Origin of the sequence: Thermosyntropha sp. (assembly GCF_017656155.1) — a bacterium.
Lineage (GTDB): Bacteria > Bacillota > Syntrophomonadia > Syntrophomonadales > Syntrophomonadaceae > Thermosyntropha.
Genome location: NZ_JACDOH010000009.1, coordinates 1 through 99,664, shown reverse-complemented (window position 1 = coordinate 99,664; position 99,664 = coordinate 1). Strand labels below are relative to the sequence as shown.

The following is a 99,664-nucleotide window of genomic DNA, read 5'->3' as shown; positions in this document are numbered from 1 at the left end:
CTCCGGCTTCTTCTGCAATCTTGGCCTGTTCCGGAGTAGTTACATCCATGATAACTCCACCCTTAAGCATCTGGGCTAATCCTGCTTTCACCGTAAAGGTTCCTTTTTCTTTCATGATTTATCCTCCCATGCAATTCTTCCATTAAAATCTTATTCTATAATTTTATATCAAAATATAATTATAGCTAAAGTATTATTTAAAATGGAGGTCATAAAAAAATATTATTTTATTCTTTCTCAACTTTGAATCGAGCCAGGCTGGTTACTTTATCTCCGCTTTCAAGTCTCATCAGCAAAACCCCTCTTGAATAGCGTTTCTGAACTGATATGTCTTCAGTTTCCAACCGAATTATGTGTCCTTCTTCTGTTAAGATTACCATTTCTTCTCCCTCTGATACTATTTTAAATGCAACTAAATTTCCGTTTCTTTCTGAAATATCAATAGACTTAATCCCTTTTCCTCCCCGGTTTTGGATCCTGAATTCGCTTAATTCGGTTCGTTTGCCATATCCTTTTTCCGTAACAAAGAGGGCATAACCATTTTCTCGATATTTATCTATTCCTACTACATAATCATCTTTAGAAAGATTAATTGCTTTTACTCCTGCTGCTGTCCTTCCCATCTGCCTTACCTGTTCTTCTCCAAAGACTATAGAAAAACCCCGGGCAGTTGCTATCATAACCTTTTCTTCTTCTTTTACCCTGACTACTCCTACAAGTTCATCATCATCGTGAAGACTTATAGCAATAAGACCGTTTTTCCTTATATTAGTAAGTGCAGAAAGAGAAAGCTTTTTGATTATTCCTTTTTTAGTCACCATCAGCAGGCTGTTAACACTGTTAAAGTCCTTAACTGCTACAATCGTAGTTACCCTTTCTTCACTTTTTATGTCGATATAGTTTATAAGCGGCATACCTTTAGCCTGTCTGGAAGATTCCTGAAGCTGATAAGCTTTGCAGGAAAAAACCCGACCTTTATTGGTAAAAAACAAAATATCATTAAGCACACTGGTAACTATAACATGGCTGGAAAAGTCCTCAGTGCGTGTATTTGCAGCAGTTACTCCTTTTCCGCCTCTTTTTTGCGCTTTATAAGCATCTAATGGCTGTCTTTTTATATACCCACGGCTGCTTAAAGTTATTACAACTTCACTGTCTTCAATAAGGTCTTCAATGTTATAATTACTGGTTTCATAGCATATTTCTGTTCTTCGCTCATCTCCGTATTTTTCCTTTATATCATCTAAATCTTCTTTGATTATAGCTGCTACCCTCTCCGGACGCGCCAAGATATCTTCATAATCAGAGATCTTTTCTTTAAGTCCATTATATTCCTCCTCCAGCTTACTTCTCTCTAAGTTGGTAAGCTGCACCAAACGCATATCGAGGATGGCATTAGCCTGCACTTCAGTAAAACCGAACCTTGAAGTAAGTTTAATTCGGGCATCTTCTCTATCTCTGCTGCCTCTTATTATTTCAATAATTTCGTCAAGATAATCTAAAGCCTTAAGCAGACCTTCAACTATATGCAGGCGCTCCAATGCCTTATTCAAATCATACCTGGTTCTTCTTTCGATTACTTCCCGGCGGTGTTCAATATAATGTTCAATTATCCCTTTAAGGTTGAGTATCTGAGGCTGTCCATTTTTAAGACCTAACATAATGATGCCGAAGCTTTCTTCCATCTGGGTATGTTTAAAAAGCTTGTTTATTATTACATTTACATTGGCATCTTTTTTAACCTCAATGACTATCCGAATACCTTGGCGATTAGATTCATCTCTTAAATCTACAATCCCATCAATCTTTTTATCTCTTACCAGTTCAGCTATTCTTTCTACCAGTCTTGCTTTATTAACCTGATAAGGAATCTCAGTTACAACAATAGCATTTTTGCCGCCCCTTCTTTCTTCTATCGTATAACGGGCCCTTATTTTTATACTTCCCCTGCCGGTGCGGTAAGCCTCCTCTATTCCTTTATCTCCCATAATGATACCAGCAGTTGGGAAATCAGGTCCTTTTATTTTTTTCATTATCTCATCAACAGAAACATCAGGATTATCAATAACCAGCTTTATTCCTTCCACTACTTCAGATAGGTTATGTGGAGGTATGTTGGTAGCCATTCCCACCGCTATACCTGAAGAACCGTTTATAAGAAGGTTAGGAATTCTGGCCGGCAGCACTTGAGGCTCCAGACGGGATTCGTCATAATTAGGCCTCCAGTCCACTGTATCTTTTTCAATATCTTTAAGCATCTCTAAGGCGATTTTTGACATCCGGCTTTCCGTATAGCGCATGGCTGCCGCCGAATCACCGTCAATAGAACCAAAGTTACCGTGGCCGTCTATAAGAGGATAGCGCATAACAAAATCCTGCGCCATCTTAACCATAGTTTCATATATTGCAGCATCACCGTGCGGATGGTATTTCCCCATAACTTCACCAACTATGTTGGCCGATTTTTTATGAGGCTTGTCATGGGTCATACCCTGGTCGTAAAGGGCATAAAGAATACGACGATGCACCGGTTTTAAACCATCCCTGAAATCCGGAATAGCTCGGGATACTATAACACTCATGGAATATTCCAGAAAAGATTTTTTTACCTCTTTTTCTATATCAACTGTTATAACTTTTTCAAACAAATTTTCCTGCGGCAAACAAATTCACCACCTTTTAAATATCAAGGTTAGTCACATATCTGGCATTAGCCTGTATAAACTCACGCCTCGGTTCAACATTTTCACCCATTAAATCTGAAAATATCCTATCTGCTTCAACAGCATCTTCAATGGTAACCTTAAGGACAATTCTCTTTTCCGGATTCATGGTAGTTTCCCATAACTGCTCGGGATCCATTTCTCCCAACCCTTTATATCTTTGAATAGACCACTTTTTATCAGTATTTTTCAAAAACTCCTGCATTTCTTCATCAGAATGAAAATAATGAATTTCATTTCCCCTCTTGACTCCATAAAGCGGAGGCTGGGCTATATATATATATCCTTCTTTTATAAGTTCACGCATGTATCGGTAGAAGAAAGTAAGAAGAAGCACCCTTATATGGGAACCGTCAACATCAGCATCAGTCATAATAAAAATCTTATGATACCGTGCTTTTTTAATGTCAAAATCATCTGCTATTCCCGTTCCAATCGCAGTAATAAGGGATTTTATTTCTTCATTTGATAAAACCTTATCCAACCGGGATTTCTGAACATTAAGAATCTTACCTCTCAAGGGAAGTATAGCCTGACAGTCGCGATCTCTCCCCTGTTTAGCAGAACCTCCTGCAGAATCTCCCTCTACAATAAAAAGTTCGCTTTCAGCCGGATTTTTGTTGCTGCAGTCAGCCAGTTTGCCCGGAAGTGAAGTAGCTTCCAGAGCACTCTTGCGCCGTGTAAGTTCGCGGGCTTTTTTTGCAGCTTCCCTGGCTCTGCGGGCAGAAACTGCTTTTTCTATAATCCTTTTGGCAATAGACGGGTTCTGATTAAGGTAGTCTTCAATATTTTCATATACCGTATTTTCAACAATAGTCCGGACATTGGTATTTCCCAGCTTAGTCTTGGTCTGCCCTTCAAACTGCGGTTCCTTTACAAGAACCAAGATTACAGCAACTATCCCTTCCCTTATATCTTCTCCAGCAAGGTTGGCCTCATTTTCTTTTAATATTCCGTTTTTTCGGGCATAGTCGTTTATAACCCGGGTAAGCCCATTTTTAAAACCCAGCTCATGGGTTCCGCCTTCCTCGGTTCGTATATTATTGGCAAAAGAATATATATTATCGCTATATCCGGTATTATACTGAACAGCAACTTTTACGTATACCTCTTCCCTTTTATCTTCAAAATATAAAGGATCCGGCTGCAGAACCTCTTTATTTCTATTAAGATGGCAGACAAAGTCCTTTAGTCCGTTCGTATAGTTAAATTCCTTTACAAATCCTTCCCTTTCATCAATAAATTCTATTTTGACTCCGCGATTTAAAAATGCCAGCTCCCTCAGACGCTGCATGATTATATCTTTGTCAAAAACAGTTTCTTCAAAAATAGTTTCATCAGGCCAGAAGGTGATAATAGTGCCTGTATCTTCAGCTTTCCCTGTTTCATGGACCTCATTTAAAGGTTTTCCTTTTTCGTAGTCCTGCTCATAAACCTTGCCATTTCTTTTTACTTTCACCTTCATGCGGCGGGAAAGGGCATTGACTACTGAAAGACCTACTCCATGCAGTCCACCGGATGTGCTGTAATTATTGCCACTAAACTTACCTCCGGAATGAAGGGTAGTCATAATTACTTCCAGAGCAGAAATACCCATCATCGGGTGAATATCTACCGGTATTCCCCGTCCATTATCCATTACTGTTACACTGTTGTCTTTATGAATAACAACTTTGATATAATCGCAGTGTCCGTCTACCGACTCGTCTATGCTGTTGTCTACAATTTCAAAGACCAGGTGATGTAATCCTTTGGGACCGGTAGACCCTATATACATACCTGGCCTTTTTCTTACCGCTTCTAAACCTTCTAAAACCTGAATATCGGAAGCAGTATAGGTATTGTCATTTTTGGCCAAATTTTAAACCTCCTTATTGTAGTTGGCTATTCGTTTATAAAGGGTGGTAGAAGATATAGGTGAAATATAAACATTGTCATTACATATAACCAGGGATTTGCTTTTTTTACCTTCTGCGATATTTATCAGCTTCTTGTCAATACACGCTGTTTCTATGACATCGTCCAATTCTTCAGAAACAGGAGGCTCAATATTTATTATGGCTATAATATCCCGGGTAGATATTATGTAGTTATTCCCAAGATGTACATACATTATGACTGCCCCTTTCGCGTGATGCTCCCATTTTCTATATAAAATAAATTAGCTTTTTCGAAAATATTTTCCTCAGCCTTTACCGAAGTCAGGAAAGTTTGAAAATCTGATTTTTCTAAATATCTTAATAAAAGGATTTTTCTTTCCTGATCGAGTTCTGACAAAACTTCATCGAGCAAGAAAACAGGAAAAAAACCTTTTACTTTATAGAAAGCGTGTATTTCCGCCAGTTTTAAAGCGATGACCATATTTCTCTGCTGTCCTTGAGAGGCAAAAGAACGAGCCAGTTTATTATCATAGTAAAAATTAATATCGTCAAGATGAGGTCCTATTAAGGTTGTTTTTCTTATTATTTCCTTCTCTTTTATTTTTTTAAGTTCAATATCAAATTTTTCCTTAAGAACAGCAGTATTTATCTTATCATTTTCAATCGGAAAAGAAAGCGCATATTTTATTTTTATTTTGGATTCATCCTGGTTTATTTCTTGAAAAATTTCAGCAGCAGTTTTTTCTAAAATATTTATAAAATTGATGCGGTGGAGAATAATCTGAGTTCCGTTTTCTACAAGTATCTGATTGAGAATAGAAAAGGCTTTACTTTCGCTCTGTCCTTTTTTTAGTAAAAAATTTCTTTTTTTTATAATTTTTCCATATTCTTCTATAAAATATGCGTACTCGTTTGATAACTGTTTGAGAATAGAATCAATAAAATTTCTTCTCTTTACTGGCGAACCTTTAATCAGATAAAGGTCGTCAGGGGTGAAAAGCACCACTTTAGGGCAGTAAGGGTGTTTTTTAGAAGCTTTTTTTCGGTTTATATATACCTCTTTTTTTTTGTTTTTTTGATACTTTAATTCTATTTCGAATTCTCTGTAGTCTATATTGTATTCAGCCCTGATTCTGAATCCTTCTCTGTCATAGTTTATAAGATGATTGTAGTTGCTGGTGCGAAAAGAATTTTGCATGCTTAGAATATACAGTGCTTCTAAAATATTAGTTTTGCCCTGCCCGTTGTTTCCAATGAAAATATTGAAATTCGATATTTCGCCTTTGGGCAGATATATTTCTTTTATATTGCGGAAATCGTTTATTTTAAAGGTTTCTATTTTCAATTTTCTGATTCTCGCTCCCTTTTAGTTGGCGGTTCTTAAAGGTACTATAACATAAAAATAATTGTCTTTTTCAGGATTAGTTACTAAAGCTGGACTTAACGGACCGGAAAATTTTATGTTAATTTTTTCTCCTTCTGAAGCATATATCTTGGCAATATCCAGGAGGTAATTGGTATTGAATGATATTTTAAAATCAGTTTCACCTTCTATTTCTATGTTTTCGATAATTTCAACTATTTCCCCCATGATTTCAGAATAAGTCTTGAAGGTCACCTCATTTTGATTGAAGGACATTTGAACATACTGAATTTTAAGCTTGTCGTCAGTAGGCATTGTTTTTGCCCTTTCCAGAGTAGTGGCCAGCTGATAGGCATTTATCTTGACTTCGGTTTTAAAACTATCAGGAATAACCTGGTCATAGTCGGGATATTGTCCTTCAATCAGTCTTGAAAGAAGTATAAAATCGGGTTTGCTGAATACTACGTTGTTACCGCTTAATGATATGTGAAAGGGCTCGTCAGTGTCTTCGACTACCCTCAATATTTCGTTAACTGTTCGGGTAGGAATGACAAAATTGAACGGTTCTAAATCTTTTTCAGGCATCATATACGTATAGTAAGTCAGCCTGTGAGTGTCAGACGCAATTATTTTTAAAACTCCTCCTGGCAGTATGTCAAAAAGTACTCCGGTAAATACCTGGCGAAAATGATTTGAAGCAGCGGCAAAAGCAGTTTTTTTAAGTCCTTCTTTAAGTATTTTTTGAGGAAGAGAAAATTTTTCTTTAATTTCCTGTAGAGGAAGATCAGGGTATTCCTGGTCGTTATAGATATTAATATGTCCGGTAGAGCGTCCGTAGGTTATGTCCAGCTTGGCCGTTTCGGGATTTAGCTGAACAGTAATGGTTGAATCAGGCAAAAGTTTTATAAAGTCAGCAAAATAGTGGGCATTGACCAAAACCCTTCCTTCTTCAATTATTTCAACTTCTTTGGTTGATGTTTTTATTCCTATTTCCATGTCGGTAGCAGTCATAGTAAGTCCTTTTGCTTGATCTGCCTCTATAAGGAGGCCTGATAAAGCAGGGATAGTGTTTTTATTTGATGCTGCACGATGAACGAGGGTGGTAAGTGCAGACAGTTCTCCTTTTTCGATAATGAACTTCATTTTTTAACCTCCGCTCTTTTTTACTTATTTCTTATAAGAACTGTAGCAGTAATAGTAATAGGCAAACTTAATATGTGGATAATGGGCTTTATGTCCCTTTGTCTCTGCTTTTTTGCTTTTTGATAACTTTGTTGATAACTGATTTTAAGCGGTGTAATTAGGGTCAATTTTTTTACAGAGTTCATTTATGGTTTTTTTGAGTTCCGGGCTGTTTATTATGTCTTTTTCTACTTTTTCGTTGGCATGTAAAACGGTTGTATGGTCGCGGCCACCGAACTGCTCACCTATCTGAGGATAGGATGCATCGGTAAGCTTTCGACACAGATACATAGCTATCTGTCTTGGGTAGACCAATTGTTTGTTGCGTTTTTTAGATAAAAGTTCGCTTACCTGTATCCCGTAGTATTCGGCTACTGCTTTTTGAATATTTTCAATAGTTATTTTTTTAGGTCTGGGAGCGGGAAGAATATCTTTTAATGCTTCTACCGCTGTATCCATGTTTACAGGTTTATTGTTGAGAGTGGCGTAAGCCACCAGTCTTATAAGGGCTCCTTCCAATTCTCGTATGTTTGAATCTATATAATTGGCGATATAGTCTAAAACATCGTAGGGAATATCTAAATTTTCTGTCTGCGCTTTTTTGCGCAGAATAGCTATACGGGTTTCTAAATCAGGCGGCTGTATATCAGTTATAAGTCCCCATTCAAAACGAGAGCGAAGCCGATCTTCTAAAGTAGGAATACTTCTTGGAGGACGGTCGCTTGATATTACCAGTTGTTTATTTGCTTCGTAAAGTGAATTGAATGTATGGAAAAATTCCTCCTGGGTTCGCTCTTTGCCTGCTAGAAACTGAATATCATCTATAAGGAGGACATCTATATTGCGATATTTTTGTCTGAATCCTGATGTATTGTCATCTTTAATAGACATTATAAGTTCATTTGTAAACTGTTCTGATGAGACATACATAACAGATGTTCCCGGATATTTGGCCAGTATATGATGTCCTATTGCCTGCATTAAGTGAGTTTTGCCTAGACCAACTCCACCGTAAATAAAAAGAGGATTATAGGCCTTAGCAGGACTTTCTCCTACTGCATAACAGGCTGCATGTGCAAAACGATTACTGTTTCCTACGACGAAAGAATCAAAGGTGTATTTAGGATTAAGATTACATTTGGGATTTTCCTTTTCTATTATATTGTCAGTGGTAAGCACCAGGCTTATGTTTTGTCCGGTAAGGGAGCGGAGTTTATTTTCAATCAGTTCAGAGTATTTAAGTTCAATCCATTCTTTGGTTAAGGTGTTGGGAACATTTATATATAACTGGTTGTTTTTTAACCCGATAAACTTTGCCATTGTAAACCATATATCAAAGCTGATTTCACCGATTTCTCCTTTTATTACTTCTAAAACCTTGTTCCATATCTGTCTGTAATCATCAGTAGTATAAGACATTTTTCCGCCCTCCTGTTAATATGTGCAAAATAAAAATCTACCTGTTGAAATAAAGTTGTGGATATCTTGACAAGTTTCAATAATATAAGAAAATCATGTGAAAAACAACTGTGTTTTTTGTTGATAATTTATGTAACATAATAATGATACCAAATCAGTTCTAAAAATAGAAGTATTTAGAAAGGCCTATAAGCTTGACATCTTGCCTCAGCAATAAATATAATGATATAGTATTGGAAAAATTAAGGGAGGCGGCGTAGAGATGAAGAGAACTTATCAACCTAAAAACCGGCAAAGAAAAAAAGAGCATGGTTTTAGAAAGAGAATGTCTACTAAAAATGGCAGAAAGATATTAGCCAATCGTAGAAGAAAAGGAAGAAAAAGATTATCTGCATAGGTCGTTTGGACGACCTTTTATTTTACTTATTAAAAAATACGGGTAAAATAATTTATATACAATAGTTAAAAATGAAAAAGAAAAAATTCTAATATCTGGAAGGTATTTTATGTTAAAGAGAGAATTTAGAATAAGCAAAGCCGGAGATTATAAAAGGGTTTATGAAAATGGGCAGAGATTTTCGGGAAAATATGTAATAATATATATTAAGGAAAACGGATTAGGTTATAATCGGTTTGGATTTGTAGCCAGTAAGAAAATAGGCAGCGCAGTGGTTAGAAACAAATTGAAAAGACAGCTCAGGGCAATTATAAATAATGAAAAAAATAATCTGAAAGGGAACTTCGATGTGGTTATAGTATGTCGCCGTAATGTAGATGGATGTACTTTTTCTATTTTGTATAAAGATGTTATGAAAATTTTGAAGAAGGCTGGTTTAGGTTGAAGAGATTGATAGTTTTTTTGATAAAGATATACCAAAAAGCTACCCTGTTTAAAAAACCTTCGTGCCGTTTTTATCCTTCCTGTTCAAATTATGCCATAGAAGCAGTAGAAAAATACGGAGCAATAAAAGGAGGATGGTTAGCTTTTAGGCGAATTTTAAGATGTCATCCTTTTAATCCAGGAGGGTATGATCCCGTACCTTAGAAAGTGGTATATAAGAACATTTTTGTTCAGCTAATAAGGAGGTGACTACCTGCTATCGCATATAAAACGATATGCAGGGTAAATTTTGTGGCAGTCTTTTGTGCACTGGTTTACTAACTTTATTGAGTTCATGTATGGAGTAACTATAAAAATCGGTTTGCCGAACTATGGTTTGGCTATTATTTTAATGACCATAGTTATTAAGCTCGTTCTTTTTCCTCTTACCCAGAAACAGCTTAAATCTATGCGGGCTATGCAGGAACTGCAGCCAAAACTTAAATACATACAGGAAAAATATCAGGACGATCCGCAAAAGATGCAAGCTAAGGTTATGGAACTTTACAAAGAACATGGAGTTAATCCATTTGGAGGATGTTTGCCGCTTTTAATCCAGATGCCTATTTTTATTGCTTTTTATCAGTCGCTGTATAATTTTAAATTTACCGTAGCGGAACATGCTGCTTTTTTAGGTATTCCAAATATAAGTCAGACAGCATGGTATTTAATCACCCATGGCGATCCGGTAGCTGTATATCTTCCTATTTTGGCTGGGTTGACTACCTATATACAGCAAAGGGTTTCTATGATTAATACTGATGATCCGACCCAAAAATCTATGCTCTATTTTATGCCGCTTTTTATGGCATGGATTGCAACTACCCTTCCGGCAGGATTACCTATATACTGGATAATGTTTAATATCCTGGGCATTTTGCAGCAGCTTTATGTTAATAAGTCGAGCCAGAAAACTGCTCTTAATGTGAGGGAAAAATAAGCTGTTTTTTAGTTTGTTGTTTGAAGAGCACGAAGGAAATTAAAGCAGGGGGGAAAAGGAGGAAATATACAGATATGGAAATCCAGACCGTGAAAAAAAGGGGCAAAACGATTGATGAGGCTGTAAAGGCGGCTTTGGATGAACTGAAATGTGATATTGATGATGTTAAAGTGGAAGTTTTAGAAGAGCCCAGCAAAGGATTGTTTGGATTAGTAAAAAAACCGGCTTTGGTAAGAGTAACTTTAAAGGAAAAACCGGAAAAGGAAGTAGCAGAAATAGTGGAAAATCTGCTTAAAAAAATGAATATTGACTGTAAAATTGAAAAGGTTGAATATAGTGATGATGTGGTCAGAATTAATTTATCCGGCCAGGATATGGGGCTCATTATAGGACATAAAGGAGAAACTTTGGATGCACTGCAGTTTATTGTGGCCTTGATGGCGAATAAAAAGCGGGAGGATAAGATAAGGGTTGTTATTGATGTAGAAAATTACCGCAAAAAGAAAGAAGAATCATTGGAAGCTCTTGCTTTAAGATTGTCTGATAAAGTTAAAAAGACTAAAAAGCAAATAGTAATGAGGCCTATGAGCTCCCAGGAAAGACGAATTATCCATACTGTTTTGCAAGGTGACCCTCTTATCACAACTTATTCCATGGGAGATGAACCTAATCGTAAAGTGGTAATTGCTTTAAAAAAATAACTTTGAATTTTAAAGACCCTGCGGGGTCTTTTTTATGTATTAAAATTTTTTTTGTCCAAACTCTCTTTATCACTTTTTGCATAAGTTTAGGTGTAAAAGAAAGTCTATTCTGGTATTATACATAATGCATATAAAAAAATTTTTAAAAGTGGTGTTGGATTATGTTATTTAATGATGATATTGCAGCTATTGCCACTCCGCCGGGAGAAGGAGGAATAGCGATTATAAGGCTCAGCGGCAGCAGTGTTATTGAAAAAGTAAGCCGTATTTTTAAGCCTTATAACCCTGAGGTTGATATAAAAAATAAACCAGGATATACAATGACCTTAGGCTGGATTTTAGATGACAAAGGTGAGTATATTGATGAAGTCCTGGTGTCTATTATGCGCGCTCCTAAAAGCTATACCGGAGAAGATGTGGTGGAAATAAATTGCCACGGCGGGATTTTGCCAGCACGTAAATGTTTAGAAGAAGTTCTTAATCATGGTATAAGGCTGGCTGAACCCGGAGAATTTACCCGTCGGGCTTTTTTAAATGGAAGAATGGATATGAGCCAGGTAGAAGCTGTAATTGAGATAATAAGGGCTAAAAGTGAAAAAAGCATGAAATTGGCTTTAAAACAGCTTAAGGGAGAAAAAAAGGAAGATTTCAACCGTTTGGAGGATATTTTAACCTCAATAAATGCTGCTATTGAGGCCAGCATAGATTTCCCTGACGAGGTTGATGAACCTGATTATGCTGGACTGGAAGAAAATATAAAAATAGTTTTAGATGAAGTTAATAAGTTTATCGAGGCAGCCCGAAGGGGCGAAGTATATCGTGAAGGGATTAAAATTGTTATTTCTGGAAAGCCAAACGTAGGAAAATCAAGCCTTTTAAACCTCCTTTTGCGCAAAGATAAAGCGATAGTTACTGATATACCAGGCACTACCCGGGATATAGTAGAGGATTATCTGAATATAAACGGTATACCGGTAAAGATAATGGATACCGCAGGAATAAGGGAAACCGATGATATAGTTGAAAGAATAGGAGTTGAAAAATCTGGACAGGCAATAAAAGAAGCAGATTTAGTTATTTTCCTGCTAGATGTGGCCTCCGGCATTACGGAGGAGGATATAAGAATTTATCAAGGTTTAAATAAAGAGAAGGTAATTGTTTTAGTAAACAAAGAAGATTTGGCAGAAAAAAATATAAGTGAAGAAGAAATTAAAAAACTGTTTGGCGGAGTCCGGGTTATCAGGGGATCTGTTAAGGAAAAAACCGGTCTTGATGAACTTATTTCAGCTATAACCGAAATGGTATTAGAGGGAAAAACCGATTATGACGGTGAAGAATTGATATTCAACCTGCGCCAGCAAAAGGCTTTAGAAAAGGCACGAGAACATCTGATTTCGGTTCTGGATAGTTTAGGCCAGGTTCCGCTTGACTGCACAGCAGTTGATGTTAGGGGGGCTTTAGAGGCTTTAGGTGAAATTACCGGAAAGAATATAAAAGAAGAAATCATAAATAGAATCTTTCAGGACTTTTGCATTGGCAAGTAGTCGAAAAAAACTGTAAAAAGGCTTGAACTTTGTGGTTTTACTTAAAAGAAGGGGGATTTTATGATTACCTATAACGCAGGAAATTATGATGTGGTAGTAATAGGAGGGGGACATGCCGGCTGTGAAGCAGCTTTAGCTTCTGCCCGTATGGGATGTAAAACCCTTTTAGTTACTTTAAGCATGGAAAATATCGCTTTAATGCCGTGTAATCCTTCTATCGGAGGACCAGCCAAATCTCAGCTGGTTCGGGAAATTGATGCCTTAGGGGGAGAAATGGCTAAAAATATAGATAAATCTCATATCCAGATGAGAATGATAAATACTGGCAAAGGGCCGGCAGTCCAGGCTTTAAGAGCACAGGCGGATAAATATGAATATTATCGGGAAATGCTTAAAACCCTTTTAAGCCAAGAGAATTTAGATGTCAAAATGGCTGAAGTAGAAAGGATTGAAACCGTAAATAAAAGAGTTACCGGGATAGTAACCAGAACCGGAGCTAAATTTGGCTGTAAGGCTATAGTAATAACCTCGGGAACTTATCTTAAAGGACGCATTATTATAGGTGATTTGGCATTTGATGGAGGTCCTAACGGACAATTTCCAGCCGTTAAACTTTCTGATTCTTTAAGGGATTTAGGTTTAGCTTTAGGCCGCTTTAAAACCGGAACTCCGCCTCGTATCGACAGGAAAAGTGTGGATTTTTCAAAAATGATTGAACAGCCGGGTGATGAAAGGCCTTTGCGGTTTTCTTATATAAGCCCGAGGGTTAAAAGACCTCAGCTTTCTTGCTGGCTTACACATAGCAATAAAAGGACGCATCAGATTGTAATGGACAACCTCGACAGGTCACCACTGTTTACTGGACTTATCAAAGGGCGTGGACCTAGATATTGTCCCTCTTTTGAAGATAAGGTGGTACGTTTTTCTGATAAAAAATCTCATCAGATTTTCATCGAGCCGGAAGGGCGTTCAACGGATGAAATGTATGTGCAGGGCATGAATACGAGTTTGCCGGAAGATGTCCAGCTTAAAGTCTTGCGCAGTATTCCCGGACTTGAAAATGTCCGCATGATAAGAACAGGTTATGCCATTGAATATGATTATGTTATCCCTTCCCAGTTGAAACCAACTTTAGAGACTAAAGAAATAGAAAATTTGTTTACTGCCGGGCAGATTAACGGAACTTCTGGATATGAAGAAGCTGCTGGTCAGGGGCTTATTGCCGGGATTAATGCAGCTCTTAAGGTTAAAGAAAAAGAACCCTTGATTTTAAAAAGAAGCGAAGCTTATATAGGGGTAATGATTGACGATTTAGTTACTGGCGATATAGATGAACCTTACCGGCTTTTGACTTCCCGGGCTGAATACCGGCTTATTTTAAGGCAGGATAATGCTGATCTGCGTTTAACCGAAATAGGACGGAAAATAGGGCTGGTTAATGATTACCGCTGGAGAATATTTTGTGAAAAGAAAGAGATTCTGGAAAAAGAAATAGAAAGACTTAAAGAAACTACTTTTACCCCTGCCGATGAAGAAATGGCAGAATTTTTAACAGGAAAGGATACTGCTCCTTTGAGAGACCGGGTAAGTCTTTGGGAAATATTAAAAAGGCCGGAGATAAAAATAAAAGACCTGGTAGAAGAAGGTTTAGTGGATGACAATGATCTAGATATTTTAGAACAGCTGGAAATACAGTCCAAGTATGAAGGCTATATAAAGAAACAGGAAGAACAGATTAAGAAGTTTGAAAAAATGGAAAACCGGGCTATACCTGAAGATATAGATTATTCTGAGGTATTTGGCCTGTCTAATGAGGCAGTCCAGAAGCTTAATGAAATAAGGCCGGTATCTATCGGGCAGGCTTCACGCATTTCGGGAGTTAATCCGGCCGACATAAATGTTTTATTAATTTTTTTAGAAAAAAAAAGAAGGAAGTAAGAGATTAATATGGAATATATTGTAATTAAATACAAGGACTTACTTTTACAGGAAAATGAAAAACATAATCTTGTAAGCAGAAGGGTGAACAAAGAAGATTTAGACCAGCATATTAAAGATTCTTTAGCAATTTTGGATTTTGTATCTTTAGCTGGCAACGGGGTTGATATTGGCAGCGGAGCAGGTTTTCCCGGGCTTATTTTGGCTATGCACCGCAGGGAAACATTTTTTACGCTTATTGAATCTGATTTAAAAAAGAGCAGCTTTTTACAAAGGGTAAAAGAAGAATGTAGGATTATCAATGTTGAAGTTTTAAGGGATAGAGCGGAGAATGTGGGAAGAAATTTGGATTTTCGCGAAAAATTTGATTTTTGCACCAGCCGGGCAGTAGCTTCCATGAATGTAATGATTGAATATGCCCTTCCTCTGCTTAAAAAGGGTGGAAAAGCATATATGTGGAAAGGTCCCTCTTTTGAAGAGGAGATAAGAGATGCTGAAAATGCCCTGAAAATTTTGGGGGGCAGGGTTGATAATATTTATTCTTATTCTTTATCAGAAGAAAAAAAGCGCTACATAGTGGTAATTGAAAAAACAGGAAAAACCCCGGAAAAGTATCCGCGCAGAACAGGTATGCCGTCTAAAAGGCCTTTATAAGAGGGGGGATTTTATGCTTTATCAAAAAATTAATAAAATGTGGGGGAAAATAAGCGATGAAAGCGTGATTTATGTGCCGTTGTCCCGGATTATAAGAAGTCCATTCCATCCTCGAAGAAACTTTGATAAAGAAGGAATTTATGAACTGGCACAGTCTATTCGCCTTTATGGTGTAATTGAGCCGGTAATATTAAGACAAGAGGGAGATTTTTATCAGCTTATAGCAGGAGAACGAAGGTACCAGGCCTGTCTTTTATTAGGACTTTCTGAGATACCGGCTATAGTCAAAGATATAGATGATGAAAAAGCAGCCCTCATTCCCCTGATTGAAAACCTGCAGAAAAAGAGCCTTAATTTTTTTGAAGAAGCTGATGCTTACAGGATGCTTTGTGATGTTTTTGGATTATCCAGAGATGATATAGTGCGTAAAACTGGCAGTAGCAAGTCAGTAATAGCAGATAAGCTTTTATTGGCAAATTTTTCTCCTGAAGTCCGAAATAAGATTATAAGTTCCGGGCTTAATGAGGATTATGCGCAGATTCTTTTAAAGGTAAATTCTCCCCGGGTGCAGATTGAGATTATTGACCGGATATGTGAAAAAGGCCTTACGTTAAGAGAGGCAGAAAGACTTGTTGATAAAATATCTGAAAATAAGCTTCTTTTAGAAGACAAAGGACATAATACAGAAAAAAATGTTTCCATGGTTATAAGAGATGCGCGTATTTTTCTAAATACCATAAAAGAGACGGTTAAGAGGGCAAAACAGACCGGGATTAACATATATATGGAAGAAAATAATGATGAGGAAAGCTATGAATTGGTTATAAGGGTTGCTAAAAAGCGCCCCTTTTTAAGGCAGATTTTAAGTTCATGAAAAAACGGGGGAAATTCCCCCATTTTTTTATGAACCAGGCATTTTGGTAAATACCCGTCTTGGATCTACTTCATTGCGCAGGATTTCTAATACTTCATCCCTGGGAGGCTCTATAAAAGGAACTTCACCTTCAGGAACCAGAAGTTCAAATCCGGTGCAAGCCTGGGCAATTTCAACTGACATGCCGGGGTTTAAAGCTTTGATACGCATGCGTTTGGTTACAGGTTCAAAATCATATATGCCTACTTGAGTGACAACTGCTATGGGACCTCCTAGAAGACCAGCTTTTTCCCGGGAATCCCCTCCGTCGAGATAGCCGGGGGTAGTTATAAAGTCAACCTTGGCCGGGAAGCGGTCAGGTGTTTGAAGTCCTACTAAAACTGATTTCTGGGTAAGAGAGCCTATGTCATTGCCACCGCCGCTACCGGGAAGGATTGCTTTTAAGTTTTCATAGGAGCCGATTACTGAGGTATTTACATTGCCATACATATCAATTTGGGCTCCTCCTTGGAAAGCAATGTCTACGTATCCTATGGCGCATTGTCCGAAAGATATGGCCATTTCTAAGGTCATAGGCGATTTGCGGTAGGTAAAAGGACAGCCAACTGACCAGGGCATTTCGCCTTCTAGTGGATCCTGGCCGCCGCTTTCGTATACCATGGTTATATTAGGGGCATGAGTTTTTTTGGCAAGTATTGCTCCTACCATAGGCAGACCTGTGCCGATATATACTATTTGATTATCTTCAATCATAAGTGAAATATTATATGCAAGCATTTCCAGAGGATTAGCCGGTGCTACTTTACTCATTATATCCCTCCTTTAGTCCCATTTTGGAATTACTTCCTGATAGTCAAAGCTTACCAGTGAATCGTCAATATTAGCCTGAGCAGCCTCCATAAGGCGGGTTGCATGGTTTATAAATCTTATGCCGCCGAGTTTTTCTATGAATTCGAATTGGTCTTTAGTTTCATATATCCAGTATCGCATTACATCCTGAACATTTTCTTCTTTGGGAGTTCCAATCCTTACAAGCCATTCCCACCATTCACGGGCCCAGTAATAACATCCGGGACAGCAGCCGGGAAGTGCGCCGTAGGGAAGTTCAACTACCGCATCTACGTACCAAAATGGAATACAGGCATTTCCTAGTTCCCTTATACTCATTTCGGGGACTATTTTTTCGGCAGTTATTATTACCTTGCGACAGGCAGCGGCAAGTGCGATATCGTTGATGGCAGGGCCTTCAATTACTGCATTGCCGTAGCGGTCGGCTTTTTGGACATGAATTATGCATACATCGGGAAAAAGTGCGGGAATGATTACTACAGGTTCGCTTTTGTCCAAACCTACCGGATTTTCTATAACCTTAACATATGGATTATATTTGAGCATATCTGAACCTAAAAGCTGTTTGGAACCTATAAAAGGTGCTCCCAGCTGTGCAGCTTTAAAGCCTAATGCCATGCTGCCGTGGCTCCAGATAGAAAGGATTTCTGCTTTTTTCGTTTTGATATTGCGGGCAAAGTTTTTGTCGTTACCGCGCATTTCTACGCCTATATATGAAAGATGTATCGCGTAGACACAGTTGGCTGTCATCAGATAGGAAGTGTTTGACATTGGGGAGCCTATGCTTACCATATTCTTTTTGCCTTGGCGTATTATCTCAAAATATGCTTGAATAGGTGATCTGACATAGGAAAAGCCTGTTTCGGCCAGAATATCTCCATCCTGGACAAACCGATCAATAGCTTCTCCCAGTGACATGCGTTTGTCTTTTTTTACGCGGCTTTTGCTGAGATGGTATTCGCGGGCTCCCTTAAAGTCTACCAAACGGTCAAATTGTTCTTGAGTTGCATACATAAATTCCATCTACCCAACCTCCTTATATGTATTTCTTTTAAAAAATTACAAGAGTTGAAAAAAATCACCCCCGCCTGACAGTAAAGTATTAATAGCAAAATAGATACTAAGACACATAATTATTACAAAATAATAATATTTCGTGATAATTATATTATAAAGGCATAACAATTACAGCACAATAGTTAATAGGTAATATTTTGAAAATAAAAATCAATAAAAAAACCCGGCTTTAAAGCCGGGTTTTTTTATTGAGGCGGGAAACTTATGAACATTTTTTGCGTGTCTACTTCATTGCGTAGGATTTCCAATACATCAAGAGGAGGAGTTTCTGTTACCGGGATTTCTCCTTCGGGAACTAAAAGCTCAAAGCCGGTGCAGGCCTGGGCAATTTCTATGGTTATTCCAGGATGTAGGCTTTTAATGCGCATGCGTTTAGTTACCGGTTCAAAGTCATATACTCCCAGCTGAGTTATTACTGCTACCGGGCCGTTTCCTAAAAGGCCGGCTTCTTTGCGGGAGTTTCCTCCGTATAAATGTCCCGGGCTGGTTATAAAGTCCAGTTTGACCGGGAACTTTTCCGGGGTTTGCAGTCCTACTATTATGGTATTTTCAGTAAGCGATATAAGGTCATTGCCGCCGCCGCTGCCGGTCAGGCGAGCTTTAGGATTTAAAAAGTCATTCCCTATTATATGGGTGTTGAGATTGCCGTACATGTCAATCTGAGCAGCTCCCTGGAAAGCAACATCAACATAGCCGTTGGCAGCCTGTGCAAATGATAGTGGCATTTCCATTGTTATAGGAGATTTTCTCCAGGTAACCGGGTCAGCTACTGACCACGGCATAGATCCTTCTATCGGATCTTGTCCACCGCTTTCATATACCAGAGTGATATTTGGTGCATGGGTTTTCTTGGCGAGTATTGCTCCTACCATTGGGAGACCTGTTCCTACATATACAATCTGTTTATCCTGGATATTTTTTGATACCACATAAGCCAGCATTTCCAAAGGGTTTGCAGGTGCTACTGACATATTATACCCCCCTTTTTTATTCTTCATCCCATTTTGGAATTACGCTTTGGTAGCTTAAATCTATTCCGTCATCTTCATTTATGCCATTTAAAGCCCTTTCAATCACCTGGTGCTTGTTAAGCCAGCGTATTCCGCCCAATTTTTCTATGAAGTCAAACTGATCTTTACAGTCAAATACCCAGTAATCCCAGAAACTGTCACGATATTTGTCATCTTTGCCGGATAAGGCGATTCTGATTCCCCATTCCCAGAATTCACGGGCCCAATAATAATAGCCGGGGCAGTTGCCGGGAACTGCTCCATAAGGCAGATGAACTACTGCATCGACAAACATAAATGGTATAACATTAGTGTTGGTAGTATTGCGAAGATCTGATTCAGGGACTATTTCTTCAGCGGTTATTATAACTTTTCGTGCTGCTACTGCTAATGCAATGTCATTTACTGCCGGGCCGTAGATGCGGGCATTACCGTATTTATCTGCCCACTGGACATGGATAAATACTACATCCGGATAAAGTGCGGGAATAAGGCATACCGGGTCTTTATCTTTTTTGAAAGGATTTTCTACAACTTTTACATAAGGATTATATTTTATTATATCGCTGCCTAAGAGTGATTTTGAGGCGATATAAGGAGCTCCCATCTGGGCAGCTTTAAAGCCTAATCCCATTGAACCGTGGCTCCATTCGGAAAGGATTTTTACTTTTTTTTCTTTTACTGCTTTGCTGTAGCTGCGGTCGGTTCCCCGCATTTCTGCTCCTAGATAAGAATTGTGTGAATAAGAAAAAGTCCCGTAGGGTATTCCATAGCTGTGATTAGTGTTGGGTGATCCTATTCCCTGTAAATCTTTTTTTCCCTGGCGCATTACTTCAAAAAGTGCCTGCAGAGGAGTGCGAACATAGCTAAACCCGCTGTCCGCATAAATGTCCCCGTCTTTGACAAACTCCTGGACTGCTTCTTTCAGCGATATTCTTTTGTCAACTTTGCCTCGCTCTTTTTTAAGGTGAGCTTGGCGGGCTGATTCTCCATCGATAAGGCGGTCTAAAATACTGGGATCATCAATCTGCAGGTTTTTTAGTGCTTCCTGGTTGTACTCAAAATTGGTTGTCATATTAATCCCCCTTACCCTCTCCAGATTTTTTTAGTGGAAGAGTGATAAAAAACTAGTAGTGTAATATTACTTGTATTGTGAGCCAAATAGTGTCATGAAAGTGTAATAAAAAAACTAAAATAAGTTACTTTGACATGATTATAATACAAAAACATATTTTATTACAAAAAGAATTAAAAAAAAATAATTCTGTATTTTTGAATTTTTTATATTTTGTCAGATTTTAAAAAATGAAAATAAATATATGTATTGAATACTAACCTTTTTACAAGGACAGGATGTTTCACGTGAAACATTTTTAAATTTTGATTACAATAAATATGGTTTAAGGCAGGTTTTTTATTATATATCAAGAAATTTACTATGGAGTCTTCAGAAAGGAGCTTAAAGATGGGGATGATAATAGCTGTAGCCAACCAAAAGGGAGGGGTGGGCAAGACTACTACGGCAATAAATCTGAGTGCCTGTATTGCCAGAATGGGATATAAAGTTCTTATTCTTGATCTCGACCCTCAGGGCAATGCTACCAGTGGTCTGGGAATCAACCGAAAGAAGGTCAAGAACTGCCTGTATAATGTCCTTATAGGGGAAATTGAACCTTATAAAGTTAAATTAGAAACCAGAATTAACAATCTGGAAATTTTACCTTCTACTATCCAATTGGCAGGAGCAGAAGTAGAACTGGCTTTTCATGAGCACAGGGAGAGTGCTTTAAAAATGGGTATAGATGTTTTGAAAGATGAATATGATTATATTTTTATTGATTGTCCACCATCTCTAGGATTGCTCACAGTTAATGCCTTAAATGCAGCTGATTCAGTTATAATTCCGTTGCAATGTGAATACTACGCTTTAGAAGGATTGAGCCAGCTTATGGAAACAATAAAACTGGTGCAAAAACGTCTGAATTCCAGGCTTAAAATCGAGGGGATTGTTTTTACTATGTTTGATGGCAGGACAAATCTTTCCATCCAGGTAGTAGACGAAGTAAAAAAACACTTTAAAAAGGAAATCTACCGAACCATTATTCCCCGCAGTGTCCGCTTGAGCGAAGCTCCTAGCCATGGACAGCCGATTATAGTTTATGATCCCCGCTCTAGAGGTGCTGAAGCATACCAAGAATTAGCACAGGAGGTGATTGAGCGTGTCCAGAAAAGAAAGAGGATTAGGTAGAGGTTTAGATGCTCTTTTTACTGAAAATTTATCAAATGATTCTGAAAAAGAAAAGGTTATGGAAATTGATATAGATTTAATTTTTCCGCGTGCTGACCAGCCCCGTAAGCTGTTTGATGAGGAAAGCCTGGCTGAATTAGCTTCATCTGTAAAGGAAAATGGAGTTTTACAGCCGGTAATACTCCGTAAAAAAGATGATACTTATGAAATCATTGCCGGTGAGCGCAGATTCAGGGCGGCAAAGATGGCAGGACTTAAAACGATACCTTCCCTGATTATGGAAACCGATGATGAAAAAGCGGCACAGATTGCACTTATCGAAAACCTGCAGAGGGATGATTTAACACCGATAGAAGAGGCAAGATCATTTAAGCAAATGATTGAAAGATTTGGCTATACCCAGGAAGAACTGGCAGAAAAACTGGGCAAAAGCCGTAGCTATATTGCCAATACCATGCGACTCCTTAATCTGCCGGAAAAAATCATAGAACTTTTGGAAAAAGGCAAATTGACCGCAGGACATGCCCGTGCTTTATTAGCTCTTGAGAACCCGGAAGAACAGCTTAAAACAGCCGAAGAAATTTTAAAAAACAGTTTAACGGTCAGAGAAGCGGAGAAAAAAGTGCAGACTCGTAAAAAAAATTCGTCGGTTTCAAAAGAACCTGAAATTGCCGACTTGGAGGAAAAGCTACAGAATTATCTGGGGACTAAGGCTAAAATAAGCAGAACCCGGCGGGGAGGCAAGATTGAGATTACCTATTACAGTGAGGATGATTTACAGAGGATATTGGAAATGTGGGGAATTATTGAATAGGGTAACCTTTGAAAGGTGGAGGGTTTATGGAATAGATAATTGTTTTGCCATTTTTGGCTTTTGCCCTGTTGGCGGGGATTGGCTTTTTACCCCGTTATCTTGTTTATCGCAATTCTGCCTATCAAAAAGAAACGGGGAACGGTTTTTGGACAACTGTTTTGGATAAAGGCAGATACGGAGAATTTTTATCTTTTGTTTATCTTGAAAAGCTGCCTGATCATAAGAAAATTTTGGCCAACGTCTACCTTCCCAAAGAAGGTAAGGAAGAAACGACTGAAATTGATTTAATAATGATAGCGGAAACCGGTATATATGTTATTGAATCCAAAAATTACAGCGGATTTATTTATGGAAATGAAAAAAATAAGTATTGGCTTCAGGTTTTGGGGAAAAGTCAGAAAAATCGCTTTTTTAATCCCATATGGCAGAATAAAGCTCATATAAGTGCACTAAAAAATACTCTGCCTGATATTCAGGATGAAGCATATATTTCTTATATAGTTTTTAGCGAGCGTTGCACATTGAAGGATATAAAATTCTTTTCTTCAAATGTAGAAGTTGTGCCGAGGCAGTTATTAAGAAAAAGAGTCGCAGAAAATATGAAAAAACGGCCAACTTATTTTACTGTTGAGCAGATTGATGAAATATACTCTGTGCTCAAGAGATTCAGCAGGGTTGATGCAGCAGTAAAAGAAAAACATATTGCCGATATTGAAAAGAAAAAGGCAGAAATCAGATAGCAAATAAAAGCGGGGAGAAAATTTCCCCGCTTTGTAATGTTTCACGTGAAACATTTTTGTCTAAATCGGAAGCAAAGTGAAACAATAATAAGGAACTGGTGTATTAATAGCTAAGCAAATTCAAAAGGGATAAACCTGGTATAATTGGCTTTATTTACCCTGCGCTTGTGGAGTTCTTCATAATTGTCCCCATGCTGTGCCAGTTCACATATATGAAGAACTTTGTTTTCATCGGTAAAATAGAAAATCCTCTCTTTAGTATTTCCAGTGGGGTAAATAAAGCAGTCGGTGGTAGGTTCCTGCCGGGCACAGGCACTGCGTACCTGTTCTAGATTAAGCTTTTTAATGAGGCGGGAAAATATTTCCTGCCGGGTTGAATCCAGATTTTTAAAGTAGCGCAGGGCTTTTTCCGATATCATAACTTTCTTGGCTTTTTCCTTCAAATGGCAGAAGGCCTGGTAGTAGACTTCACCAGCCGGGGATAAAGTTATATAGCCTTCACTATCCTCGTGAAGGAACATATTGATCTCATGAGGACGTCCTTTTAAGCGGTTTAGAACCTTTTCTTTACGCCGAAATTCTTGGGCGATCCAATCAAAAAAATCCTCATGGGCGATAAAAAGGGACGGATCCCAGTTTACAGGGAGGGGAGGCATTTCGATAATATCCTGAAAGAGTTCATGAATATAGTAGACAGGTACCTGAAAGATAAGCCCGACTAAGGTAGCATAAGCAATTTCGGCTTTAAAGCCGCCTGTTGCGTTAATTACTGGCTGTATTGACATACGGCGGCTTATACGGATTTCATCAGTAAGGGCAGAGATAAGGGAACGGAGCCCGTGCAGGGCAAAGGAGTTGTGGGTATAAGTAAGCCCCTTTATTTCACGGGATTTGACGCTGAATCCCCTGTCAGCATAGTAGCGGCATAGAGCATCTGCACATAAATAGCCTTCCTCTGTCTGGGAGTGAAGAAAGAGAATATGATCTTTTTCCTGCAGTATATGGCTTAAAGAATTAGTTTCTGCGCCGGCAGTTTTTTCCCCTTTGTGCTTTATGAAATCCGAAAGAGCCGATGCAGATGACGTTTTCCAATGAGAACGACTGGCGTTGTTTATTAGTGAAGTTCCAACTGTACACAAAATTTTGCGCATTTATTAACCTCCTTACAAAATTATAAAAGAAAATTTGTCCAGCTCTTTTTCTAAACACGTATCGTTCTGTATTAAAAATCGGGCCAGACATTCCTGAACCATTGATTTAAATTTTTGATAGCTTTCTTTTCTTATAAAACTGAAGCCGTGGGCAAATATGGTATTATTCCTGATTTCGCTTTGACCGCTCAATGCACGGAGATCAAGATTAGAAGTAAGAGGGTCGTTTAAGACTTTCAGCAGGATATAGCCCTGCATCAGGGAAATTTGCAGGGGTAGTTCAGAAGGCTGGCGCAGACCTAAGCGCCTGTACTCTTCAGTAAATAGAGCCAGGAGCTCGCTTTCAGCGACCGGCAGTTTACTGTAGTCGGGGTGGGCAGTATCCAGACCGTAATTTAAAAGCAGTGTAAACTGTGAAACCATTTCCAATATGCGATAAAGCAAGAGGGCAGCCATGTCCAGCTTTCCTTGTTTTTCCCGGCGCAGAGCGTTAGTGTAAATGGTCATAAGCAGAGCGATTGCAAGTTTCCGATCTTTGAAAATTTCCACATTTTTGTTCTGATTCAAAATCTGCAGTTTTTGCAGAAAAGCGTGTTGTTGAACCAAGATAGGCAGGTTGCGTGTAAAAACGGATTGTGGATATTCACTGCTGTATTGGGTAATTTTTGAAAGTAGTTTTTGCATGGAAAGAAAGGCCTGTTTAAGTTCCAGGTTATCCCATGCTTCATATGCGGAAAGGAGAAGATAATAGAGTTCGAATTCGCGCGGGTCAGGGACTTTGTCCAGCAGTTCATTATAGATTAGAGCGGCACTGCGGTAGTTGTATTCAAAAGCCAGGCTTTTGGCCTTTTCTGCTTCCAGGTCGCCGAATACGGCTAGAGGATGTTCAACTTTTACCATAATTTCCGAACCGGGGCGGGGACGGCGGAATTTATCAATATAAGTGCCGGGTTCATTGCCGATATAAAAAAAATCTTTTATTCCCAAGACAGTTCCGGCCAGAAGGGAGCCTATGGACATGCTCTTGGTTCCACCAGTAAAGTCAACTGCCGCTTTTTGCGGAGATTTGCCAGTAAAATACTCCTTAATGGCTTTGTAGACTTCTAGTGCGTTATTGCTGTCTTTGATTTCCCGGCTTATTATACTTGATGGACGTAGATCAGCATAATGATAAATGAAATCAAGGTATTTGCGGGTTTCAGGGGAATAGAGTATAAAAAATTCATCAGATGAAAGGACAGACATGCTGTGCACCAATGCCTGCCAAGAATTGCCCAGGGGCATGATAACTGAGTCATATAGGTAGTTTGGATTGTGATAGCTGGCTTTAAATTTTTTTAGAGAAAGGGGTAGAATTTCCCGAGTGTAAAATTCATTCACTTCGTTTGGAGAAGTCAGATTGAGCCAAAAGGAGATTTTTTCTTGTAAAGTATTTTCGAGATCAACTGTCCATGCCATAATTTTCCCTCCAGGTTTTAGTATACAGGTTCGTCTTAAAAAAATAAAATTCCTGCTGCCCGGTAAAAAAAGAAGAGATCCCTTTAATGTTTCACGTGAAACATCAAAGGGATTTTTTATTTTTCCGTCCCCTTACGGGGTTATTTTTTTGAAATGCTTCTGGAGGAAAATCCAGAATTGGTGGCTGAGTTATCAGCGTTTCCGTCCCCTTACGGGGTTATTTTTTTGAAATGAAAAAGAAAAAATTGCTACAGATGCAGTGTTATACGAAGGGTTTCCGTCCCCTTACGGGGTTATTTTTTTGAAATTTTTAAAAACACTAATCTCCCGGAAGTCTTCCGGGAGAAATAGTTTCCGTCCCCTTACGGGGTTATTTTTTTGAAATATTCTCATGATTCTCTGATTCCTGAATTTCTGATTGTTTCCGTCCCCTTACGGGGTTATTTTTTTGAAATTATCTAGAGAGGACAAGCTAAGGCTGGCTTTTCAGGAACAAGTTTCCGTCCCCTTACGGGGTTATTTTTTTGAAATTTAATGCCTTATTTTCGCCATTCCCGCCTTTGGTCGCCTGTTTCCGTCCCCTTACGGGGTTATTTTTTTGAAATCTGGAAATATGACGGGGCAACAAACACGAAAGAATTGGTTTCCGTCCCCTTACGGGGTTATTTTTTTGAAATTCATGCGTCTTGGGATAATGGTCAGACTTGGCAGGTTTCCGTCCCCTTACGGGGTTATTTTTTTGAAATGTAGAAATATGGGGATTCAGTTATTGCCACCAAGTGTAAATCGTTTCCGTCCCCTTACGGGGTTATTTTTTTGAAATCAGGGGCTTACTAGGCGCGAAATTCATATGCTGGCAGTTTCCGTCCCCTTACGGGGTTATTTTTTTGAAATCCATCTGTGGAACCGTCCGAATTAAATCCGCTCCTGAGTTTCCGTCCCCTTACGGGGTTATTTTTTTGAAATCCTGTCTTCTGTATGCTACACGGGATGCAGGCTAAAAACCAATTTTGCGGGTGAGAAATCAAATTTATACAATATCAGATTCATACTACACAGAAAAAACAGCTAAAATCCCTATCTCCCCAGAGCGGGGGAGATTTTTGTATAGGGTATAGCTTCAATACGTAAATTATACCACATTTTATTTATAAGCCAAGGAAAATAAGATTAGAATATGAGAAAATCATCATTGGCAGTAGGACCAAGGTTACCCCAGGTTTTTACTTCACTGAATCCAGTCAGTTTATAAACGCGCAGGTAGTCATTTTCATCGTATTCTATTTTATCAAGACGCATGATCAGCTTATCATACTGTTTTTGATTAAGCCATGCCTCAAATGCGCTTTTTTGCACCCTTACACCGAAGTTGGAAAGCATTTTTGCCAGGCGGTTCCGCTTTTTGTCCTCTGAAATATCATAGATTATCAGCACCAGGAATTCACTGTTTTTTTGGGTGATAGAGCTGTTTTCATCCCAATTGAAGGTTTCCACGAAATTCATCCTCCAAAAAACTATCGGATAATTACAGGTTTATATATGGTATAGTCTCCAGTTTCGAGTGCTTTTACTAAAAGGTCTACCTGGTGATTTATGGCCTGGCGGAAATTGCAGGGGTTATTTCCGTCGAGATATCTGTTTTCAATTTTTAGTTTTTGGGCAAATTTTTCAATGAACAGCGGGGATTTCGCTTTTTTTAAATAGATCCCTCCATTTGAAGCGGGGGGAGAAAAGTCATCTAATGTGATTATTCTGTGGTTTATAAGATTCAAAACTAAAGAATCGACAATGATCGGACGCCATTCTTCCATAAGATCGGAGGCTAATGCCGGATGGCTACGGTGAACCTGATGTAAGAAGCCTAAATACGGATGAAGGCTTTTATTGGTAACCGATGTGTATATTTCATATAAAAGAAGGGTATAGCCAAAACTCAGCAGGGAGTTAAAAGGGTCGCGCGGTGGCTGCTTACTGCGCCCGCAGAAGTAAAAATCCTCTTTTATCAGATAGGAAAGGGCTTCAAAGTAAAGGCGGGAAGCATAGCCTTCTATACCATTCAGCTGATTTGGCGAGTCGGCAGTTGGAATTTTTTTGAGCATGTTTTGCATGAGCTTGATATTTTTTACCACTTCCTGTTTTTCTTTCCCCCGGTTGTATCGGCGCAAAAGCACAATAGAATTATGAACTTTGCCGGTTATGAAGGATTTGGTTATATTAAGACTGAAGACGGGATCCTGAGCAGCTTTGAAATGTTTTAGCTGTCTATCCATGTTGAAATGTGAAGTAGATTCTGCCCGCCCAAAGTATTCTCCGGTTGAAGACAGAAATGTTACCGGTATTCCTCGAACCAAAAGGGAGCGCAAACAAGGGGTTGTTATGTGGGTACCGGAAAAGAGGACTACTGCTTCCAGTTTTTCAAGAGGGATTTTGTGTTTGACAGTCCCTTCTTTGGTTATACAGCAGTATCCTTCATTTTTTTTTAATTCGAGTCCAGCTTCGTTAACATATAGAATCACAGTTCATCACCTTTTTGAGTAGATGTTTTGCGTATTTTTATGCCTCCCATGCCCAGGGAGGTTTTAATGCCTAAACCGCAAAATTCGGCATAGGCAAAAAGCATGTTTATAAGTGAAGTCATAGGGGATGAACCCCGGGAAATCAGGGTAAAGGTACCGCAAAATGCCGGAATTTTAACTTTTTCCAGGGAAAAGTATCTGGTTTCCAGCTTGTAGCTGGTCAGGCGACTGACGGCAGACAGTTCTTCTATGAGTTTGGGATCTTCAAGAGATATTCTGTCGGCAAACAGATTCCAGCGGTTGATGAGGTTTTGGTAGATAAGGGAGACAAAGGGAAAAATCTGATATTCGTTTTGGGAGCGGAAGGCGGTTGGGGTAACAAGGGTTAAAATCTGTTTTTTATTAGGGTTTTTTTCCACATAATAGATGTCGGCCAGTTCTTTATATGAGGTAAAGCTTTTGGTCAGAACTGTCTGCTCAATTTTGTATGCTTGTTTTTTATGCTTGATTTCTATATATTCGGGATAGTTCTCGGCTAAAGGCATAGTTATATGTTCGAAGCTCTCCCGGTTTAGGGTAGAAATGTGCCATATGGCCTGTTCCTTTTTCCGCTCCAGGTACTGGCTGAAAGGTTTAAGTTCAGGCTGGTGAAGTTTTTCAGCATAGTTTTTGTCCAGGTTTTCCATAAGCCAGCCGTGCAGGAGGCTTCCCATCTGAGGATAGGGCAGCTCTCCGTTTTCTGCTGGGGATAAGTGTATTTCCAGGTGGGCAAGCATCATCAGATTTTTACCTCCTCAAGCAGTTCTAAACGGCACATGCCGGTTACATAGTGTTTCCCTTCGTAGAAAGCCAGTTTTAAAGTGCGGGGAGAGGTCTTTTTATCCAACACTAAATGTTGGTGTTTGGGAAAGCTTTTTTCTAAGATGCTGCGCGTGATATTCAAACTATTAGAAGAAATGTGGTAGATCAAGGTTTTGTGATTAAATCCGGTTTGTCCTCCCAAAACCAAATTTGGCTTGATTTCGGCATCGTATGAATAAAAATAGTTTATGTTTTCTTCTTTTGCCAGAGGATGAAATACTTTTTCTCCGCACAGAGCAGGAATGTTCTGTTCCTGGATTTGAATTGCCCTGTTAATCAGAGTTAACGGATCTTTCATGCCGCTTTTGCCTAGAAGGTCGTGGTTTAAGGTAAGCAGAAACTCAGCTTCTGTTCCTGGTTTGAGGTATTCGATGTATAGAGGCAGTTTTTTGAGATGTTTTCCGTTTTTTTTATATGTGGACAGCCGGAGGCTGCGGGTTATGAAAAGATCCTCGTTTTTTAAAGGAAAACTGTCGCTGATCATGATGCCTCTAAAAGCATCAGCAAGACTGTTGTTAACTTTTTTTTCGAATTTTATTTGTGGGGTTTGGCTGTTGATAAAATTATTCATCTTTGATAATTGTTGATTTATATTTTTTTCTTTTTCTTTTATTATTTTTTTATCTTTTTTTTTGTTTTGGTTTTTCATGTATTTAACATAATCGGTAAAGTAATCAATAAAATTATATTCCAAAGAATCCCAATATTTTTTTAAATTTTGATCTTTGGTCATTTGGCTTTTTATAAATTCTCCTATTATCAGGCTGCGCAGGGATCCTTTTATACTGCTCCCCGGTATGTAAGGTTTTTTAAGCCCGTTTTTGATGAAACAGGAAATGTCATTGAGGTCATTCAAGTCCTGATCTTTTTCTATTTTTATCTGGTAGGATGATATTAGGCTGAAATTTTTGAGACCGTTTCTGGTCAGCCATTTGCTTAAGTGAAGATTGTTGAAGTTAGATTTTTTATCGGAACTGTTGGTTTGGACATAATGGGCATATTCATCCAAGAGTTTTTTGGTAAAAAGGAATTTTATAAATTTTGCTTCATCCAGTATATAGACTACTGAAGCCTTTTCGTCAAATATATAGTTAGTGCGGGAAAGGTTAGATTCATTTCCTCCGCCGATGAATAAGGGAGTAAGAACTTTAAGCTTCATGCGGTAAGATTTATTAGGCACGGTAGTCAACCCCTAACATCATGGATTTGCCGTAGCGGTAAACGGGATGCTTTCCTTCGATGGAAACATCTACAATGTCCCCTTCAATCCGGGATTTGAAGGTGGAGCCGCTGTCAAGCATAATTAAAGGCCGTCTTTTTACGAAAAAATCATTATTGTAGTCAACAGATTGAACAAAGCCTTCTCTTCTTACCAGGTTGTAGGTTGCTCGGCTGTCGTTTACAATGGGCAGCTCATCTTTTTTTGGATAGACGAGGGATAAACTCAGATAAAAGCTGGCTTTTTGATTTAAAAGAAGATCAGTTAAGAGCCCGTCGTTGTTATCGTCGATTATGCAGTCAGGTTCCAATATATATTCGCTGTCTTCCATTTCAAAATGGCCGAAGCCGGAAGTCCTTTTACCCCCCAAACCGGAATAGCCGAGTGAGATGATGAGTTTTCGGTAAAGATCGAGCTGTTCTTCTTCTTTTATCCCCAGTATGAAGTAAAGACCGCTGTCAGGGGCAAATTGGAATGTTCCGACATAATAGGGCCGGGGCTTTTCCTGTCCGTTTAATGCTACCCTGACGCGCAGGTTGCGAGCTCCGAATTCGGCTTCCCATATATCCCCCTCCGGGAAATTTGCTCTTTTTCCTGTTATATAGTCCAGGTAGTCGTATAGGCCGCATATGGGGATATAGGTTAGTTTTTTTATTTTTTTGCGGTTTTTCAGGTCCCTTCCGCCTGCTCCTTCCGACAGCAAGGGGCGGGGGATATATAGGGTATCTTTTTTGTAAGGCATAAGGTCGGAGAGCAAAAGTTCCCCTTTTTGAGCTGATTTTACTAAAAAATCTACTCCTTCATTTCCGAAAAGGCTGAAGGCTTCGCAGCACAAAGCGGAAAAGAGGGTGTCGGAATGGCAGGTCATTTCCGCCCGCTCTAAGCCCAGTCCCGGAATGTCAGAGCCGAAGTGAACTGGGGTGGTAAATTTGAGTTTGAAAAAACAGTAGAACATTTTTTATCTCTCCTTAGGTCTCATTATTTAGCAGTTTTTCCAGGTCATCTGTTTTAAGGCTTACGTCATCGCCGGTTGTAATTGTTTCCAGAGAGAAGTTTTCCAGCTTTATGCGTCCATTGCCGCGGCTTCCTCCGCCCCCCAAATAGTCGTATTCCAGAAGCTTAAGGCCTTTTTTTATGTTTGCAAAGTCTTCTTCCAGTTCATTTTCATTTTCGACATTATAGATGAGTATAAAGTCAAACTCGGCCCCTGCCGGCACCCTTTCCATCTGCCGGGGAGCGGCTATTCCGGTTACCCGGTTTATGGTGTTTTCGAATTTTATTTCTGTGAGGAGAAGGTCAGTTTCCAGACTTTTAATTTTTTCTACGCTTTCCCTTTTCATGAAGAGGTCAGGAAACTGCAGGCGGGAAGCAATAAGATTTTGCTCTTTTTCGCTTCCTTTATTTCCGCCGAAAAGCCTTTTTAGCTCATAAGGTTCACGGGAGATTTCAAGGTGCGGCCCCCCTTCAAAGCTGCGGGCAAGCAGGTTTCTCATTTTGCCTTTTACCGAACTGCCAGGGATTATGGGTTCTTTGCTCAGCGGATCTCTTACTATAATGCTGTCAACCGCCCCAATACTGGAGAATTCATTAGAGCCCCCTATATGCAGCCCGGTAAGCAGAATAAGGTCAGCCTTTATAATTATTTTCCCGATAAGTTTTTGCATATAGCTGTGGTTCATCAGTCTTTGCCTCCTTCATATTTATGATAGGCTACTATGGCTTCTACCAGACGGCAGAATTTTTCAAACTCTGCCGCTTTATCGCCGATTTTTTCAATATGGGGGGTAATGTCTTTTAAAAAGATGTCGGCTTTGCTGTTTTTTCCCTGGCGCCCTGCCTGATAGGCCAGTTTTACCTTTAAAAACTGGACTTCCTGCACCAGGTGGGGAGGGAGCAGGTCAGGCTTTTTCCCGTTTTTGGTTATTTCTCCCATTTTGTAGAGCTCATATTTGTTTTCCAAACGGGTTACAGCAGCTAAAAATTTGCGGATTTGAGAAGTGGTAAGTTTGATTTCACCCTTCTTGTTTTTCATGTTTTCTACTATTCGTTTGGCTTCTTCGATGAGATCAGGGGTTTCCTGACAGGTTCTGGTCATCTGCTTCATCCTCCTTTTCTTTGCGGTTTAAGTATATAAAAAGGGTTAGGGCGGTTATGAGCTGGCGCCGGTCTTTATCGGAAGATGCCCACATATACAGTTTTTTCCTTAATGTTTCATATGCTGCCCTGGTTTCCTCTGGAGCACTTGCAGGAGGCTCTAGCCGTGCCAGATTATAGGCCAGGCGGGCCAGGTTTATTCTTTCCCGGTCATCGCCCAGATTTCGCAAAAGGTTCAGCCAGCGGTAGCAAAGGCTCATACCGGCCTTTATCATACCGGGAGGGGCGGTTTTATCCTCCATGTAAAGGGTTTCAGCAAGGAAGCGGTATTTTTCGCTGAGGACTTTGTCCCTGAATTCGTCCCAGGGGTAGACATGGGGAAAGATTTCTTTTGCTTCTTTGTCATATTCCATGCCGAATAAAGCCAGGCTGTTTTTTTCACCCGGGGAGGTTTTGTTTTTCTTGGCTTCCTTTTCCAGATCACCTGTAAAGGCTGCCATCTGGGATATGGGAAAACCGGGACGAAACAGGCCTATACCGGCGGAAAAGGTTAATCGCCCCATGGTGTAGTGTTCAAATGCTTCTCTTAAATCCAGGGCAAAGTCTATTATCTCATTCCAAGCACCGACGATGAAGAGATCGTCACCCCCGGAATATACCAAAGCCAGATTTTTGTCTGCCCGGCTTTCAGGAGTAAGGTAGATGCGGTTTTTATTTCGTTCTTTCCTGCGACATATATGGTTTATATAGTATTTGAAAAACATCGACATCTGGCGCGATAAGGCGGCAGAGCGGCTTAGGCTCAGGTATTTGTAAGGATCGCTTTTTTCGTCTCCCTGCTTGAATCCTTCGGCGAAAACGAGTCCCAGGTTATCGACATCAGCCCTTAAAACCCCCAGCCTTTTTATACCGCAGCTGGCTTTAGCCAGCTCGTTGAAATCTATGTAGCCTTCTTCTTTTAACTCAGGTTCACGGCTGTAGTTGCCGGCCCACAGATTGGTAGAGTAGCCTACCCCGGTGTAAAGCCTGTTGATAGAATAGAGCCTTTTGATGTTATCCGGGTTTTTGGCAAGTTCCTCCCTGGTTTGTGTTTCACTCAGAAATGAAAGATAGAGATTTTCTCCGCTGATTCCCGGGATTTCCAGGGTATTGGACGCGTTTTTCTCGGAGTGGCTGCGGGTAACTGCGATGATTATATTATCTTTTTCAGTGCCTAATTTGCCCCCTATATTGCGCAGGGCAAGACAGTTTTTGCAAATAATGCTTCCGGGATTGAACGGGTCTTCGATGAGGTCTGTGCTGGATGTTCTGCATATGGTACATTCGCGCCGGCAGTCCAGGCTGTTTTCCCGGGGAAAGATTATTTTTTCTAAAAGGGGGCCGGAAAAGCGGCGCATTTTGCCCTGATTGGCCTTTAAGGCCAGGTCTTCATAGGCTTTTTTAAGCAGGTTTTCCCCGTCTGTACCTTGTTTGCCTGACAGGGTATAGGCGCTTACCGGCACGGAGCTTATTTCCAGGTAAAGAGCGGTGGAATAGCGTTTAAAGAGCCACCAGTTTATGTTTTCACGGGCCAGGTTGAGCATGGCTGCCGTTTTTTCTGTGTTGGGAAGGAGGAGCCGGAAATGGCCGCCTCCGCTGTATAGAAGGTTGGCTCGGGAAAGGTTTAGGGCGCTTAATATTTCGTCTGCTATGTGTTCACAGATAAGGTCAAGATAAAACGAGCGCGCCCGCAGTGATTTTAGGGCTCCTTTTGATGAAATGGTGTATATGAAATCCTGAATGCCCGATATGTCGCCTAAAACGAGCAGGAAAACCTCTTCTTTTCGGAACTGTTCATAGTTTTTGAAGAAAATGGTTTTATAATCTGTTTCATTTTTTTCATCAAGATAGAGGAACAGGGATGAAGCCACAGCCGCAGTTATTTTGGAGTGGTCGAAAAGGGATATATCAGGGATTTCCTTTAAATAAGTGCTTGAAGGGATAAAGCTTGCTGTAGCTTCTAAGAGTTTAAGCACCGAGTTGGGATTTTCCAGTTGATAGTCTATTTTTTTCAGGTTTTCTTCGAGATGGCTTTTAATGCGGCTGTAGTCTCCTTTGGTCAGATTTGTCCTATTTTCTTCAGGGAAAGGTATATTGTCTTCTACGCGCAGGGTAGAAGCAGGATATTTCCCTTTTTGTCCCGTTTTTCTTCCCCAGATCAGGTTAAATACGGATTCTAGCGGGGTGTAATGTTCAAATACTTGTTCTGTACTGCTTTCTTCATCATCACGCCGGTCAAGGGCAGAGGCTATGTTGTCAGCCTCATATACCAGGTAAACAGGATGTGAAGAAGGGAGGTTTTGTTTCTTAAGGCCGCTTTTGTGGTGAAAGCGCACTATTTGCAGTACAGTATCTTTGTCAGGTATTTTTATATTTTCATTAGACAAGAATTCTTTTCCCGTTTCCGCATGGGATATACTGCTGCCTTCTGCCCGATAGACTATTTTACCGATATCGTGGAGAAGGGCGCCTAAGGTTATGGTATGAAGTTTATTCGACATGCCTCTGTTCTCCTTTATGGCATATTTTACCGAATTATTTCGCTTTTTTTGTTTTTTTTCCTGCTCAGGTGTAGAAAAAAACAGGAAGTCATAATAAGGTGCAAAAAGGAAGAAGGATAGCGGACGAATACGGGATTTTAGCAGATTTTGAGGCCGAAGAGGAAGTTATATATTTCAAAAAAGCCATAGTCTTCCGGTCTTATGCTGGATAGGTCCTCGCCGTAGAAATAGAGAAGGTCAGCATAGGAAGCGAAATATGCGTTGGTAAGGTTATTTATGTCGATAATCCCTTTTTTCAGTGGGTAGATGCTACTCTGGCTGGCCATAGGAATTCTCCGGTATAAATAATTTAATCATAAAATTCTCTGCAAATATGAAAAATCCTGCCAGAATAAGAGGATTTTTCTTTGCAAAGATGATTGTGGCTGAAAATAAAGTCGTTAGGGAGCTAAAGGAATATGCATGAAAGAGGAAAAAATAAAAAAATAGAAAAGGGTTGATAAAAATGAGGAAAAAAGTAAATAATTTATTAGGCTTTTAAGTTTGAAGAAACTGATTGGAAAAAGGTTAAAAACTGCAGATTTTTATTTATTTCTGGAAGTGATTTTTAAAATGAGGAAAGTAAAGCTGAATTGGAAGCGAAAGCGGAAGAAAAAAACAGAGTATATGACAGTGCTTTTTATTCCACCCACTGGAGAAAAGGCAAAAAAGTTTAATGTTTCGGATTTTTTTATTAAAGGAGCAGCAGCAGCCCTGGCCTTGATAGTATTGATCAGCCTTACTTTTGCCGGGCTTTATTTTAACAGCCAGTATCAGGTAAAACAGGTAAATAAGCTGAAAACAGAAAATGAAGAAAAAGAAGAAACTATAAAGATACTTAATGAAGAGATAAAGGAGATTGAAGAACAGAAAGAGGAAATTGCCCGCAAACAGGAAGAGATTAAAAAGCTTATGGGCATAACTGATAGCACAGGGGAGATGAAGAATCCTTCCCGGGGAGGAAAGGGACGAAGGGATATAGCATTAGAAAATGAGGAAGGGAAAGATGCTTTAGAGAAGCTGCAAGAGATAAAGACTTATCTTAACCGGGAAGAACAGAGGCTTGATGAGATGCTGGCAAAGGCTCAAAACAATCAGGATTATTTCAGGGCAGTTCCGAATCAGTGGCCGGTAAAAGGAGAGATAACTTCACCTTTCGGCTGGCGCGAATCTCCTTTTGGCGGTAGGAAACGGACTTTCCATGAAGGGATAGATATAGCCAATAATGTTGGAGAAACTATAGTTGCTGCTGCTGACGGGAAGGTAACTTTCGCCGGGTGGCGTGCAGTTTATGGTAAAACGGTGGAAATAGAGCACAGATACGGATTTGTCACTATCTACGGGCATAATTCTGTTCTTTTGGTTGAAAAGGGGGATGAGGTTAAGAAGGGACAGCCGATTGCACGGCTTGGCAATACAGGCAGAAGTACGGGACCGCATCTGCATTTTACGGTGAAGAAATATGGGAAACTGGTAGATCCCCTGGTATATCTGCCATAGTTAATTTCATAGGTTAGGGAGTGGTTATATGCTTAGAGGAAAAAAGGAAGCGGTTTATGGAGATATCGATACTTTTATTTCCGATAAAATGGAAGTAAAAGGGGAGCTTAATTCTAAAGGATCAATTCGGATTGACGGCAGGGTGGAAGGCAAGGTTGAGGCAAGTGGAGATGTAGTTTTAGGGGAAAAAGGGCATATAAAGGGAGAGATAAAGGCTAAGAATATAATTATTGCCGGCAGGATGGACGGCAATGTTCATGCAGGCGGGCGGCTTGAAATATCGCCTTCTGGGAATGTAAACGGCGATGTAGCCTGTTCTGTTTTGGTGGTTGAAGAAGGCGGAGTTTTAAACGGAATGGCTAAAATGAACCAGACTGAAGAGAAGGAAAACAAAAGGGAAAGAAAAAATAAGGAGGGTTAGGACTCCTTATTTTTTTGCACCTGTTTTTTGACAAGGCGGGAGTGAAAAAGAAAAAGGCCTTTAGCTATGGTGTCAGCCATGCGATAAACGGTGTAAAGCCGCGTGTTTTGCAGAACCATATGTTCAAGGAAACCGCCGGTGTTTACCACTCCGGATATATGAAAATCTCCCACTTCTGGCAGTTCTTTTTTCAGTGCAGTCCCCGGTTTTAAGGCGCCTTTGCGAACATTTATATATCCTATTCGGTCGCTGTTTCCGAGACAGGCATCAACAGCTATAAGCAGCGGATGGGAATATTTTTCTTTTATATCTTCTAATGTTTTTATAAGGTTGACTGCATGAACCGGTTCTTCTAAGGTGCCGTATATGAAAGCGGAAGGAACATAGGTTTTAAGTTTGGTTCCGGTGAGAGGACCTAAACAGTCGCCGGTTGCCCGATCAGTTCCTATACAGATATATATTATTTCCCGAGAAAAAATATCCTGAGTTTCCATTAAAAGTTGATAAATTGCATCTTCAATTTTACTAAAACAGAGAGGTTCATCATAATGATATGAATAGCTGAAGTTTTGCACCGGTTGAATTAAAGACATAAAAAACCTCCATGCTGAATTTATTGCATATTATTGCCAGAATTAGAGGCTTTTATGCCTGTTTTTTATGAGAGGGGATGAAGGATATAAAGCGGAGCCTGCTGGTAGTTATAGGATATTTGGGGGCGATAATTGGAGCCGGATTTGCTTCCGGGCAGGAAATAGTCCAGTTTTTTGTGGTTTATGGAAATTATGGTTTAAAAGGGGCTGTTCTGTCTGGGGCGTTTTTTGCGATATTTGGGATGATGCTTTTTTATATTGCACATCTTAAGGGGATAAGTAATTACCAGGCGATGCTTGCTTATATATTGGGGAGCAAACTAGGAATGATAGCAGATTTTATGTTGGCTATATTTCTTTTTTTGGGAACATCTACTATGTTGGCAGCCAGTGGAGCAGTTTTTTATGAACATCTTTATTTATCAAAAAATCTGGGGATTTTTTTGGCATGTTTTCTGGTGATATTTTTTCTTATAATGGGAAGAAAAGGCCTCTTTATGTCTTATAATATTCTGGTACCAGTTAAGATTCTGCTTCTTTTGGCTATTTCAGGATATGCTGCGTTTGGTATTGAAGCTCGCCCGGTTGAAGCTTATACTGCCTTTATGTTTCCGCAAAATATGAAATTTTGGTTTTTGTCAAGCCTTCTCTATGTAGCTTATAATTTTGCCCTGGCTCTGGTCGTTCTTACTGAGTATCAGACAGTTACTTCATTTCATACCGGCATATTAGGGGCAGGACTGGGAGGAATCGTTCTGGGGGTTTTAATTATTTTCACCTATGATGCCTTGGGCCGATTTTTACCTTCGGTTATGTTTTATGAAGTGCCTATGCTTTATGTGAGCGGAAATATAAGCCGGACGGTAAAATATGTGTATACTGCTGTTTTATGGGTGGGTATACTTACAACAGCCATAGCCAATGTCTATGGCTTTGCCCAGAGGTTTGCCCATTTTTCGGGAATTAGCTATCAGATTTGTTTGGTTTTATGCATTGCTTTGGCACTTCCCCTGTCTTTGCAGAGTTTTTCTTCACTTGTAGGGGTGGTTTATCCTCTTTTTGGACTTCTTGGGATGGTGATTTTGTTTGCGCTTGCTTATAAGACGATAAAAGACATAGCGGAACAAATATACTATAATATTAGGAAGTAAAAAACAGGAGGTAAATGATGGTTAATCTAAAAAAAATCCCGCCAGTAGATGAGATTTTGCAGTATGAAGAGGTAAAAGATTTTTTTAAGATTTATAATCGGGAATTTGTAGTTTCTGCCGTGCGCAAAGCATTGGGAAATATAAGAAACTGGCTTAAATCGACAACGGAAGAAATGGAAAAAGATGAGATAGTGCGAAATATTGTCCGGGAAATCGGAGAGGTCGTAAATTCGGATGCAAGCGGGACTCTTTGCAAGGTTATAAACGGCACCGGAGTAGTCTTGCATACTAATATGGGACGGGCACCTTTAGGAAAATGGGCATTGGATTATATGAAAGAAATGGCGGTAAATTACAACAATTTGGAGTTTGACCTGGAAAAGGGAGAGAGGGGAAGCCGTTATTTTCATGTTGAGGAACTTTTAAGAAAGATAACTGGAGCGGAGGCAGCTTTGGTAGTCAATAACAACGCTGCTGCTGTTCTTTTGGGACTTAATACCCTGGCTGCCGGAAGGGAAGTTATAGTTTCCCGGGGACAGCTGGTGGAGATAGGCGGGGCTTTCCGCATTCCGGAGGTTATGAAGCTGAGCGGTGCTAAGCTCGTAGAGGTAGGAACAACCAACAAGACCTATATCAGGGATTTTGAAGAATCTATAAATGAAAATACCGCCCTTCTTTTTGCTGCCCATACTTCCAATTATAAAATTGTAGGCTTCAGTAAAGAGGTTGAGCTGAGCGAGTTGGTAGAACTGGGAAGAAAAAGAAACCTGCCGGTTATGCAGGATTTGGGAAGCGGCATACTGTGTGACCTTTCTGAATGGGGGCTCAAGGATGAACCCACAGTACAGAAGTGTGCAGCTTCCGGAGCGGATATTATTACCTTCAGCGGTGATAAGCTTTTGGGAGGCCCCCAGGCCGGCATAATTGTAGGAAAAAGAGAATATGTAGAGGCTATGAAAAAGAATCAGCTTACCCGTGCTTTACGGGTAGACAAACTGACTATTTCCGCTTTGGAAGGCACCCTGCTTGAATATCTTTGCGGAAATCCTTATGAAAATATTCCCGTTATAAATATGCTCACTTTAAGCCGGGAAGAGCTGAAAAAGAGGGCTGAAAAACTTCAAATGATACTTAAAGAAAAAGTGGGAAATTTTCTTTCCATAGATAAAATAGAAATCGTAGAAGTGGAAGACATGGTAGGAGGAGGTGCATATCCGGCTACCTTTATCCCCGGATACGGGGTTGAAATCTCCTTTAACGGGGTTAAAACGGAAGCTTTGTCTTATATTATGCGCCGGGGCAATCCCGCTTTTGTAAGCCGGATTCAGGAAGATAAAATTCTTATAAGTGTCCGGACTCTTTTTGAAGAAGATTACCTTTTAATTGTTGATATTTTAAAACAAGCCTTAAGAAAATAATTTTAACTTTGGGACTATAATCGGGGACGGTTCTCGAGTTTAAAAATGTTTCGAAACGAAATACTTTTAGATTTCGGAACCGTCCCCAAGTGAAAAAAGGAGGATGGAGTTTGAAGAGGGTTATAATTGGAACTGCCGGGCATATTGACCATGGTAAGACTACCCTGGTTAAGGCGCTTACCGGAATAAATACGGACAGGCTTAAAGAGGAGCAAAAAAGAGGTATATCTATTGAGCTTGGCTTTGCTCCTTTTGTGCTGCCGAGCGGGCAAAAAGCTGCTATTGTTGATGTTCCGGGGCATGAGCGTTTTATTAAACATATGCTGGCTGGAGCCTTCGGCATAGATATGGTTTTGTTTGTAATAGCGGCTGATGAGGGAATAATGCCGCAAACCCGCGAACATATGGATATTATAGAGCTTTTGGGGGTTAAGAAGGGCATTGTCGTTTTGACTAAAAAGGATATGGTGGATGAGGAGTGGCTTCTTTTAGTAGAGGAAGAAGTGAGGGAATATGTAGATAAAACTATTCTTAAAGGAGCTCCTATTGTCTGTGTTTCTTCGGTTACCCGGGAAGGGCTTGATGAGCTGCTTATGGAAATAGAAAAGGTGGCTTCTGAGGTTGAAGAAAAGCCTGCATTCGGACATGCCAGACTGCCTATTGACCGGGTTTTCAGTATGCCGGGATTTGGCACGGTGGTTACCGGAACTTTATGGTCCGGACAGTTTAATGTAGGAGATACGGTGGAGCTTTTGCCATCGGGCCGCCAGCTTAAAATACGCAATATGCAGGTGCATGGCGAAAAGGTAAATACGGCTTATGCCGGGCAGAGGGTGGCAGTTAATCTTCAGGGGATAGAAGTATCAGATATTAAAAGGGGGGACTGGCTGGCAACTCCAGGCTATCTTCAGCCGAGTTACCGGGTTGATGCAAAGCTCAGGCTTATAAATTCTACCAACAGGGTTTTGAAAAACTGGAACCGGATTCATTTCCATCTGGGAACTGATGAAGTTTTGGGACGGGTAGTCCTCCTTAACTGTGATGAGCTTAAAGCAGGAGAAGAGACTTATGTCCAGATAGTTATGGAAGAGCCGGTAGTATGCCATAAAGGGGATCCGTTTGTTATCCGCTATTATTCTCCGGTTACCACTATCGGTGGTGGTATTATAATCGATGCTAATGCTGCAAAGCAAAAGAGATTTCGTGAAGATGTTTTGCAGGAACTGGCAATGAAAGAGGAAGGCAGTCCAGGGGAAATGCTGCTTTATGAGCTGGAAAATAATCCTTTGCAGATTTTTTCTGCAAATGAACTAGCTAAAAAGACAGGCGGATTAAGTGAAGATGTTATCCAGGAATTGGAAAAATTAAAATTTGCCGAGAAGGTTGTCGAAATAAGCCCGAAGATATATATTAGTAATTATGGATTAAAGGTTATTGAAGAAAAAATTCTAGAAAACCTTAAAGTTTATCACCGTAAATATCCTCTCCGCCAGGGATATCCCAAGGAAGATATGCGCAGCCGCTTTTTCAGCAATATTAACGGCAAGGTTTTTAATCAGATTTTAAAGATATATGAGGATAAGGGAAGTATAGAAGTTAAAAATAATCAGCTTATGCTTAAGGGGCATGTACCGGCTCCTTCGGAAAAAGAGGCAGCAATTATTGAAAAAATTAAGGCGGAAATGAGGAAAAATTTGTTTATGCCGCCTGATATATCGGAAATAAAGGATAAGTTCAATTTGAGCGATGAACAGGTAGAAGAAATAATTTCGTATTTACTTGAAGAAGGTTTTCTTATTAAAGTAAGTTCTGATATGATTTTTACGGCGGAGGCTGTAGAAAAAGGAAAAGAGATTTTGAGCGAATATTTTTCCCGCGAAAAGGAGCTTACTTTAGCAACTGCGCGTGATTTATTTAAAACTACTCGCAAGTATACACTTCCTTTGGTAGAATATTATGATAGGATTCGTTTCACCAGAAGGATAGGAGATGTGCGCGTAAAGCTGTAAACTGCAGAATGGGATGAGCAGGAGGATTTGTAAAGTGGCTAAAATCGGAATTCCCCGTACCTTAGCGTATTTTCTTTATTTTCCGTTCTGGAATGCTTTTTTTATGGAATTAGGACATGAGGTTATAGTTTCACCTCCTACTACTAAAGCGGTATTGGATCGCGGGGTAGAAGAGGCGGTAAATGATGCCTGTATTCCAATAAAGATATATCATGGACATGTAGCTAAACTTATTGACAAGGTGGATTTTATTTTTTCTCCAAGGTTGGTGAGCCTTCGCAAGCATGGGGATTTTGGGACGGAGACCTTTTGTCCCAAGTTTTTGGGGCTGCCTGATATGATAAGGGTTTCGATGGACAGGCTGCCTCCTGTAATCGATACCCGAATTGACCTTAAAGCCGGAAAAGATGAACTTTTAAACGTTTGCAAGGAGACTGCCTTTTTTTTAGGGATGACCGCTGAGAAAGTGATTTTTAATGCTTATAAGAAGGCCTTGAAGAAGCAAGAGGAATACCAGAAGATTTTAAAGGAAGGGATTTTGCCTCCTTTAGCCCTGGATATACTGGAAGGGAGGAAAAAGAGGAAAGAAATTCCACGTATAGAACCTGAATTAAATATTGCGGTAGTAGGCTATCCTTATGTAATATATGATCCGTATGTAAATGTGGGACTTTTAAAGTTTTTGGAACAGGAAAAGGTGAAGGTTTACACCCAGGATATGCTCAGCAATAAGGAGCTTAACGGCCAAAAAAAATATATACCTAAAAGCCTGTTCTGGTATTTTTCAAACCGGGCAGTGTATGGCGGTTTATATTATATGAAACGAAAAGATATCGATGGAATAATTCATGTAACTGCTTTTGCATGTGGACCCGACTCTATGGTAGACCGGCTTTTAGAGATTGAAAGCCACAGGCACGGCAAGCCTTATCTGGCAGTTATGGTTGATGAACACAGCGGGGAAGCAGGAGTAAGGACGCGCATAGAGGCTTTTGTCGATATGCTGCGCTATCGGAGGGGGTAAAGCATGAAAATAAGTTTTCCTCATATGGGACATTCTTATATCGCTTTTAAGTGGCTGGTGGAACATTTGGGACATGAGTGTATTGTTCCCCCTGAGCCTAGCAAACGAACCTTAGATTTGGGAGTAAGATATGCTCCGGAGTTTGCCTGTATACCTTTTAAGATTTTGATGGGGACTTATCTTGAGGTGGCGGAAAAAGGAGCGGAAGTTATTATAACTTCCGGGGGAATGGGGCCCTGCAGGGCTGGATATTACTGGGTAATGCATCAGTATATTTTGAATGAACTGGGCAGGAATGTAGAGATAATAGCTTTTGAGCCCCCCCTCTGCGACCTGAAGGATTTCTGGAAGAAGCTTCACCGTTTGAGGGTCAGCGGAGGACTTTCGGTTAAGGCTTTTATAGAGGTTATAAAGACTACCTGGGAAAAGATTAAGGCTATTGATGATATTGAGATGAGGTCCCATGAAGTAAGGCCGTATGAGATTAACCGGGGGGATACTACCCGGGCTTTGTGGAAGGCTTTGGATATGCTGGATAAGGCAAATTCCGTAAAGGAAATTGAAGAAGCACGCCGTGAAGGGCTTGAGGTCATAAATAAGGTTCCCCGGGATTTAAGCCGTAATCCTTTGAAAGTAGGGATAATAGGAGAAATTTATGTGGTCTTAGAACCGGCAGCCAACCATTATATACAGATAATGCTGGGCGAAATGGGTGTGCAGACTGATCGTTCCATATACCTTACTTCTTATACCAGGAAAAACACGATTTATAATCTGGAAGGCGATGTTTTTGCCATAGCCCGTCCCTATATTAAGGAAGCGCCTATCGGGGGACATGGGGTAAACAGTATAGGCGAAACCATCCTTTTTGCCAAACACGGATTTGACGGTGTTGTTCAACTGGCTCCTTTTGCCTGTATTCCGGAAATTGTGGCCAAGAGTATTTTGCCTAAGGTAAGCAAGGATTATGATATACCTGTGCTTACACTGTTTATAGATGAACAAACTGGAAAGGCCGGGGTTCAGACTAGATTAGAAGCGTTTATAGACCTTTTGGAAAAACGCAGGGAAAGTCGCAAGCGGGAGAGGTTAGTAGTATGAAAACAGGTTATTTAGGAGTAGATGTAGGTTCAGTAAGTACCAATATAGTGGTAATAGATGAAAAGGGCGAAGTTTTATCAGCCAGGTATCTTAGAACGAACGGCAAGCCGATTGAAACGGTGCAGGGAGGTTTGTTTTCGGTAGGAGAAGAAATCGGAAACAAAGTTGAGATTGCCGGGGTTGGAACTACGGGAAGTGCCCGCTATCTTATCAGCATGATTGTGGGGGCTGATATTGTAAAAAACGAGATTACCGCCCATGCGGTAGCAGCTTCAGCAGTAGTAGAAGGAGTGCAGACTATCATTGAAATAGGCGGGCAGGATTCGAAAATTATAATCCTGCGCAACGGGATAGTGACTGACTTTGCCATGAATACAGTATGCGCGGCCGGAACCGGCTCTTTTTTAGACCAGCAGGCCAACCGCCTGTGCATACCGATCGAAGAATTTGGGGATTATGCTTTAAAAGCTAAAAATCCTGTGCGTATTGCCGGAAGATGCGCAGTTTTTGCCGAATCAGACATGATACATAAGCAGCAGTTGGGATATAATACAGAAGATATTATTGCTGGCTTGTGTGAAGCCCTGGTGCGCAACTACATGAATAATGTGGGAAAAGGAAAAGAAATTTTGCCCCCGGTTGTCTTTCAGGGAGGAGTAGCAGCCAATCGGGGATTGGTAGCTGCTTTCAACAAGTATTTGGGGGTTGAGGTTATTGTTCCAAAGGAACACGGGGTTATGGGGGCAATCGGGGCAGCCCTTTTAGCCCGGGAAGCAGTTAAGAAAACAGGGAAGACCAATTTTAAAGGTTTCAATATAAAGGAAATAAATTTCAAGACCGACAGTTTTGAATGTAACGGCTGTTCTAATGCCTGCGAGGTAGTGCAGTTCTATGAAAATGGCGAACTGATTGCCCGCTGGGGAGACCGCTGCGGCAAGTGGGAAATGAGTACGCGATAAATGATTTCACGGCTTTCCCGTGATAAGATAAAAAATAAAAAGGAGGAAGATATATGAGAATCAGCAGGAAGGTAGTTTTGGTAGTTTTGATGCTTTTCATGTTCGGCATAGTTGCCGGATGCGGAGGAAAGGCTGGCGGTGGAGAAGAAATACTTGTAGGCATAAACGCCGAACTTTCCGGAGCGGTTGCCAGCTATGGCACTAATGCACGCGATGGTGCAATGTTGGCTATTGAGCAGATTAATGCTGAAGGTGGAGTATTAGGCAAAAAGATTAATGCGATTGAAAGGGATAACAAATCACAGGCTGATGAGGCTATGAGCGTAAGTGCCGATCTGGTAGGAAAAGGTATTGTTGCTCAAATCGGACCACTTACCAGCGGAAATGTTCAGGGATGTACCCTTGTAATGATGGACAATAAGATTCCGCTCATTGCACCGGCAGCTACTGCAGTTAATGTGACAGTCAATGAAAAAGGTGAAACTTTGGATTATATTTTCCGGGTATGTTTTATCGATCCTTTTCAGGGAACTTTAATGGCTCAATTTGCCTATGAAAACCTGGGAGCCAAAACTGCAGTCATTCTGAAGGATGCTTCCAGCGACTACGGCAAAGGATTGGCTGAATACTTCAAGAAGACCTTTACTGAAAAAGGCGGCAAAATCCTGGCTGAAGAAGGATTTGTCAAGGGAGACCGCGATTTTAGAGCTACTTTAACCAAGATAAGGGGATTAAATCCTGACTTTATCTATGTTCCAGGTTATTATGAAGAGGTAGCTCCTCTCATCAAACAGGCCCGTGAATTGGGAATAACTGCGCCGATGGGCGGAGGAGACGGCTGGGATTCTCCCGACATGATCGAAGTTGCGGGGAAAGCCAATCTCAATAATACGTACTTTACCAATCATTATTCTGTCCAAGACCAAAATCCGAAAGTGCAGAAATTTGTAAAAGCTTATAAAGAAAAGTATAATAAAGAACCGGATGCGTTTGCCGCTTTGGCATATGATGCCGTGCAGCTTTTGGCTCAGGCTATAAAGGATGCTAACAGCACAAATCCGGAAGATATAAAGAATGCTTTAGAAAACATCAAGGATTTTGAAGGTGTAACAGGTAGGATGAGCATTGATGAGCAGCATAACCCGGTTAAGGCAGGGGTTATCATTGAATTTAAAGATGGAAAACAGGTAATGAACACCAGAATTGAACCTAAATAAGTAGGGGGAGGGGGTTGCCCCCTCTCTTTACGGGACCACTGATAGGAGGAAGTGGGGATATTGCTGGAATTAATGCAACAAATAGTTAACGGTTTATCTTTAGGAGCGATATATGCCTTAATTGCCTTGGGATATACCATGATTTACGGTATTATAAAACTTATAAATTTTGCCCACGGCGATGTTATGATGGTAGGGGCTTATATAGGATTTTTTTCGGTAAGCCTCCTGGGGACTAATATCATGGTTGCTATGATTTTTGCCATGATTGCTTGTGCCCTTTTAGGGGTGATTATAGAAAAAGTAGCTTATAAGCCTTTGCGCCGGGCGACCCGAATAGCTGCCCTTATCACAGCTATAGGCGTATCTTTGTTTTTAGAATATACCACCATATTTTTATTGACTCCACAGCAGAGGATTTTCCCGCAAGGGGCTTTTCCTGTACATGATTACAACTTTTTAGGGCTTTCCGTTTCCAATAAGGATATTTTTATTTTTATTTCGGCGATTGTGCTTATGATAATCCTTCAGTTTATAGTTAAGAATACCAAGACAGGAAAGGCGATGCGGGCAGTATCAGAAGATAAGGATGCTGCTGTTTTAATGGGCATAAATGTAGATAATACTATATCTATGACCTTTGCTTTAGGTTCTGCCCTGGCTGCTGCTGCAGGTGTTATGATAGGTGTTTATTACAACACAATAAACCCTTTGATGGGAATACTTCCCGGACTTAAGGCATTTGTTGCTGCTGTTTTAGGTGGAATAGGCATAATACCTGGAGCGATGGTTGGTGGCTTTATTTTGGGAATTTTGGAAACTTTGGTAAGCGGATATGGCAATAGCCTTTACCGCGATGCAGTTGCTTTTGGTGTACTCATTCTGATACTTTTAATTAAGCCTACCGGTATATTCGGCAAGAATACCGGCGAAAAAGTGTAGGTGGATATGATGAAGATGTTAGAAACAAGATGGGGAAAATTCATTATTGAAGTTGTGGCTTTGGCAGTTATTTTTACTTTAGTTCAGTATTTTATTACTGCCGGAATATTCAATCAGTATCATCAGATAACTTTGACTTCAATGTGTATAAATATAATTTTGGCGGTGAGCCTTAATCTGATTAACGGTTTTACCGGGCAGCTTTCTTTGGGACATGCAGGTTTCATGGCGGTAGGCGCTTATGTTTCTGTAGTCCTGACTAAATTTATGGGTATGCCTTTTATTGTTGGGATAATAGCTGGATGCCTTGGAGCAGCTCTGGCTGGATTTGTAATCGGAGTACCTACGCTCAGGCTTAAAGGAGACTATTTGGCTATTGCTACCCTGGGTTTTGGCGAAATAATACGGGTAATTTTGCAGAATATCGACTATGTAGGAGGACCAGCCGGAGTGGTAGGAATCCCTAAGCTTACCAGCTGGGGTTGGCTTTTTGCCGGGGTGGTTGTTACCATTTTTGTTATTCAGAATTTGATCAATTCCAGTTATGGAAGGGCTATAATATCAGTAAGAGAAGATGAAATTGCCTCAGAGGTTATGGGGGTTAATACTACCAACTACAAGGTTTTGGCTTTTGTGGTAGGGGCCTTTTTTGCTGGTTTTGCAGGAGTTTTGTATGCTCATTATTTCTATATCATAAAACCGGAAACTTTTAATTTCTTAAAGTCATTTGATGTTCTGGTAATGGTGGTTTTAGGCGGATTGGGAAGCACTACCGGAGCAGTGATTGCGGCGGTTTTTGTAACTTTGCTTACTGCTGTTCTGCAGGCGTTTCCAGCCGTAAGAATGATAATATATGCCCTTATACTTATACTCATTATGATTTATCGTCCCCAGGGACTTATGGGAAATAAGGAACTTTCCGTAAAAATCTTGGGCAGGATTTGGAGTGGAAAAGATGGCTCTTTTGAAGATAAATAATTTATGCAAGTCTTTCGGCGGTTTAAGCGCAGTTTTAAATTTTAATATGGAGATACGGGAAAATGAGCTTATAGGCCTTATTGGGCCTAATGGAGCAGGAAAAACTACGGTATTTAATTTGATCACCGGCGTATATAAGCCGGATGAAGGGGAAATTATTTTTAAAGGGGAAAATATCGGCGGACTCCCCCCTTATGCTATATGTAAAAAGGGGATTGCCAGGACTTTTCAGAATATCAGGCTTTTTAATAATCTTACTGTTTTAGAAAATGTAAAAATCGCTTTGCATAAAGATGTTCCGTACAGCTTGCCGGCAGCTGTTGTAAGATTTGGTTCTTTTTATAAAGGGGAAGCAAAGATAGAGGAAGAAGCTTTGAAATGGCTTTCTTTATTTAATTTAGATTACAAAAAGGATGAAATTGCTTCTAACCTGCCTTATGGTGAACAGAGAAGGCTGGAGATTGCCAGGGCATTAGCTACTCATCCTACGCTTTTGATTCTAGATGAGCCGGCAGCCGGCATGAATCCGAATGAAACTTTAGAATTGATGGAACTTATCCGCCGCCTGCGGGATGAGTTTGGCCTGTCAATTTTGCTTATTGAACATGACATGTCATTAGTTATGGGAGTTTGTGAGCGCATATATGTGCTTGATTATGGACAGGTTATAGCGGAAGGAAAACCGGAAGAAATCCGCAATAATAAGCGGGTAATTGAAGCTTATCTGGGAGAGGAGGTATAAAGGTGCTTAAAGTAAATGAAATAGATGTATATTATGGTGCGATTCATGCTCTAAAAAAATTATCGTTTGAAGTAGAACAGGGCAGTATAGTGACTTTAATAGGCGCCAATGGTGCTGGCAAAACGACTACCCTCAAGACTATATCCGGCCTCCTGCGTCCCAGAAGTGGCAGCATAATTTACAAGGGAACTGATATTACCCGCATTGCGCCGGCCAAAATCGTGGAAATGGGCATATCCCAGGTTCCGGAAGGAAGGCGCGTATTTGCAGCCATGACAGTTTTAGAAAACCTGGAGATGGGGGCTTACCTCAGAAAAGACAAAAAAGAGATTGCCCGGGATTTAGATGAGGTATTTGACCGTTTTCCCCGTCTAAAAGAAAGAAGGAAACAGTTGGCCGGGACTTTAAGCGGAGGAGAACAGCAGATGCTTGCCATTGGCCGGGCTTTGATGGCGAGACCGTCTTTGCTTTTAATGGATGAGCCTTCTATGGGTCTTGCTCCTTTGCTGGTAAAAGAAATTTTTGAAATTATTAAAGATATAAACAGTAAAGGGACAACGATACTTTTGGTTGAGCAAAATGCACATATGGCCTTATCTATTGCAGATAAAGCTTATGTGATTGAAACTGGCGAAATAGTTCTGCAAGGGCAGGCAGGTGAATTGATGAAGAGTGAAGAAGTTAAAAAGGCGTATTTAGGCGGTTAATGTTGATACCGCCTTTATTGTGGTACAAAAGGCTTATGCCAGGGATATCCTGAGGAGGGATTGTTATGAAAGTAAAAGATAAAATGAACAGCCGGGTTGTAACAGTCGAAATATCAAGCAGTGTAAACGAGGCTTTTCGCCTGATGAAGGAAAATAATGTCCGGCGTCTTCCAGTCATGGATCACGGCAGGCTGGTTGGGATAATAACTTTGAGCGATTTAAATCATGCCATGCCTTCAGCTGCTACTTCGCTCAGCATCCATGAGCTTAATTATATTTTAGCCAAGACTACAATAGGTGATATTCTTCCTAAAAAGCAAAGATTGATTACCGTGGATGCTGATAACTATATTGAAACAGCAGCAAGGCTGATGCGGGATAATAAGATAAGCGGGCTTCCGGTAGTTGAAGATGGGAAACTGGTAGGGATAATAACGGAAACAGATATTTTTGATTCATTAATCCAGATATTAGGGGTAACCAGGCCCCATACGCGAATAGATTTGTTTATAGAAGATAAACCTGGAGTTTTAGCTGATATAACCAGGGTTTTCGGCGATCGGAAGATAAACATACTTAATACCGTAGTCTATTTTGATGAAAGAAGAAATTTACACAAGGCTATCATAAGAGTAGAGGAGCTGAATTGCCAGGAGGCTGTCAAGGAACTGGAAGAAAAAGGATATAAAATCGAATCGGTTCTGGTTCGTTCTGAGGTTTAGCAAAAGCTGTATTTGACAAGTATAATTAAACGTTATATACTCATATGCGGAAGCGGATCGGTCCTGGTGGGCCGCCTGGACTTCAAATCCAGTCGTGCGGCGGTGGTCCCGGCGCAGGTGAGTTCGATTCTCACACGCTTCCGCCAGAGTAGAAAAAACGAAGGACAGTTTGATACTGTCCTTTTATTTTTATGTGATTTTTTGTTTAAAAAGAACTTAAAGCAGGGATATTTTTATTTGGATTTTAGAAAAATCTTCTTATTATTTTTGATAAGCTTTCCGGCAACAGCTAGCCCTGCTATGGCACCTAATATAATTAAGGCAAGTTTTATATCCCGGGTGTTAAAAAGGCATATACCGAGACCGGTATAAAGTATAGCCGTTGGGATTTTACCTATGGCTGAAGAGAAGAAAAAAGTCCAGAACGGCACGCCGCCGACGGCAGCTGCTACATTGATTACCGGAGTTGGGATTACAGGTATTACCCGGGCTAAAACTATACTCCAGAAAGCCATGCTTTGATCCATCTCACGCAGGTCGTAGCCGAAACGAACTTTTACCTGTTCAATTACCCAATCGGCTCCTAGATAGCGACTTATCCAATAAGCTATACAGGCTCCTACTAAAGCACCAGACCAGGCTAATAAGAATCCAGTTTTAAAACCGAAAAGAATGCCCCCGGCAGAGGCCAGTATAATATAAGGGAAAACAGGCAGTGCTGCCTGAACTGTAAAAAGCATAAAGGCAATTAAAGGTGCCCACATGCCGAAGTTTTTCATATAAGAAGTTACAGCAGCCATATCTTTAAGGGTTGTGATCGTTTCCATATTTTTCACCTCTCAAGTGTCAGTGCAGAATTATTATATCATTTTTTTCCACATGGGGTGGATGCTATTTTTGCTTAGATAAAAAAATGAAAAAGCAAAAATTTTTTAAAAGGGTATTTATTTTTTTTATTTTATGTATTATACTTATAAGTAATAAAATGATTTTATGAACAATATAAAGCAGAATATATATTCGGGGGAGAGGGAATGTGTAAAATAAGGAGCCTTCAAGGCTCCTTATTTATTTTGGCATTTTTGTGCTATAATTTAAAAGGATATTAATTCCAGAATGTTAATCGGGTTGCAGAACTTAAGGGCAACTTATAAGGTGAAATTATGGAGTTTAATATAATTGATTATTTTATATGTGGGATAGCAGTTTTAAGTTTGATATCAGGATTCAGACAGGGATTTATAAAGGCTTTAGGCGGAATAATAGGGATAGTGGCCGGTTTTATTCTGGCTTTAACCTATTATGACAACCTGGCTTTTTATCTGGAGGATTACTATGGAATAATCACCCTTTTAGCCGACTTTTTGCGAGAAAGGTTTCCTTTTGCTAGTTTTCCCGTTGCTCAAGGTTTTATGGTAAATCCGGATTTGTTACGGCTGGGGTCAGGAGACATAGCGTATTTCTTAGCTGCTTTTTTTGTTTTAGGGTTATCTTTTCTTTTGCTTTTTTTAGTTTTGAGTAAGATGGTGCAGTTTATCTGGAATCTTTTGGATCAGGTTTTTATGGTTGGAATTTTGAGCTGGTTAAACCGTTTATCAGGCATGATAGTAGTCCTTATTAAAAATATGATTATTATTTCTGTAATTCTGGGAATATTTTTTCCCTGGCTGAAAGCGGGGGCTGATATAGGGGTTCCTGAGCTTATTGTATTGAAAGAATATATAAATGATTCTTTTCTTGCCAATAAAATGCTGACACTTTTTGAAAATATAAAAAGCATGATTGTTTTTAAGGTATAATAAACCAGCCTGGCTGGGAAATATAAACTGAATATAAAATTTTAAGGAGGTAAAATCATGGCTGAAACGAGCAGAAATATATGGGAAGAAATCAGCGATACGGAGATAAGCGTTATTGATGGGTTTAGTAAAGGATATGTGGATTTTTTAAATCAGGCTAAAACTGAGCGGGAGACAGTGTCTTTTATACTTAATGAAGCCCAAAAGGCAGGGTTCTGTGATCTTAAAGAAGTTAAAGAAATAAAATGCGGACAGAAGCTGTTTTGGACAGGGAAAAATAAAATTGCCGGGCTTATGATTGTAGGAGAAAAGCCTTTAAGTGAAGGAATGAATATGGTTGTATCACATATTGATGCTCCGCGCATAGATTTAAAGCCTAATCCTTTATATGAATCGGATAATATGGCATTTTTTAAAACCCATTATTACGGAGGTATAAAAAAATACCAGTGGCTCAGCATTCCTCTAGCTTTGCACGGAGTGGTGATTAAGAAAGACGGACGGGTTGTAAATATTAATATAGGCGAAAAAGAGGAAGATCCGGTTTTAACTATAGCTGATTTGCTTCCTCATTTGGCCAAAGAGCAAATGGAAAAGAAAATGGGGGAAGCGGTAAAAGGGGAAGATTTAAATGCTCTGATAGGCAGCAGACCATTTAAAGGAGAAGAAAAAAATAAAGTAAAGGCTTATATAAAAAACTTGCTTAAGACCAGGTATGATATTGATGAGGATGATTTTACCAGTGCGGAGCTGCAGTTGGTTCCAGCCTTTAAAGCTAAAGAAGTTGGGTTTGATCAAAGCATGATCGGAGGCTATGGCCAGGATGACCGGGTCAGTGCATATACTTCCCTTAAAGCGATTTTGGAGGTGGAAAAACCTGAACGAACTGCTTTATGCCTCTTTGTTGATAAGGAGGAAATAGGCAGTACAGGTAATACCGGCTTGCAGTCCCTTATTATTGAAAATTTAACTGCTTTTCTTCTGCACAGGAGTGGAAATGACAGCTATTATATGGTAAGAAAAGCCTTGGCTGATTCTTATGCACTTTCGGCTGATGTAAATGCGGCAGTTGATCCCAATTATCCGGAGGTATTTGAAAAAATGAACTGCAGTTTTCTGTCAGGCGGGGTAGTTTTGACTAAATATACAGGTTCGAGAGGAAAAGCGGAATCTAATGATGCCAATCCTGAGTTTTTAGCTAAAGTAAGAGGCCTTTTTGATGATAACCAGGTTTTATGGCAGGTAGGCGAGTTGGGGAAGGTAGATATAGGCGGCGGAGGAACCGTGGCTCAATATATGGCATACTACGGCATGGAAGTTGTCGACTGTGGGGTGGCTGTTTTAGGGATGCATTCTCCTTTTGAAGTGGTTAGCAAGGCAGATGTTTACATGGCTTATAAAGGATATAAAGCATTTATGCAGTCATTTAGAGGATAATGTATATTTTTTCGGAAAGGGGTGAGGATATGGAAAAAGTAAGATTAACCCAGATGGTTCGAGCGGCTGGCTGAGCTGCCAAGATAGGTCCGGGGACCTTGGAAAAGATTCTTGGTGATTTTGAGCTCCCGTATCATCCCGACCTTCTGGTGGGATTGGATACCCGGGATGATGCAGGGGTTTTTAAGATAAGCGAGGAAATTGCCTTGATACAAACCATGGATTTTTTTACTCCTATGGTAGATGATCCATATGTTTTTGGACAGGTGGCGGCAGCTAATGCGATTAATGATGTCTATGCCATGGGAGGAAAGCCTTTGCTGGCTATGAACCTCGTATGTTTTCCTCAGTGTGCTGATCTTTATGTTTTAAAGGAAATACTGAGGGGTGGTCTGGATAAAATAAAGGAAGCCGGGGCTCTTTTAGTTGGAGGACACACGGTTGATGATAATGAGCCTAAATACGGCTTATCGGTAACGGGGATAGTGCATCCGGATAAGATAATTGGCAATTCCGGAGCTAAACCGGGGGATATTTTATTTTTGACCAAACCTTTGGGCAATGGTGTTATTGCTACTGCAATTAAAGCGGATATGGTCTCTAAAGAAGCTTATGAAGAAGCAGTTTACTGGATGACTATGCTTAATAAAGAAGCATGTGAAGCTATGATAGAGGCGGAGGTTCATGCGGCTACGGATATTACCGGTTTTGGGCTTATCGGACATCTGTATGAGATGGCTTCCGGCAGCGATGTGAAGGTGGAGATCTATTCAAGCAAGGTTGGATTTATGCAGGAGACATTAGATCATGCCCGGATGGGTTTAATACCCGGGGGAGCGTATACTAACCGGGATTATCTTATAGATAAAGTAAATATAAACCCTGGCGTAGATTCTATAGTAGCAGATCTCCTTTTTTCTCCGGAAACGGCCGGAGGGCTTTTAATAGCAGTAAGTGAAGAAAAAGCAGAAAAGCTTGTAAAAGGATTGAAAAATCGAAAATGTGCATTTTTCGAAATAGGGAAGGTTACTGGTTCAGGATATGATAAAATAGAGATATTGCTTTAAAAACGGAATGGGGAGGAAAAGAAAGAGCGTGCAGCGCAAAGAGTTTAAACTGGGTGATATTGTTCGTATGAGAAAAAAACACCCTTGTGGGAGTTATACCTGGCAGGTTATAAGGGTAGGGGCTGATGTGAAAATCAAGTGCCAGGGATGTGGACGCATAGTAATGCTGCCTCGTCTGGAATTTGAGAGAAAAATGATCAGGGTAGAAGAAGAAAGTTAACCATTTTTTTATAAAGGGCATATATTAGTTATAAAAGAGCCGTTGTATGGAAGGTGAGGCAGATGAAAACTCCTGAAGGCCAGTTTTTTAGCAAAGGTGATCTGGTAAGGGTTAAAGATATGTCACCTGGTGAGAGATTCTGTATAATAGGTTTTAAAAAGAACATTGAAGGAGAAACTATAGCAGTGCTCAAAGCTTTGTTTAATGAAACTTATATTATTGAAAAACCGGTATCGCTGCTTGAAAGCCTCCTCATAAAAGGAAAGCTTTAAGATAGAGGATAAAAAACTTGCACTACTTGTAAAATACTGATATACTGTCCTATGAATTCCCTGCTCCGTTTTAAAACGGGGCCTTTACCTGTTTGCCAAAAAACAGGTGTAGACCGTAGGGAGGAGGTGTAGAGTGTGCGCGAATATGAAATTATGTTTATTATGAAACCTGACTTGACTGATGAACAAATTGCCGAGTCCAAAGAAAGGCTCAAAAAGATTATTGCCGATTTTGGCGGTGAGTTCATCGGTGAGGATGAAGGATGGGGCAGAAAACGTCTGGCTTATGAAATTGAGAACTACAATGAAGGCATTTATTCTGTATGGAATTTTAAAGGTAAGCCGGAAACTGCCCAGGAATTGGACAGGGTTATCAAACTGTCAGATCGTTTCCTGCGTCACATGATTTTGCGCAAAGATGAGAAGTAGGGTTTTGTTATAAGCAGGGGGGAGTATAAATGTTAAACCGCATTATTTTAATTGGTCGTCTTACCCGTGACCCTGAGCTGAAATATACTCAGAACGGATTGGCAGTATGCCGGTTTACTCTGGCAGTAAATCGCAAGTTTAATAAAGATGAAACTGATTTTATCGATATAGTGGTCTGGCGCGGTCTGGCAGAAAATTGTGCTACCTATCTCAATAAAGGACAGATGGCGGCCGTTGAGGGTAGATTGCAGGTCAGGACATATGAGGGTCAAGACGGAATTAAACGAAAAGCGGTGGAAGTTATAGCAGATGATGTGCGTTTTTTGGGTAAAAGCGGAGCATCCGCTGCTGCGTCTTCCTTTGCTTCTGCTGGAAGCGATGATACCTGGAGTGATGTGGGAAGCGAAATAAGTTTAGATGATATTGATATAGTTGATAAGAGCGAAGAGGATGAGGTTCCTTTTTAACCTTGAAATGAGGAGGGACAGGTTTTGAAAAAAGAAAAGCGCAAAAAGAAAAAACAGTGCAGCTTCTGCGCTGATAAGATTGATGTTATAGATTATAAGGATGTGCCCAGGCTTCGCCGTTATATTACAGAAAGAGGGAAGATACTCCCCCGCAGAATTAACGGAAACTGTGCGCGTCACCAGCGTCAATTGACAAGAGCTATAAAAAGAGCACGCGTAATGGCTCTTCTGCCTTTTACAGCAGAATAAAGAGCAAAGCCCTCATATTGAGGGCTGTTTTGTATTTTGGCAGAAACGGACGGGTGTAAGCAGAGGCTTTTAGATCTGGAGGGTATCTGAAGTGGCAAATCGAGTTCGTAATTTTATGGTTTTTTTGATAATTTCCTGTGCAGCTGTCCTTTTAGTGGCAGCAGTTCCAGTGTTCACTTTTTTTTGGGCGATAATCTGGGGGGCTATTTTTATACTAAGTGCTCTTTACATTGAAAAAAAACAGCTATTTGTTGTATTTATTTTAAATATACTCATATTATATTTAACTGTAGGGATTGCAGATTTGGCATTTTTTATGGCCACAGTTGGAGCAGCAGTTCTTGTAATGGCTTATATGACAAAAGAACACAAGGGATACTATAAAATACAAAAATATGGATTTTTTACGGTCGCTTTAAGCGTTTCTTTGTTTTTAGGTTTTTTATACTTGAGCTCTGGTGATATAGGAATAAAGGATGTAGAAAATGATTTCAAGGTGTATTTAGAGAAGAGTTTGCGGACGTATGAGGAAAGCGGTTTTTTTGATTTATATGAAAAAGAGGGGATAACCAGGGAAAAAATAGAAAAAGATTTCCTTAAAATATCTAAAGAAGTTGCCCGTCATCTGCCTGCTTTTTACTTCTTGCAGGCTATAATGGTCGTTTTTTTCTCTTTGCTTTTAGCTTCATTGACGAGCATGAAGCGGGGCATGGAAGGCCTTGAAAAAAAGCCGTTTGCCGAAGAAATTATGCCCTGGCAGTTGGTGTGGCTGGTTATTTTAGGTCTTATTATGATCCTTACCGGAGAAAAGGATGGTTCAACAGCTTATTTGTATTATGCCGGGTCAAATGTTCTGGCGGTTATGTTTCCGATAACCATTTATTATGGAACTGCAGCATTAGCTTACCGTTTGCAGAATATGTCAGCATCTTCACGCCGCTGGTTTATTGTTTTTATAATTATAATGACTCTGCTATTTTCTCTGTCCGTTTTAGTTTTTTTGGGCTTGGTGGGAATTTTTGATAGTTTGCTTGACTACCGAAAAATAAATAAATCGGAGGAGGATTTGCGATGAAGGTAATATTAACTCAGGATATAAAACAATTGGGGCGTGCTGGTGATATAAAAGAGGTTTCTGATGGATATGCCCGCAACTATCTTATTCCTAAAGGACTTGCAGTGGAAGCAACTGCGGGGAAGATTAAAGAGGTAGAAGAGAAGAAAAAGAGTCAGGAAAGGCAAAAAATGAAGGAACTGGAGCAGGCTAAAGAGTTACAGAAAAAGTTGAATGGAAAGGAAATTACTATAAAAGCCAAAACAGGAGATAATGACCGGTTATTTGGAGCAGTAACTCCCAAAGAGATAGCAGAAGCAATAAATAAGGAGTTTAAAGTTAGTATAGATAAAAAAAAGATAGAAATTGGAGAACCTATAAAACATCTGGGAGAATATAATTTAAAAATAAAAATATATCCGGGAGTCCAGGCAGAAATTAAGGTTAAGGTAGTAAAAGGGTAAATAATTAACTTCCCAGTTTGACACCCTGGGATAGTTTTGTTAATATTAGTTTGCAATTTTATAGGATTAAGCCAGGAGGTGGCCCTGTATGGCAGTAGTGCTGGTAGGTGCACAGTGGGGAGATGAAGGTAAGGGAAAGATAACTGATTTTTTGGCCGAGGAGGCAGATTGTGTAGTAAGGTATCAAGGTGGAAGCAATGCCGGACATACGGTAGAGGTAATGCATGAAAAATTTATGCTCCATCTCATACCTTCTGGCATTTTATATAGAGATACCCTTTGTATTATTGGCAATGGAGTAGTTTTAGATATGGAAAAGCTTTTAGACGAAATTGAAGAATTGGAAAAAAGGGGAGTAGACACTTCCAACCTGCGTATAAGCTATCGTGCCCCTTTAGTTTTGCCATATCATAAGAAAATGGATGAACTGGAAGATCGTTATAAACGGATAGGGACAACTAAAAGGGGAATAGGTCCGGCCTATGCAGATAAGATTAATCGGGCCGGATTTCGTATAGTGGACTTAATAGAAGGCGGTTCCTTTTTTGAGGAAAGATTTAAAGCGCAGGTAGAATATAAAAATAGGATAATAAAAGAAATTTATGGAGAAGAAGGTTTTGATGCTGATGAAATGCTGGCAAAAATAAAGGGAGAAGCCGCAAAGCTTGAAAAATATTTGGCCGATACTTCGCTTTTAATATATCAGGCTATCAAGGATAAAAAAAAGGTTTTGTTTGAAGGGGCTCAAGGGACTTTACTGGATATAGATCATGGAACTTATCCTTATGTTACTTCTTCCAATCCTACTGCGGGCGGAGCCTGCACTGGTTCAGGGATAGGCCCCACCTCTATAAAAAAGGTGGTTGGGATTGCCAAGGCTTATACTACTCGGGTGGGGGAAGGACCGTTTCCTACTGAGCTTACGGATGAGGCAGGAGAAATTTTAAGGCAGAGAGGGGCCGAATTCGGCACTACCACCGGAAGGGCTAGACGCTGCGGCTGGTTTGATGCGGTGATTTTGCGCTATGCAGTACGGGTAAATGGAATTACTGATTTAGCTATTACCAAGATGGACGTTTTAGATGATTTTGATGTGGTTAAAATATGCACAGGTTATAAGTATAAAGATAAAATACTCACAGAATTTCCGGAAAGTATTAATGTGCTTAAAGAATGCGAGCCGGTATATATTGAACTTCCGGGATGGAAAGAGGATATAAGCTCGGTTACTTCATTTGAAGACCTGCCTTTAAATGCTCAGAGATATATAGAAAAAATAGAAGAGCTAACTGGCATAAAAACCGCTTTAGTGGCAGTGGGGCCCAAACGGGATCAAACTATTATAAAAGAAGAAATCTTTTGCTGATAGATAATGTTAAAATTTTTTGTAAATAGACTTGAAATATTTTAAAGCTTTTGTTAATATATTTCTGCGACTATGCGGAGCTGTGGTGTAGCGGTTAACATGCCGGCCTGTCACGCCGGAGATCGCGGGTTCAATTCCCGTCAGCTCCGCCATTATTTATTGTAGGTAATCACGCAGGTGCGGGAGTAGCTCAGAGGTAGAGCACCGGCTTCCCAAGCCGGGTGTCGCGGGTTCGAATCCCGTTTCCCGCTCCATTAAATTAAATAGATAGAATGTTGTGCGGTTCGGATGAATATATTTATTAAAAGCTTTTATTTAAAGAAGGGAGAGGTAGGCTTGAAGAACAAGCATCTTTTTACAGTAGTTACTCCTTTTCTCAAGAGGGAAGCAGATAAGATAAACTGCCGGGAATGTGCAACTTCGTGCCAATCCGCATGTAAAACTTCTTGCACAGTAGGAAATCAGATTTGCAGAAACCAGAAATAAATGACATATGAATACATAAGAGGGGTCTAACCCCCTTTTTTTATGTTTTTATCAGGAAAATCTTTAAACCTTATAGGGAGAGGAAGAAAATGAACGAATTGAAAGGATATAACTTCAAGGCAGATGTCCATTTATATGAATTTGACGGTGTAAAGATTTTTTTAGATGTCAACAGCGGCGCAGTCCATCTTTTAGATGATCTGGCTTTTATGTTTCTGTCCAACTTGGTAGATGCTGACGGCGATTTTTCTAAAGCAGTCTATATGACTAGCCTGAGGTATCCTATAGAGGAAGTTAAGGAAGTTGAAGAAGAGATTAAGGAAGCAGTTAAACAAAAAACTCTTTTCACTTCTAGAGAAAAGATAGATTTGGACTTAAATTCTATGAGAATAAAGGCATTATGCCTTAACGTGGCTCATGTCTGCAATATGAAATGCCGGTATTGCTTTGCAGGGCAGGGAAACTTTGGAGGGAAACCGAGCTTGATGAGCAAAGATACCGGGAAGAAAGCTTTGGACTTTTTGGTTCAAAGAAGCGGAAATATACGGAACCTGGAAGTAGATTTTTTTGGCGGGGAGCCTTTGCTTAATTTCGAGGTGGTAAAAAGCCTGATTGCATATGGCCGTGAATTAGAGAAGAAAACAGGGAAGAAATTCAACTTTACTTTGACTACCAATGCAGTCCTGTTAAATGAAAAAATTCTTGATTATTTAGTAGATGAAAACATAAGCCTTATTTTGAGTTTGGATGGGCGCAAGGAAACAAATGACAGGAACAGAATTCTAAATAATGGGCAAGGAACTTACGACCTTATTGTTCCCCATATAAAGATGACAAAAGCAAAAAAACCCATAAGTTTTTATGTGCGGGGAACTTTTACCCGTGATAACCTGGATTTTGTTTCTGATGTGAAACATATAGTAGATTTAGGTATAGATGCCCTTTCTTTGGAGCCGGCAGTAGGAGAAAATGAGGATGAATTTGCGATAAAAAAAGAAGACCTGCCGCAGGTGTTAAAGGAATATGAAAACCTTACCCGGCTTTTGTGGGAATATTATGAGAGAGGAAAAGAGATTCTCTTTTTCCATTACAACCTCAATCTTATGGGGGGACCTTGTATTGCCAAAAGGATTACTGGATGTGGAGCCGGGTTTGAATATTTAGCTGTAACCCCTGAGGGCGATATTTACCCGTGTCACCAGTTTATCGGAGATGACTGTTATTATATGGGTAATGTATGGACAGGTGAGCTGAGAGAAGAAATAAAAGCCGTTTTTGCCCAGAATAATTTAAATAACAAGGAGGAGTGCCTTGACTGCTGGGCTCGCTATTTCTGTGGTGGAGGGTGTCATGCCAATAATTTGAAGCGCAATTGCGATATGAAGAAGCCGGATGAGATATCCTGCACTATGCACAGAAAGAGGATTGAAGGGGCTATTTATTTAGATATAATGAAGCGTTTGCAAAAAAATAATCCTTTAGCAGGAATTTAATAAAATTTGTAGAATTAACTCAAAGGCAAAGCCTAATTTTGAAAATGGAGAGTTTTGTATGAAGGAATATATGTGTAAGAAGTGGGAGGAAATACACCAGGATAAGCCTTTGTTCATATCGTTGGTATCGCTTTTAACTTTAGCAGTCATTTTTATTGTGTGGGGATTTGTGATTAATACCCCTGCTTATTCCGTATATGCTGATGGGAAAGAAGTATGCAAGGTAAAAAAGGTGAAAGAAGTTGAGCAGATTTTAGCCGAAATAAAAGAAGAAAAAGAAGGACAGTATAAAACAGAGACTGCATTGATTACTAAATTTGAATTTTGCCGAACTTTTGCTTCGAAGGATCAGGTTCTTGCGGAGCACAGCCTTAAAAAGCAGCTTGAAAAGATAGCCCTTTTTAATGTGAAAGGTGCGGCAATAGTTGTAAACGGGAATCCGCAGGTGTTTTTAGCAAGCCGGAAAGAGGCTGAAAGGGTATTAAGCCGCATTAAAGAAGAAGGTAAGGATTTGGAAGAGGGAGAAAAGCTCTTGGAACTTGCTTTTGAAGAAAATGTGACGATAAAAGAAGAGCTTGTTCCTGCCAATAAGATTGTTTCTCCTGATGAAGCTTATATGCTGATCAAAACCGGGACAGAAAGTCCCGAAAAATACATAGTTAAAGAGGGCGATTCCCTTTGGCTTATTGCCCGCCGAAATAATATGTATGTTGATGACATAATGCGGGCCAATAACCTCAAATCAGAGTATTTACAGCCGGGAGATGAGCTTATTCTGGTTAAAAGCAAGCCCCTGATAAATGTAATTGCAAGGGTTGAAGGAGAAAAAATAGAAGAGATACCTTATGAGACCAAGATAGTTATTGATAAAAATGTTCCTTACAGTGTGAGAGTAAAGCAGAAAGGACAAAATGGGGAGAAGAAAGTAGTATATGTTGCTGTTAAAAAGAATGGAGTTACCCAAGATCGGGAAATAAAACAAGAAACTATTATAAAAAAAGCAGTTGATAAAATAGTAGTAAAAGGAACTAAGGTTATAGTAGCTTCCCGTGGAAGCAGCACCGTAAGGGCTGGAAAACTTATATGGCCTGTTTATGGCACTATTACGAGCCCATTTGGGGCTAGAGGAGGCAGGCATACAGGCGTTGATATTGCTGCCCGCACCGGTACGCCAATAAAGGCTGCTGATTCCGGAACAGTTATTTTTGCTGGATGGCAGGGAGGCTACGGCAAGTTTGTTATAGTTGACCACGGCAACGGAATAGTTACCCGTTATGCACATTGCAACAAGATATATGTTTCTACCGGACAGAGAGTAAACCGGGGAGATGTTATAGCTTCAGTAGGGTCGACTGGAAACAGCACGGGTCCGCATCTCCATTTTGAAACTTTAGTTTACGGGTCTTTTCGTAATCCGCTTAATTTTTTGCGCTGAGGATCGTAGAAGCCCTGGTTTTTGACCGGGGCTTTTATTGTATTATAACTAAAAATGTGGGGAGGAGTTTTTATGGATTATGATGTTGTAATTATAGGGGGAGGGCCGGCCGGACTTACAGCTGCGATTTATACCTGCCGTGCAAATCTTAAAACTTTAGTCTTAGTCGGAGAAGTTTTGGGAGGAAATGCAGCCTTGACCGATAGAATTGATAATTATCCCGGATTCCCGGAAGGGATTGAGGGACCTGACCTTATGGGCAGGTTCCGCAGGCAGGCTGAAAATTTTGGCGCTGAGATAAAGATGGAAGAGGTAGTGCGAATAGAAGATTTAGGAAGCTTAAAAAAGATTGTTGCCGAGACTGGGGAGTATGTTTGTAGAGCAGTTATACTTGCTATGGGAGCAAAAAGAAGAAAGCTTAATGTAAAGGGTGAAGAGGAATTTTTAGGTCGAGGTGTGTCATATTGTGCTACTTGTGATGGAGCTTTCTTTGGCAAGTCCCCGGTTGCCATAGTAGGGGGCGGAGATTCAGCGGTAAAAGAGGCCCTTTATATGGCTGATATTGCTTCTAAGGTATATATAATAAACTGGATGGAAGAGTTTACGGCTAACCAGAAAGACCTTAAGAAGGCTTATGATAATGATAAGATTGAAATTAAAGTAAATAAAGAGGTAACAGCCGTAAATGGAGATAGCTTGCTTACCAGCGTAACTATAAAAGATGTTTTGACCGGTGAAGAGGAAATACTTCCGGTTGAAGGGCTTTTTATAAGTATTGGGCTTACTGCCGCCTCAGATTTTGTTAAAGGTTTAGTGGAAACCGATGAAGATGGCTATGTAATAACTGATGAAAATATGCATACATCTATACCAGGTATTTTTGCCGCCGGCGACATCCGAAGCAAAAAGTGGAGACAGGTGGCGAATGCCGTGGGGGATGGAGCTATGGCAGGAATATCCGTTACTGAATATTTGAAGGAATAGAACCACTATTTGCTTTTCCCCTCCTTTTTTGTTTGATAGTATAATTATTTCTTAGGAGGGAGGGGAGAGAGATGATTAGTTTTTTAAAACCTTTTGCAGGCGGGAAATATTCCCTGATCATTGTTTTTTTGTTGTTGACAGCAATTCTGATCTGGGGAGTTAGAAATAATCAGTTTATTTTAAGGGTTGCAGTAAATCAGGAAATAGCTTTAAAGACCCATGATTTTAAAGAGATTCAAACAGAACATTATACAATAAAATATGCTGAAAAAAGTGAAGGTTCAATAAATCTAATAGTTGAATCAGCAGAAGAGGCCTATGATAAGGTTTGTGCATGGTTTGGGAGAGAACCCTCTTATAAGGCGACAATAATAGTTTATCCAGATGCAGTTAGTTTGGCAGAAAGCTTTGGCTGGGATAAAGATGAAAAAGCCATGGGGGTTTACTGGGCAGGCTCGATAAGGGTGCTATCCCCTGAAGTATGGCTTGGACATGAGGAAATGGAAGAAAGATTTAAAAAAGAAGGTCCTATGGTGCATGAATTTGCCCATTTAATGGTAGATGAAATTACCAATGGAAATTATAACCGCTGGTTTACAGAAGGGATTGCGCAATATGTGGAGAAAAAGATAACAGGATTTGAGTTTTCTTCACCTTTTAAAAAAGGGGATAAGGCAAGATATTATAAATTGTCAGAATTAAGCCGCGATTTTGATGGTTTAAAGCAGGATATTGCCTATTACCAGTCTTTAAAGATAGTGGACTATATAGCTTATAATTACGGAGAAGAAGGAATATTTCGCATTTTGCAGAAACTTGGCAAGGGATATAATTTAAACCGGGCGATTGAAGAATCCCTGGGTGTAAAATATCAGGAATTTGAGCAGAAGATTTATCAAGAATTGCTAAAAAACTAGGGCGAGAGGTGTAAAATTTGGAAAATGTATTGATTGTAGAAGGAGGAACACCATTACGAGGAAGTGTCCGGGTTAGTGGAGCTAAGAATGCTGGTTTAGTTCTGATGGTAGCCAGTATATTAGCTGAAGGGGAAACTATTTTAGATAACATGCCACGTATACGGGATGTAGAAGTAATGATCCAGATATTGAATGAAATCGGGGTAGAAGCGAAGTGGAATGAAAACAGCCTGTCTATATATTCCCCATCCGGAAAGATTAAAACTAAGACTTCTTATGAACTGACTAGAAAACTGAGGGCATCTAATTTATTTTTAGGGAGTCTTTTAGGAAGAGAAAAAGAAGCAGTTATTTCATTACCAGGGGGATGTGATATTGGTTCACGCCCGATGGATTTGCATTTAAAGGGGGTACAGGCTTTAGGGGCGGAGGTTCAAATTGAGCACGGATATATTTATGCCCGGGTTAAAGATCCAAAGGGAAATAATGTTTATCTTGATTTCCCCAGTGTAGGCGCAACCGAGAACATCATGATGATAGCAGTTAAAACTCCCGGGACTACGATAATAGAAAATGCAGCTAAAGAGCCGGAAATCGTTGATTTAGCCAATTTTCTAAGTTCTATGGGGGCTAAAATACGCGGAGCAGGGACTGATGTAATAAAGATAGAAGGGGTAGAAGAATTAAAGCCAGTTCGCTATGCAATTATTCCCGATCGAATTGAAGCTGGTACTTTTATGGTTGCAGCAGCTATTTCTGGCGGGGAAATCATGGTGGAAAATGTTATACCCACCCATATTTATCCTATAATTGCCAAACTGCAGGAAACAGGGGCGATAGTTAAGGAAACTGAATCTGGGATATTGGTAAAGTCAAGAGAAAAAATTCGCCCTGTTGATATAAAAACTCTGCCCTATCCTGGTTTTCCGACTGACATGCAGTCGCAGATGATGGCTTTGCTTTGTCTGGCAGAGGGCTCCAGCGTAATAGTGGAAAATGTATTTGAAAATCGTTTCCAGGTAGTAGATGAGCTTAAGAGGATGGGAGCAAGTATAAAAGTAGAAGGACATACAGCGGTGGTGGAAGGAGTTAAAAAGCTGTATGGAGCTACGGTAAAAGCTACGGATTTACGTGCAGGAGCTGCTTTGATATTGGCCGGATTAGCTGCTGAAGGACAAACTACGATTGAAGATGCAATTCATATATTCCGCGGCTATGAGAATATAGAACAGAAGTTTAATTCATTAGGAGCTAAAATAAAAGTTTATTGATCCTAAAAAAGGGACAGACCTTTAATTGATATATTCAATTAAGGGGACTGTCTTTATTTTTATATTAAAGAATATAATTTCCTTCCTCGCAAAAAATAAGAATAGCTTTAAGCCTTTGATGTGAGGAGGAATATGGTGAAAAAAGAAACTGTTAAAGGGGCTTTTTTATTTGTCATCTGCTTTTTTTTAGGATTGGGAACCTTTGCTGCTATAAATCATTATTTACAGCCTTTTAGCAAACCTATAGCAGGAGAAGAGGCACCTTTTACAGACGGGAAGATAAGTGATGTGGCAGAGTTGGTAAGCCCTTCTATTGTAGGAATCACCAGCTTTAAACAGGAGAGCAATGTTTTTAATCACCGCACTGTGGAGAGTACCGGATCAGGTGTTATTTTAGACCATGAAGGTTATATTGTGACCAACCACCATGTCATAAGAGGTGCGGAAAAAATAATTGTAACCTTGGCTGATGGAAATGAAGAAGAGGCTAAAGTAATTGGAACTGATCCGCGCACCGACTTAGCCCTTATTAAAGTAAAAGTGGATAATCATGTAACTCCTATAATTTTTGGGGATTCAGAAAAAATTAAAGTAGGAGAACAGGTGATAGCAATAGGCAACCCATTAGGCCTTCGCTTTGCCCGTTCAGTTACAGCAGGGGTGGTGAGCGGTCTTAACCGCCTTTTAACTACAGAGGAAGGCTTTCCCTTCCGCCTGATTCAAACTGATGCGGCCATAAATCCAGGAAACAGCGGAGGAGCGCTGGTAAATTTAAAAGGACAGCTTATAGGGATAAATACTGTAAAAATAGCTGCTGAAGGATTTGAAGGTATGGGCTTTTCCATTCCTTCCAATCAGGTTAAAAGGGTGGCTGAAGAACTGAAAAAATATGGGGAAGTTAGAAGAGCAGTTATTGGTATAAGGATCTTGGCAGATGTTTCTAGCGATGCTGCTGAATTTTTCCGGCTTCCTACCGAATGCGGGGTTGCAGTTGATCCTGTACCGGGGGGACCAGCCTTTAAAGCAGGCATAAAGAAATATGATATAATAACCAAAGTGGACGGAGAAAAAATTGAAAGCGGATTGGATTTGCAGGAAAGAATATCTCGCAAAAATCCGGGTGATACAGTGGAAGTTGAATTTATAAGAATACCTGCTGATAAAAACGCTAAAATACAGCTTCATACAGTTACAGTTACCTTATCCGAATAAACTATTTCGAACCGAAACAGTTTTCAATTTGGGGACGGTTCTAAAATTTAAAAGTATTTCGAATCGAAATGGATTTAAAATCGAGAACCGTCCCCAAGTTAAAAAATGAATTGGGGATGGTTTTTTGAAATACCGCATAATATCCGTAGGAAAAATAAAAGAACCTTTTTATGCTGAAGGGGTAAAAGAGTATGCAAAAAGGCTTACACCTTATTGCAGTTTGGATATAGTTGAAGGTTTAGAGGAGAAAATAAGCCCGAAGGCTAAGGAAAGCGAGATAGAAAAGGTCTTAGAAAAAGAGGGAGAAAAGATATTAAACCTTTTAGGTGAAGACGATTATGTAATAGTTTTAGATGTGACAGGGAAACAGATGAGTTCGGAAGAACTGGCACAGTTTATTAAAGAAGTTTCATTTTCGGGCAAGGGGCGTGTAAGTTTTATAATCGGCGGCTCTAATGGCTTAGCGCAAAAGGTAAAAAAGCGCGGGGATTATGTTTTATCTTTTTCCCGCCTCACTTTTCCCCATCAAATGGCTGTTCTTATTTTAGCTGAGCAGTTGTACCGGAGTTTTAAGATTATAAAAGGTGAGCCGTATCATAAGTAAAGCCTTTTTTTTATTTATCTGTATATTTGCCAAAACCTGAAAGGTTAAATTCTGAGAAAGGTATGGCAATTTTTTCGGCAAGCTTTGTCCCTGATTTGCCGTTTTTTTATAAAGTGGTTGTAGTTTATTTTTAAAGAAAATTCCGGATAATCTTTGAAAGTGTTCAGTATTTAAGAATTAATTATATTTGAATTAGCTGCTTTTTATTATGATTATGCTGGTTAACTGAAATTTGCCTGTTAGTGCTTAGATAATTACATATTTTCTTCCAAACACGCTGTGTTTCGAGAAATTCGTTGTAATGTTTTTGGACATTTTGGTGGTAAAGGTCTAATTCTTTAATTATGTTCATGAAGTCTTCTGTTCCGAAATAAGCACAAATTTTGGGCAACGTTATTTCTAATTGCTTCCTAATTCGCTTAATTTTTTCATTATATACATTCTGCTGAGTGATATACAAGAGAAGTGGTTTGTATCTTATCCATCCGACACAGGCACGGTAGAAACGGTTTATAATTCTTTTGGAATCGGCTTTAATGTATTTAAGATTGATAGGCAGAACACCATCGAGTAAATGATTATAAGTGGAAAAGCCATCATGAAATGTATAACATGGCACCCGTAAAACCTTATGTTTGCTGAGGCAGGTGCTCAAAAAGGTGTCTTCGCCGCGGGCACCTGGCGGATTATAAAAGGGTTTGACTTTTTTGGGGTCGGTTAAGTTAATGCAAAGGTTTCCCCCGGAAATAAATTTACAATGGTTTACTTCTTCTACCTCTTTTACAATATTGGTGGTTAGCACCGTTGTATCGGCATATGTAACACCGCCGTTGTTCATTACAGTTCGTATTGAATCCCAGTTTATGATGTCGTTGCTTATGGCTTCTATAAATCTCCGAAAATCGTCTTCTGTTAAGATATTATTGAATTCGATGTAGGGAATAGGAGAGATATATCCACAGTGGTATCCGTGGGTAATATCAGTCTGTCTGATATGCTTTAGATGAGTTTTTAGAACGTGCTGACCGCTCCATATAGCGATAGGCCCTGTTTTTGTCACTGCCATAGGATATTCGTCATCATCTAGAAAAATGAGATAGTCAATATTGTTTTTAATTGCAGTATAGAGGATTGCGTTGCGTTGAAATGCATATCCGGTTCCAAAGAAACGAGATTCGTTTTCTTTAATCACATTTTCTTTTACCAAGTGGGCAAGTTCAAGTTTCATTTTATTTTCATCTATGAAATAAACTTTGTCGATCAGCTCGAGTAGCTCCTGTTTTATTTCTGTGTAATCGCTTGGTTTGGTATTTGTATATTTTAAATCGTAAGCGACTAAAACGTTTAAATGGACCCCCTCTTTTTCAGCTAACCCGGATTCTTTCCAGTTGTATATATAGGTTTTTAGAACATTTTGGAAGGTCTTGCGACCTGTAGCGAAACCTATTCCGACTTTGATATCCCTGTGCTTAGACATCATACCCTCTCCTCCTTGTTTGTTTATAAACTAGTATAATTCAATAAAGTTTCCTGCTTTTTACTCCGGGAGCAGGTAGATATTATGTATATTTATTCAGTTTTTCAGCTATTAATAACAGGAAAAACGGCAAAGGATGGATAGTGAAGGGTTTGTTATTACATCTATCTTTTCTAATTCTGAAAATAGAGGATATGAATTTTACTAAAAATTATGTTGCGGTTTGAATGAAAAAATTTGTTTAAATAGATTTTCCATTTTTTATTCCAAATGATACCTCTCCCCCGTCTATGGTAATATTATACATTTAAGCTTGGGAACTATCAATAGGTTGTAATTTTGAAAAAAGAAGGTTGGCTTAAAGCATTGTGAAAAGATGGATGTTAAGCTGGACAGTAGGGCTGCTTTTCAGATTGGACTATAATGATTCAGTCTAAGCTTAATAAGGGAAAATCATAAAATGACGGGTGAAAATTAAGCAATAGAAGAATGAAGGAATATCACCAGGGAGATAAATACTCCCTGGTCAGACCGTAGACAAATTCCTATTTTGTAGTAAAGAATCCCTATAGAACCTAGTAATTTAGCTGGTTTTAGAAATTCATTTTACTAAAAAAGAGCTTTTTTCGACAGCCTGACACAGCAGAATTTTATCTGCTGTGTGAAAGTTTGAGGTAATAAATATAAGAAGAAAATAATAAACCAAAAGATTAGGGCTAAAGAAACTAGAGTCTTTAGCCCTAATGAGTAATTTGTTAACCGCAGCTGGGACAGGTAGAACAGCCTCCGCCATTTTCTACCTGTTTGTCAGGTGTAATTGTGAGTTTTATGACTTCGCCGGAACGGAAAGATTTTATGGTGAATCCGCCGAAGAGATCAACCAGCTCAGGTTCAACTACGAATTTAATGCCGTCTATTACCTCGCTAACATCGCCTTCTTTTGATCCATCCAGGACCAATATGAACGACATGCCGCCTCAGCCTACCTGGGCATCAATACGCAGTGTATCAGTATCTATATTTTGCCGTTTTAAAAGGGTCTTGATGTCCTCAATGGCTGAGTTTTCTGCTTTTATAACCATGTTTTTACCACCTTTCTTTGTTTAGTGAGGATTATACCCCCTAAGGGTAGTATATATTAATATTTATTATTTAGCAAGCAAACATTTAATAAATAAAATAAAGTTATAAAAATAATAACTTGTTTATCAGTACTTTTTGCTCGGGTTAAGCCGGGTTTTTATTTTGACTCTTCCACAGTTTTGCTGAAAGTATAAGGATGGATTTGGGCAGCTGAAGGCGGTTTTTTGACACTCTCGCGGAAGTTTTACCATATATTGCAAACAGGGGGATAAATATGGAGCGCAACTGGTTTTTTGAATCTGCACTTCCGCGGATATGGATGCTGGCAGCTATGCTGCTTGTTGCCTTTTTGCTCTGGGTAATAAACGAAAACTACAAGGCGATAGAGGATATTTATGTTTATCGGATAACTCCGCTGAAAATGATTATTCAAATGCAAAAGGCAGTCTCCGATCTTAATGCCAATGCACAGGATTTAACAGCAGAACAAAGCCCTGTAGACAAAAAATACCGACTGCAGCGAATTGACCGCAGTATAAACCAGATGCAGAACATTTTAGAAGAAGCAGAAAATCTTTCTAAAAGCGAGCAGGGGAAAAGGCTTTTTTCTGAACTTAAGGAACTTTGCAGTGCTAATATAGTTTTAGGTAAGGAAGTTATGGCATTGGCGGCACAGGGTAAATATGAAAAGGTTAAAGAGATACAAAAGTATATGGCAGAAAATACTGCTAATATTTTGGTGATTTTGGATAAGCTGGTTTTAGTTATTGAAATAAGAGCAGCGGAAAAAATGGCAGATAATAAAATACTTACCTTAACTTCGCAAATAAGTTCCTTTTTAGGTTTACTGCTCCTGCTTATAGCCCGAACGGCAGGCGGAAAAAATATTTCATTAAAGGATATTGGAGCCATGATGAAGACATCAGGGAAAGAAACTGTTAATAAAGAATAGAAAAAGAAAGAAGAAGAATTAATAGCTAAATAAGAATTTATTTATAATAGATTATCCTTATCTTATTATATATAGTCTAATTCTGCAGATTATTACAAAATGTTTTTTTATCGACTTAGCGTAAAATTACCTTGGGAAAAATAACATAAAAAACAAAAAGAGAATCTTCCCTTTGAAAAAATAGGAATTACAACAAAAAACTAACCATCAAAGGAGAAGAAACTCTTATGAAAGCTATTATACAAGAAATCACAGAAATAATCAGGGAAAAATTTTCGGAGGAGTTACAGAAACTTTTTACAGAAGTAAGAGATATATCTGAATTCATAATGGCTACCAAAACAATGCTAGATGGGATATGGGTGAAGCTTGTAGCCGAGGAGATGGAGCGCCTTGGATAAAAAACGACTTGGGCTGGATCAAAGGCAGTATTTATGTGCTGGATCGTTATCATCTATCAAAATATGTGACACAAGCAACAGCGCATATGGCAGACATTACCCCTATTATGTGGAAGCATATTAATAATGGTGATAAAAAGAAAGTGAAAGAACTTTTTTCTGCAATCATTAGCGCAACCGAAACGGAGACAAAGAAAAAAGCTGTTCAAGAGGCAAAAAAATACATACTTAAGAACTGGGATGGCATAAGAAATCAGTATAAGTCAGACTACATAGGATGTAGCGCTGAGGGGCATGTTAGCCATATTTTATCAGCAAGATTAAGCTCAAGACCACTAGGATGGTGTAAAACAGGAGTAGACCAAATGGCTAGATTAAGAGCCTTTGAAGCTAATGGTGGTGTAGTGTATGATCTGTTATTAGCTAAAAAAAGAAGGCGCTTAGAAAAGCAAGAAATCTAAAAATGGATCAGGAAATCTTAAAGAAGAGAAACCTGGTTGCAACAGATGAAACCTTTGGTAACCTAACAATCTTAAATATAGGTAAGAAAACAACAACTTCACAATTTTTAAGATCAATTAGAACTGCTTAGTCATTAAAGGGGATATTCTATTTTTTTAAAACCCAAAGTATCTTGACGCGATCTTTTATCGAGGAAGGTTTTTGTTTTATTTCAGCATGTTTTAACATTAGGTTCTGAAATAGATGTTGGAGTGGGAGAAAAATAAAAAGCATTTAGTCGAATACCAACAGAGGGCAAACTACACTTGTAAAAGGAAATATTCTTTCAAATGCCAGATTAACTTTATTAAATACAATGTTTTTGGTTATAGAAAATTTTCAAGATTTCGATGTATTGTTCTGCTGATCTGACTATTAGCAGAGAACTTTTTAATAAAGTCGTCTTTATACTAACTTGATATTGAATATTTTAGAGATCAGATAAATGAATTTATTTTTAAAATATTTTTTGTTATATTTTAGAAAAGGCTATATATTTTTGGAGGGAATGTAGTGGAAAAAAGGACTTTACTGGAATTGTTAGAATGGGATAGAGAGGATAAACTTGCTCTGCCTAATTTTCAAAGGGATTATGTTTGGAAAGAAGAGAATATAAAGCAGTTGATTGCTTCTTTTTTAGTTAAATCACATATCGGCACTTTTTTATTAGTGGAAGGCAAAAAAGGGGATTTTGCTTCCCGTCGTTTATGCTTTCCTAGATTGGAGTATGAACCGAAGGAGCAATGCTATTATCTTTTAGATGGACAGCAAAGATTGTCTACTTTAAGAGTGGTATTTGACGATATTTTTAAGTTTGAAAGAAGAGATTGGAAAGAAAATTGGGAGAATACATACAAAAAATTAAGGACTAGATGGTTTTTGAGGATTAAGCCTGATTTGGAAAAAGGAGAAGAAGATATTTTTGGGTGGGATAATTTAAATTTTTATGATTTATCAAAGTTCGAACCCCAGGATGTGATAGATTTTGTTGAATACAAGTCGATCAAAAAGACTAGGGAAACCGACAGTTGGTATCATCCTGCCCGCTTTTCCGGGGTAGAAACAGAAAATATCAATGAGATATTGCTTGAAATAGCTCGTGAGGCAGTTGGGTATAAGTATTTGGTTCCTTTATATACCCTTTATGAAGATTCAATTAATGATACTAACGAATCTCTTTTATATTGGGCATTAGATGATATAGCTAGCAGAAGGGTGAAGGAATTGCAGGCCGAGGTGAAAGACGGTAAGAAAGACATAGTAGAAATTTTGAAAATAGTTGACCCTAAAATAAAAGAATATGTTACAAACAATGAAAATGAAAAGATTGAAAAGGCATGGCTGCGTTTGCAAACTCGGTGGGTTGAAGCAGTAAAAAATTATCTGCGTTCTTTATTAAGGCAAGAGATATTTGTAATAATCTTGAATGATTTACAGAAAGCTGTTTCGATATTTGAGAATATAAATAAAGGTGGAACTCCTTTGAGTGTTTATGATTTGGTTGTAGCTAAAGCGGCAAAAAATAACGGATTAGCGGCTAGTAGGGTGAAAACAGCAGATGATGATTTTGAAGAAGATGAAGATATTTTAAAAAGTTCTTTAACCAACCGAATAATAAATTATCTTAAAGAAGATTTTGAATTGTCTGAGGCAGTTCGAGAAGGAATAAGTATAGCTGGGTATGAGGATTATTGTAAATGGAATGCTGCGAAAATGATGAATGTAGTCAGTGAAGATAATACCTTGAGCAAAGTAATACAAAATCAGTATTTGAATCTTCTTTCCATAACAGTTAACTGTGGAGAAGATATAAGCAGAGTAAAGGTTGAATATATCAAGAAAGCTAGTATATTAAGGTTAAGTGGGGAGCAGATTAACAAAAATACTGAATATATTATAAAATCACTAGCTAGAGCTTTAGCTTTTCTCCATTTCCGTTGCGGTATTTTTAATATAAATGAAATGCCTTATGAACTTATGTTTATTCCTATTGCTTTTTATTTGGGTAATGATAGCAATTGGGAGGATATCAAGGTTATAAGAAGGCTTGAATATTGGTATTGGGTTTCCCTGTTTGGAGGAGCATACCGCGAAAATCAGAATTTTCGGGTGATAGAAGATCTAAAAAATTTAAATCAATTTTTGCATATATTTAGCATTGATGCTGATGACAGCTATTTAAAAAGCACATATGAAAAAGTTCTTAATTATCAGGGATATTCTAGTCGTGAAGTTTTAATGCGTAGGGAGGAAAAGACTCCTGTTCCGGGAGCAGTCGAGAAAGCTATTCTTCAGTATATTTTAAGTAAGGAACCGCATGATTGGAATAAAGGAGGAACAGTTAGATTAGGGCCCTGGATGGCCGTTTCTGAAGATTTACATATGCATCATATTATACCTTTAGGAAGTGTTACCAAAATAGGAGAAAGCGCGGATAAGCTGAGAAAAGATAAAAGTCATATTTTAAACAGTCCGCTTAACAAAACCTATATTACTAAATCTGCCAATAATAGGATAAAGAACAAATCAATAGATGATTATTATAAAGAATTTGAAGAAGTTAAATTTTATGAGCACTTTGTGCCTCCAATTAAAGGATATAATGATAAGAAGAGTATGAATTTTTATAAAGCTTTTCTTGAAGAGAGATTTAATCTACTGCAAAACGAATTGAAAAGTGAACTGGCTTTTCTCATTGCATAGATGTTGTGCTGCTATTCCTGTGCTTTTTAAAGACCAGATTTTATAGGGAGGGTAATTTTTTGTGGTGCAAAAACTGCCATACAGAAGTATACGGAGATGTTTGTGTTTTTTGCGGAGGACAGGTTGAGCAGGAGGTACCGACTGAGATCTTTTGGTGTGATAGATGTAAAGTGCCGATTGTGTACAGAGCTAATGATGTTAAGAAAAATTACTGTTCATTATGTTCTGCACCTGTGAGATATTTAGCTGCAGATATAAGACCGGTTTTCCCTGAAGAAAGGCTTTGGCTGGAAATACTTTTGGAAAAACCTTTTGCATATATAGAAAATTCAGTATGGTGTTCAGAAAACAGGTATTATATTGACGGCAAACCTAAAATTGTAAGAAGAAATATGTTTAAAAAATTTCCCTATGAATACATAGCTGAACAATTAGAGTTGAATCAGGGACAGAATACTTATTATTATTTCGAGCTTTTTAAAGAAAGATGGACAGAAGCAAATCGCGAACATTTAAACAGTTTAAAAGAAGAGGCTGTTTATTTTATAAATTCAGCTGCAGCAGCTTATCCGCCTACCAATATAGTTGTTTCATTTTCAGGAGGGAAAGACTCTACTGTGGTATCCGATTTGGTGGTAAAGGCTTTGACCAATCCTTTTCTGGTGCATATTTTTTGTGATACAACTTTGGAATTGCCGCAAACCTTAGAGTATGTGCAGAGATTTAAAAAAGATAATCCGCAGGTAATATTTAAGACGGCCAAAAATAAAGAACAGAATTTTTATGAAGTTTGTCGTGAAATAGGTCCTCCTGCCCGTATGCTGCGCTGGTGCTGTTCTATGTTCAAAACCGGACCGATCAATAGGATATTTAATAATTTGTATCGGGATGAAAAAGTATTAACCTTTTACGGAATTCGCAGATCAGAGTCGGCAAGCAGAAGCAAATATAACCGTATTGAAGGAGATTCTGAGTATTTAAAGATTCGCAAGCAAACCGTAGCTTCTCCGATATTTTTTTGGAAAGATATAGATGTTTGGCTGTATATATTAGCTGAGGGTTTAGATTTTAATGATGCCTACCGCTTAGGTTATGAAAGGGTAGGATGCTGGTGCTGTCCAAATAACAATGAAAGGGCGCAGTTTTTATCTAATATTTATATGCCGGAAAAGGCCAAAGAATGGCGGGATTTTTTGATTAATTTTGCTCGGGAAATTGGCAAAACGGATGCGGAAGAATATGTCGATTCTGGGAACTGGAAAGCGCGTCAGGGAGGAAGAGGACTTAAGGCGGCTAGAGATGTAAAGATTAAGTTCAGCAGCTGCACCAATGAAGAAAATGCCAGGATATATCAGCTGAATAAGCCGATAACAGAAAATTTTATAACTTTATTTTATCCTTTTGGCAAGGTTGCTGAGGAATTAGGGCGCAGATTGATTAATGAAATAATAATATTGGATATAAATTCTAAAGTTCCTATTATTTCTATTCAGCCTTTAGAACAGAATGGGCAAAGGAATGCAGTAAAAATAAAAACTATGAATGTTAAGGATCATGAAGATCTGCAGAGAATGATAAGCTATCAGATCCGCAAGTATAATGCGTGCAGAGAATGTCTTAAATGTGAAGCACTATGCCAGTTCGGTGCCATTTCCGTTACTAAAAATCAGGGATATTTTATAAATGAGGAAAAATGCAGAAGATGCCGCATGTGTGTTACTGCTAAGTATTTGGACGGCGGCTGTCTTATGTCTAAATATCTCTATTTAAGGCAGGAATAATTTTAAAAGGAGATTGAAGCAAAGTGAGTAGTTATAAATTCAGGGGGCATGAAACTTTTTTTATCCGCAAAGGTTGGCTTTATAAGGGTTTGAAAAATGTTAAAGAAAGACCGGATGTATTTGTGAGCAAAAGCCAAAATCCTATGGATATTTTAGGAATAGGAGCTAATATGGTAAAATCTTTGCGCTACTGGATGCAGGCAGTAGGACTGACGAAAGAAAAGGCTGCTGGGGTTAGAACTCAGCAGCCGACTAGATTAGGGGATATTATTTGGCAGTATGATCCTTGTATGCAGGAAACGGGAACTTTGTGTCTTTTACATTATAAGCTGGCAACTAATAAGGAAGGAGCTACTTCCTGGTATTACTTTTTTAATGAATTTAAGCTTAAGAGCTTTAAAAAGGAGGATTTTATAACTGCTTTAAGCAATTATGTTAAGTTGGAGATTGGCCAGGAGATTGCGGGAAGTTCTTTAGAGAGTGATTTTGAATGCATCATAAATACTTATTTGTCTAAAAGCAGGATAAATGCAGAAAAAATAGATCCGGAGAATAATATTGACTGTCCTTTCAGGGAGTTAGGGCTTATTAGTTTGGCTGATAAAAAAGAAAAGATTTATAAAAAAGAAATACCGGCTAAAGAAGTTTTGCCTCCTTTAATAGTTTTAGCGGTAATTTTAACTCAAGCAGGCACCCAAAGAGAAATCGAAATAAAAAAGCTGCTCAATGAACCTGGAAGTGTGGGAAGAATTTTTAATTTGGATATTGTAACTTTAAACCATTACCTATTTGCTTTAGAAAAAATGGGCTATATTAAGGTGATCAGAACCGCAGGGCTAGATTTGGTGAAAATTTTAAGTGAGCTTGATTTTTATGGATGTATTGAAGCATATTATCAAGATATAACTGGTAATAGTAATGACTAGCTTATTTAGTATCATGTAAGTGGGGTAGAAAAGCGATGAGTAAAAGTATATTAGAAAAAGCCGTAAAAACCTTAGAAGGTTTTCAGTATTCGGTCAACATTGCTTATGATTTAGATGATATTGCGAAAATAAAAGATTTTATCCCTACTGTAGCTTTGGTTGAACTTTTGGAAAGTATTTTTTTAAGCACTTATTACATAAATTCTAACCAAAGAGCTAGGATATTAGTAGGGCCGTATGGAAAAGGCAAATCGCATTTGATTTTGGTTTTATTAGCTCTACTGTCCAAAAAAGATTTAAGTATTTTTGAGGATTTATTAAAAGAAATAGCTGAATATAATCAGGAGTTTGCTGCTTTTTTAAGGGGTTATATAGAAAGTGAAAAAAGATTTTTGCCGGTAATTGTCCAGGGCAGTTATCATGACTTATCACAAGCCCTTTTGCTTGCTCTGCAGAATGCTCTGCGCCGAGAAGGGCTTAATGATATAGTTTTAAAAACTAATTATAGTGCGGCCTTAGAAATGATTGAAAAGTGGAGAACCGAATATCCTGAGACTTATCAAAAGTTTTTAGAGGACATAGGAGAATCAGCTGCCGAGTTCATACGAAGATTGTCTGTTTTTGACAAAAAGGCATATAAACAGTTTGTAGATATATATCCGTCTTTAACGGCCGGGAGCATTTTTAATCCTCCCTTGGGTTTTGATGTGATAGATGTATATGAAGAAGTAGGGGAGCAGCTTATTTCTTATGGTTATGAAGGCATTTATATAGTCTATGATGAATTTGGCAAATATTTAGAAGATAATATCAGCCGGATTTCTGCGGAAGAGATGAAACTTCTTCAGGATTTAGCGGAAAAGTGCAACCGAAGCCGGGAGAATCAGCTACACTTGCTGCTTATAACCCATAAGGACATTGCCAACTATATAGATAAATTGCCTAAAGCCAAGGTCGACACCTGGAGGGCTATTACTGAAAGATTTAAGCATGAGGAAATTAAAGACGATTTTTACGAAACTTATAAAGTTATCTCCAAAGTGATAAAACATGAACCAGGTTTTTTCGATGAGTTTTGGTTGACAAAAAAGGAAAAAATTACAGAAGTGGTAAGTTCAGTAAAAGAAATGCAGGTTTTTTTAGAAATGGATGAAACTGCTTTGCAGGAGATGGTTTACAGGCTTTATCCTCTTCATCCTGTTTCTGCTTTTGTTTTAGTGGGTTTAACCAATAAAATAGCTCAAAATGAGCGGACTTTGTTTAGTTTTTTATCTGCTGATGAAAAAAATACTTTGCCTTATTTTCTGAAGACAGCAGAAGGTGATTTCCCTCTAATTACTCCCGATTATGTTTATGATTATTTTGAACCTTTGATTAAAAAAGAGATATATACCAGCGAAATATTCAGGAAGTTTTCAGCAGCCCAGAGAATACTGAACCAGTTAGAAAAAAATTCCTTAGAAGCCCAAATTGTCAAAACTATAACTTTGATAAACCTGGTCGACAGATTTGATCGGCTTTCTCCTACGGCGGAAGTTATTATAAATATATTTAAAGAAAAAGTTAGTGATCCTAGAGAAATTGCGACAGCTTTATCTAGGCTGCAGGAAGGGTATAGGGTTGTTTATGTCAGAAAAAGCGATGGATATTTGGTGTTAAAAAATCCGGCAGTGGCAGGTTCAGTAAAAAATGAAATCGTCGACATGGTAGAAAAAGTAAAAGGAAGCTATAGAGTCAGAGATGTTTTGAATGAAGCCTTGAGTGAAAATTATTTTTATCCGGTAAAGCATAACAATGACAAGCAGATAGTTCGGTATTTTGATTTTGTTTTTTTAGAAGGGAAGGAATTATTAAGCTGTAAGGATTGGGAGAAAAAAATAGCTGATGTAAGAGGAAGCGGAGTTGTATATGGAATTATCCCTAAAGATGAAGATGAACTTGCAGCTGTTCATGATTTTTTGTGTTTAAGCAGGGTAAAACACAAAAGAATAGTTTTTATTGTTCCGCGGGAATTTTATGATATAGAAGCGGTAGCTTTTGAATATAAAGCTGTAGATATTCTGCAAAAGGAAACAGCGGATGATTTAGAACTTAAAGAGGAATATGATTTTTACAGAGAAGATTTGGAAAAAGCGATAAAAGGATTTATTAATATTTATTTTTATCCTGAGCATCAAAAAGCTTATTACTATTATTGTGGTGAAAAGAAAAATATTTACACTAGGGCTCAGTTCTATGATCATTTGTCTCGTATCTGCGATGATATTTATAAATATACTCCCATTATAAATAATGAAGTAGTAAATAAGGACGTTATTTCACCGGTAGCTTTTAAGAGCCGGACTAAAGTGGTAAAAGCTCTTTTAAAAGACAGGTTGGAATTTAATTTGGGATTAAAAGGTAATGGTTTGGAAGTTTTTATAATGCGCACTACTCTGATGAATTTAGGAATTTTGCATAATGAAGACGGACAAACTTTTTTGAAATTGGAAAATATTGAAGAAGATAATCTGCAAAAGGTTTTAGAACTTATAAAAGGGTTTTTTATAAGCAGCAGTGCAGATAATCCTAAGAATTTTCGGGAATTGTATGATAAATTGACTTCTCCCGATTTTGGAATAGGCTTAAAAAAAGGAGTAATACCTATTTATATAGCAGCAGTTCTCCATTTTTTCAGAAGATATGCGGTAATAACCAAAAATGGGAAAGAACTGGAGATAACGGCAGATTTGCTGAACAACATAAATGAAAATCCGCAAGAATACTGGTTTTACTTGGAAGAATGGAGCGAAAGCAAGGAGAGGTATATATTAGGGTTAGAAGCTGTTTTTGCCAGCTATATAAATGAATTAGAAAAGGAATATGGAAATTTTTCTTATATATTGAAAGGGATGCAGAGGTGGTTTGTATCCCTGCCACTTTATGCCAAGAAAATGGAAAAGATTTATATGGGAGAAGGAAAGTTTGTTCCTGTAGATAAAAGACATTTAAAATTTGTAAATGAAATTCGCAAGCCGGAAATTAACCCGCGGGAATTTTTGTTTGGCAAAACTTATAAAATACTAGGTGTGCACGACACAGAACCTGAAAAAATAATAGAAGAAATAAGAAAAATCAAGGATTTGTTAGATAATGCCAAGCAAGATTTGGCAGTTAAATTAACTCACGATATGAGAAAGATTTTTGCAGGGCAAAAGCAGGATAAAAGCTTGGTTTCAGTATTAAAAGACTGGCATGAAGGTTTAGATGTTTATACCCAAAATCATTTATTCAGCAGTAATGAAGACAGAATTTTAAAAATTATAAAAGAGTATGAAGGGGATGATGAGCTTTTAACAGAGATGATTGCGAAAAATCTTGTAGGGCTTAGGATAGAAGAATGGAATAGTGAAACTGTAATAAGCTTTTTAGATGCGGCAAAAAAGTTTAAAGAAAAGGTAGAGGAGCAGGATGAAAAATATAAGAAAAAAGCAGTTCCCTGTCTGAAAAGCAGATACAAAATCTGCTTTATAGATGAGTCAGGAAAGGAAGAAGTAAGGATTTTCAATAAAACTGATTACAGTCAAATAGGCAGGCTTCTTTACAATGAGATTATTTCATCCCTAGAAGATTTTGGAACTTCCCTCAGCCAGGATGAAAAAAGACAGATTTTAGTAGAAATTTTAGAAAAGCTTTGTTGAATTTTATCTTATTGGAGTTGAAATTATGCCTTATTTTGATAATGCGGCTACTACTTTCCCTAAACCGGAAGCAGTTTATGCTTTTATGGATGCCTTTTACCGACAGTATGGGGTAAATGTAGGCAGGGGGCAGTATAGGTTGGCTGACGAAGCAGCTAAATTGGTTGAAGAAACTAGAGAAATGCTGCTCAGCCTGTTTAATTGTTCCCAGTTAGGAGAGGCAGTTTTTATGCCTTCAGCTACTATTGCCCTCAACCTTATTTTGCATGGAATTATTTGTCAAAAGGGAATTAATGTTTATGTTTCTCCTTTTGAACATAATGCGGTAATGCGAGTTTTATACCATTTGCAGAAGATATACAGTATAAACATTGAGATCCTTAAAGTGGATCGTGCTAGTATGTGTTATGATTTGGAATCTATACATAATCAGATGACGGAAAAGAAGCCAGATGTGGTAATCATAAGCCATGCCAGCAATGTATGCGGACTTATTGCTCCGGTAGAAGAAATATTCAGTTTTTCTAAAAAAATGGGGGCAGTTAATGTTTTAGATATGGCGCAGACAGCCGGACTTTTGTCAATTGATTTGAGCCGTATTGAAGCTGATTTTGCAGTTTTTGCCGGGCACAAAACTTTATATGCTCCTTTTGGGGCAGCCGGATTTATCGTAAAAAACAGCATTAAGCTGCCTCCTCCTTTTTTCTACGGAGGAACCGGAGTTGACTCGGCTAATTTGGATATGCCTGATACAGTTCCCGAAAGATATGAAGCAGGTAGTTTAAATATTACAGCTATCGCGGGTCTTAATGCAGCTTTGAAATGGATAAATGATGTAGGGCTTGATAATATAAGGCTTAAAGAAAGCGAAAACTTTAAAAAGCTAAAAGGTTTATTGCAAAAATATGGCAACATAGATATTATAGGATTGGGAAATATAGAAAATCATGTCGGGATTATATCCTGTGTTTTTAAAGAATACAGCAGTGATGAGATAGGGAGAATTTTATCTAAGTTTGATATTGCAGTTAGAACCGGTTTGCACTGTGCCCCTAAAGCCCATCAGTTTTTGGGGACTTACCCGGCCGGAACGATGCGCTTTAGTGTAGGTTATTTTAACTGTGAGGAAGATTTTTCAGCTTTAGATGAAGCACTAGAGTATATTTATGATAATTATTAAGTATTTAATAGAAGTTTTGGGGGCGGTAAGATGAGCTTTAAAGAGCTTAATATAAAGAAAGAGTACCGCACTTTGCAAAATAATATAGTAAGAGATTTTTATATCCCTGTACTGAACACTTCGGTTTTTTATAAAAGAGCAGTAGGCTATTTTTCTTCTACTGCTTTTGACTTATTTAGAAGAAGATGAGCTGGAATTATACCGCAGACTTTCGCGGGAGATAGCTAAATGTTATACAAAAGATAAAGAAGGCAGCTCCAAATTGGATGAAAAAGGGTAAAGACTTCTGATAAAACGAGGGCGTTTGGTAGCAGGATCTAGGAAGAAGATTGAAAAGCTAGAAAAGATAATGCAGAGTTATCGGGATAAAACCCACATGTTAGTTTACTGCGGAGCTGCAAGTTTATACAGGTATGATTTTTATGAGCATGATTACGAAGAGGAAGAAAGACAAATTGAAGCAGTTATCAATTTGCTAGGTAATAAACTGAATATGAAAGTAGCAAAATTTACGGCGCAGGAGTCTATTGAAGAAAGAATGGTTTTAGAAGAAAAGTTTGCTGAAGGACGTGATTTGCAAGCTTTAGTTGCTATAAGGTGTTTAGATGAGGGAGTAAATATTCCTGCTATAAGGACAGCTTTTATTTTATCAAGTACTACTAATCCTAAAGAATATATCCAAAGGCGGGGCAGGGTTTTACGCTTAGCTGAAGGGAAGGATTTTGCAGGAATATATGATTTTATAACTTTGCCGCGTGATCTTAGTCAGGTTCCCTTTTTAGGGGAGGAAGAAAGAAAACAGGATACAAGTCTAGTTAAAAAAGAACTAGAGCGCGCGGAAGAATTTGGGCGGCTAGCAATTAATAGAGTTGTAACTGACATGCTGATCGAGGAAATTATGGATATTTACAAAATTTTAATTTGGAACTGTTAACTTAAAATGATGAAAAAACTCACGCAATCATAGAAAACCAGCGATTATGTTTAAATTTTGGTGTAAAACCAGCTGCGAAAGAGTTAACTCTAGCACAGCCACACCAAGGGCATTTAATGTTAAGGTGTTTATGTCGATTTGCTTCAGGGACAAATTGAGTACGGCATTTTTTACAGCAATATTTTTGACGACCTTTATAATCGCGGCCGTATTTCCAAAGAGAATTACTTGAACACTTAGGACAGGATAAGTTACCCATTTTCGTAGAACCTCCTTTGTTTATGTTTGGGGGTGAAGCTGGTAACTTACACCAACAGCATAAACACTGGGGTTCTACGATTGCAAATATGATTTAAGTTAACAGAACTACATTAAAACAGGGAGTGAAAAAACAGAAGAGGATAAAGAAGAGAGCCCCTTCAGCTCTTCAGCTAAGCAGCCGGTTTAAAGCTGATTAGGTAATCTAAAACTTGATTATGCCAATTAGGAGAAGGGATATTATGTTAAAGGCTTAAACCCTTCTCCTAATACTTCGTGGATGTTTTGCACGGTGATAAAGGCATCAGGGTCGGTTTTTTTGATGAAATCCCGCAATTTTACGAATTCTTGCCTTTTAAGTACAGTCATGATTACTTCTTTTTCTTCGCCGGTAAATGCTCCTTCTGCTTTATAAACCGTAGCTCCGCGGCCTAGTTGGACTGTTATAAAGTTTTTGACTTCTTTGCTTTTAGGGGTAATGACTATTACCTGTTTGCTTATAGTTATTCCTTCTACTACATAATCTACTATAAAGCCGTAGAGGATTACGCCTAAAAGGGCATAAAGGCCTTTTTGCAGTCCAAAAACATAGGTGGCAGCCAAGGTTATAATAAAATCTACCAGAAGCAGCCCTTTGCCTATATCCAGGTGATAAAATTGATAAATTATGCGCGCAACTATATCGGTGCCGCCGCTAGAAGCATTCTGATTAAAGAGTATGGCAAGGCCGATACTGGATATTAAAACTCCGAAAAAAAGCTGGATAATAAGATCTTCTAAAAGAGGAGCACTTAAGGGATAAATTTTTTCTAATAGCCATATTATAACCGGGATAGTGATGCTGCAGTATACAGTTTTAAAACCATAGACAGACCCGATAGTTATAAATCCTAAGATTAAAAGGAGTATGCTCAAAGTCAAAATTATTCCTCCTAAAGGAAGAAAAGGGAGGAATTTATTTATAACTAAAGCCAGCCCGCTTATGCCGCCAGCAGCGATGTTATTAGGGGCAAGAAAAAAGTAAAATCCGCAGGCGTCCAAGAGAGCTCCTAGATTTAGAAGAATAAAAGATTTGATTTTATTTCCCATAACAGTTTTCCCCGCATTGTATTTATAGTTTAGTTTATGAAAAATGTAATTTTATATTAGTTTTGGTTAAAGCTAATTAAAAGTATAATTTATTTGAGCTTTATCTGCAAAAGTTTAAGGGAAGGGGATAATATGCAGGGGAAAAAAGATATATCTGATTATAGCTTGGAGGAATTTTTCAGGATTTTAGATAAACATCTTGTGGAAGATGATAAACCTTCAGTTTTTTTGGAGAGGGAGGATGTAAAAAAGTTTTTTAGGGAAAGGGAGCCTTTTAAACATCTTTATGCCCTGCGAGAAATAGAACAGTCTACGCTTTATCATCCTGAAGGGAGTGTATGGAATCATACCCTTTTGGTAGTGGATGAAGCAGCAAAACGCCGGGATTTAAGCAAAAACCCCCGGGTTTTTATGTGGGCAGCCCTTTTGCATGATTTGGGGAAGCTAAAAACAACAGAGGTGAGAAAAGGCAAGATTACCGCATATGATCATGATAAAATAGGGGCTTATATGGCAGAAGAATTTTTACAGAAGCTTAATTGTGATGAGGTGTTTATCAGGGAAGTAGTAAAGTTGGTCAGATGGCATATGCAGGTTTTGTTTGTGGTGAAAGGGTTGCCGTTTGCGGAGGTTGAAAGGATGATGCAAGAAATAAATGAAAATGAAGTTGCACTTTTAGCCATCTGTGACCGTTTGGGCAGGGGAGAACTTACTGAAGAGATAAAAGATAAGGAGGAAAATGATGTTCGAAAGTTTTTGGAGGTTTGCCGAAAGATAAAAAGCGGAGAAAAGCCTGAAGTTGCCAAAGAAAGAAGAATAAAGTAATATAATTTTATTGGTGGATTAATTTAAAAAGGTGGGAGCTTGTATTTTAATCAGTTTAAAAGGAGGAACAGGATGAGCAGGCAGGAGGAAGAAAGACTGAACGCGGAAGGTATTTTAAATGATAATGAAAGAGAAGAAGAAGGAGTTAATTTTATTGAAGAAATTATAAGGGAAGATTTGAAAAACGGAAAAAATGATGGCCGGGTGCATACCCGCTTTCCCCCGGAACCAAATGGATATCTACATATAGGACATGCCAAGGCTATATGTATTGATTTTGGCATGGCTGAGAAATACGGAGGGCTTTGCAATCTGCGTTTTGACGATACTAATCCGACCAAAGAAGATACTGAATATGTAGAGTCGATAAAAAGAGATATAAGATGGTTAGGTTTTGACTGGGGGGATCGGCTTTATTATGCTTCTGACTATTTTGACAAGATGTATGAATATGCGGTTCAGCTTATAAAAAAAGGCAAGGCTTATGTTTGCGATTTAAGCGCTGAAGAGATAAAAGAATACCGGGGAACCTTGACTGAGCCTGGCAAGGAAAGTCCCTACCGGAACAGGAGTGTGGAAGAAAACCTGGATTTATTTGAACGGATGAAGAATGGAGAGTTTCCAGAAGGATCCAAGGTCTTGAGAGCCAAAATAGATATGGCTTCTGGCAATATTAATATGCGTGATCCGGTGCTTTACCGTATTCAGTATGCTACCCACCACCGAACTGGAGATAAGTGGTGCATATATCCTATGTATGATTATGCCCATCCGATAGAGGATGCTTTAGAGGGAATCACCCATTCGCTTTGTACTTTGGAATTTGCCGACCACCGTCCGCTTTATGAATGGGTTTTAGATAATGTTGATTATTCCAAAGATGCTAAAGGAAGGCCGCGGCAGATTGAGTTTGCCCGCCTAAACCTTACTTACACGGTGATGAGCAAAAGAAAGCTTAAGACTTTGGTGGAAGAAGGCTATGTAAGAGGGTGGGATGACCCGCGCATGCCTACTATTTCGGGACTTCGCCGCCGCGGATATACACCTGAAGCCATACGCGATTTCTGTGAGCGGATAGGGGTTGCCAGAAGAGACAGCATAGTGGATATTGCCCTTTTAGAGCACTGTGTTCGGGATGATTTAAATAAAAGGGCACCCAGAGCCATGGTAGTGTTAAATCCGCTTAAAGTGGTGATAAAAAATTATCCGGAAGGTCAGGTTGAATGGCTGGAAACGGAAAATAACCCGGAAATGCCGGAAATGGGGGTAAGGAAGATTCCATTTTCCCGGGAAATTTATATTGAAAGGGAAGACTTTATGGAAGACCCTCCTAAAAAGTTTTTCCGTTTAAAGCCAGGAGGGGAAGTGCGGCTTAAAAGTGCATATATCATAAGATGTGAAGAAGTGGTAAAGGATCCTGAAACGGGTGAAATTATTGAACTTATCTGCACTTATGACCCTGAGTCCAAGAGCGGAGGAGCCAATGCCGGGAGGAAAGTTAAAGGGACTTTGCACTGGGTAGATGCTGCCCATGCTGTTCCATGTGAAGTAAGGCTTTATGAACGTCTTTTCACCGTGCCTGATCCGGATAATGACGAAGATGGGCGCAGTTTTACAGAAAAAATAAATCCCGACTCGCTTAAGGTTTTAACCGGCTGTTTAGCCGAGATTAACCTTAAAGGGGCTAAAACAGAAGACCGCTTCCAGTTTCTGCGCCACGGTTATTTCTGTGTTGACCCTGATTCAACTGAAGAGATTTTGGTTTTTAACCGCATTGTAAGTTTGAAAGATACTTGGGCAAAGATGAAGAATAAAGCGTAAATATCTCCAGCCTTTAAGGCTGGTTTTTTCTTTTTCTGTTTGTGATTAAATTAACTTGTTTTGATTACAGAAAACGACATAATTATAAAGTTTGTTAGAATAAAATTAAAACAGTCGGGCGGTCGGGCGACCGAGAGGAGGATACTGGATGAAAGAGGAAGAAGCAAAATTTGTGGAAGGTAATCGAGAAAAGATTTTGGATGCAGCCACCCGTCTGGTTATGGAAAAAGGGGTAAAGGGAACTAGCCTTGCCGATATAGCCCGGGAAGCCGGCATAAGCAAAGGGACTCTTTTTTATTATTTTCCTTCCAAAGATGAACTCATATATGAGCTTACGGTGAAACATTTTGATCAGATGCTTAAAGGTTTTTTGGACAGAATAAGCTATGTGGAAGGAGAAAATCCGGAAGAAGTGATCCGGGAAGGTCTTATGCTCATTTTAAATGCAGAAAAAAGAGATAAGTTAAACCTTTATCTTTTACAGGAGGCTTTTATGGGCAATGAAATTTTAAAAAAACGCTTCCGGGATACTTATGCCGGATACCGCCAGATAATGCAGACCTTTTTAGCCAGAATTGCAGGGCGAAAAAGCGAGAGCGATTGGGAAGTTGAAGCAGTAGTGTTGGTAGCACTTGCTGATGGGCTTATTATTCAGTGGCTTATGCATCCGGAAATAGTCGATGTTAAAAAAATTGCCCGACTGATAGTTCAGGGCTTTTTAAAGGGCTAATAAAAGGATTTTTACATGAGGAGGGTTTAGGATGGCAGAAATAATGGAGTATGGTATGTTTATTGATGGACAGTGGGCGCCGGGCGACAGCGGAGAAATGATGGAAGTTATCAATCCGGCCACAAGAGAAGTGGTAGCCAGGGTTCCGCGGGGGAATAAAAATGATGTGGATAAGGCTTTGGCTTCAGCCCGGGCTGCTTTTGAATCAGGGGTATGGGCTGGTAAAAAGCCGGAAGAGAGGGCAGAAATTCTTTTTAATGCTGCTCTTTTGATAGTGGCTAATAAGGAGCGCCTTTCTTATCTGGAATCTTTAACTTCAGGAGGGACTATAAGGCGAACCAGCACGGTTGATGTAGCTTCAGTAGCAGCTTCTCTTGCTATTTCAGCTGCTCTTATAAAAGAAATGCCCAAGGTGGAACATGCTATGTGCCCCCCCTGGATTGCTCCTATGCACAGCTACACAAAGCGAGAGCCTATCGGGGTATGTGCGGGGATAACTCCATGGAATTTCCCTATGATTCTTGCTGCTTATAAATTCGCCCCTGCCCTGGCTATGGGGAACAGTATAGTTATGAAACCGGCCAGTATAACACCGGTAACTACTCTGGAGCTGGCTAAAATCCTTCATGATGCCGGAGTGCCTGCCGGGGTGTTTAATGTGGTGACCGGGCCGGGTTCCAGCATGGGGAATTATCTGGCCGGACATCCGGAAGTTGATAAAATAGCTTTTACCGGTTCTACTGCAGTAGGAAGAAGGATTGCCGAACAGGCAGCTAAGGGTATAAAGCGGGTTACCCTGGAATTAGGAGGCAAATCGCCCCTTATTGTCTTAGATGATGCTGATTTAGACGTTGCCTGTAATATGACCCTTTTTGCCTTTCTTTTCCATTCCGGACAGGTATGTGAGTCAGGCACCCGCCTTATTGTTCCGCGCAAGCTGCACGATCAACTGGTTGATAAACTTATAGCCAAGATAAAGAAGCTGACCATTGGCAACCAGCTGGATATAGGAACTGATTTAGGGCCTATTGCTTCCCTTGACCAGCTTAATACTATAAAAGAATATGTAAAGATAGGGCTGGAAGAAGGGGCGGAGATTGCTTATGGAGGAAATGTCCTGACCGGAGGCATTTATGACAACGGATTTTTCTTTGAGCCTACTATTTTTGTAAACTGCAACAACTCTATGCGCCAAGTCCGGGAAGAGATTTTTGGGCCGGTACAGTGTGTAATTCCTTATGACGATTTGGATGAAGCGGTTGCTATTGCCAACGACAGCCCATATGGGTTGGGGGGAGGAGTCTGCAGCCGTGATGTAGCCAAGGCACAGAAGGTAGCAGGGCGTATGCGCACGGGCACGGTGTGGATTAACACTTGGCATGTTTTGAGGCCGGATGTTCCTTTCGGTGGCTATAAAGAAAGCGGATATGGAAGGGAAAATTGGTATCATGCCTTGATGGCTTACAGTGAAGTTAAACATATATGCCAGGATTTAACTCCTGATGCAGATGACAAGATTATGTTCAACCTGATAGGTCTTAATAAATAGAGGGGAGGAGAGCTTATGGGAACACCTAAATATTTTGTATGGGATTTCAGGACTATAGTGGAAGTAGGTTCAGGATGCCGCACTTTTGCTCCCCAGAGGTTTATGGAAATGGGAGCAAAGCGGGTAGCTCTTGTTACTGACAAAGGACTTGTAAAAGCGGGAATAGCCGATCAGATTAAGGAAATGTTTGAAGTCCAGGGAGAGCCGAAATTGGTAGGAATATATGATGATATAGAGCAGGATGCGGTTATGCGGGTGATCAATGATTGTGCCAGCTGGTGCCGGGTGAATGCAGTTGACGGACTTTTAGGAGTAGGAGGAGGAAGTGTTTTAGATTCAGTAAAAGGGGTAAAGCTCATGCTGGGAATGGGAGCTACCGATATAAAAGAGCTTATGCCCGGAAATGTTGGCCCTTATATAAGGCCTTTAGGAAAACCGTTAAATATCCCTAATGTTTCCATACCTACCACTGCTGGAACCGGTTCGGAGGTGTCTCCTATTGCGGTAATATATAATGAAGAACAGAAGGTTAAAGGAGATCTTTTGCATCCATATATTGCGGCAGACTATGCCCTTTTAGATCCGGATTTGACCGTAGGGCTTCCTCCCCATATGACGGCATGTACCGGTTTTGATGCTTTAGGTCATGCAGTGGAAGGACTTACTTCTCCCGGTTCTAACCCTATGATTGACAGCCTTTCAATTCAGGCGATAAGGCTCATATTGAAATATCTACCGGTTGCAGTAAATGAAGGAGCAAACTTGGAAGCCCGAACCTGTATGCTGATTGCCAGCAATATTGCTATTATGGGCTTTGCCATGTCGGGGATGTTTTATCCGGTACACAATGTAGCCCATGCTTTAGGAGGGCAGCTCAGAATCCCGCATGGGCAGGCAGTTGGAGTAGCTCTGCCGTCAGTTATGCAGCATTATCCTGCTCATTTTGCTCGCAAAGCTAAAGATTTGGCTTTTGCTTTTGGTATATATGATGATAAAGATGACTTAAGCCTGGTGGCTATGGTCAGGGAAAAGGTCTTAAAACTTATGGAAGAGTGTCATTTTAAACCTTATTTTGATATAATAGACATAAAATTTGATGATAACCTTTTGGAAAGCCTGTTCTGGGCAGTAAAACTTGACCCCAGCGGTATAGCTTACCCATTGCCGGAAGAAAGCGTAAGACCTATTTTAAGAGAGTGCTTTTCTTGCAAATAAAGAGGCGGGGACGGCTTAAAAATTTTGGGCCGTCCCTGTTTTATGAAAAAAGTACATGACAAAACTATTTTTTTTATATATAATCGTATTTAACTAAAATTGAATAGGAAAAACTTCTTATCAAGAGAGGTTGAGGGACGGGCCCGATGACACCCGGCAACAGCTGGTTTATCCAGAAATGTGCCAATTCCTGCAGGAATTTTTTCCTGAGAGATGAGAAGTAGACGGATTATATGCCGCTTCTTGTCTTTGAGGAAGCGGTTTTTATTTTAAGAACAGGAGGAATGAGAAATGTCAAAAGAGTGGAAATTTCAGACGAAAGCAGTACAGGCAGGATATGAACCTAAACCGGGGGAACCCAGGATTTTACCTATATATGAAAGCACAACCTTCTATTATGACAGTGTTGATTATGTTGCCAGGCTTTTTGACCTTAAAGAGGAAGGGCATATGTACAGCCGGATAAGCAATCCTACTTTAGAGGCATTTGAAAAGAAAATAGCTGCTTTAGAAGGGGGAGTTGGTGCTTTGGCTACTTCCTCCGGACAGGCAGCTACCATGGTATCTCTGGTTAATGTAGCCAATGCCGGGGAACATATTGTGGCAGCAAGCACTTTATATGGGGGAACTTATACCCTGCTTTCAGTTACCTTTAAAAAACTGGGAATTGAAGTTTCTTTCGTCCATCCGGATGCCGAAGAAGATGAAATAAAGGCAGCTTTCAGACCTGATACTAAAGCCCTTTTTGCCGAAACTATAGGTAATCCCGGACTTAATGTCCTGGATTTTGAAAAATTCAGCAGGATTGCCCATGACATGGGAGTTCCCTTGATTATCGACAATTCTTTTGCTACCCCTTATCTCTGCCGCCCGTTTGAGCATGGAGCCGACATAGTCATGCATTCTACCACCAAATATATAGACGGGCAGGCAAGAAGTGTGGGAGGGGTTGTGGTTGACAGCGGAAAATTTCCCTGGGATAATGGGAAGTTTCCCAGTTTTACCGAACCTGACCCGGCTTATCATGGAATAAGATATGTGGAGTCTTTCGGCAATGCAGCTTATATAACCAAGGCCAGGGTTCAGTTTATGCGTGATATAGGGCTTACAATGAGTCCTTTCACCGCATTTCTCTTGCACATGAGTTTGGAGACTTTATCGCTGCGCATGGAAAAACACAGCCAGAATGCTTTGGCTTTAGCTCGTTATCTCAAGAATAACGAAAAGGTGGCGTGGGTAAATTATCCGGGATTAGAGGACAGCCCTTATTATGATTTAGCTCAGAAGTATCTACCTTTAGGCTGTGGGGGGATGTTAACCTTTGGGCTTAAAGGCGGACTCAAGGAAGGGAAAAAGTTTATGGAGAATTTGAAACTGGCTTCCCTGGTGGTGCATTTGGGAGATACCAGAACTTCAGTGCTTCATCCGGCCAGCATGACCCACCGTCAGCTTACGGAAGAAGAACAGAGGAGTGCCGGAGTGACGCCGGATTTAATCCGGGTATCAGTTGGAATTGAAGATATTGATGATATTATTAATGATTTTGACCAAGCTATAAATAAGGCGGTTTAGACATATTAATGGTAATACCAGCAGTGGGAGGAAGTGATGATATATGCCGATTATTATCCCGGAAAATCTGCCGGCCGGAGATATATTAGCGGAAGAAAATATATTTGTCATGAATGAATACCGGGCTTTGCATCAGGACATAAGACCATTAAAAATTGCTATTTTAAATCTTATGCCTATAAAGAGCGTAACCGAAACCCAGCTTTTGAGGATGCTGTCCAATTTTCCTTTGCAGATTGAAATAGACCTTTTGACTACGGAAACTTATCAATCCAAGCATACTCCGACCGAATACCTGAAGACTTTTTACAAGACATTCAGTGATATTAAACATGTTAAATATGACGGTATGATAATAACCGGAGCTCCGGTTGAAAAGATGCGCTTTGGAGATGTAGCGTACTGGAAAGAGTTGAAAGAGATAATGGATTATACAGTTAAAAATGTAACTTCCACTTTCCACATATGCTGGGCTGCCCAAGCGGCATTATATCACCATTACGGTATTCATAACTATCTTTTGCCGGAAAAGATGTTCGGGGTTTTCAAACATAGGATAAACAACCGCCGGTGTGAGCTGATGCGGGGTTTGGATGATGAAGTTTTTATCCCTCATTCCCGCCACACCGAAGTGCACCGGGAAGAAATTGAGAAGGTGCCGGAATTAGAAATCCTTTTGGAATCTGATGAAGCCGGGGTGGCCCTGGTTATGAGCAAAGATGGCAGACAGATTTTTGCCATGGGTCATTCCGAGTATGATGCATATACTTTAAAAGAAGAGTATGAAAGAGATCTTAGAAAGGGTGAGCGGATAAATATTCCGCGCAACTATTTCATCGACGATAATCCCGAAAAGGATGTAATTGTCCGCTGGCGCAGCCACGGAAGCCTTATTTTTACCAACTGGCTCAACTATTATGTATATCAGATTACTCCCTATGATCTTTATGCGGAAGAATAAAAAAAACCGCCTGCGATTTCGCAGGCGGTTTTTTTATGCTTAGATTTTTTCTATTTCATAAACCATGTCATCTAGAATATATATGTTAATCAGGTCATCTTCTTTTAAATCCCGGTAAGTTAAGATTTGGCTTCCTTTGTGGACATAACAGGAAGAAACCAGGTCATAGCGGGTGTAGGTATAGTAAGAGCTCCTTTTTACCAAAAGTTCGGTATTGTTGTCAGTAATTTCGGCGAACCTGGTCTGTACTTTTTTCATGAGGTATAATGTCATACTTCCATCTGAGTTTTCCTGCACTTTTATCCTGTCGCCAACATGCAGATAGCGTAGACTGTAATAACTTTTACCGCTGTCTATTATTTTAGAACTGCGGTTAAAGGATAACCGGGTTGTTTTTCCTTCAAAGGTTGCAATAGTAATAGTTCCGCTGTAAGTGTCAATATCGGTTATCTGTCCGGCTAAAGGTGTAGAGAGTTCGATTTTAACCACTTTAAATCCCATATAAGTTACTTTTACGGTGTTGCCTTTTTTAAAGTCGCTGAAGCGCGGATAGCTGATACCCGGTATGATGATTTCCGGATTATCTTCATCATAGATATAGGTATAATCCCCATCTCCTGTGGTGACTTTAAGGGAGTCGCTGTATACCGAGAGTATTTCATAGGTAAAGATTCGTTTTACTTTAATTTCGGTTACTAATTCTTCATCAGTTACTTTAAATTCAATTTCATCGCCAGGTTTTAAATCCCTAAGTTCGGCTCTGGTAATATCCTCGATTTGTATATCGGCAGATGTTGAAACTTTATAGGTGTTCAGGTTGCCGTTATTGTCCTTTATTGAAATAAGGCTGCGGTCAGTATTTACCGATATTACAGTGCCGTTTACATTGTTGCTGTTTTCTATGTAGATGATTTTATCGCCTAAAAGCTCAATCCTTATTTTCATGTCTTTTTTGACATCGCTTAAGTAAGCAGTTTTCCCATCGATTTTTATATCGGCTAATCTGCTTACTTCATATGTTATCAGGTCTTCGTCACTGTCTTTAAGAACCAGAGTGCGGCTGGGGACATCTACTGCTACGACTGTGCCGCTTAAGCTGGTGTTTATAGTGCGGTTAGTAACGGTTATAGAGGTTATGACCCCGTTTTCTACGACAGCTTCGATATTGTCATTTTGGACTATATCCGATAAAATCGGTGATTTTATGCCGTTTATGACCAGTTTAACCTGAGGTGAAACCGGGAAAGTCTGAATTTTTTTATCCGCAGTTTCGATAAGAATTATCTTGCGATCATAGAGGTTTTCAACGACACTGCCTTTGATGGTCAGGTTTTGCTGGGCTTTGATAAGCTTTATTTTGCTTATGATATTGTTTTCTGTGGTTATTTTTATTTCATCACCTGGCATAAGGTCATTTACTGAAGCAAAACGAACTCCGTCAATTTCTACTTCGGTTAAAGGTGAATATTTATAGGCATTGTAGATACTGCCGTTTTTGATAATTATGAGCTGTTTGTTTTTGTCTATCTCTACTATTATTCCAGTGTCGATAAGGTTGTCCTGACCGGTTAATACAGTTATTTCCACAACCTGTCCGGTTGAATCCAGGCTGAGTTCAACTTCTGCATTTTCTGGTATGAGGGAAAAATCCAGGCTGTTTCCCCGGCTGTCATTGCAGGGGGTGCCAACAGCTATAGTTTTGGTATAGAGATTGTTTTCTTCGTCTTCAATGACTAAAAGCCGAGATTCAGGTTTTATTTTTATAACTTTGCCGTAAAGAGAGATAAGAGAAGGGGCTTCTTCTGATATTTCTATGAGTTTTACCTGTCCGTTTTTGACGATTATATTAGCTTTGGAGCCAGCTTTGACAGAAGATACAGGAATAAGACTGCCGTTTTGGTCAAATGCCAGAACTGAGCTTGATAAAGGCCAGATTTTAGTTCCGCTTTCGGCGGCAAAGGTTATTTTGTTGCTGCCTATATTTATGATTTTACCGCTGAAGGAGCTGGCAAGCTTCATGTATTTTTCGCATTTACTGAGCATGACCACACTCTGAGCCCGGGTAACTATTGCATTGGGCTTGAAGGTTTTGTCTGCAAATCCAGCAATGATTTCGTAGTTTACCGCAGCATTTATGTAACCCCTGTATCTTGTGGGAATAGAAATATCATCGTTGAAGCCGGAATGTTGATTAGCATAAAGGGCAGCTTCGCTATCTTTGCCAATCATGCGGATCATAAGCTGGGTCATCCAGGCCCGGGTAGCCAGAGAGTTTGCGTAAAATGTTTTTTCAGAAGGGACTATAAGTCCTTTATCTACTGCAAAGAGCAGTTCTTTTTTTGCTTTGGCCAGTGCCCAGTCAGGCACTGTCCAAGGCAGAGTTCGGCTTGCATCAATCCGGGCAATTTCACTTTCTGCTTCCATATTGCGGACAGCCATTAGAACAGCTTCCAGTTGGGTTACAGCATTGTCCGGCTTAAAGGTTCTGTCCTGATAACCTGCGACTACTTCCCGGCTGTTCATTTTTACAATATACTTAAAGGCCCAGTGGGAAGAAGGAACATCTTTATAAGGGCTTGATACAGAAGCATAAGCCCTGCTGTTTGAGAGGGGAAACAGGAAAGATGTCAAAATCAGGGCGGAGACTAGCAAGATGCTTAATGCATTAAGGATTGTTTTTTTCATTTTTTTATCTCTCCTTTTTTGTTTTGTTGGCGTGAATAGCTTTTGTTTCATAACCTATAATTTCTTCGATATTTGCCCATAATTTTCCTGCCGATAAACTTGATTTTATTGATTAATACGCTATGTTTTAAAGGATACTTTCAGTTGAAAGGAGAAGAATAAGGTATAAAAAACTCCGTTTACGGAAACAGTCAAAGTAGAGTGTTCGTGATTAAAGGCGGGGGTTTTATGGTTAGAGGAAAAATAAAATTATTTTTAACGATTTTTATTATGGTAATAGTTTATGCACTTATAATATCGGGAATCAGGGTTGCCTCCACGCGGGAGAAAAGCCCATTATCGGGAATGGCTGTAAAAGAACAGCAGGATTTAGTAGTTGAAAAGAAAAGAGAAATGGAAGAGCGAGAAAAAGCGGAAAACGAAAAATATATCAGACAAAAGATTAGTATGCTGGCTGATAAATATATAGGAAATACAGGATATGAAGTTTATATTGGAGTTTATAATTTAGATAAAAGGATTTATGCCGGATATAATGATGATATTCCTTTTTATCCAGCCAGCCTTACCAAGCCTTTGTATATGGCAGCTTTTTTGAAAAAGGCTGAAAAAGAGGGATTTAGTCTGGATCAAAAGTATATTTTGAAAGAAGAGGATAAATATGTAGGAAGAGAAAAGGTGGAAGGAACCGGAATTTTACAGGGTGAGAGCCCGGGAGAAACATATACCTATAATGAACTTTTATATTTTATGATGTGTTACAGCGATAATGTAGCTGCCAATATTATTTTAGAAAGAACAGGATTTAACGAGGTGAACCGGTATTGTTTTGAAAACGGGTTGAAATTAACCCATATATATAGGAAATATTATGAAATGAGTGATGACAAGCCGTCCAATCAAACTACAGCGAGGGATTTGACGATTTTTTTGGCCGGTCTGGTAGAGGATGCAGATAAAGGAGATGAGGTTTTACTAAGTATTTTAAAGCTTATGCAGAAAAATACTGATAAAAATCGGATTCCCAGATATCTAAGTCCCGAACTAACGATTGCCAATAAAACCGGTACGGTCCCCCGATTAGTAGGCGATATGGCTGTGATTTATTTTCCAGATCGGGCTCCTTTTGTTTTGACGATTATAGTATGTTCTAAAGATAAAAAGGAAATAAATTTAGCCCAGGCGGAAGAAATTATAGCCTGTATTGCCCGGGATCTTTTAAAATGAAGGGGATGGTGGAGAAGATGTATGTGGTATATGGGAGGATGGAGCTTTTTCTGCCTTACTGTCGGTCGCTTAAAGATAAGCGTAAAATAATAAACAGCATTGCAGACAGGATAAGAAAAAGGTTTAATATATCAATTTTAGAGGTGGATTATCATGACCTGTGGCAGAGGACGGCTTTAGGGTTTGCTGCAGCAGCTTCAAGGGAAAGAGAAGCAGATTTTTTAGCTTCGATAGTTCGGGAAACAGCAGAGAATGCGGATGCTTCTTTGGAGATTACGGGATTTATGGTAGAAGTAATACCATATGGCAGATGAGTGATAAAAAAAAGACGGTTCTTCTTATCCTTAAAAGATGGAAGAACCGCTTCTTTTAATTTCAGCCTACTTTACTGCAGTCTCCTGAACAATTGCTGCATTCTTTTTGAGACTGGACTTCCTGCCACAGCCGGTCGGCATTTACTGCCCATTTCTGAGATATTTCAATGCACTTATCGGTAAGGACTTCAACCGGTTCTAAGTCCATGAGCTGTGTGGAACGAGCACCAGATTGCTGAACCATTTCCCTGAGCTGGTGTGGGTTGTCTAAGAGCGGACAGGGCCTTAAATGATTTTCGTTGAACGGCTGTCTTGACTGATACTGCCGGAAAAGATCACATTTAAGGGCATCTAAAAGGCTTACATCTTTTATGTTAACATTGGAGTAGTGTATAAAAGCACATGGTTCTACATCTCCGTTTGCATTTATGTGCAGATATTTGCGTCCTCCGGCAATACACCCTTCCGTAAACTCTCCGTCGTTCCAGAAGTCCATCAGGAAAATAGGTTTGGTTTCACGGAATTCCCTTACCCGATAGAACATCCATTCTCTCTGTTCGGGAGAAGCTAAAAGTTCAAGTTTTGCGTCCTTGCCTAAAGGTATATAGGTAAAGTACCAGCCGAATATACAGCCTTTTTCAATCATCAAATCGATATATTCATCCGAGCCTACGGCAGTGGTATTCTGGCTGTGGTAGCAGGTGGAAAAACCAAAAGGAACTCCATATTTTTTTAGTATATCCATAGTTTCCATAACTTTGCGGAAAGTTCCTTTGCCGCGACGCATATCAGTTTCTTCTTCAAAGCCTTCCACGCTTATAGCCAGCGAAAAATTGCCTAATTTTTGCATTTCGCGGGCAAAATCTTCATCGACTAAGGTTCCGTTGGTGAAAGACAGGAACATGCAGTCATTATGTTTACGTGCCAGTTTTAAAAGGTCTTTTTTTCTGATTAAAGGCTCGCCTCCTGAATATATATACATGTAGATGCCTAATTCTTTACCTTCTTCAATTATGCGGTTCAAGGTTTCATAATCTAAGGAAGAGGTTTTTTCATATTCGGCAGCCCAGCATCCAATGCATTTTAAGTTGCAGGCGGCAGTAGGATCCATTAAAATAGCCCAAGGGATACTGCATCCATGTTTAGCTCCTATTTTTTCAGCCAAAGGCATACCGGCCAGACCTGAATTTACCACAAAGTTTTCCAAAAGCTTTTTCCGAACGTGCGGATCCAGTTCAACAAAGAGACGTTCTACAAATGTGCGCCAGTTGTTTTCAGGTTCATTGAGGATACGGCGGAAATTGCGGGCATATTCTTTATGGTTTTCTTTTACCGCCAGTTTTTCTCCCCAGTTTATAAGTTTGTTCAAGTTTTGCATAGGGTTTTTTTCTACATAGTTTAGACCTTCCCTGAGGACTACAGTGCTTACCAACTGTTTGGCAGATTTCAAGGTAAATCCCCCTTTCCTGTTTGACTGGGAATGAATTACGGATGTTATTTATTTCGTGCAGGTATAAGAACCGTGCGTAATGTATTTAATGAAGGATTAGGTTTCCCAGCTTAATGTTTTTTGTTTTTGATATTCTCTGAGTTTTTCAATATCCTGTCTGCAAGCTTCGATCTTATCCAGTTCTTTTTCAATCAGTTCGTTCAATAAAGGATATTTATTGAGGATAGGATTATTAATTCTATAATAAACCCACTGTGCTTTTTTTTCCTGAGTTATGAGACCGGCAGCCTTAAGTTTACTTAAATGCTTTGAGACATTAGATTGGGTTAAGCCTAAAATGTTTTCAATTTCTCCTACACTTAGATTACCTTCACGCAGAAGATTAAATATCCGGATCCGACTCTTGTCTCCTAAGGTTCTTAAAACCTGCACGATTTCCAAGTAACCTGTCCCCCTTTTCATATATTACTGTTTGTTCATATACTAAATCTGGATAAATTATTTGTCAAGAGAAAAAACAAAACTTTATTTTATGGAGATATACCTCATTTTATGAAGGGACACCTCGAAACAGCGGAAATTTTTTCTTTGATAAGAGAGAAAATATTTCCGACTGTTTTTTGAGCGACGAGGAAAAATTTCCTCGATAGCCATAAAGAAACTGGATTTAATCAAATTTCACAGATGTTTTTAATTTTTGGCATACTTTTTGCTTGTTATAAAGGACAGTAAAGTATATAAAAGGAGGGAAGAATTAAAGAACATCTTAAAATCCAGCTTTGGAAAATTTTAAGGCTGGTTTTGTTTTTATTTGGGGTAAATCTTTACAATTTCAAATAGATAGGGAGGAATGATAATGGCAGAAGATATTAAGCTTAATATCAAAGACCTCAAATTAGTATCGGAGAGGCAGAAGCTGGTAGATG

General features: G+C 39.3%; 92 protein-coding genes, 3 tRNA genes, 1 pseudogene, 1 CRISPR repeat array and 1 riboswitch. Of the genes and pseudogenes, 67 read left to right on the top strand and 29 right to left on the bottom strand.

Annotated elements, in window-relative coordinates:
- The 7 genes and pseudogenes from H0Z36_RS09110 to dnaA all read right to left on the bottom strand — a co-directional run.
- Nucleotides 1-115, bottom strand: a pseudogene (locus tag H0Z36_RS09110) (pyridoxal 5'-phosphate synthase lyase subunit PdxS); the annotation flags it as partial.
- 112 nt (nt 116-227) lie between these two features.
- Nucleotides 228-2,663, bottom strand: coding sequence for a DNA gyrase subunit A (gene gyrA, locus H0Z36_RS09105; protein ID WP_296865677.1), 2,436 nt, complete (start codon nt 2,661-2,663; stop codon nt 228-230).
- A gap of 16 nt (nt 2,664-2,679) precedes the next feature.
- Nucleotides 2,680-4,581: a DNA topoisomerase (ATP-hydrolyzing) subunit B gene (gene gyrB / locus H0Z36_RS09100; protein WP_296865675.1), complete on the bottom strand. Its 1,902-nt coding sequence runs from the start codon at nt 4,579-4,581 to the stop codon at nt 2,680-2,682.
- A gap of 3 nt (nt 4,582-4,584) precedes the next feature.
- Nucleotides 4,585-4,836, bottom strand: a complete 252-nt coding sequence (gene remB / locus H0Z36_RS09095; RefSeq protein ID WP_296865673.1) for an extracellular matrix regulator RemB — start codon at nt 4,834-4,836, stop codon at nt 4,585-4,587.
- Nucleotides 4,836-5,948 carry a DNA replication/repair protein RecF gene (gene recF, locus H0Z36_RS09090; protein ID WP_296865672.1) on the bottom strand — a complete coding sequence of 371 codons (1,113 nt, stop codon included), beginning with the start codon at nt 5,946-5,948 and terminating at the stop codon, nt 4,836-4,838. Before recF ends, remB begins: the two co-directional genes overlap by 1 nt.
- A 21-nt stretch (nt 5,949-5,969) precedes the next feature.
- Nucleotides 5,970-7,109, bottom strand: a complete 1,140-nt coding sequence (dnaN, locus tag H0Z36_RS09085; protein ID WP_296865670.1) for a DNA polymerase III subunit beta — start codon at nt 7,107-7,109, stop codon at nt 5,970-5,972.
- A gap of 144 nt (nt 7,110-7,253) precedes the next feature.
- The gene (gene dnaA, locus H0Z36_RS09080) at nt 7,254-8,567 is read right to left on the bottom strand and encodes a chromosomal replication initiator protein DnaA (RefSeq protein WP_296865668.1); all 1,314 of its coding nucleotides are present in this window, start codon (nt 8,565-8,567) and stop codon (nt 7,254-7,256) included.
- A 262-nt stretch (nt 8,568-8,829) separates the two neighbouring features.
- On the opposite strand from dnaA, the gene rpmH reads away from it, so the two are divergent.
- The 9 genes from rpmH to H0Z36_RS09035 all read left to right on the top strand — a co-directional run bounded on the left by rpmH (nt 8,830) and on the right by H0Z36_RS09035 (nt 16,098).
- The gene (rpmH, locus tag H0Z36_RS09075; RefSeq protein ID WP_296865666.1) at nt 8,830-8,964 is read left to right on the top strand and encodes a 50S ribosomal protein L34; all 135 of its coding nucleotides are present in this window, start codon (nt 8,830-8,832) and stop codon (nt 8,962-8,964) included.
- Nucleotides 8,965-9,073: 109 nt separating this feature from the next.
- Nucleotides 9,074-9,409 carry a ribonuclease P protein component gene (gene rnpA, locus H0Z36_RS09070; RefSeq protein ID WP_296865664.1) on the top strand — a complete coding sequence of 112 codons (336 nt, stop codon included), beginning with the start codon at nt 9,074-9,076 and terminating at the stop codon, nt 9,407-9,409.
- Nucleotides 9,406-9,612 carry a membrane protein insertion efficiency factor YidD gene (yidD, locus tag H0Z36_RS09065; RefSeq protein WP_296865662.1) on the top strand — a complete coding sequence of 69 codons (207 nt, stop codon included), beginning with the start codon at nt 9,406-9,408 and terminating at the stop codon, nt 9,610-9,612. Before rnpA ends, yidD begins: the two co-directional genes overlap by 4 nt.
- Nucleotides 9,613-9,697: 85 nt before the next feature.
- Nucleotides 9,698-10,387, top strand: coding sequence for a YidC/Oxa1 family membrane protein insertase (locus H0Z36_RS09060; RefSeq protein ID WP_296865661.1), 690 nt, complete (start codon nt 9,698-9,700; stop codon nt 10,385-10,387).
- A 74-nt stretch (nt 10,388-10,461) separates the two neighbouring features.
- Nucleotides 10,462-11,088 (top strand): RNA-binding cell elongation regulator Jag/EloR, encoded by a 627-nt coding sequence (gene jag / locus H0Z36_RS09055; RefSeq protein WP_296865659.1) that lies wholly within the window; start codon nt 10,462-10,464, stop codon nt 11,086-11,088.
- Nucleotides 11,089-11,249: 161 nt separating this feature from the next.
- Entirely contained in the window at nt 11,250-12,632 is a 1,383-nt protein-coding gene (mnmE, locus tag H0Z36_RS09050; RefSeq protein ID WP_296865656.1) for a tRNA uridine-5-carboxymethylaminomethyl(34) synthesis GTPase MnmE, read from the top strand.
- A 60-nt stretch (nt 12,633-12,692) separates the two neighbouring features.
- Nucleotides 12,693-14,570, top strand: a complete 1,878-nt coding sequence (gene mnmG / locus H0Z36_RS09045) for a tRNA uridine-5-carboxymethylaminomethyl(34) synthesis enzyme MnmG (protein ID WP_296865654.1) — start codon at nt 12,693-12,695, stop codon at nt 14,568-14,570.
- Nucleotides 14,571-14,579: 9 nt separating this feature from the next.
- Nucleotides 14,580-15,224, top strand: a complete 645-nt coding sequence (gene rsmG, locus H0Z36_RS09040) for a 16S rRNA (guanine(527)-N(7))-methyltransferase RsmG (protein ID WP_296865652.1) — start codon at nt 14,580-14,582, stop codon at nt 15,222-15,224.
- Nucleotides 15,225-15,237: 13 nt separating this feature from the next.
- Nucleotides 15,238-16,098, top strand: coding sequence for a ParB/RepB/Spo0J family partition protein (locus H0Z36_RS09035; RefSeq protein WP_296865650.1), 861 nt, complete (start codon nt 15,238-15,240; stop codon nt 16,096-16,098).
- A gap of 27 nt (nt 16,099-16,125) precedes the next feature.
- Here H0Z36_RS09035 and H0Z36_RS09030 read toward each other — a convergent pair whose 3' ends face one another.
- From H0Z36_RS09030 to H0Z36_RS09015, 4 genes are all read right to left on the bottom strand, one after another.
- A complete protein-coding gene (locus tag H0Z36_RS09030; RefSeq protein WP_296865648.1) occupies nt 16,126-16,908 on the bottom strand; it encodes a CoA-transferase in 783 nt (260 codons plus the stop codon).
- 12 nt (nt 16,909-16,920) lie between these two features.
- Nucleotides 16,921-17,970: a CoA-transferase gene (locus H0Z36_RS09025; RefSeq protein WP_296865645.1), complete on the bottom strand. Its 1,050-nt coding sequence runs from the start codon at nt 17,968-17,970 to the stop codon at nt 16,921-16,923.
- 239 nt (nt 17,971-18,209) lie between these two features.
- A complete protein-coding gene (locus H0Z36_RS09020) occupies nt 18,210-18,995 on the bottom strand; it encodes a CoA-transferase (RefSeq protein WP_296865643.1) in 786 nt (261 codons plus the stop codon).
- A gap of 16 nt (nt 18,996-19,011) precedes the next feature.
- Nucleotides 19,012-20,109: a CoA-transferase gene (locus H0Z36_RS09015; RefSeq protein WP_296865642.1), complete on the bottom strand. Its 1,098-nt coding sequence runs from the start codon at nt 20,107-20,109 to the stop codon at nt 19,012-19,014.
- Between the two features lie 390 nt (nt 20,110-20,499).
- Between H0Z36_RS09015 and H0Z36_RS09010 the strand changes: the two genes are divergently transcribed.
- Genes H0Z36_RS09010 through H0Z36_RS09000 form a run of 3 tightly spaced genes read left to right on the top strand, consistent with a single transcriptional unit; the run spans nt 20,500 to nt 22,836 of the window.
- Nucleotides 20,500-21,282 carry a ParA family protein gene (locus tag H0Z36_RS09010; RefSeq protein ID WP_296865640.1) on the top strand — a complete coding sequence of 261 codons (783 nt, stop codon included), beginning with the start codon at nt 20,500-20,502 and terminating at the stop codon, nt 21,280-21,282.
- The gene (locus H0Z36_RS09005) at nt 21,254-22,096 is read left to right on the top strand and encodes a ParB/RepB/Spo0J family partition protein (RefSeq protein WP_296865638.1); all 843 of its coding nucleotides are present in this window, start codon (nt 21,254-21,256) and stop codon (nt 22,094-22,096) included. The genes H0Z36_RS09010 and H0Z36_RS09005 overlap by 29 nt, the downstream gene beginning before the upstream one ends.
- Before the next feature lie 44 nt (nt 22,097-22,140).
- Nucleotides 22,141-22,836, top strand: coding sequence for a nuclease-related domain-containing protein (locus H0Z36_RS09000; protein WP_296865636.1), 696 nt, complete (start codon nt 22,141-22,143; stop codon nt 22,834-22,836).
- A gap of 110 nt (nt 22,837-22,946) precedes the next feature.
- Here H0Z36_RS09000 and H0Z36_RS08995 read toward each other — a convergent pair whose 3' ends face one another.
- The 10 genes from H0Z36_RS08995 to cas10 all read right to left on the bottom strand — a co-directional run bounded on the left by H0Z36_RS08995 (nt 22,947) and on the right by cas10 (nt 34,675).
- Nucleotides 22,947-23,987, bottom strand: coding sequence for a putative CRISPR-associated protein (locus H0Z36_RS08995; protein WP_296865634.1), 1,041 nt, complete (start codon nt 23,985-23,987; stop codon nt 22,947-22,949).
- Nucleotides 23,988-23,999: 12 nt separating this feature from the next.
- Nucleotides 24,000-25,445, bottom strand: a complete 1,446-nt coding sequence (locus tag H0Z36_RS08990) for a TIGR02710 family CRISPR-associated CARF protein (RefSeq protein WP_296865633.1) — start codon at nt 25,443-25,445, stop codon at nt 24,000-24,002.
- Between the two features lie 120 nt (nt 25,446-25,565).
- Nucleotides 25,566-26,411: a CRISPR direct-repeat array (repeat unit 35 nt; unit sequence GTTTCCGTCCCCTTACGGGGTTATTTTTTTGAAAT).
- Between the two features lie 204 nt (nt 26,412-26,615).
- Nucleotides 26,616-26,939: a CRISPR-associated endonuclease Cas2 gene (cas2, locus tag H0Z36_RS08985; protein WP_296865631.1), complete on the bottom strand. Its 324-nt coding sequence runs from the start codon at nt 26,937-26,939 to the stop codon at nt 26,616-26,618.
- A gap of 20 nt (nt 26,940-26,959) precedes the next feature.
- On the bottom strand, nt 26,960-27,961 hold the full coding sequence (cas1, locus tag H0Z36_RS08980) for a CRISPR-associated endonuclease Cas1 (RefSeq protein ID WP_296865629.1): 1,002 nt from the start codon (nt 27,959-27,961) through the stop codon (nt 26,960-26,962).
- On the bottom strand, nt 27,958-28,740 hold the full coding sequence (gene cas6 / locus H0Z36_RS08975) for a CRISPR-associated endoribonuclease Cas6 (RefSeq protein ID WP_296865627.1): 783 nt from the start codon (nt 28,738-28,740) through the stop codon (nt 27,958-27,960). Before cas6 ends, cas1 begins: the two co-directional genes overlap by 4 nt.
- Nucleotides 28,740-30,002 carry a type III-A CRISPR-associated RAMP protein Csm5 gene (gene csm5, locus H0Z36_RS08970; RefSeq protein ID WP_296865625.1) on the bottom strand — a complete coding sequence of 421 codons (1,263 nt, stop codon included), beginning with the start codon at nt 30,000-30,002 and terminating at the stop codon, nt 28,740-28,742. The genes cas6 and csm5 overlap by 1 nt, the downstream gene beginning before the upstream one ends.
- Complete coding sequence (csm4, locus tag H0Z36_RS08965; RefSeq protein ID WP_296865623.1) at nt 29,995-30,996, bottom strand: type III-A CRISPR-associated RAMP protein Csm4; 1,002 nt, start codon at nt 30,994-30,996, stop codon at nt 29,995-29,997. Before csm4 ends, csm5 begins: the two co-directional genes overlap by 8 nt.
- 13 nt (nt 30,997-31,009) lie before the next feature.
- A complete protein-coding gene (gene csm3 / locus H0Z36_RS08960; protein ID WP_296865622.1) occupies nt 31,010-31,720 on the bottom strand; it encodes a type III-A CRISPR-associated RAMP protein Csm3 in 711 nt (236 codons plus the stop codon).
- On the bottom strand, nt 31,720-32,136 hold the full coding sequence (csm2, locus tag H0Z36_RS08955) for a type III-A CRISPR-associated protein Csm2 (protein ID WP_296865620.1): 417 nt from the start codon (nt 32,134-32,136) through the stop codon (nt 31,720-31,722). The genes csm3 and csm2 overlap by 1 nt, the downstream gene beginning before the upstream one ends.
- Nucleotides 32,108-34,675, bottom strand: a complete 2,568-nt coding sequence (gene cas10 / locus H0Z36_RS08950; protein ID WP_366508882.1) for a type III-A CRISPR-associated protein Cas10/Csm1 — start codon at nt 34,673-34,675, stop codon at nt 32,108-32,110. The genes csm2 and cas10 overlap by 29 nt, the downstream gene beginning before the upstream one ends.
- A 666-nt stretch (nt 34,676-35,341) precedes the next feature.
- On the opposite strand from cas10, the gene H0Z36_RS08945 reads away from it, so the two are divergent.
- Both H0Z36_RS08945 and H0Z36_RS08940 read left to right on the top strand, forming a co-directional pair.
- Complete coding sequence (locus H0Z36_RS08945; protein ID WP_296865618.1) at nt 35,342-36,214, top strand: M23 family metallopeptidase; 873 nt, start codon at nt 35,342-35,344, stop codon at nt 36,212-36,214.
- Between the two features lie 28 nt (nt 36,215-36,242).
- Nucleotides 36,243-36,635, top strand: coding sequence for a polymer-forming cytoskeletal protein (locus H0Z36_RS08940; protein WP_296865616.1), 393 nt, complete (start codon nt 36,243-36,245; stop codon nt 36,633-36,635).
- Here the strand turns inward: H0Z36_RS08940 and yyaC are convergent.
- Complete coding sequence (yyaC, locus tag H0Z36_RS08935) at nt 36,632-37,228, bottom strand: spore protease YyaC (RefSeq protein ID WP_296865614.1); 597 nt, start codon at nt 37,226-37,228, stop codon at nt 36,632-36,634. The genes H0Z36_RS08940 and yyaC overlap by 4 nt on opposite strands.
- Nucleotides 37,229-37,305: 77 nt before the next feature.
- Here yyaC and H0Z36_RS08930 point away from each other — a divergent pair, with 77 nt between their 5' ends.
- The 13 genes from H0Z36_RS08930 (at nt 37,306) to H0Z36_RS08870 (ending at nt 50,344) form a co-directional block, all read left to right on the top strand.
- Entirely contained in the window at nt 37,306-38,379 is a 1,074-nt protein-coding gene (locus H0Z36_RS08930) for a hypothetical protein (protein ID WP_296865612.1), read from the top strand.
- A 14-nt stretch (nt 38,380-38,393) separates the two neighbouring features.
- On the top strand, nt 38,394-39,797 hold the full coding sequence (selA, locus tag H0Z36_RS08925; RefSeq protein ID WP_296865610.1) for an L-seryl-tRNA(Sec) selenium transferase: 1,404 nt from the start codon (nt 38,394-38,396) through the stop codon (nt 39,795-39,797).
- Between the two features lie 110 nt (nt 39,798-39,907).
- Nucleotides 39,908-41,806, top strand: coding sequence for a selenocysteine-specific translation elongation factor (gene selB, locus H0Z36_RS08920; RefSeq protein ID WP_296865608.1), 1,899 nt, complete (start codon nt 39,908-39,910; stop codon nt 41,804-41,806).
- 34 nt (nt 41,807-41,840) lie between these two features.
- Nucleotides 41,841-42,830, top strand: coding sequence for an acyl-CoA dehydratase activase-related protein (locus H0Z36_RS08915; protein WP_296865606.1), 990 nt, complete (start codon nt 41,841-41,843; stop codon nt 42,828-42,830).
- A gap of 3 nt (nt 42,831-42,833) precedes the next feature.
- A complete protein-coding gene (locus tag H0Z36_RS08910) occupies nt 42,834-43,931 on the top strand; it encodes a 2-hydroxyacyl-CoA dehydratase (protein WP_296865604.1) in 1,098 nt (365 codons plus the stop codon).
- The gene (locus H0Z36_RS08905) at nt 43,928-44,890 is read left to right on the top strand and encodes an acyl-CoA dehydratase activase (RefSeq protein ID WP_296865603.1); all 963 of its coding nucleotides are present in this window, start codon (nt 43,928-43,930) and stop codon (nt 44,888-44,890) included. Before H0Z36_RS08910 ends, H0Z36_RS08905 begins: the two co-directional genes overlap by 4 nt.
- Nucleotides 44,891-44,943: 53 nt before the next feature.
- Nucleotides 44,944-46,107 (top strand): ABC transporter substrate-binding protein, encoded by a 1,164-nt coding sequence (locus H0Z36_RS08900; RefSeq protein WP_296865601.1) that lies wholly within the window; start codon nt 44,944-44,946, stop codon nt 46,105-46,107.
- 60 nt (nt 46,108-46,167) lie between these two features.
- Nucleotides 46,168-47,049, top strand: coding sequence for a branched-chain amino acid ABC transporter permease (locus tag H0Z36_RS08895; RefSeq protein WP_296865599.1), 882 nt, complete (start codon nt 46,168-46,170; stop codon nt 47,047-47,049).
- 9 nt (nt 47,050-47,058) lie between these two features.
- Nucleotides 47,059-48,027 (top strand): branched-chain amino acid ABC transporter permease, encoded by a 969-nt coding sequence (locus H0Z36_RS08890; protein WP_296865681.1) that lies wholly within the window; start codon nt 47,059-47,061, stop codon nt 48,025-48,027.
- Nucleotides 48,005-48,769, top strand: coding sequence for an ABC transporter ATP-binding protein (locus H0Z36_RS08885; RefSeq protein ID WP_296865680.1), 765 nt, complete (start codon nt 48,005-48,007; stop codon nt 48,767-48,769). Before H0Z36_RS08890 ends, H0Z36_RS08885 begins: the two co-directional genes overlap by 23 nt.
- A gap of 2 nt (nt 48,770-48,771) precedes the next feature.
- The gene (locus H0Z36_RS08880) at nt 48,772-49,476 is read left to right on the top strand and encodes an ABC transporter ATP-binding protein (RefSeq protein WP_296865597.1); all 705 of its coding nucleotides are present in this window, start codon (nt 48,772-48,774) and stop codon (nt 49,474-49,476) included.
- 65 nt (nt 49,477-49,541) lie between these two features.
- Nucleotides 49,542-50,198, top strand: coding sequence for a CBS and ACT domain-containing protein (locus H0Z36_RS08875; RefSeq protein ID WP_296865595.1), 657 nt, complete (start codon nt 49,542-49,544; stop codon nt 50,196-50,198).
- Nucleotides 50,199-50,246: 48 nt separating this feature from the next.
- A tRNA-Sec gene (locus H0Z36_RS08870) sits at nt 50,247-50,344 on the top strand.
- A gap of 87 nt (nt 50,345-50,431) precedes the next feature.
- Here H0Z36_RS08870 and H0Z36_RS08865 read toward each other — a convergent pair.
- The gene (locus H0Z36_RS08865; protein ID WP_296865593.1) at nt 50,432-51,025 is read right to left on the bottom strand and encodes a TVP38/TMEM64 family protein; all 594 of its coding nucleotides are present in this window, start codon (nt 51,023-51,025) and stop codon (nt 50,432-50,434) included.
- A gap of 336 nt (nt 51,026-51,361) precedes the next feature.
- Between H0Z36_RS08865 and H0Z36_RS08860 the strand changes: the two genes are divergently transcribed.
- The 21 genes from H0Z36_RS08860 to rlmH all read left to right on the top strand — a co-directional run bounded on the left by H0Z36_RS08860 (nt 51,362) and on the right by rlmH (nt 67,424).
- The gene (locus H0Z36_RS08860; RefSeq protein WP_296865591.1) at nt 51,362-51,997 is read left to right on the top strand and encodes a CvpA family protein; all 636 of its coding nucleotides are present in this window, start codon (nt 51,362-51,364) and stop codon (nt 51,995-51,997) included.
- 57 nt (nt 51,998-52,054) lie between these two features.
- Complete coding sequence (locus H0Z36_RS08855; RefSeq protein WP_296865589.1) at nt 52,055-53,434, top strand: aminopeptidase; 1,380 nt, start codon at nt 52,055-52,057, stop codon at nt 53,432-53,434.
- 29 nt (nt 53,435-53,463) lie between these two features.
- Complete coding sequence (gene selD / locus H0Z36_RS08850) at nt 53,464-54,501, top strand: selenide, water dikinase SelD (protein ID WP_296865587.1); 1,038 nt, start codon at nt 53,464-53,466, stop codon at nt 54,499-54,501.
- Nucleotides 54,502-54,508: 7 nt separating this feature from the next.
- Nucleotides 54,509-54,721: a DUF951 domain-containing protein gene (locus H0Z36_RS08845; RefSeq protein WP_296865585.1), complete on the top strand. Its 213-nt coding sequence runs from the start codon at nt 54,509-54,511 to the stop codon at nt 54,719-54,721.
- 62 nt (nt 54,722-54,783) lie between these two features.
- Nucleotides 54,784-54,993, top strand: a complete 210-nt coding sequence (locus tag H0Z36_RS08840) for a hypothetical protein (RefSeq protein ID WP_296865583.1) — start codon at nt 54,784-54,786, stop codon at nt 54,991-54,993.
- A gap of 135 nt (nt 54,994-55,128) precedes the next feature.
- Entirely contained in the window at nt 55,129-55,422 is a 294-nt protein-coding gene (rpsF, locus tag H0Z36_RS08835; protein WP_296865581.1) for a 30S ribosomal protein S6, read from the top strand.
- 29 nt (nt 55,423-55,451) lie between these two features.
- Nucleotides 55,452-55,889, top strand: coding sequence for a single-stranded DNA-binding protein (ssb, locus tag H0Z36_RS08830; RefSeq protein ID WP_296865580.1), 438 nt, complete (start codon nt 55,452-55,454; stop codon nt 55,887-55,889).
- A gap of 24 nt (nt 55,890-55,913) precedes the next feature.
- Nucleotides 55,914-56,138 (top strand): 30S ribosomal protein S18, encoded by a 225-nt coding sequence (gene rpsR, locus H0Z36_RS08825; protein ID WP_296865578.1) that lies wholly within the window; start codon nt 55,914-55,916, stop codon nt 56,136-56,138.
- A 91-nt stretch (nt 56,139-56,229) separates the two neighbouring features.
- Nucleotides 56,230-57,213: a DUF2232 domain-containing protein gene (locus H0Z36_RS08820; protein WP_296865575.1), complete on the top strand. Its 984-nt coding sequence runs from the start codon at nt 56,230-56,232 to the stop codon at nt 57,211-57,213.
- Entirely contained in the window at nt 57,210-57,656 is a 447-nt protein-coding gene (gene rplI, locus H0Z36_RS08815; protein WP_296865573.1) for a 50S ribosomal protein L9, read from the top strand. The genes H0Z36_RS08820 and rplI overlap by 4 nt, the downstream gene beginning before the upstream one ends.
- An 88-nt stretch (nt 57,657-57,744) precedes the next feature.
- Entirely contained in the window at nt 57,745-59,022 is a 1,278-nt protein-coding gene (locus tag H0Z36_RS08810) for an adenylosuccinate synthase (RefSeq protein ID WP_296865571.1), read from the top strand.
- A 76-nt stretch (nt 59,023-59,098) separates the two neighbouring features.
- Nucleotides 59,099-59,174: transfer RNA gene (locus H0Z36_RS08805), tRNA-Asp, on the top strand.
- Nucleotides 59,175-59,201: 27 nt separating this feature from the next.
- Nucleotides 59,202-59,276, top strand: a tRNA-Gly gene (locus H0Z36_RS08800).
- 82 nt (nt 59,277-59,358) lie between these two features.
- A complete protein-coding gene (gene scfA, locus H0Z36_RS08795) occupies nt 59,359-59,508 on the top strand; it encodes a six-cysteine ranthipeptide SCIFF (RefSeq protein ID WP_296865569.1) in 150 nt (49 codons plus the stop codon).
- Between the two features lie 89 nt (nt 59,509-59,597).
- Entirely contained in the window at nt 59,598-61,001 is a 1,404-nt protein-coding gene (gene scfB, locus H0Z36_RS08790; RefSeq protein WP_296865567.1) for a thioether cross-link-forming SCIFF peptide maturase, read from the top strand.
- 58 nt (nt 61,002-61,059) lie between these two features.
- A complete protein-coding gene (locus H0Z36_RS08785) occupies nt 61,060-62,436 on the top strand; it encodes a M23 family metallopeptidase (protein WP_296865565.1) in 1,377 nt (458 codons plus the stop codon).
- A 72-nt stretch (nt 62,437-62,508) separates the two neighbouring features.
- Nucleotides 62,509-63,420 (top strand): thioredoxin-disulfide reductase, encoded by a 912-nt coding sequence (gene trxB / locus H0Z36_RS08780; RefSeq protein ID WP_296865562.1) that lies wholly within the window; start codon nt 62,509-62,511, stop codon nt 63,418-63,420.
- 71 nt (nt 63,421-63,491) lie between these two features.
- A complete protein-coding gene (locus tag H0Z36_RS08775) occupies nt 63,492-64,337 on the top strand; it encodes a peptidase MA family metallohydrolase (RefSeq protein ID WP_296865560.1) in 846 nt (281 codons plus the stop codon).
- 17 nt (nt 64,338-64,354) lie between these two features.
- Nucleotides 64,355-65,608 carry a UDP-N-acetylglucosamine 1-carboxyvinyltransferase gene (murA, locus tag H0Z36_RS08770; RefSeq protein ID WP_296865558.1) on the top strand — a complete coding sequence of 418 codons (1,254 nt, stop codon included), beginning with the start codon at nt 64,355-64,357 and terminating at the stop codon, nt 65,606-65,608.
- 132 nt (nt 65,609-65,740) lie between these two features.
- Entirely contained in the window at nt 65,741-66,820 is a 1,080-nt protein-coding gene (locus H0Z36_RS08765) for a trypsin-like peptidase domain-containing protein (protein ID WP_296865556.1), read from the top strand.
- Between the two features lie 124 nt (nt 66,821-66,944).
- Complete coding sequence (gene rlmH, locus H0Z36_RS08760) at nt 66,945-67,424, top strand: 23S rRNA (pseudouridine(1915)-N(3))-methyltransferase RlmH (RefSeq protein WP_296865554.1); 480 nt, start codon at nt 66,945-66,947, stop codon at nt 67,422-67,424.
- 181 nt (nt 67,425-67,605) lie between these two features.
- On the opposite strand, the gene H0Z36_RS08755 is transcribed toward rlmH, so the two are convergent.
- Complete coding sequence (locus tag H0Z36_RS08755; RefSeq protein WP_296865552.1) at nt 67,606-68,904, bottom strand: hypothetical protein; 1,299 nt, start codon at nt 68,902-68,904, stop codon at nt 67,606-67,608.
- A gap of 752 nt (nt 68,905-69,656) precedes the next feature.
- Nucleotides 69,657-69,872 (bottom strand): hypothetical protein, encoded by a 216-nt coding sequence (locus tag H0Z36_RS08750; protein ID WP_296865550.1) that lies wholly within the window; start codon nt 69,870-69,872, stop codon nt 69,657-69,659.
- Between the two features lie 386 nt (nt 69,873-70,258).
- On the opposite strand from H0Z36_RS08750, the gene H0Z36_RS08745 reads away from it, so the two are divergent.
- The 10 genes from H0Z36_RS08745 to H0Z36_RS08700 all read left to right on the top strand — a co-directional run bounded on the left by H0Z36_RS08745 (nt 70,259) and on the right by H0Z36_RS08700 (nt 83,042).
- The gene (locus H0Z36_RS08745) at nt 70,259-70,936 is read left to right on the top strand and encodes an MCP four helix bundle domain-containing protein (protein ID WP_296865548.1); all 678 of its coding nucleotides are present in this window, start codon (nt 70,259-70,261) and stop codon (nt 70,934-70,936) included.
- Nucleotides 70,937-71,163: 227 nt separating this feature from the next.
- The gene (locus H0Z36_RS08740; RefSeq protein WP_296865547.1) at nt 71,164-71,337 is read left to right on the top strand and encodes a hypothetical protein; all 174 of its coding nucleotides are present in this window, start codon (nt 71,164-71,166) and stop codon (nt 71,335-71,337) included.
- 8 nt (nt 71,338-71,345) lie between these two features.
- Nucleotides 71,346-71,798 (top strand): UPF0236 family transposase-like protein, encoded by a 453-nt coding sequence (locus H0Z36_RS08735; RefSeq protein ID WP_296865545.1) that lies wholly within the window; start codon nt 71,346-71,348, stop codon nt 71,796-71,798.
- Nucleotides 71,799-72,351: 553 nt separating this feature from the next.
- Nucleotides 72,352-74,541, top strand: coding sequence for a DUF262 domain-containing protein (locus H0Z36_RS08730; RefSeq protein WP_296865543.1), 2,190 nt, complete (start codon nt 72,352-72,354; stop codon nt 74,539-74,541).
- Between the two features lie 59 nt (nt 74,542-74,600).
- Entirely contained in the window at nt 74,601-76,322 is a 1,722-nt protein-coding gene (locus tag H0Z36_RS08725) for a phosphoadenosine phosphosulfate reductase family protein (protein WP_296865540.1), read from the top strand.
- Between the two features lie 23 nt (nt 76,323-76,345).
- The gene (locus H0Z36_RS08720) at nt 76,346-77,248 is read left to right on the top strand and encodes a DUF4007 family protein (protein WP_296865537.1); all 903 of its coding nucleotides are present in this window, start codon (nt 76,346-76,348) and stop codon (nt 77,246-77,248) included.
- 35 nt (nt 77,249-77,283) lie between these two features.
- Nucleotides 77,284-80,928, top strand: a complete 3,645-nt coding sequence (locus H0Z36_RS08715; RefSeq protein ID WP_296865534.1) for a hypothetical protein — start codon at nt 77,284-77,286, stop codon at nt 80,926-80,928.
- Between the two features lie 25 nt (nt 80,929-80,953).
- Complete coding sequence (locus tag H0Z36_RS08710) at nt 80,954-82,108, top strand: aminotransferase class V-fold PLP-dependent enzyme (protein ID WP_296865532.1); 1,155 nt, start codon at nt 80,954-80,956, stop codon at nt 82,106-82,108.
- Between the two features lie 30 nt (nt 82,109-82,138).
- Nucleotides 82,139-82,297, top strand: coding sequence for a hypothetical protein (locus H0Z36_RS08705; RefSeq protein WP_296865530.1), 159 nt, complete (start codon nt 82,139-82,141; stop codon nt 82,295-82,297).
- Between the two features lie 115 nt (nt 82,298-82,412).
- Nucleotides 82,413-83,042: a helicase-related protein gene (locus tag H0Z36_RS08700; protein ID WP_296865528.1), complete on the top strand. Its 630-nt coding sequence runs from the start codon at nt 82,413-82,415 to the stop codon at nt 83,040-83,042.
- A gap of 498 nt (nt 83,043-83,540) precedes the next feature.
- Here the strand turns inward: H0Z36_RS08700 and H0Z36_RS08695 are convergent, their stop codons facing one another.
- The gene (locus H0Z36_RS08695; RefSeq protein WP_296865526.1) at nt 83,541-84,389 is read right to left on the bottom strand and encodes a YitT family protein; all 849 of its coding nucleotides are present in this window, start codon (nt 84,387-84,389) and stop codon (nt 83,541-83,543) included.
- A 132-nt stretch (nt 84,390-84,521) separates the two neighbouring features.
- Between H0Z36_RS08695 and H0Z36_RS08690 the strand changes: the two genes are divergently transcribed.
- From H0Z36_RS08690 to metA, 7 genes are all read left to right on the top strand, one after another.
- Nucleotides 84,522-85,214, top strand: a complete 693-nt coding sequence (locus H0Z36_RS08690; protein ID WP_296865524.1) for an HDIG domain-containing metalloprotein — start codon at nt 84,522-84,524, stop codon at nt 85,212-85,214.
- Nucleotides 85,215-85,286: 72 nt separating this feature from the next.
- A complete protein-coding gene (locus H0Z36_RS08685; protein WP_296865522.1) occupies nt 85,287-87,035 on the top strand; it encodes a glutamine--tRNA ligase/YqeY domain fusion protein in 1,749 nt (582 codons plus the stop codon).
- A gap of 148 nt (nt 87,036-87,183) precedes the next feature.
- Complete coding sequence (locus H0Z36_RS08680) at nt 87,184-87,765, top strand: TetR/AcrR family transcriptional regulator (protein WP_296865520.1); 582 nt, start codon at nt 87,184-87,186, stop codon at nt 87,763-87,765.
- Nucleotides 87,766-87,796: 31 nt separating this feature from the next.
- The gene (locus tag H0Z36_RS08675; RefSeq protein ID WP_296865518.1) at nt 87,797-89,314 is read left to right on the top strand and encodes an aldehyde dehydrogenase family protein; all 1,518 of its coding nucleotides are present in this window, start codon (nt 87,797-87,799) and stop codon (nt 89,312-89,314) included.
- Nucleotides 89,315-89,329: 15 nt separating this feature from the next.
- The gene (locus H0Z36_RS08670; RefSeq protein ID WP_296865516.1) at nt 89,330-90,529 is read left to right on the top strand and encodes an iron-containing alcohol dehydrogenase; all 1,200 of its coding nucleotides are present in this window, start codon (nt 89,330-89,332) and stop codon (nt 90,527-90,529) included.
- A gap of 114 nt (nt 90,530-90,643) precedes the next feature.
- A riboswitch (SAM riboswitch) is annotated at nt 90,644-90,749 on the top strand.
- A gap of 71 nt (nt 90,750-90,820) precedes the next feature.
- Nucleotides 90,821-92,101 carry an O-acetylhomoserine aminocarboxypropyltransferase/cysteine synthase family protein gene (locus tag H0Z36_RS08665; RefSeq protein ID WP_296865514.1) on the top strand — a complete coding sequence of 427 codons (1,281 nt, stop codon included), beginning with the start codon at nt 90,821-90,823 and terminating at the stop codon, nt 92,099-92,101.
- Nucleotides 92,102-92,144: 43 nt separating this feature from the next.
- The gene (gene metA / locus H0Z36_RS08660) at nt 92,145-93,062 is read left to right on the top strand and encodes a homoserine O-succinyltransferase (protein WP_296865513.1); all 918 of its coding nucleotides are present in this window, start codon (nt 92,145-92,147) and stop codon (nt 93,060-93,062) included.
- 39 nt (nt 93,063-93,101) lie between these two features.
- On the opposite strand, the gene H0Z36_RS08655 is transcribed toward metA, so the two are convergent.
- Nucleotides 93,102-95,747 (bottom strand): S-layer homology domain-containing protein, encoded by a 2,646-nt coding sequence (locus tag H0Z36_RS08655; RefSeq protein ID WP_296865511.1) that lies wholly within the window; start codon nt 95,745-95,747, stop codon nt 93,102-93,104.
- 228 nt (nt 95,748-95,975) lie between these two features.
- Here H0Z36_RS08655 and H0Z36_RS08650 point away from each other — a divergent pair, with 228 nt between their 5' ends.
- Nucleotides 95,976-96,974 (top strand): serine hydrolase, encoded by a 999-nt coding sequence (locus tag H0Z36_RS08650; protein WP_296865509.1) that lies wholly within the window; start codon nt 95,976-95,978, stop codon nt 96,972-96,974.
- Nucleotides 96,975-96,979: 5 nt separating this feature from the next.
- Entirely contained in the window at nt 96,980-97,288 is a 309-nt protein-coding gene (locus tag H0Z36_RS08645) for a DUF503 domain-containing protein (protein WP_296865508.1), read from the top strand.
- Between the two features lie 61 nt (nt 97,289-97,349).
- Here the strand turns inward: H0Z36_RS08645 and H0Z36_RS08640 are convergent, their stop codons facing one another.
- Together H0Z36_RS08640 and H0Z36_RS08635 are read right to left on the bottom strand one after the other, a co-directional pair.
- Nucleotides 97,350-98,738 (bottom strand): radical SAM protein, encoded by a 1,389-nt coding sequence (locus tag H0Z36_RS08640; protein WP_296865506.1) that lies wholly within the window; start codon nt 98,736-98,738, stop codon nt 97,350-97,352.
- Between the two features lie 96 nt (nt 98,739-98,834).
- Nucleotides 98,835-99,170 (bottom strand): metalloregulator ArsR/SmtB family transcription factor, encoded by a 336-nt coding sequence (locus H0Z36_RS08635; protein ID WP_296865679.1) that lies wholly within the window; start codon nt 99,168-99,170, stop codon nt 98,835-98,837.
- Nucleotides 99,171-99,664 lie beyond the last annotated feature (494 nt).

Excerpts from the sequence above, each read along its gene's own strand:
- H0Z36_RS08945 (WP_296865618.1), top strand. The coding sequence starts at position 35,342 with ATGACAGTGCTTTTTATTCCACCCACTGGAGAAAAGGCAAAAAAGTTT.
- H0Z36_RS08865 (WP_296865593.1), bottom strand. The coding sequence starts at position 51,025 with ATGGAAACGATCACAACCCTTAAAGATATGGCTGCTGTAACTTCTTAT.
- H0Z36_RS08885 (WP_296865680.1), top strand. The coding sequence starts at position 48,005 with ATGGCTCTTTTGAAGATAAATAATTTATGCAAGTCTTTCGGCGGTTTA.
- H0Z36_RS08685 (WP_296865522.1), top strand. The coding sequence starts at position 85,287 with ATGAGCAGGCAGGAGGAAGAAAGACTGAACGCGGAAGGTATTTTAAAT.
- H0Z36_RS08755 (WP_296865552.1), bottom strand. The coding sequence starts at position 68,904 with ATGATGTCTAAGCACAGGGATATCAAAGTCGGAATAGGTTTCGCTACA.
- mnmG (WP_296865654.1), top strand. The coding sequence starts at position 12,693 with ATGATTACCTATAACGCAGGAAATTATGATGTGGTAGTAATAGGAGGG.
- rsmG (WP_296865652.1), top strand. The coding sequence starts at position 14,580 with ATGGAATATATTGTAATTAAATACAAGGACTTACTTTTACAGGAAAAT.
- H0Z36_RS08650 (WP_296865509.1), top strand. The coding sequence starts at position 95,976 with ATGGTTAGAGGAAAAATAAAATTATTTTTAACGATTTTTATTATGGTA.
- H0Z36_RS08675 (WP_296865518.1), top strand. The coding sequence starts at position 87,797 with ATGGCAGAAATAATGGAGTATGGTATGTTTATTGATGGACAGTGGGCG.
- rplI (WP_296865573.1), top strand. The coding sequence starts at position 57,210 with ATGAAGGTAATATTAACTCAGGATATAAAACAATTGGGGCGTGCTGGT.
- H0Z36_RS08840 (WP_296865583.1), top strand. The coding sequence starts at position 54,784 with ATGAAAACTCCTGAAGGCCAGTTTTTTAGCAAAGGTGATCTGGTAAGG.
- cas6 (WP_296865627.1), bottom strand. The coding sequence starts at position 28,740 with ATGATGCTTGCCCACCTGGAAATACACTTATCCCCAGCAGAAAACGGA.
- dnaA (WP_296865668.1), bottom strand. The coding sequence starts at position 8,567 with ATGTCTTATACTACTGATGATTACAGACAGATATGGAACAAGGTTTTA.
- H0Z36_RS08900 (WP_296865601.1), top strand. The coding sequence starts at position 44,944 with ATGAGAATCAGCAGGAAGGTAGTTTTGGTAGTTTTGATGCTTTTCATG.
- H0Z36_RS08765 (WP_296865556.1), top strand. The coding sequence starts at position 65,741 with ATGGTGAAAAAAGAAACTGTTAAAGGGGCTTTTTTATTTGTCATCTGC.
- H0Z36_RS08905 (WP_296865603.1), top strand. The coding sequence starts at position 43,928 with ATGAAAACAGGTTATTTAGGAGTAGATGTAGGTTCAGTAAGTACCAAT.
- H0Z36_RS08670 (WP_296865516.1), top strand. The coding sequence starts at position 89,330 with ATGGGAACACCTAAATATTTTGTATGGGATTTCAGGACTATAGTGGAA.
- H0Z36_RS08890 (WP_296865681.1), top strand. The coding sequence starts at position 47,059 with ATGAAGATGTTAGAAACAAGATGGGGAAAATTCATTATTGAAGTTGTG.
- H0Z36_RS09015 (WP_296865642.1), bottom strand. The coding sequence starts at position 20,109 with ATGACAACCAATTTTGAGTACAACCAGGAAGCACTAAAAAACCTGCAG.
- H0Z36_RS08695 (WP_296865526.1), bottom strand. The coding sequence starts at position 84,389 with ATGGGAAATAAAATCAAATCTTTTATTCTTCTAAATCTAGGAGCTCTC.
- H0Z36_RS08910 (WP_296865604.1), top strand. The coding sequence starts at position 42,834 with ATGAAAATAAGTTTTCCTCATATGGGACATTCTTATATCGCTTTTAAG.
- ssb (WP_296865580.1), top strand. The coding sequence starts at position 55,452 with ATGTTAAACCGCATTATTTTAATTGGTCGTCTTACCCGTGACCCTGAG.
- H0Z36_RS09020 (WP_296865643.1), bottom strand. The coding sequence starts at position 18,995 with ATGTCAGTAGCACCTGCAAACCCTTTGGAAATGCTGGCTTATGTGGTA.
- H0Z36_RS08990 (WP_296865633.1), bottom strand. The coding sequence starts at position 25,445 with ATGGCATGGACAGTTGATCTCGAAAATACTTTACAAGAAAAAATCTCC.
- scfB (WP_296865567.1), top strand. The coding sequence starts at position 59,598 with ATGAACGAATTGAAAGGATATAACTTCAAGGCAGATGTCCATTTATAT.
- H0Z36_RS08750 (WP_296865550.1), bottom strand. The coding sequence starts at position 69,872 with ATGTCGTTCATATTGGTCCTGGATGGATCAAAAGAAGGCGATGTTAGC.
- H0Z36_RS08940 (WP_296865616.1), top strand. The coding sequence starts at position 36,243 with ATGCTTAGAGGAAAAAAGGAAGCGGTTTATGGAGATATCGATACTTTT.
- H0Z36_RS08845 (WP_296865585.1), top strand. The coding sequence starts at position 54,509 with ATGGGGAGGAAAAGAAAGAGCGTGCAGCGCAAAGAGTTTAAACTGGGT.
- H0Z36_RS08655 (WP_296865511.1), bottom strand. The coding sequence starts at position 95,747 with ATGAAAAAAACAATCCTTAATGCATTAAGCATCTTGCTAGTCTCCGCC.
- H0Z36_RS09010 (WP_296865640.1), top strand. The coding sequence starts at position 20,500 with ATGGGGATGATAATAGCTGTAGCCAACCAAAAGGGAGGGGTGGGCAAG.
- H0Z36_RS08710 (WP_296865532.1), top strand. The coding sequence starts at position 80,954 with ATGCCTTATTTTGATAATGCGGCTACTACTTTCCCTAAACCGGAAGCA.
- H0Z36_RS08875 (WP_296865595.1), top strand. The coding sequence starts at position 49,542 with ATGAAAGTAAAAGATAAAATGAACAGCCGGGTTGTAACAGTCGAAATA.
- rnpA (WP_296865664.1), top strand. The coding sequence starts at position 9,074 with ATGTTAAAGAGAGAATTTAGAATAAGCAAAGCCGGAGATTATAAAAGG.
- H0Z36_RS08930 (WP_296865612.1), top strand. The coding sequence starts at position 37,306 with ATGAAGGATATAAAGCGGAGCCTGCTGGTAGTTATAGGATATTTGGGG.
- H0Z36_RS08810 (WP_296865571.1), top strand. The coding sequence starts at position 57,745 with ATGGCAGTAGTGCTGGTAGGTGCACAGTGGGGAGATGAAGGTAAGGGA.
- H0Z36_RS08740 (WP_296865547.1), top strand. The coding sequence starts at position 71,164 with ATGAAAGCTATTATACAAGAAATCACAGAAATAATCAGGGAAAAATTT.
- selA (WP_296865610.1), top strand. The coding sequence starts at position 38,394 with ATGATGGTTAATCTAAAAAAAATCCCGCCAGTAGATGAGATTTTGCAG.
- mnmE (WP_296865656.1), top strand. The coding sequence starts at position 11,250 with ATGTTATTTAATGATGATATTGCAGCTATTGCCACTCCGCCGGGAGAA.
- rpmH (WP_296865666.1), top strand. The coding sequence starts at position 8,830 with ATGAAGAGAACTTATCAACCTAAAAACCGGCAAAGAAAAAAAGAGCAT.
- H0Z36_RS08690 (WP_296865524.1), top strand. The coding sequence starts at position 84,522 with ATGCAGGGGAAAAAAGATATATCTGATTATAGCTTGGAGGAATTTTTC.
- H0Z36_RS08855 (WP_296865589.1), top strand. The coding sequence starts at position 52,055 with ATGGCTGAAACGAGCAGAAATATATGGGAAGAAATCAGCGATACGGAG.
- cas10 (WP_366508882.1), bottom strand. The coding sequence starts at position 34,675 with ATGTCGAATAAACTTCATACCATAACCTTAGGCGCCCTTCTCCACGAT.
- H0Z36_RS09030 (WP_296865648.1), bottom strand. The coding sequence starts at position 16,908 with ATGAGTAAAGTAGCACCGGCTAATCCTCTGGAAATGCTTGCATATAAT.
- trxB (WP_296865562.1), top strand. The coding sequence starts at position 62,509 with ATGGATTATGATGTTGTAATTATAGGGGGAGGGCCGGCCGGACTTACA.
- H0Z36_RS08705 (WP_296865530.1), top strand. The coding sequence starts at position 82,139 with ATGAGCTTTAAAGAGCTTAATATAAAGAAAGAGTACCGCACTTTGCAA.
- H0Z36_RS08745 (WP_296865548.1), top strand. The coding sequence starts at position 70,259 with ATGGAGCGCAACTGGTTTTTTGAATCTGCACTTCCGCGGATATGGATG.
- remB (WP_296865673.1), bottom strand. The coding sequence starts at position 4,836 with ATGTATGTACATCTTGGGAATAACTACATAATATCTACCCGGGATATT.
- H0Z36_RS09035 (WP_296865650.1), top strand. The coding sequence starts at position 15,238 with ATGCTTTATCAAAAAATTAATAAAATGTGGGGGAAAATAAGCGATGAA.
- H0Z36_RS08785 (WP_296865565.1), top strand. The coding sequence starts at position 61,060 with ATGAAGGAATATATGTGTAAGAAGTGGGAGGAAATACACCAGGATAAG.
- H0Z36_RS08860 (WP_296865591.1), top strand. The coding sequence starts at position 51,362 with ATGGAGTTTAATATAATTGATTATTTTATATGTGGGATAGCAGTTTTA.
- csm4 (WP_296865623.1), bottom strand. The coding sequence starts at position 30,996 with ATGTTCTACTGTTTTTTCAAACTCAAATTTACCACCCCAGTTCACTTC.
- H0Z36_RS08995 (WP_296865634.1), bottom strand. The coding sequence starts at position 23,987 with ATGCGCAAAATTTTGTGTACAGTTGGAACTTCACTAATAAACAACGCC.
- dnaN (WP_296865670.1), bottom strand. The coding sequence starts at position 7,109 with ATGAAGTTCATTATCGAAAAAGGAGAACTGTCTGCACTTACCACCCTC.
- yyaC (WP_296865614.1), bottom strand. The coding sequence starts at position 37,228 with ATGTCTTTAATTCAACCGGTGCAAAACTTCAGCTATTCATATCATTAT.
- csm2 (WP_296865620.1), bottom strand. The coding sequence starts at position 32,136 with ATGACCAGAACCTGTCAGGAAACCCCTGATCTCATCGAAGAAGCCAAA.
- H0Z36_RS08665 (WP_296865514.1), top strand. The coding sequence starts at position 90,821 with ATGTCAAAAGAGTGGAAATTTCAGACGAAAGCAGTACAGGCAGGATAT.
- H0Z36_RS09025 (WP_296865645.1), bottom strand. The coding sequence starts at position 17,970 with ATGGAATTTATGTATGCAACTCAAGAACAATTTGACCGTTTGGTAGAC.
- csm3 (WP_296865622.1), bottom strand. The coding sequence starts at position 31,720 with ATGAACCACAGCTATATGCAAAAACTTATCGGGAAAATAATTATAAAG.
- H0Z36_RS08680 (WP_296865520.1), top strand. The coding sequence starts at position 87,184 with ATGAAAGAGGAAGAAGCAAAATTTGTGGAAGGTAATCGAGAAAAGATT.
- jag (WP_296865659.1), top strand. The coding sequence starts at position 10,462 with ATGGAAATCCAGACCGTGAAAAAAAGGGGCAAAACGATTGATGAGGCT.
- H0Z36_RS08715 (WP_296865534.1), top strand. The coding sequence starts at position 77,284 with ATGAGTAAAAGTATATTAGAAAAAGCCGTAAAAACCTTAGAAGGTTTT.
- H0Z36_RS08775 (WP_296865560.1), top strand. The coding sequence starts at position 63,492 with ATGATTAGTTTTTTAAAACCTTTTGCAGGCGGGAAATATTCCCTGATC.
- H0Z36_RS08645 (WP_296865508.1), top strand. The coding sequence starts at position 96,980 with ATGGTGGAGAAGATGTATGTGGTATATGGGAGGATGGAGCTTTTTCTG.
- metA (WP_296865513.1), top strand. The coding sequence starts at position 92,145 with ATGCCGATTATTATCCCGGAAAATCTGCCGGCCGGAGATATATTAGCG.